General features: G+C 67.4%; 79 protein-coding genes, 3 pseudogenes and 1 riboswitch. Of the genes and pseudogenes, 44 read left to right on the top strand and 38 right to left on the bottom strand.

Annotated features, from left to right (window positions below):
- Positions 1-21 precede the first annotated feature (21 nt).
- A pseudogene (locus A5758_RS00405) lies at positions 22-525 on the top strand (patatin-like phospholipase family protein); the annotation flags it as partial.
- A gap of 38 nt (positions 526-563) precedes the next feature.
- Here A5758_RS00405 and A5758_RS00400 read toward each other — a convergent pair.
- Positions 564-1,643, bottom strand: a complete 1,080-nt coding sequence (locus tag A5758_RS00400) for a patatin-like phospholipase family protein (RefSeq protein ID WP_067209418.1) — start codon at positions 1,641-1,643, stop codon at positions 564-566.
- A 90-nt stretch (positions 1,644-1,733) separates the two neighbouring features.
- Positions 1,734-2,177, bottom strand: coding sequence for a lipoprotein LpqV (locus tag A5758_RS00395; RefSeq protein ID WP_067735042.1), 444 nt, complete (start codon positions 2,175-2,177; stop codon positions 1,734-1,736).
- A gap of 110 nt (positions 2,178-2,287) precedes the next feature.
- Between A5758_RS00395 and A5758_RS00390 the strand changes: the two genes are divergently transcribed.
- On the top strand, positions 2,288-2,884 hold the full coding sequence (locus A5758_RS00390) for a cysteine dioxygenase (RefSeq protein WP_067735040.1): 597 nt from the start codon (positions 2,288-2,290) through the stop codon (positions 2,882-2,884).
- The gene (locus tag A5758_RS00385; RefSeq protein ID WP_067735037.1) at positions 2,884-3,333 is read left to right on the top strand and encodes a rhodanese-like domain-containing protein; all 450 of its coding nucleotides are present in this window, start codon (positions 2,884-2,886) and stop codon (positions 3,331-3,333) included. The genes A5758_RS00390 and A5758_RS00385 overlap by 1 nt, the downstream gene beginning before the upstream one ends.
- Here A5758_RS00385 and A5758_RS00380 read toward each other — a convergent pair whose 3' ends face one another.
- From A5758_RS00380 to A5758_RS00370, 3 genes are read right to left on the bottom strand one after another with little or no spacing between them, the layout of a single operon-like run.
- Entirely contained in the window at positions 3,334-5,094 is a 1,761-nt protein-coding gene (locus A5758_RS00380) for an alpha/beta-hydrolase family protein (RefSeq protein WP_067735034.1), read from the bottom strand. It abuts the gene before it with no gap.
- A gap of 7 nt (positions 5,095-5,101) precedes the next feature.
- Entirely contained in the window at positions 5,102-5,884 is a 783-nt protein-coding gene (locus A5758_RS00375; protein WP_067735031.1) for an enoyl-CoA hydratase, read from the bottom strand.
- Between the two features lie 14 nt (positions 5,885-5,898).
- The gene (locus A5758_RS00370) at positions 5,899-6,936 is read right to left on the bottom strand and encodes an enoyl-CoA hydratase/isomerase family protein (protein WP_067735066.1); all 1,038 of its coding nucleotides are present in this window, start codon (positions 6,934-6,936) and stop codon (positions 5,899-5,901) included.
- 224 nt (positions 6,937-7,160) lie between these two features.
- On the opposite strand from A5758_RS00370, the gene A5758_RS00365 reads away from it, so the two are divergent.
- Positions 7,161-8,012: a Bax inhibitor-1/YccA family protein gene (locus A5758_RS00365; protein WP_067735063.1), complete on the top strand. Its 852-nt coding sequence runs from the start codon at positions 7,161-7,163 to the stop codon at positions 8,010-8,012.
- 141 nt (positions 8,013-8,153) lie between these two features.
- Here A5758_RS00365 and A5758_RS00360 read toward each other — a convergent pair whose 3' ends face one another.
- Entirely contained in the window at positions 8,154-9,371 is a 1,218-nt protein-coding gene (locus A5758_RS00360) for an acetyl-CoA C-acetyltransferase (protein ID WP_067209442.1), read from the bottom strand.
- An 87-nt stretch (positions 9,372-9,458) separates the two neighbouring features.
- Positions 9,459-10,433 carry an SGNH/GDSL hydrolase family protein gene (locus A5758_RS00355; RefSeq protein ID WP_067735029.1) on the bottom strand — a complete coding sequence of 325 codons (975 nt, stop codon included), beginning with the start codon at positions 10,431-10,433 and terminating at the stop codon, positions 9,459-9,461.
- 230 nt (positions 10,434-10,663) lie between these two features.
- Here A5758_RS00355 and A5758_RS00350 point away from each other — a divergent pair, with 230 nt between their 5' ends.
- The 4 genes from A5758_RS00350 (at position 10,664) to A5758_RS00335 (ending at position 15,245) form a co-directional block, all read left to right on the top strand.
- Complete coding sequence (locus A5758_RS00350; protein ID WP_067735026.1) at positions 10,664-11,734, top strand: alpha/beta hydrolase; 1,071 nt, start codon at positions 10,664-10,666, stop codon at positions 11,732-11,734.
- Between the two features lie 70 nt (positions 11,735-11,804).
- The gene (locus A5758_RS00345) at positions 11,805-13,211 is read left to right on the top strand and encodes a cystathionine beta-synthase (RefSeq protein ID WP_067735024.1); all 1,407 of its coding nucleotides are present in this window, start codon (positions 11,805-11,807) and stop codon (positions 13,209-13,211) included.
- A 102-nt stretch (positions 13,212-13,313) separates the two neighbouring features.
- The gene (locus tag A5758_RS00340; RefSeq protein ID WP_067735022.1) at positions 13,314-14,021 is read left to right on the top strand and encodes an RDD family protein; all 708 of its coding nucleotides are present in this window, start codon (positions 13,314-13,316) and stop codon (positions 14,019-14,021) included.
- Positions 14,022-14,069: 48 nt separating this feature from the next.
- Positions 14,070-15,245, top strand: a complete 1,176-nt coding sequence (locus tag A5758_RS00335; protein WP_067735019.1) for a cystathionine gamma-synthase — start codon at positions 14,070-14,072, stop codon at positions 15,243-15,245.
- On the opposite strand, the gene greA is transcribed toward A5758_RS00335, so the two are convergent.
- Positions 15,242-15,736: a transcription elongation factor GreA gene (greA, locus tag A5758_RS00330; protein ID WP_067210607.1), complete on the bottom strand. Its 495-nt coding sequence runs from the start codon at positions 15,734-15,736 to the stop codon at positions 15,242-15,244. The genes A5758_RS00335 and greA overlap by 4 nt on opposite strands.
- 221 nt (positions 15,737-15,957) lie before the next feature.
- Positions 15,958-16,392 carry a DUF4307 domain-containing protein gene (locus A5758_RS00325; RefSeq protein WP_067210623.1) on the bottom strand — a complete coding sequence of 145 codons (435 nt, stop codon included), beginning with the start codon at positions 16,390-16,392 and terminating at the stop codon, positions 15,958-15,960.
- Positions 16,393-16,507: 115 nt separating this feature from the next.
- Here A5758_RS00325 and mca point away from each other — a divergent pair, with 115 nt between their 5' ends.
- From mca to A5758_RS00305, 4 genes are read left to right on the top strand one after another with little or no spacing between them, the layout of a single operon-like run.
- Positions 16,508-17,380 (top strand): mycothiol conjugate amidase Mca, encoded by an 873-nt coding sequence (mca, locus tag A5758_RS00320; protein WP_067210604.1) that lies wholly within the window; start codon positions 16,508-16,510, stop codon positions 17,378-17,380.
- Positions 17,377-17,685, top strand: a complete 309-nt coding sequence (locus A5758_RS00315; RefSeq protein ID WP_067735016.1) for a hypothetical protein — start codon at positions 17,377-17,379, stop codon at positions 17,683-17,685. The genes mca and A5758_RS00315 overlap by 4 nt, the downstream gene beginning before the upstream one ends.
- Positions 17,672-19,684 carry a thioredoxin domain-containing protein gene (locus A5758_RS00310; protein ID WP_067735013.1) on the top strand — a complete coding sequence of 671 codons (2,013 nt, stop codon included), beginning with the start codon at positions 17,672-17,674 and terminating at the stop codon, positions 19,682-19,684. Before A5758_RS00315 ends, A5758_RS00310 begins: the two co-directional genes overlap by 14 nt.
- Before the next feature lie 11 nt (positions 19,685-19,695).
- Positions 19,696-20,067 carry a nuclear transport factor 2 family protein gene (locus tag A5758_RS00305; protein WP_067210594.1) on the top strand — a complete coding sequence of 124 codons (372 nt, stop codon included), beginning with the start codon at positions 19,696-19,698 and terminating at the stop codon, positions 20,065-20,067.
- 4 nt (positions 20,068-20,071) lie between these two features.
- Here the strand turns inward: A5758_RS00305 and A5758_RS00300 are convergent, their stop codons facing one another.
- Positions 20,072-20,851 carry a hemolysin III family protein gene (locus A5758_RS00300; RefSeq protein ID WP_067210591.1) on the bottom strand — a complete coding sequence of 260 codons (780 nt, stop codon included), beginning with the start codon at positions 20,849-20,851 and terminating at the stop codon, positions 20,072-20,074.
- A 151-nt stretch (positions 20,852-21,002) separates the two neighbouring features.
- Here A5758_RS00300 and A5758_RS00295 point away from each other — a divergent pair, with 151 nt between their 5' ends.
- The 3 genes from A5758_RS00295 to A5758_RS00285 all read left to right on the top strand — a co-directional run bounded on the left by A5758_RS00295 (position 21,003) and on the right by A5758_RS00285 (position 23,857).
- The gene (locus A5758_RS00295; RefSeq protein ID WP_067210588.1) at positions 21,003-21,791 is read left to right on the top strand and encodes a (2Z,6E)-farnesyl diphosphate synthase; all 789 of its coding nucleotides are present in this window, start codon (positions 21,003-21,005) and stop codon (positions 21,789-21,791) included.
- A 38-nt stretch (positions 21,792-21,829) separates the two neighbouring features.
- On the top strand, positions 21,830-23,200 hold the full coding sequence (locus tag A5758_RS00290; protein ID WP_067735010.1) for a hypothetical protein: 1,371 nt from the start codon (positions 21,830-21,832) through the stop codon (positions 23,198-23,200).
- A 231-nt stretch (positions 23,201-23,431) separates the two neighbouring features.
- The gene (locus A5758_RS00285; protein ID WP_067210580.1) at positions 23,432-23,857 is read left to right on the top strand and encodes a hypothetical protein; all 426 of its coding nucleotides are present in this window, start codon (positions 23,432-23,434) and stop codon (positions 23,855-23,857) included.
- A 27-nt stretch (positions 23,858-23,884) separates the two neighbouring features.
- On the opposite strand, the gene coaA is transcribed toward A5758_RS00285, so the two are convergent.
- Complete coding sequence (coaA, locus tag A5758_RS00280; protein WP_067210576.1) at positions 23,885-24,823, bottom strand: type I pantothenate kinase; 939 nt, start codon at positions 24,821-24,823, stop codon at positions 23,885-23,887.
- A gap of 113 nt (positions 24,824-24,936) precedes the next feature.
- Here coaA and glyA point away from each other — a divergent pair, with 113 nt between their 5' ends.
- The 5 genes from glyA to A5758_RS00255 all read left to right on the top strand — a co-directional run bounded on the left by glyA (position 24,937) and on the right by A5758_RS00255 (position 31,107).
- Positions 24,937-26,217, top strand: coding sequence for a serine hydroxymethyltransferase (glyA, locus tag A5758_RS00275; RefSeq protein ID WP_067210572.1), 1,281 nt, complete (start codon positions 24,937-24,939; stop codon positions 26,215-26,217).
- A gap of 86 nt (positions 26,218-26,303) precedes the next feature.
- Complete coding sequence (locus A5758_RS00270) at positions 26,304-27,131, top strand: acyl-ACP desaturase (protein ID WP_067210619.1); 828 nt, start codon at positions 26,304-26,306, stop codon at positions 27,129-27,131.
- Between the two features lie 217 nt (positions 27,132-27,348).
- Positions 27,349-28,650: a PhoH family protein gene (locus tag A5758_RS00265; RefSeq protein ID WP_067210569.1), complete on the top strand. Its 1,302-nt coding sequence runs from the start codon at positions 27,349-27,351 to the stop codon at positions 28,648-28,650.
- Positions 28,651-28,691: 41 nt separating this feature from the next.
- Complete coding sequence (locus A5758_RS00260) at positions 28,692-29,567, top strand: polysaccharide deacetylase family protein (RefSeq protein WP_067210566.1); 876 nt, start codon at positions 28,692-28,694, stop codon at positions 29,565-29,567.
- Between the two features lie 85 nt (positions 29,568-29,652).
- Positions 29,653-31,107 (top strand): adenylate/guanylate cyclase domain-containing protein, encoded by a 1,455-nt coding sequence (locus tag A5758_RS00255; protein ID WP_197503662.1) that lies wholly within the window; start codon positions 29,653-29,655, stop codon positions 31,105-31,107.
- Positions 31,108-31,117: 10 nt separating this feature from the next.
- On the opposite strand, the gene A5758_RS00250 is transcribed toward A5758_RS00255, so the two are convergent.
- The 3 genes from A5758_RS00250 to glpX are packed head-to-tail and all read right to left on the bottom strand — an operon-like array spanning position 31,118 to position 34,535.
- Positions 31,118-32,029: a hypothetical protein gene (locus A5758_RS00250; protein WP_067735008.1), complete on the bottom strand. Its 912-nt coding sequence runs from the start codon at positions 32,027-32,029 to the stop codon at positions 31,118-31,120.
- A gap of 15 nt (positions 32,030-32,044) precedes the next feature.
- Positions 32,045-33,457, bottom strand: a complete 1,413-nt coding sequence (locus A5758_RS00245) for a class II fumarate hydratase (RefSeq protein ID WP_066948133.1) — start codon at positions 33,455-33,457, stop codon at positions 32,045-32,047.
- Positions 33,458-33,482: 25 nt separating this feature from the next.
- On the bottom strand, positions 33,483-34,535 hold the full coding sequence (gene glpX, locus A5758_RS00240; protein WP_156622448.1) for a class II fructose-bisphosphatase: 1,053 nt from the start codon (positions 34,533-34,535) through the stop codon (positions 33,483-33,485).
- Positions 34,536-34,590: 55 nt separating this feature from the next.
- Here glpX and A5758_RS00235 point away from each other — a divergent pair, with 55 nt between their 5' ends.
- The 3 genes from A5758_RS00235 to A5758_RS00225 are packed head-to-tail and all read left to right on the top strand — an operon-like array spanning position 34,591 to position 37,657.
- Positions 34,591-35,289 (top strand): DUF4245 domain-containing protein, encoded by a 699-nt coding sequence (locus A5758_RS00235; RefSeq protein ID WP_067735005.1) that lies wholly within the window; start codon positions 34,591-34,593, stop codon positions 35,287-35,289.
- Positions 35,290-35,302: 13 nt separating this feature from the next.
- The gene (locus A5758_RS00230; protein WP_067210552.1) at positions 35,303-36,100 is read left to right on the top strand and encodes a dienelactone hydrolase family protein; all 798 of its coding nucleotides are present in this window, start codon (positions 35,303-35,305) and stop codon (positions 36,098-36,100) included.
- 15 nt (positions 36,101-36,115) lie between these two features.
- Positions 36,116-37,657 (top strand): carboxylesterase/lipase family protein, encoded by a 1,542-nt coding sequence (locus A5758_RS00225; protein ID WP_067735002.1) that lies wholly within the window; start codon positions 36,116-36,118, stop codon positions 37,655-37,657.
- Positions 37,658-37,674: 17 nt separating this feature from the next.
- On the opposite strand, the gene A5758_RS00220 is transcribed toward A5758_RS00225, so the two are convergent.
- The 5 genes from A5758_RS00220 to A5758_RS00200 all read right to left on the bottom strand — a co-directional run bounded on the left by A5758_RS00220 (position 37,675) and on the right by A5758_RS00200 (position 41,316).
- Positions 37,675-38,037 carry a VOC family protein gene (locus tag A5758_RS00220; protein ID WP_067734999.1) on the bottom strand — a complete coding sequence of 121 codons (363 nt, stop codon included), beginning with the start codon at positions 38,035-38,037 and terminating at the stop codon, positions 37,675-37,677.
- Positions 38,038-38,093: 56 nt separating this feature from the next.
- Positions 38,094-39,194, bottom strand: a complete 1,101-nt coding sequence (locus A5758_RS00215; protein ID WP_067734996.1) for an NAD-dependent epimerase/dehydratase family protein — start codon at positions 39,192-39,194, stop codon at positions 38,094-38,096.
- Between the two features lie 61 nt (positions 39,195-39,255).
- Positions 39,256-39,492, bottom strand: a complete 237-nt coding sequence (locus tag A5758_RS00210) for an exodeoxyribonuclease VII small subunit (RefSeq protein WP_067210539.1) — start codon at positions 39,490-39,492, stop codon at positions 39,256-39,258.
- Positions 39,482-40,732: an exodeoxyribonuclease VII large subunit gene (xseA, locus tag A5758_RS00205; protein ID WP_067734993.1), complete on the bottom strand. Its 1,251-nt coding sequence runs from the start codon at positions 40,730-40,732 to the stop codon at positions 39,482-39,484. The genes A5758_RS00210 and xseA overlap by 11 nt, the downstream gene beginning before the upstream one ends.
- Positions 40,729-41,316: a lipid droplet-associated protein gene (locus A5758_RS00200; protein WP_067734989.1), complete on the bottom strand. Its 588-nt coding sequence runs from the start codon at positions 41,314-41,316 to the stop codon at positions 40,729-40,731. The genes xseA and A5758_RS00200 overlap by 4 nt, the downstream gene beginning before the upstream one ends.
- 89 nt (positions 41,317-41,405) lie before the next feature.
- On the opposite strand from A5758_RS00200, the gene A5758_RS00195 reads away from it, so the two are divergent.
- A complete protein-coding gene (locus A5758_RS00195) occupies positions 41,406-42,404 on the top strand; it encodes a 4-hydroxy-3-methylbut-2-enyl diphosphate reductase (protein WP_067210529.1) in 999 nt (332 codons plus the stop codon).
- 22 nt (positions 42,405-42,426) lie between these two features.
- On the opposite strand, the gene A5758_RS00190 is transcribed toward A5758_RS00195, so the two are convergent.
- Positions 42,427-43,593 (bottom strand): DUF6542 domain-containing protein, encoded by a 1,167-nt coding sequence (locus tag A5758_RS00190; protein WP_197503660.1) that lies wholly within the window; start codon positions 43,591-43,593, stop codon positions 42,427-42,429.
- A gap of 131 nt (positions 43,594-43,724) precedes the next feature.
- Here A5758_RS00190 and ychF point away from each other — a divergent pair, with 131 nt between their 5' ends.
- The 8 genes from ychF to A5758_RS00155 all read left to right on the top strand — a co-directional run bounded on the left by ychF (position 43,725) and on the right by A5758_RS00155 (position 49,521).
- On the top strand, positions 43,725-44,798 hold the full coding sequence (gene ychF, locus A5758_RS00185) for a redox-regulated ATPase YchF (RefSeq protein WP_067734983.1): 1,074 nt from the start codon (positions 43,725-43,727) through the stop codon (positions 44,796-44,798).
- A gap of 145 nt (positions 44,799-44,943) precedes the next feature.
- The gene (locus A5758_RS00180) at positions 44,944-45,798 is read left to right on the top strand and encodes an FkbM family methyltransferase (protein WP_067734980.1); all 855 of its coding nucleotides are present in this window, start codon (positions 44,944-44,946) and stop codon (positions 45,796-45,798) included.
- A 217-nt stretch (positions 45,799-46,015) separates the two neighbouring features.
- Positions 46,016-46,393 carry a hypothetical protein gene (locus A5758_RS24885; protein ID WP_197503658.1) on the top strand — a complete coding sequence of 126 codons (378 nt, stop codon included), beginning with the start codon at positions 46,016-46,018 and terminating at the stop codon, positions 46,391-46,393.
- 106 nt (positions 46,394-46,499) lie between these two features.
- Positions 46,500-46,898 carry a VOC family protein gene (locus tag A5758_RS00175; protein WP_067734977.1) on the top strand — a complete coding sequence of 133 codons (399 nt, stop codon included), beginning with the start codon at positions 46,500-46,502 and terminating at the stop codon, positions 46,896-46,898.
- A 104-nt stretch (positions 46,899-47,002) separates the two neighbouring features.
- On the top strand, positions 47,003-47,674 hold the full coding sequence (locus tag A5758_RS24880) for a DUF998 domain-containing protein (RefSeq protein WP_082939517.1): 672 nt from the start codon (positions 47,003-47,005) through the stop codon (positions 47,672-47,674).
- Between the two features lie 172 nt (positions 47,675-47,846).
- Entirely contained in the window at positions 47,847-48,209 is a 363-nt protein-coding gene (locus A5758_RS00165) for a hypothetical protein (RefSeq protein WP_067734973.1), read from the top strand.
- 141 nt (positions 48,210-48,350) lie between these two features.
- A complete protein-coding gene (locus A5758_RS00160) occupies positions 48,351-48,884 on the top strand; it encodes a glycoside hydrolase (RefSeq protein ID WP_082939516.1) in 534 nt (177 codons plus the stop codon).
- A 313-nt stretch (positions 48,885-49,197) separates the two neighbouring features.
- Complete coding sequence (locus A5758_RS00155; RefSeq protein ID WP_067734968.1) at positions 49,198-49,521, top strand: putative quinol monooxygenase; 324 nt, start codon at positions 49,198-49,200, stop codon at positions 49,519-49,521.
- Here the strand turns inward: A5758_RS00155 and A5758_RS00150 are convergent.
- Entirely contained in the window at positions 49,518-50,207 is a 690-nt protein-coding gene (locus A5758_RS00150) for a guanylate cyclase (RefSeq protein ID WP_067734967.1), read from the bottom strand. The two genes, A5758_RS00155 and A5758_RS00150, sit on opposite strands and share 4 nt — an antisense overlap.
- Positions 50,208-50,308: 101 nt before the next feature.
- On the opposite strand from A5758_RS00150, the gene A5758_RS00145 reads away from it, so the two are divergent.
- Positions 50,309-50,518 carry a hypothetical protein gene (locus tag A5758_RS00145; RefSeq protein WP_067202745.1) on the top strand — a complete coding sequence of 70 codons (210 nt, stop codon included), beginning with the start codon at positions 50,309-50,311 and terminating at the stop codon, positions 50,516-50,518.
- On the opposite strand, the gene A5758_RS00140 is transcribed toward A5758_RS00145, so the two are convergent.
- Entirely contained in the window at positions 50,470-51,294 is an 825-nt protein-coding gene (locus A5758_RS00140) for an adenylate/guanylate cyclase domain-containing protein (protein WP_067734966.1), read from the bottom strand. The genes A5758_RS00145 and A5758_RS00140 overlap by 49 nt on opposite strands.
- A gap of 124 nt (positions 51,295-51,418) precedes the next feature.
- Here A5758_RS00140 and A5758_RS00135 point away from each other — a divergent pair, with 124 nt between their 5' ends.
- Complete coding sequence (locus A5758_RS00135; RefSeq protein ID WP_067735055.1) at positions 51,419-52,822, top strand: glucose-6-phosphate dehydrogenase; 1,404 nt, start codon at positions 51,419-51,421, stop codon at positions 52,820-52,822.
- 15 nt (positions 52,823-52,837) lie between these two features.
- Positions 52,838-53,860, top strand: coding sequence for a phosphogluconate dehydrogenase (NAD(+)-dependent, decarboxylating) (gene gnd, locus A5758_RS00130; RefSeq protein ID WP_067734965.1), 1,023 nt, complete (start codon positions 52,838-52,840; stop codon positions 53,858-53,860).
- Between the two features lie 68 nt (positions 53,861-53,928).
- Here gnd and A5758_RS00125 read toward each other — a convergent pair whose 3' ends face one another.
- Positions 53,929-54,795 (bottom strand): alpha/beta fold hydrolase, encoded by an 867-nt coding sequence (locus A5758_RS00125; RefSeq protein WP_067202754.1) that lies wholly within the window; start codon positions 54,793-54,795, stop codon positions 53,929-53,931.
- A gap of 123 nt (positions 54,796-54,918) precedes the next feature.
- Between A5758_RS00125 and A5758_RS00120 the strand changes: the two genes are divergently transcribed.
- The 3 genes from A5758_RS00120 to A5758_RS00110 all read left to right on the top strand — a co-directional run bounded on the left by A5758_RS00120 (position 54,919) and on the right by A5758_RS00110 (position 57,651).
- Positions 54,919-55,392, top strand: coding sequence for a VOC family protein (locus A5758_RS00120; protein WP_067734964.1), 474 nt, complete (start codon positions 54,919-54,921; stop codon positions 55,390-55,392).
- A gap of 111 nt (positions 55,393-55,503) precedes the next feature.
- Entirely contained in the window at positions 55,504-56,409 is a 906-nt protein-coding gene (locus tag A5758_RS00115) for an alpha/beta fold hydrolase (protein WP_067734962.1), read from the top strand.
- On the top strand, positions 56,410-57,651 hold the full coding sequence (locus A5758_RS00110) for a WS/DGAT domain-containing protein (protein WP_067734960.1): 1,242 nt from the start codon (positions 56,410-56,412) through the stop codon (positions 57,649-57,651).
- Here A5758_RS00110 and A5758_RS00105 read toward each other — a convergent pair whose 3' ends face one another.
- Together A5758_RS00105 and A5758_RS00100 are read right to left on the bottom strand one after the other, a co-directional pair.
- Positions 57,652-58,266 (bottom strand): hypothetical protein, encoded by a 615-nt coding sequence (locus A5758_RS00105; protein ID WP_067734959.1) that lies wholly within the window; start codon positions 58,264-58,266, stop codon positions 57,652-57,654.
- A complete protein-coding gene (locus tag A5758_RS00100; protein WP_231987191.1) occupies positions 58,263-59,903 on the bottom strand; it encodes a pyruvate, phosphate dikinase in 1,641 nt (546 codons plus the stop codon). Before A5758_RS00100 ends, A5758_RS00105 begins: the two co-directional genes overlap by 4 nt.
- A gap of 140 nt (positions 59,904-60,043) precedes the next feature.
- Here A5758_RS00100 and A5758_RS00095 point away from each other — a divergent pair, with 140 nt between their 5' ends.
- On the top strand, positions 60,044-60,553 hold the full coding sequence (locus A5758_RS00095) for a DoxX family protein (RefSeq protein ID WP_067202775.1): 510 nt from the start codon (positions 60,044-60,046) through the stop codon (positions 60,551-60,553).
- On the opposite strand, the gene A5758_RS00090 is transcribed toward A5758_RS00095, so the two are convergent.
- Complete coding sequence (locus A5758_RS00090) at positions 60,537-61,022, bottom strand: hypothetical protein (protein WP_231987190.1); 486 nt, start codon at positions 61,020-61,022, stop codon at positions 60,537-60,539. The genes A5758_RS00095 and A5758_RS00090 overlap by 17 nt on opposite strands.
- Positions 61,023-61,399: 377 nt before the next feature.
- On the bottom strand, positions 61,400-62,764 hold the full coding sequence (locus A5758_RS00085; RefSeq protein WP_067734955.1) for a flavin monoamine oxidase family protein: 1,365 nt from the start codon (positions 62,762-62,764) through the stop codon (positions 61,400-61,402).
- 117 nt (positions 62,765-62,881) lie between these two features.
- Between A5758_RS00085 and prpD the strand changes: the two genes are divergently transcribed.
- On the top strand, positions 62,882-64,399 hold the full coding sequence (gene prpD, locus A5758_RS00080) for a 2-methylcitrate dehydratase PrpD (RefSeq protein ID WP_082939520.1): 1,518 nt from the start codon (positions 62,882-62,884) through the stop codon (positions 64,397-64,399).
- A gap of 3 nt (positions 64,400-64,402) precedes the next feature.
- Here prpD and A5758_RS00075 read toward each other — a convergent pair whose 3' ends face one another.
- Positions 64,403-64,621 (bottom strand): hypothetical protein, encoded by a 219-nt coding sequence (locus A5758_RS00075; RefSeq protein ID WP_067734951.1) that lies wholly within the window; start codon positions 64,619-64,621, stop codon positions 64,403-64,405.
- A 123-nt stretch (positions 64,622-64,744) separates the two neighbouring features.
- Between A5758_RS00075 and A5758_RS00070 the strand changes: the two genes are divergently transcribed.
- The gene (locus A5758_RS00070) at positions 64,745-66,493 is read left to right on the top strand and encodes a DUF3556 domain-containing protein (RefSeq protein WP_067202787.1); all 1,749 of its coding nucleotides are present in this window, start codon (positions 64,745-64,747) and stop codon (positions 66,491-66,493) included.
- A 16-nt stretch (positions 66,494-66,509) separates the two neighbouring features.
- Here the strand turns inward: A5758_RS00070 and metE are convergent, their stop codons facing one another.
- The 7 genes from metE to A5758_RS00035 all read right to left on the bottom strand — a co-directional run bounded on the left by metE (position 66,510) and on the right by A5758_RS00035 (position 75,578).
- Complete coding sequence (gene metE, locus A5758_RS00065; RefSeq protein ID WP_067734949.1) at positions 66,510-68,780, bottom strand: 5-methyltetrahydropteroyltriglutamate--homocysteine S-methyltransferase; 2,271 nt, start codon at positions 68,778-68,780, stop codon at positions 66,510-66,512.
- A gap of 135 nt (positions 68,781-68,915) precedes the next feature.
- Positions 68,916-69,112: riboswitch (cobalamin riboswitch) on the bottom strand.
- Between the two features lie 43 nt (positions 69,113-69,155).
- The gene (locus A5758_RS00060; RefSeq protein WP_067734948.1) at positions 69,156-69,803 is read right to left on the bottom strand and encodes an SDR family oxidoreductase; all 648 of its coding nucleotides are present in this window, start codon (positions 69,801-69,803) and stop codon (positions 69,156-69,158) included.
- Positions 69,804-69,890: 87 nt separating this feature from the next.
- The gene (locus tag A5758_RS00055; RefSeq protein ID WP_067202796.1) at positions 69,891-70,733 is read right to left on the bottom strand and encodes an SDR family oxidoreductase; all 843 of its coding nucleotides are present in this window, start codon (positions 70,731-70,733) and stop codon (positions 69,891-69,893) included.
- A 77-nt stretch (positions 70,734-70,810) separates the two neighbouring features.
- Positions 70,811-72,091 (bottom strand): TetR/AcrR family transcriptional regulator, encoded by a 1,281-nt coding sequence (locus A5758_RS00050; protein WP_067735052.1) that lies wholly within the window; start codon positions 72,089-72,091, stop codon positions 70,811-70,813.
- A gap of 220 nt (positions 72,092-72,311) precedes the next feature.
- Positions 72,312-73,397, bottom strand: a complete 1,086-nt coding sequence (locus tag A5758_RS00045) for an acyl-CoA dehydrogenase family protein (protein WP_067734946.1) — start codon at positions 73,395-73,397, stop codon at positions 72,312-72,314.
- The gene (locus A5758_RS00040) at positions 73,394-74,548 is read right to left on the bottom strand and encodes an acyl-CoA dehydrogenase family protein (protein WP_067734943.1); all 1,155 of its coding nucleotides are present in this window, start codon (positions 74,546-74,548) and stop codon (positions 73,394-73,396) included. The genes A5758_RS00045 and A5758_RS00040 overlap by 4 nt, the downstream gene beginning before the upstream one ends.
- 64 nt (positions 74,549-74,612) lie before the next feature.
- Positions 74,613-75,578 carry an SDR family NAD(P)-dependent oxidoreductase gene (locus A5758_RS00035; protein WP_067735049.1) on the bottom strand — a complete coding sequence of 322 codons (966 nt, stop codon included), beginning with the start codon at positions 75,576-75,578 and terminating at the stop codon, positions 74,613-74,615.
- 102 nt (positions 75,579-75,680) lie between these two features.
- Here A5758_RS00035 and A5758_RS00030 point away from each other — a divergent pair.
- The 3 genes and pseudogenes from A5758_RS00030 to A5758_RS00020 all read left to right on the top strand — a co-directional run.
- A pseudogene (locus A5758_RS00030) lies at positions 75,681-76,463 on the top strand (nitric oxide reductase activation protein); the annotation flags it as partial.
- A 9-nt stretch (positions 76,464-76,472) separates the two neighbouring features.
- Positions 76,473-77,276: pseudogene (locus A5758_RS00025) on the top strand (cytochrome P450); the annotation flags it as partial.
- A gap of 90 nt (positions 77,277-77,366) precedes the next feature.
- Complete coding sequence (locus A5758_RS00020) at positions 77,367-78,851, top strand: aldehyde dehydrogenase family protein (protein ID WP_067202805.1); 1,485 nt, start codon at positions 77,367-77,369, stop codon at positions 78,849-78,851.
- A gap of 344 nt (positions 78,852-79,195) precedes the next feature.
- Here A5758_RS00020 and A5758_RS00015 read toward each other — a convergent pair whose 3' ends face one another.
- From A5758_RS00015 to A5758_RS00005, 3 genes are read right to left on the bottom strand one after another with little or no spacing between them, the layout of a single operon-like run.
- On the bottom strand, positions 79,196-80,749 hold the full coding sequence (locus tag A5758_RS00015; RefSeq protein WP_067734941.1) for an MCE family protein: 1,554 nt from the start codon (positions 80,747-80,749) through the stop codon (positions 79,196-79,198).
- The gene (locus A5758_RS00010; RefSeq protein WP_156622449.1) at positions 80,743-81,909 is read right to left on the bottom strand and encodes a virulence factor Mce family protein; all 1,167 of its coding nucleotides are present in this window, start codon (positions 81,907-81,909) and stop codon (positions 80,743-80,745) included. Before A5758_RS00010 ends, A5758_RS00015 begins: the two co-directional genes overlap by 7 nt.
- A 35-nt stretch (positions 81,910-81,944) precedes the next feature.
- Complete coding sequence (locus tag A5758_RS00005; RefSeq protein ID WP_082939519.1) at positions 81,945-83,483, bottom strand: virulence factor Mce family protein; 1,539 nt, start codon at positions 83,481-83,483, stop codon at positions 81,945-81,947.
- Positions 83,484-83,493: the final 10 nt, after the last annotated feature.

Genomic DNA, 83,493 nt, shown 5'->3' with positions numbered 1-83,493 from the left:
AGATGTGTATAAGAGACAGCCGTTCCGCCGCCGGTGCGCCGCCAGGTGATCGCCCAACGCCTGCCGTCGCACCACTGGCCCGATCGGGCGCTGCGGATCACCGCGATCGACGTGGACACCGGCGAATTGGTGGTTTTCGATCGCGAATCCGGCGTCGACCTCGTCGACGCGGTAGCGGCCAGCTGCGCGGTACCCGGGGCGTGGCCCCCCGTGGCGATCGCGGGCCGGCGCTACATGGACGGCGGGGTCGCCAGCTCGGTGCACCTCGGCGCGGCCGGCGACTGCGACACGGCGGTGGTGCTGGTGCCCTCGGGCGTGGACGCGCCCTCGGCGTTTGGCGACGGGCCGGCCGCGGAGATCTCCGCCTTCGCGGGCGCGACGTTCGCGGTGTTCGCCGATGCCGACTCGCTGGCGGCCTTCGGGCCCAACCCGTTGGACCCCGCCTGTCGCGTCGCGTCGGCACTGGCCGGACGCGAGCAGGGCCGCCGCGAAGCCCGAGGCGTCGCGCGTTTCCTGGGCGTCTGACCGGGCCGCGACGCTAACGCGCTGCGGCAGCACGGGTTTCAGGCTTCGGTCGCGGGCGGCGTGGTTCGTTTGTTCTCGAAAGCGTCCAGGGCCTCGTCCGCCAGCGCACGGCCGACGGCGATCACCTCCGCCGCCCGGTGAAACTCCAGGCCCCGGCAGGTCGAGCGCGGGATCTCGATCAACAGGTCGGGCGGGTAGACCGCCAGCGTGTGGCGCGCCAGGGCGGCCTGGGCGATGTCGATCGTCCGGTTCATCACCTCGAAGCTGCCCAGCTTCGGCACTTCGGGTGCGGCATCGGGCAGTACGCCGGCCGCATCATCCCCGTCCGCGGGCTCCTCGACGTCCAGATCCTCCGACCAGCTGTCCGCTTCGGCGGTGGACCCGCCGAATCGGCCCAGGACGGCGCGCGCGGTGGGCCGATCGAGCAGCGACCGGGCCGCGGAGGTGTCGAGCAGCGCGGAGGTGCTGCGCACCATGCGGTTCAGCCACTCGGCGGTCACGCCGGATTCCGCGTCCCGGGTGGCGATCGACTCGCTGCCGCTGAGGCTCACCGCGATGGTCACGTCGGCATTGACCGCCGACAGGGGGGCCATCGGCAGCGGATCCAGGATGCCGCCGTCGGCGAGCAGCCGCCCGTCGACTTCGTGTGGGGCGATCACGCCCGGTATGGCGATGGAGGCGCGGATCGCCGTGTCGACCGGGCCGCGCTGGAACCACACCGTTTTACCGGCCAACAGGTCGGTCGCGACCGCGGTGAAGGGGATGGGCAGCTGCTCGATGTCGACGGGGCCGAGGATGTCGCGCACCGCGTCCAGGATCTTCTCGGCCCGCATCACCCCGGCCGCGCTGATCGAGAAGTCCAGCAGCCGCAGGATGGTGCGCTGCGTCAGGGACTTCGCCCAGTCGGCGAACTCGTCGCGACGCCCGGCCGCCTCCAAACCGCCGACCAGCGCGCCCATCGACGACCCCGCGATTCCCACGATCTCGTAGTCACGTGCGCGCAGCGCGTCGATCACCCCGATGTGGGCGTAGCCGCGGGCCCCGCCGCTACCCAGCGCCAACGCGACGCGCGTCGGTGACGATCGGCGCGCGACGACGCCGCCAGGTCCGTCCGGCATCTCTTCATTTTGCGCGGCTAAGCGGGGTGGCAGCGGCCGGGTTGGCACTTTCTCTACCCGTGAATTCAATCGCGCACGAGTTCGAAAGCGTCAGCCGCATTCGTCGCCGGCGGCGGCGCGCGCGGCGGTGATCACGGCTGCCTGCCGGGCCGGTGTCAGATCCGCCCAGCGGGCATTCCAGCTGCCCGCGGTGCCCGACGGCGCGGCCTGGACCATTGCCAGATAGGGCTCGAACAGCGACTGACCGGTCTTGGGCTGGGCATCCATCCACAGTTTTGCGGCGTGACAGGCCTGGTAATACTCTTCCTCGGTCGAATTCGCGGGCACGTCGACCCTGGTCGTCACGCCCGCCGGCGACAGACCGACGGCGCCCGGTGGCGCCGCACCGGGGCGGCCCGGTAGGTCCGCCGGCCGCGGCGATGAGGACGCGGGCTTACCGCTCGGGGCTTCAGGTGAGCATCCCGTAGCCGCCAATAATCCGGCCGCCACGAGGAGCGTGCCCCACAGCCGGGGCCGTTGACCGCACCAGCGCATCCTCTCAATCTATGCAACACTGGCGGCCGTGATGGAGCGCTTCGGATTTTGCGAGTGTTGTCGGCCGTAACACGCCGCCGCCTGTCCGATCCTTTTTGTGGAGCTCCCCAATGTCTGTACCCCTCGCCGCTCCGGCTGCGTTGCGCCCGCGCACCATTTCGTCCCCATCGTCGGGACCGACCCGCCTGCGGGTTCCCGACCTCCTGCACGCCACCGACCAGGCCGCCGACGACGTGCTGAGCGGACGTTGCGACCACCTGCTGCCGCCGGGCGGAATACCCGAGTCGCGCCGTTGGTTCACCCGCATCCACGGTGACGAGGAGCTGGACGTCTGGCTGATCAGCTGGGTTCCCGGTCATCACACCGAACTGCACGACCACGGTGGGTCCCTTGGCGCGCTGACGGTCCTGTCCGGGTCGCTCAACGAATTCCGTTGGGACGGCCGGGCCCTGCGGCGTCGCCGGCTCGACGCGGGCGATCAGGCCGGGTTTCCGCTGGGCTGGGTGCATGACGTGGTGTGGGCGCCGCGGCCCGTGACCGTGCCGCTCTCGGGCCTGTCGGGCACCGTCCGAGAGCCGGTGACGCCTTCGCTCAGCGTGCACGCTTACTCGCCGCCGCTGACCGCGATGTCCTACTACGAGGTCACCGGCCGAAATCGGTTGCGCCGCCAGCGCACCGAACTGACCGACCAACCGGAAGGACCGTGATGAGCCGCATCGATGTTGTGTTGAGATCCGCCCGGCGCCGCTACCGTCGGCTTCCCGCCGCCGAGGTGCCCGATGCGCTGCGGCGGGGGGCGGTGCTCGTCGACATCCGGCCGCAGGCGCAGCGCTTCCGCGAGGGTGAGATCCCCGGCGCGCTGGTGATCGAACGCAACGTGTTGGAGTGGCGCTGCGATCCGACCAGCGAGGCCAAGCTGCCCGAGGCCGTCGGTGACGACGTCGAATGGGTGATCGTGTGCTCGGAGGGTTACACGTCCAGCCTCGCGGCGGCCGCGCTGCTGGACATCGGCCTGCACCGTGCGACCGACGTCATCGGCGGCTATCACGCGCTCGCGGGTGCCGGTGTGCTGGAACAACTTTCCGGCACGGGCTCGCTCGACGCCTGCCCGGGAGTGCTCGCCAGCTCCGGCAACCCCGGTCGCCGCTGGCTCTAGCTACCCGGTGGAGGTGGCATCCGAATGAAGCAGTGGCCGTAGCTTGTTGGTCTTTTCCGGCGTCCAACCCGGCGGTGACAGCACGGCGGCCCAGCCGTCGGCCGCGTCGGCGACGTAGTGGTGGCCATGGCCCTCGGGGACGTCTACCGCGACGGCCATGTCCGCGGTGACCTGCAGGAACGTCACCACCGGGATCCAGCGCGTCTCGGGCAGCACGTCGTAGCCCCGCCGCTCCCGCAGCCAATCCGGTTTGCTGAACAGCAGGTCGGGGGACCACCAGGCGATCGGATCCGAGGCGTGTTGCAGATAGACGACCCGCGGGTGATCCCACGCGGAGTTCGGGCGCCCCAAATTGCTTGGGCGAGCGACAAACCGGACGTTCTTGCCGTCGTTGTAGATGGGCAACCACTCCGGGGAACCGGCGTCGCGCGTCGACGTCAGGTCGGTCCAGATGGTGTTTTGGAATGTCGGCCCGCTGAACAAGGCGCCGTCGGTTCGGGCGAGGACGTTGTTCAGGCTCATGAACGGCGCCTCGCCGCCGAACGATCCCAGACTCTCGCCGAACACTACGAGCTTGGGGCGTTGCGCTTCGGGCATCTGGCGGATCAACCGGTCGACGGCCTCGAACAGCGCCTGCCCGGCGTGGCGGGCGTTCTCCTTGTCCACCAGGAAGGACAGCCAGCTCGGTAGGAACGAGTACTGCATGCTGACGATCGCGGTGTTGCCGTTGTACATGTACTCGAGCGCGTCGGCTTCCGCCTCGTTGATCCAGCCGGTGCCGGTGGTGGTTGCGACGGCGACGACGGCGCGTTGCAGCCCCCCGGTGCGCTGCAGCTCGCGCGCCGCCAGCTCGGCGGTCGCCGTGATGCCGTCCGCGGAGTTCAGCCCGGCGTAGGCGCGGATCGGTTCGGTTGCCGGAGCGCCGTTGAAGGCGGCCAGCTGGCCAACTCTCGGGCCGGCTTCCACGAAGATGCGACCTTGGTGCCCAAGGGATTCCCACGACACCAGTGACTCGGGACCGCCGGACCGCAGCGGGGTCTTCGGTGGCGCGGTGTCGGGATTCATCTCGTTGTTCGCCGAGGCGAAGGTGTTGTTCATGGTCCGCATGGCGGACTTGAGCACGACACCGTTGAGCAAGGTGATGGTGAGCACCAACAGCAGCGCCACCACGATGGTCGCCGACAACCGAAACGGCGCGATGCGGTCGACCTGGCAGACCAGGAACCTGACCAACCACCGGATGAACTGGCCGATTTCGACAAGCGTGAACAGCACCACCAGCGAAAGGCCCGCGGCCACCGGGTAGTCGTACCACTTCAGGTGCTGTACGCCCATGAGGTCGCGCACGTTGTCCTGCCACACGTGGAACCAGATGGCCATCAGCACCATGCCGAGCGCACCGATCGGGATCAGCACCTTCCACGCCCAGCGCGGCGGCGGGGGACTGTGATCCTTGGCGCGCATGTAGCGGACCAGCCACACGGCGAAGACGCCCAGCCCGTAGCCGATGGCGCCGGAGATGCCGCTGACCAGCCCCTGGAACAACGCACCGCGCGGCAGCAGGGACGGCGTCATGGAGAACCAGATGAAGATGAGGCCCACCGTGGTGCCGGTGAAGGTGTAATGCCGCACCCACCAGGGCTTTTCGGGTGACCGCGGCTCGCGAGTCTGCGGGCGGGTATCCGGGAGCGCAGCTTCTTCGGTGACGACCGTCGGGTTGCCGCCGGCTTCGGTGTTCGTCGCTGTACCCGGCTCGCTCATCGCATGCCTACCGGTGGGTGAAGTTGGGAGCGCGCTTCTCGATGAACGCCGTCATGCCCTCGGACTGGTCCTCCGTCGCGAAGGTCGAGTGGAAGAGGCGACGTTCGTAGAGCAGCCCTTCGGACAGCGTGGATTCGAACGCCCGGTTGACGGCCTCCTTGGCCATCCGGGCCGATGAGCGTGACATTTGGGAGATGGTCGTGGCGACGGCCTTGGCCTCGGCCAGCAGATCATCGGTGGGCACCACTCGCGAAACCAGGCCGCTGCGTTCGGCTTCGGCGGCGTCGATGGTGCGCCCGGTCAGGATGAGGTCCATGGCCTTGGCCTTGCCGATGGCGCGGGTGAGGCGCTGGGAGCCGCCCATGCCGGGCAGCACACCGAGTTTGATCTCGGGCTGGCCGAACTTCGCTGTGTCGGCGGCGATCAGCACATCGCACATCATGGCCAGCTCGCAGCCACCGCCGAGCGCGTGCCCGGCCACCGCGGCGATGGTCGGGGTGCGCACGGCCGCCAGTTTGGCCCAGGGGGCGAAGAAGTCGGCGTCAAACGCCTCGGCGTACGTCAGGCCGGCCATCTCTTTGATGTCGGCACCGGCCGCGAACGCCTTGGCCGAACCCGTGATGATGATCGCCCCGATGCCAGGATCGTTGTCGAACTCCGTTGCCGCCCTGGTCACTTCGTTCATCACCTGGGTGTTGAGTGCGTTGAGCGCTTTCGGCCGGTTCAGGGTGATGGTGCCGACGCGCTCGTCGCGCTCGACCAGGATGGTTTCGTAATCAGCGTCTGTCATCGTCAATCGCCTTCCTAGAAACTCAAGTCGTCGTCGACCGGGGTGAAATACGCCTCGACGTCGGCCGCGGTCACCGCGGCCAGCGTCGCCGGCGACCACTTCGGGTTGCGGTCTTTGTCGATCAGCTGGGCTCGGATGCCCTCGACCAGGTCGTGCGAGCGCAGCGATGCCGACGACACCCGATAATCCTGAATGAGAACGTCTTTCACCGTCTCGAGTTTGGCGGCGCGTCGGACGGCTTCCAGGGTTACCGACAACGAGATCGGCGAGCGGGTGCCGATCAGGTCGGCGGCGTGGTTGGCGGGGCCGGTGTCATGCCCGCGAAGCGCGGCAACGATGTCTTCGACCGTGTCGCCGGCGTAGCACTCGTCGATCCAACCGTGTTGTGCGGCAAGCTCGCTCGGCGGGGGCTCAATGGCGTGCGCGGCAAGCGCGCTCTGGACGCCGCCAGCCACGATCGCCCGGGTGAACGCCTCGAGATCGTCGTGCGGCACGTAGTGGTCGGCGAATCCCATTGCGATGGCGTCGGCTCCGGAAAACGGAGCTCCGGTCAGGGCGGCGTGCAGACCCAACCCACCGGGCGCTCGGGACAGCAGGAACATCCCGCCAACATCGGGAACGAAGCCGATGCCCACCTCGGGCATCGCGATCTTGGAGGTGTCGGTCACCACGCGGATGTTCGCGTGCGCGCTGACGCCGACGCCGCCACCCATCACGATGCCGTCCATCAGCGCCATGTAAGGCTTGGAGAAATCTGCGATCTGGGCATTGAGCAGATACTCGTCGCGCCAGAACCGCCGCGCCTCAACCCCGTCCTTACGCGCACTGTGATAGATGGAGACCACGTCGCCACCGGCGCACAAGCCGCGCTCGCCGGCGCCGGAGAGCACCACCGTGGATACCGCGTCGTCGTCTGCCCAGCGGGTGAGTATGGCGCTCAGCGCGTCCACCATCTGCTGATTGAGTGAGTTGATCGCCTTGGGGCGGTTGAGCGTGATCAGACCGACGTTGCCGTCGACGCGGGTTAGAACCTCATCGGACTCCTCGGTCACGCCCTGGCCTCCCATCGCCGGTCCACCCTCGAACGAAAAATCTAGATCGTGACGACCGACGCGATACCCCCGGGTAAGGGTTATCTTTAACGCGACGACAGCAGCTGTGTTATTTCGCAGGCTCCAGGCACCGGAAAATGCCCAGGTCGGCCGGGAACCCGGACGGGACGCTGATCGTTGAGATTGTGTTCGCACAGCTCGAAGCCAATAGAGAGGATCCGACGGTGCGGGAGACAAGCAACCCGGTATTTCGTTCGCTGCCCAAGCAGCGGGGCGGATACGCGCAATTCGGCACAGGCGCGGCCCCAATGCAGGGCTATGGAGCCGACCCCTACGCGGCCCCCTACCAAGCTCCCTACCAGGAGACCAGGGCTTCGCGCCCGCTGACCATCGACGACGTCGTTACCAAGACCGGCATCACGCTGGCCGTGTTGGCGGTGTCCGCCGTGGTGTCCTACTTCCTGGTGGCGTCCAACCTCGCGCTGGCGATGCCGCTGACCCTGGTCGGCGCGCTCGGCGGGCTGGGACTGGTGCTGGTCGCGACCTTCGGCCGCAAGCAGGACAGCCCGGCCATCGTGCTGAGCTACGCCGTCCTCGAGGGGCTCTTCCTGGGCGCCATCTCGTTCGTCTTCGCCAATTTCGCGGTCTCGCACGCCAACGCCGGCGTGCTGATCGGGGAGGCCGTCATGGGCACCTTCGGTGTCTTCTTCGGCATGCTGGTGGTGTACAAGACCGGCGCAATCCGGGTCACCCCCAAGTTCACCCGGATGCTCGTCGCCGCGATGTTCGGCGTGCTGGCCCTGATGCTCGGCAACTTCGTGCTCGCGATGTTCCACGTCGGCGGCGGTACCGGGCTGGGCCTGCGCAGCGGCGGTCCGCTGGCGATCATCTTCTCGCTGGTCTGCATCGGCATCGCGGCGTTCAGCTTCTTGATCGACTTCGACGCGGCCGACCAGATGGTGCGAGCCGGGGCGCCGGAGAAGGCGGCCTGGGGTATCGCGCTCGGCCTGACCGTGACCCTGGTCTGGCTCTACATCGAGATCCTGCGTCTGCTCAGTTACCTGCAGAACGACTAGTTCTCTTCAACGAAAAGACCGGCACGCCGATTGGCGTGCCGGTCTTTTCGTTTGTGCGGGCGTCGAGTGTGCGCTGGGGGCGGGCCTGCCCGGCATGTCGCGACCACGGCCGCACACTCGACGGCGAGCTCCGGCGACCGGTCAGCTCAGCCGCTCGATGATCATCGCCATGCCCTGCCCGCCGCCGACACACATGGTCTCCAGCCCGAACGTCTTGTCGTGCGTCTGCAGGTTGTTGATCAACGTGGTCGCGATGCGCGCGCCGGTCATGCCGAACGGGTGGCCCAGCGCGATCGCCCCGCCGGAGACGTTGAGCTTGTCTTCGTCCATGCCCAGCTCGCGCGCCGAACCCAGCACCTGGACCGCGAAGGCCTCGTTGATCTCGTAGAGGTCGATGTCGTTGATCGACATTCCCGCTCGCGCCAGCGCCTTCTTGCACGCCTCGATCGGGCCCAGACCCATGATCTCCGGCGAGAGGCCGCTGACGCCGGTGGACACGATGCGGGCCAGCGGCGTCAGGCCGAGTTCCTTGGCCTTGGTGTCGCTGGTGATCACCAGCGCGGCGGCGCCGTCGTTGAGCGGACAGGCGTTGCCCGCGGTGATCGTGCCATTGGGCCGGAACACCGGCTTGAGCTCGGAGACCTTCTCGTAGGTGGTGCCGGGACGAGGGCCGTCATCGGTGCTCACGGTGGTGCCGTCCGGCAGGGTCACCGGGGAGATCTCGCGCTCGAAGAACCCGCTCTTGATCGCCTCCTCGGCCCGGTTCTGGCTGCGCACCCCCCAGCGGTCCTGGTCTTCGCGGCTGACGCCGGTCAGGATGGCCACGTTCTCGGCGGTCTGACCCATCGCGATGTAGACGTCGGGCAGGCTCCCGTCGGCGCGGGGGTCGTGCCACTCGTCGGCGCCGGCGGCCGCGGCCTGCGTACGCTCCTGAGCCTCGTCGAACAGCGGGTTCTTGGTGTCGGGCCAGGAGTCGGAGTTGCCCTTGCCGAACCGGGACACGGTCTCGACACCCGCGGAGATGAACGCGTCGCCCTCGCCCGCCTTGATGGCGTGAAACGCCATCCGGGTGGTCTGCAGCGAGGACGAGCAGTACCGGTTCACGGTGGTGCCCGGCAGGAAGTCGTAACCGAGCTCAACAGCGACCACGCGCGCCATGTTGAAGCCGGACTCACCGCCCGGCAGGCCGCAGCCCAGGATGAGGTCGTCAATCTGGTGCGGGTTGAGCGCGGGCACCTTGTCCAGCGCGGCGCGCACCATCTGGGTGGCCAGGTCGTCGGGCCGCATGGAGACCAGCGACCCCTTCATCGCGCGGCCGATCGGCGAGCGAGCAGTTGAGACAATGACAGCTTCAGGCATGACGGTTCCCTTCAAATCCCTTTCGGATTCCGACGAGCTCGCTACATAACCGGGGTGGTGACTCCACACCGACGGGCTGGCACAAATCTAGTCGCTGGCAACCGGCGGGCACGAAGACGGGGCGGGTCCCGGCACCGGGCGCCGCCACAGCCGCGACATCACGCTGGTGCGGGTGTGGCGCTGACCGAGCACCGGCTCCGTCGTCGATGCCGCCAACTCCAGCGGCGGGAGATCGACCTCCTCGCCCAGCGCTTCGCCCAGCGCACGCAGCAGCGCGTCGGCCGCGATCGCGTAGGCGGGGGCGGACGGATGGAAGCCGTCCGGGGAGAACATCACGTGAGGCGTCGACCGGAGTTGCGGTGTCAGCAGCTGCGCCAGGGGTACCGGCATACCGCCGGCGGCCCGGACCGACGCGGCCTGGGCGCGCGCCAGTTGCAGACAACGCTCGTGTGCGATCGAGCGAAGGGGTTGGGGGATCGCGGTGATGACACCCAGGTCCGGGCAGGTGCCGGCGATCACCACCGCACCGCGGGCGCGCAACTTGCGCACGCTCAGCCCGAGCCGCTGCGCCGACTGGCTGACGCCGTTGAGGGCCGTCACGTCGTTGGCGCCGACCATGATCACCGCCGCATCCGGCGGCTTCCCGGCCACGAACATCGCATCGACCTGGCCGCACACGCCTTTCGACGTGGCGCCGACGATTGCCTTGGTGCTCAACCGGATTCGCTTGCCCGTCTGTTCGGCGAGGCCGCGCGCGATCCGCACTCCCGGCACTTCCTCGGCGCTGGTGCACCCGTAGCCGGCGGCCGTCGAGTCGCCGAAGATCATCAGGCTCAGATCGAACGGCACGCCGCGGTACCACCGCTCCACCGGGCCGCCGCCGCGGGTGTACACGCCGTCGGCGCGCGGCGGGATGTCCCACGCCTTGGGGATGACGGTGCGCGCGCGCGTCGCCTGGCCGGCCAGCAGGTTGCGCGCGCCCAGATAGGCAGTTCCTGTCGAGGCGAGTGCGCCCGCCGTGGCCAGGGCGATTGCCGAACGACGGGGCACCCGCATGGTCACGCGACCAGTTTAGTTCGGCTTGCATATTTGCGGGGTCGGCTGACAAACAATGTGATCACGGTGCGAATCAAATGAGGTAACAAATCGGACTCTTTAAATGTTGTCTTAAGAAGTGGCTGTCAAGCTAAGTTCGCGGGGTCGGCTGAGTGCCTCGAGCAACGGCTGAACCAGACGCTTAGCTGCCCCGTCACATGCTGTATCGCACTACAAAGGCGTAGGAAGTGTTGAGCATGAGCGCACCCGGCAAGGTATCCGGCTCGCCCCGGAACGCCCTTCGTCCACACGACGTCCTCGCGGCTCGCAGGGCCAGCAGGCCCCGCAGGTTCGCGATGAGCGATGGCACCCCGGTCGAGGTCCTCGAATCGGGACCCAGCGTTGCTGCGCGGGTGGCCAACCTGACGTCGCGAGTGACGGTTCGGCCGGTTCTCTCCGTCGGCAGCCATATTCCCAACTTCCCCTGGCCCTGGGGCTTCATCGACCTGGCGGCCCGGGTGGTGCTCCCGGTGTCGGCCACCGTCCGCGAGACGGTGAACTTGCCCAACGCGTCGGCGCAGTTGGTGCGTGCCCCGGGCGTGCTGCCCGCGGACGGCACCCGTCGGGTGGTCGTCTACTTCCACGGCGGTGCGTTCTTGACGTGTGGGGCGAACTCGCACGGCCGGCTGGTCGAAGCGCTGTCGCGGTTTGCTGACGCGCCGATCTTGGTGGTCAATTACCGGCTGCTGCCCAAGCATTCGATCGGGATGGCTCTCGATGACTGCCACGACGGCTACCAATGGCTGCGGCTGCGCGGATACGAGCCGGATCAGATCGTGCTGGCCGGTGACTCCGCGGGCGGCTACCTCGCACTCGCGCTGGCGCAACGCCTCCAGGAGGAGGGCGAGGAGCCGGCCGCGCTGGTGATGATCTCGCCGCTGCTGCAGTTGGCAAAGGAATACAAGCAGGCCCATCCCAACATCAACACCGACGCGATGTTCTCCGCCCGGGCGTTCGACGCGCTGGCCGAGCTGGTTGCCAGCGCGGCCGAAAAGCACAAAGTCGGGGGGCGGCCCGAGGAGATCTACGAGCCGTTGGAGCACATCAAGCCGGGCCTGCCGCGGACGCTGATCCATGTGTCGGGATCCGAGGTGTTGCTGCACGACGCCCGGCTGGCGGCGAGCCGGCTGGCCGCCGTCGGTGTGCCGGCCGAGGTGCGGGTGTGGCCCGGCCAGATTCACGACTTCCAGCTGGCCGCTCCGATGGTCCCGGAGGCGGTTCGCTCGCTGCACCAGATCGGCGACTATATCCGCGAGGCCACCGGCTAGCGCAACCCCCGCCGGGCGCCAACTCCGAAGCCGTCGTGCACCCCCGGAACCTGCCTGAGACGATGAACGCATGCGGATCGCCCAGCACATCAGCGAGCTCATCGGCGGCACGCCGCTAGTTCGCCTGAATTCCGTGGTTCCCGACGGCGCCGGCACTGTGGCGGCCAAGGTCGAGTACCTCAACCCCGGGGGTAGCTCGAAGGACCGGATCGCGGTGCGGATGATCGACGCCGCCGAAGCGAGCGGCCTACTGAAGCCCGGGGGCACCATCGTCGAACCCACCTCGGGCAACACCGGCGTCGGCCTGGCGCTGGTGGCACAGCAGCGCGGGTACAAGTGCGTGTTCGTCTGCCCCGACAAGGTCGGCGAAGACAAGCGCAACGTGCTGCTCGCCTACGGCGCGGAGGTGGTCGTCTGCCCGACGGCCGTGCCGCCCGACCACCCGGACAGCTACTACAGCGTCTCCGATCGGCTGACCAGGGAGATCGAGGGCGCCTGGAAGCCCGACCAGTACGCGAACCCGGAAGGCCCGGCCAGCCACTACGCCACCACCGGCCCGGAGATCTGGGCCGACACCGACGGCAAGGTCACCCACTTCGTCGCCGGCATCGGCACCGGCGGCACGATCACCGGTGCGGGCCGCTACCTCAAAGAGGTGTCGGGCGGGAAGGTGCGCATCATCGGCGCCGACCCCGAGGGTTCGGTGTACTCGGGCGGCAGCGGCCGGCCCTACCTGGTCGAGGGCGTCGGCGAGGACTTTTGGCCGGACGCGTACGACCGCACGGTCCCCGACCAGATCATCGCGGTGTCCGACTCCGACTCGTTCAACATGACCAGGCGGCTGGCCCGAGAGGAGGCGATGCTGGTCGGGGGGTCGTGCGGGATGGCGGTGGTGGCCGCGCTGAAGGTCGCCGAGGAGGCCGGACCCGGCGCGCTCGTCGTGGTGTTGCTGCCCGACGGCGGGCGCGGTTACATGGCGAAGATCTTCAACGACGCCTGGATGTCGTCGTACGGGTTCCTGCGCAGCCGCCTCGACGGTTCCACCGAGGAGGCCACGGTGGGTGATGTGCTGCGCGGCAAATCCGGCGCCCTGCCCGACTTGGTGCACACGCATCCTTCCGAGACCGTGCGCGACGCCATCGGCATCCTGCGCGAGTATGAGGTGTCCCAGATGCCCGTGGTCGGCGCCGAGCCGCCGGTGATGGCGGGCGAGGTGGCCGGGAGCGTTTCCGAGCGCGAACTGCTCTCGGCCGTCTTCGAGGGCCGGGCCAAATTGGCCGACGCCGTCTCGCTGCACATGAGCCCGCCGCTGCCGATGATCGGCGCGGGGGAGTTGGTCAGCGCGGCCGGTAAGGCGCTGCGTGACTGGGATGCGTTGATGGTGGTCGAGGAGGGCAAACCGGTCGGTGTGATCACCCGCTATGACCTGCTCGGTTTCCTCTCGGACGGGCCTCGTGGACTGGCAGGCCGGCGCTAGCGGGGCCCCCTTTCGGCCGCGACGCGTGTCTCGCCCGGCCGCTGCGCGCTCAGGTACTGTAATGCGGCCTGGTTCAGCTGGTCCGCAGTGGAAGGGGTGCCCATGACCGATCAACCGCCGCCTGGCGACGCTTATCCGCCACCTCCGCCGCCCGGGTCGTCCGGTGGTCAGGCGGTTCCGCCCCCTCCATCGACTCCCGCGGGCGGCTCCTATCCGCCGCCTCCGCCGCCGCCCGGCGGCTCCTATCCGCCGCCCCCGCCGTCCGCCGGTGGGTACGCGCCACCGCCTCCCGGACCTGCGATCCGCACGTTGCCGACGGAGTCCTACACGCCGTGGCTGACCCGGCTCGTGGCGTTCATCATCGACATCCTCCCGTACGCCGTCGTGCACGGTATCGGGACCGGGATCCTGGTCGCCACCCAGCAGACGTCGTGCATCACCGATGTCACGCAGTACGCCGTCAACCAGTACTGCGCGACGCAGAACTCGAGCATCGGCCTTGCGGCGCAGTGGTTGGCGTCGCTGGTGGGGCTGATCTATCTGATTTGGAACTACGGCTACCGCCAAGGCACCACCGGGTCGAGCGTCGGCAAATCGGTGATGAAGTTCAAGGTGGTCAGCGAGGTCACCGGCCAGCCCCTCGGTTTCGGGATGTCCATCGTGCGTTCCCTCGCGCACTTCGTCGACGCCATCATCTGCTTCATCGGTTTCCTTTTCCCGCTGTGGGATTCGAAGCGGCAAACGCTGGCGGACAAGATCATGACGACGGTCTGCCTGCCACTCGACGGGACCGAGCAACAGCTGAGCTAGCCGTGCGGGCGCGGTAGCCGACTCGGTCGTCACCTAGGCTGGTCGTCGATGAGCGACGACCACACCGGACATTTCACCGGACTCGCCACCAAGGCGATTCACGCCGGCTACCGGCCGGACCCGGCGACGGGGGCGGTCAACGCCCCGATCTATGCCAGCAGCACGTTCGCCCAAGACGGCGTCGGCGTGCTGCGTGGCGGGTTCGAATACGCGCGCACCGGCAACCCGACGCGCGCCGCGCTGGAGGCCTCGCTTGCCGCGGTCGAAGAGGGCAGCTACGGGCGGGCGTTCGGTTCCGGCATGGCCGCCGCCGACTGCGCGCTGCGGGCGGTGCTGCGGCCCGGCGATCACGTGATCATCCCCAACGATGCCTACGGTGGCACCTTCCGGCTGATCGACAAGGTGTTCACGCAGTGGAACGTCAGCTATAAGCCGGTGGCGCTGTCCGACCTGGACGCCGTCCGCGCCGCGGTCACACCGCAGACCCGCCTGATCTGGGTGGAGACACCGACCAACCCGCTGCTGTCCATCGCCGACATCGCGGCCCTCGCCGAACTGGGCAAACAGTTCTCGCTAAAAGTCTTGGTGGACAACACGTTTGCCTCACCCGCGCTGCAGCAGCCGTTGAAGCTGGGCGCCGACGTGGTGCTGCATTCGACCACCAAGTACATCGGTGGCCACTCCGACGTGGTGGGCGGGGCGTTGATCACCGATGACGCGGAGCTGGACGCGGCTTTCGCCTTCCTGCAGAACGGCGCGGGCGCGGTGCCCGGCCCGTTCGACGCCTACCTGGCCATGCGCGGGCTGAAGACCCTGGTGCTGCGGATGCAGCGACACAGCGAAAACGCTTCGGCCGTCGCGGATTTCCTCTCCGGGCATCCGGCGGTGAGCGCCGTGCTGTACCCCGGTCTGCCCGGCCACCCCGGGCACGACATCGCCGCTCGGCAGATGCGCGGCTTCGGTGGCATGGTGTCGGTGCGCATGCGGGGTGGCCGGCAAGCCGCACGGGATCTGTGCGCCCGCACCGAAGTCTTCATCCTGGCCGAGTCGCTCGGCGGCGTTGAGTCGCTGATCGAGTACCCGAGCGCCATGACGCACGCATCGACGGCCGGTTCCCAACTCGAAGTGCCCGACGACCTGGTGCGGTTGTCGGTCGGCATCGAAGACATCGCCGACCTGCTGGCCGACCTCGACCAGGCGCTGGGTGGCGTGGTGGCGGGCTAGGAGTGGTAGGGCTCCGCGCTGACCAGCGTGACCTCGACGGTGTTGCCGTTGGGCACCACGTAGCTGCGGGTCTCGCCGACCTTGGCGTCGATGAGGGCGCCGCCCAGCGGTGAGTTGGGCGAATACACCTCGAGCTTGCCGTCGTTGACGCCCTCCTGGCGGGTGGCGATCAGGAACGTCTCGGTGTCCGACTTGTCGCCGTTGTAGTAGACCTTCACCACCGAACCGGGCAGTGCGACGCCGGACTGCTTGGGCGCTTCGCCGACCTTGGCGTTGTTGAGCAGGTCCTGCAGCTGACGGATGCGGGCCTCTTGCTGGCCCTGCTCTTCGCGGGCGGCGTGGTATCCGCCGTTCTCGCGCAGGTCCCCTTCCTCGCGGCGGTCGTTGATTTCCGCGGCGATCACCGGACGATGGGCGATCAACTGATCGAGCTCCGCCTTCAGCCGGTCATGTGACTCCTGGGTCAGCCAGGTCACCGAAGTGTCCGTCATCTCGTCGTGCTCCTCATGTTGTCGTTCCGCGTACCCGCGTAAGCCTGTTTAACCCCGCCGCCGGGAGTATCCGGGTCTGCTCCCCGTGTGCTGCCGATCCGTTCTGCTCACGGCCATAATGCAGCAATACACGGTCCCATCAGGAACCGTGCATTCACCCATGTTACCACCGCGCAAACAATTGGTGACCCGAAATTCGCAGTTCGGCTGTTGTTACGGGGTCACGCCGGCCGCAGATAAGCCGGCACGTCGGTGCCGCAGCCGTAGATGTCGGCCATCACCGGCGGTTTGCTGGACTTCACCGTGGTGGTCAGCTGCACGGTGGCCGCCTCGGACGGGGGGACCAGCACTTCCCGCCTGCCCGTCTCGCTGCCGTCCTTGGCCCTGACCCGCACGATGCAGTCCACCGGCCGCGACGGATCGGATCGCGTCACGCTGATCGTTACCGATGCCGTCTCGTCGTCGATCACCCGATAGCTGCCCAGCGTGCCCGTCACGGGACTGGTGCCCAGCCGGTGGTAGCCGACGACGGCGATCACCAGCCCGGCGGCGACCACCAGCACGCCCAGCGCGATGACCAGCCAACGCCGGGGCACGCGCGGGCGCCCGGCGCGCCCGTAGCGGGCCTCCGGGAGCGAAGGCGAAGTTTCGGTCATGCCTGGGTATGCCTGGGTGGTCGGCTGCCGGACACCGGCCGGCAGCATGCAACGATCTGAAGAACTGGAATTATAGGTTTCGCAACCCACGACCAGCGGACCGACAAGGGGGCACGTGAGCGAACTGCGGTTGATGGCGGTGCACGCCCACCCCGACGACGAGTCCAGCAAGGGCGCGGCCACCCTCGCCCGCTACGCCGACAAGGGCCACCGGGTGCTGGTGGTGACGCTGACCGGCGGTGAGCGCGGCGACATCCTCAATCCGGCGATGGACCTGCCCGAGGTGCACGGCCACATCGCCGAGATCCGACGCGACGAGATGGCGAAGGCCGCCGAGATCCTCGGTGTCGAACACACCTGGCTGGGCTTCGTCGACTCCGGCTTGCCCAAAGGCGAGCCGCCGCCCCCGCTGCCCGAAGGATGCTTCGCGCTGGTGCCGCTGGAGGAGTCGGTCGAGTCGCTGGTTCGCGTGGTCCGCGAGTTCCGGCCGCATGTGATCACCACCTACGACGAGAACGGCGGCTACCCGCATCCGGATCACATTCGCTGCCACCAGGTTTCGGTCGGCGCCTTCGAGGCGGCCGGAGACTACCGGCGGTTTCCGGACGCGGGCGAGCCGTGGGTCGTATCGAAGCTCTACTACATCCACGGGTTCCTGCGGGCCCGGATGCAGCTGTTGCACGACGAGGCCATCAAACACGGGCACGAACCCCCGTTCGCGAAGTGGCTCGAGCACTGGGACGCCGCGCACGACCCGTTCGAGTCCCGGGTCACAACGCGCGTCGAGTGCTCGGCGTATTTCAGCCAACGCGACGACGCGCTGCGGGCGCACACCACCCAAATCGACCCGGACCACGACTTCTTCGCAGCGCCCATCGAATGGCAGCAGCGGCTCTGGCCGACGGAGGAGTTCGAGCTCGCGCGCTCGCGGGTCCCCGTCCGACTGCCCGAGGACGACCTGTTCGCCGGAATCGAGAGTGACGAGTGAACCACCTCTTTGTGGCGGCGAGTGCGTTGGCCGACGGCGCGCCGCAGCACACCGGGCCGGACTTCGGTAAGGCCAGCCCGATCGGGTTGCTGATCGTCGTGGTGTTGCTGATCGCCACGCTGTTCCTGCTGCGCTCGATGAACAAGCAACTCAAGAAGGTGCCCGACTCGTTCGACCCCAAGCACCCCGAGCCCGACCAGGCCGCCGACGAAGGCACCGACGCGGTCGACCAGGCAGACAACCGCCCCCCGGGCCAGGCGAACGGATCGGAGCGGGCACCGGGACCCGGCGATGAGCCCGGCTGACGCTGCCGCGACGAACACCCTCGGGCTGGCCACCAGTCCGTATCTGCGCCAGCACGCCGACAACCCGGTGCACTGGCAACAGTGGACCCCGCAGGCGCTCGCGGCCGCGGCCGAGCGCGACGTGCCCATCCTGCTCTCCATCGGCTATGCCGCCTGCCACTGGTGTCACGTGATGGCCCACGAATCGTTCGAGGACGACGAGGTGGCCGCCGCGATGAACTCCGGATTCGTCTGCATCAAGGTCGACCGGGAGGAACGACCGGACCTCGACGCCGTCTATATGAACGCCACCGTGGCGCTGACCGGACACGGCGGCTGGCCCATGACGTGTTTCCTGACGCCCGACGGCCGGCCCTTCTTCTGCGGCACCTACTATCCGAAAGACGGCTTCCTGCAACTGCTTTCGGCGGTGTCCGCCACCTGGGACCAGCGCCGCGGCGAGGTGGAGGAGGCGTCCGAGGCCATCGCGGGCGAATTGCGTGCGATGGCTTCCGGGCTGCCCTCCGGCGGCCCGGACGTCGCGCCGGCGCTGTGTGACCACGCGGTCGCCGTGGTGCTCGGCGACCGGGACGCGGTGCATGGCGGCTTCGGCGGCGCGCCCAAATTTCCGCCGTCGGCGATTCTCGAGGCATTGCTGCGCAACCACGAACGCACCGGCTCGACGGCGGCGCTGGAGGCCGTCGCGCACACCGGCAACGCGATGGCCCGCGGCGGCATCTACGACCAGATCGCCGGCGGGTTCGCCCGTTATAGCGTCGACAACGCTTGGGTGGTACCGCATTTCGAGAAGATGCTGTACGACAACGCGTTGCTGCTGCGCGCCTACGCGCACTGGGCCCGCCGGACCGGGGATCCGCTGGCGCGCCGGGTCGCGGCCCAGACCGCGCGCTTCCTGCTCGACGACCTGGCCGACGGCGCCGTGTTCACGTCGTCGCTGGACGCCGACGCCGACGGCCGCGAGGGCTGGACCTATGTCTGGACGCCCGGGCAGCTCACCGAGGTGCTCGGCCCCGACGACGGCCCCTGGGCCGCAACCGCTTTCGCGGTCACCGCGTCCGGCACCTTCGAACACGGCACCTCGGTGCTGCAATTGCCCGCCGATCCCGACGACCCGCAACGGCTCGAACGAGTCCGGGCCGCGCTGCTGGCCGCCCGGCTCGCCCGCGCCCAGCCCGGCCGCGACGACAAAGTCGTGACTTCCTGGAACGGTCTGGCGATCACCGCGCTGGCCGAGGCCAGCGTGGCCCTGGACGCGCCCGAATTGGCCGGGGCCGCACGCGATTGCGCACGCGCACTGCTGGGCTCGCACCTGGTCGACGGGCGGCTTCGGCGCGCCAGCCTGGGCGGGGTGGTCGGCGACAGCGCCGCCATCCTCGAGGACCACGCGATGCTGGCCACCGGCCTGCTCGCCCTCTACCAGCTGGACGCCGACCTCGGCTGGCTGACGCGGGCAACGGATCTGCTCGACACCGCGTTGCGGCACTTCGCCGACCCGCAGCGGCCCGGCCGCTGGTTCGACACCGCCGACGACGCCGAGCGGTTGATGCTGCGGCCCGCCGACCCGCTGGACGGGGCGACTCCGTCGGGCGCGTCGTCGATCACCGAGGCGCTGCTCACCGCGGCGCACCTGGTCGACGGCGACCGCGCGGAGCGGTATCTGCGGGCGGCGGCCGACGGGCTCAACACGCATTCGGTGCTGCTGGAGCGCGCGCCACGCTCCGCGGGCCACTGGCTGGCCGTGGCGGAGGCCGCGGTGCGCGGACCGCTGCAGATCGCGGTCGCCTGCGAACCGTCGCGGTCGGCGCTGCTGGCCGATGCGCGGCGGCTGGCACCGGGCGGGGCGATCGTCGTGGGCGGCGAAAAGGACTCGTCGGCGCTGCTGACCGGCCGCGACCGGGTGGCCGGCGCCGACGCCGCCTACGTGTGCCGCGGCCGGGTGTGCGACTTGCCGGTCACCACGTCCGAAGACCTCGCGAGGGCGCTCGACGCGCCACGGTAGCGTGACGTTTCATGCCGAGCGCCCAACACATCACCGACACGGTCAACCGCTACATCGAACTGGTCGCCAAGGGCGGCGCGGACGAGTTGGTCGAGCTGTACGCCGATGACGCCACCGTCGAGGATCCCGTCGGCGGCGAGGTGCACATCGGCCGCCAGGCGATCCACGGCTTCTATTCGGCGGTCGACAATGTGCAGCGCGAATGCGAGCTGGTGACGCTGCGGGTCGCCGGCAACGAGGCCGCCTTCCATTTCCGGCTCACGATCACCGCCGGGGAGCACCGGATGGTGATCGAGCCGATCGACGTGATGGCGTTCGACGAGGACGGCAAGGTCGCTCACATGAAGGCGTACTGGTCGCCCGCCGACGTCACGCAGCTGTAGACGCTCAGCGCACCAGCCACGCGTGGTCGCCGACGTAGAACACCGCGAACCACATGGCGATGTAGTGCAGGATGGCCGCGATCGCGGTGAAGGCGTGGAAGAACTCGTGATACCCGAACGTCCTGGGCCACGGGTCGGGCCACCGTAGCCCGTAGAAGATGCCACCGACGCTGTAGAACACCCCGCCGACGGCCAGCAGCACCATCGCCGCCACGCCCGCCTTGTGCAGAATCGTCGGGCAGTACCACACGGCCACCCAGCCCAGCATCAGGTACAGCGGCACACCCAGCCACCGCGGCGCCGTCGGCCAGCACACCTTCAGCAGGATGCCCGCCACCGCGCCGCCCCACACGATCCACAGCACCTCCACGCCGGTCTGCTGCGGCATGGCCAGGCGCGCGAATGGCGTGTAGCTCCCGGCGATGAACACGAAGATCATCGAATGGTCCAGCCGCTTCATGAGGTTCCGGGCCGCATCGGACGTCCACTGCACCCGGTGATAGGTGGCGCTGACGGCGAACATCGCCACCGTCGCCGCCGCGTAGATCAGCGTCGAATGACCGGCGCGCGGCGAGGAGGCGGCCCACGACACCGACACCAGCGTGGCGCCGGTGATGAACGCCAGCCACGCGGAGAAGAAGTGGATCCAGCCGCGCATGCGGGGCTTGCTCAGCGCCTGGGCCGCACCCTCGACAAGCTGTTCGACGGTGTTGCCTGGGGTGACGGCCTCGGATTTGCGATCCGAGCGCTCCGAATTGGCAGACGTGCTCGTCTGGCTGCTCATGTCTCCTGTGCCCTCGTCTTACAGATCGGGGATTGCCAGTGGCTGTCATCACCAACATAGTCGGCGTCGGTAACGGCATGGTCTCTCCGCGCGGTGACATCGCCGAATAGCAGGGGGAGATTTGGCGCAGCTCACAGTAGGCTGAATCTCCGTGGAAATTATCCCGCCGCGCCTCAAAGACCCGCTGTATCGCGTCTACGAGTTGCGGCTGCGGCAGGGTCTGGCCTCCTCCAAATCACACCTGCCCCGTCACATCGCGGTCCTGTGCGACGGCAACCGGCGATGGGCCCGCGACGCCGGCTATACCGACGTCAGCTACGGCTACCGCATGGGTGCGGCGAAGATCGCCGAGATGCTGCGCTGGTGCCAGGAAGCCGGCATCGAGATGACCACGGTCTACCTGCTGTCCACGGAAAACCTCCAACGCGACCCCGACGAGCTGGCGGGGCTCATCGAAATCATCACCGACGTCGTCGAGGAGATCTGCGCACCGGCCAATCGTTGGAGCGTGCGCACGGTCGGCGATCTGGAGTTGCTCGGCGAGGAACCGGCCCGGCGGGTGCGCGACGCGGTGGAATCCACACCCGTCGCGGCGACGTTCCACGTCAACGTCGCGGTCGGTTACGGCGGCCGGCGCGAGATCGTCGACGCGGTGCGGGCATTGCTGAGCAAGGAACTCGCCAACGGTGCGTCCGCCGAGGAGCTCATCGACGCGGTCAGCGTCGACGGCATTTCCGAAAACCTCTACACCTCCGGGCAACCCGATCCCGACCTGGTGATCCGCACGTCGGGGGAGCAACGCCTGTCCGGGTTCCTGCTGTGGCAGAGCGCGTATTCGGAGATGTGGTTCACGGAGGCGCACTGGCCCGCGTTCCGCCGGGTCGATTTCCTGCGTGCGCTGCGTGACTACAGTCAGCGGCACCGCAGGTACGGCAAGTAGCGGGTCGGCACGCATCAGGCCCGTGCCAAACTGGGTGCATGGCTGCGCTGTCGGCGGTGGTTTTCACGCTGAGCGGGTGGCTCGGGCTGTACCTGCTCGCTCGCGATCCGCGGAAGCCGGTGCTCGTGTTGGCGGCGATCGGCTTGTGCGGTTTCGCGCTGGTGGTCGCGCTGGACGCGGTGCGCACCGCCAGCCCCGGGTACGCGCACGTGCTCAGCCGCGTTGAGATCTACCTGGTGACCATCCCCGGCGTGGCGTGGTTCGCGGTGCTCGTCGAGCTGGCCCGGCCCAGCGACGGCTCGAGACCGCGCACGCGCGAGTTGTTGCTGGTGGCCGGGGTCGCCGCGCTGACCCTGTTCGGGGCGATGCTGGCCGGCAGTGTCGAGGGACCACTCCGGACGGGCCACTGGGTGATGTTCGCGGTGATCTCGGTATCCACCTTCGCCGCGATGGCAGTCGCGTTGCGGCAGGCGCGTCGGCCGCGGTCGGCAGTCGGGCTCGCCGTCGTCGCGACGCTGTTCTTCGCGCTCGGCAACGCCATCCTGATCATTCCGCTCGGCCTGGTGCCAAGCTGGGTGGCGCTGGCGTCGACGAGTCTCGACGTCCTCTCGCTCGGGCTCGCCGTCGCGCTGTGGGACGCATTCGACGAGGGCCAGGCGTTGCGCGCCGACATGCTCCGCTCGTTTGCCGGCTCGGTGGCGGTGGCGGTGTTGTTCGGCGGCCAGGCGCTGATCGGCCTGGCGCTGATCCGCCACGACCGCGCCGCGCAGACCGCGCTCACTGTGCTGCTGTTCACCAGCCTGGCGGTCGCGATCGCCGTGCAGGTGCTGGCAGATCCGTTGGCCGGGGTTCTCGATCGGCTGGCATTCTCGAAATCGCCCGCGCTGCGGGAGGATCGGGCGGCGCTGCGGAATACCGGCGCGGCGCTGCCGTTGCGGTCGGTGGATCCGCTCCGCCACGTCGACGACGTCACGTTCGCCAGGCTCACGCGTCGTGCCCTGGGCCATTACGGCGACCTGAGCAAGCTGGTCGCCAGCCCGTTGACCGCACTGCCCGTCATCGATGAGCGGCTCGCCGCCCGGGGCGCGCCCGACCATCCGCTGGAGCGGGCCAACGAACTCAAGGCGGTTCTCGCGGACGCGATCGGGCGGCTCAAGCCGCGTGACGCCGGCGATTTCGGGACCACCGAGCAGTGGCGCCACTACAACTCGCTGTATTTCCCCTACGTCGTCGGCGTGCGTGCGTACGCGCAGAACGCCACCGCCGCGGGACTGGATCCCACCGCTCGTCAGGCCTGGCAGTGGTTGGTCACCGAGGTTCCGCAGCGCTCGCTGCACAACTGGCAGAACGCCGCCGCCCGGCTGATCGCCGCCGACCTGCGCGGGCGGGTGCCAGTGGCTAGCGACTGATCCGGGAACGACGGTTGTGCCCCATGACTGCTGTGACTGCTGGGGCTGTTGAACGCCAGACTGGCGGTTGTCGAATAACGATTTCGATTCTTGCGCGCAAATGGGAATAGCCCGCCGAACCCACTCGTCTTTTTATCCGTGGCAGTAGTTGGCAGTGCCACGAGTCGATATGGCAGTGCGCCGGCGGCACGCTGAAGTTCGACCCAATCCGCCATCGCGAGGAGTAATCACATGATGTATGCATCTGGCGCGCCAGGTCTGGCAACCCGCCCCCTCTACGACTCGACCGACTCACTGCTGCGTTTCGCCATGCGCGCCGACGCCACGCTGACGGGCCTGTGCGGTTTGGCGATCGCTTTTCTCGCCGACCCGCTTTCGTCGCTGACGGGCCTGACGTCGCTGCAGGAGTACAGCCTCGGCGCCTTCTTCGTGCTCGGCGGCTTGGTTGTCTTCAGCCTCGCGGCGGCGTCGAACCTGCGCCGCGTCGGAATCGGCGTCGTCGTGGCCAACGTCGTGTTCACCCTGGGCGCGATCGTGGCCGCCGAAGCGCTGCCGTTGCCCGCGACGGGCATCGCCGCCACCCTGGCGGGTGGCGTGTACACCGCGGCGTTCGCCGGACTGCAGTACTGGGGCGTGCGCCGTCTCGAGACGGCGTAACCGTCACACCGGCTGCCTGGACGCCGTTTAAAGCTTGCGCAACCGGAGCCGGTTGATCGAGTGGTCGGCGTCCTTGCGCAGCACCAGGGTGGCCCGGGGCCGGGTCGGCAGGATGTTCTCGACCAGATTGGGCCGGTTGATGGACCGCCAGATCTCGCGCGCCGCGGCGACGGCCTTGGTGTCGTTGAGGGCCGAGTAGTGGTGGAAGTGTGACTCCGGGTCGGCGAAGGCGGTGCCGCGCAGCGACAGGAACCGCGACACGTACCACTGCTCAATGTCTTCGATGCGGGCGTCCACATACAGCGAGAAGTCGAACAGGTCCGACACCATCAGGGTCGGACCGGTCTGCAGGACGTTGAGACCCTCGAGGATCAAGATGTCGGGATGGCGCACGACGTGCTTGGCGCCGGGGATGATGTCGTATTTCAGGTGCGAATAGACCGGCGCGCACGCGTAGTCGCTGCCGGATTTGACCGACGTCACGAACCGCATCAGCGCCCGGCGGTTGTAGCTCTCTGGAAAACCCTTGCGGTGCATCAGGTTTCGCCGATCGAGTTCGGCGTTCGGGTAGAGGAAGCCGTCGGTGGTCACCAGGTCCACCCTGGGGTGGTGGTCCCAGCGGGCCAGCAGGGCCTGCAGCACGCGGGCCGTGGTCGATTTGCCGACCGCGACGCTGCCGGCCACGCCGATCACGAACGGCACCGGCCGGTCGGGGTTCTGTTGCGGCTCGCCGAGGAACTCGGCCGTGGCGGCAAACAACCGCTGGCGCGCGGCGACCTGAAGGTGGATCAGCCGGGCCAGCGGCAGGTAAACCTCCTCCACTTCGAGTAGGTCGAGCTGCTCACCAAGACCGCGCAGGCCAACCAATTCCTCTTCGGTGAGGGCCAGCGGCGTCGACATGCGAAGCGCGCGCCATTGCTTTCGGTCGAACTCCACATAGGGGCTCGGCTCGCTAAGCCGCGGCATAGTGCAAGTGTTGCAGGGGCGGACGCGCCCCCGACGGCTGGGCTGGCTAAACCGTCGCTGGATAGACTGGCGCCGTGACCGCTGCACCCGACGCCCGCCCCTCCACGTCCGTCATGTCCGCCGCACTCGCCGAGGTCGACCCCGACATCGCCGAGCTGCTCGGCAAAGAGCTGGGCCGTCAGCGCGACACCCTGGAGATGATCGCCTCGGAGAACTTCGTGCCGCGCGCGGTGCTGCAGGCCCAGGGCAGCGTCCTGACGAACAAGTACGCCGAGGGTCTGCCCGGCCGGCGCTACTACGGCGGCTGCGAGTACGTCGACGTCGTGGAGAACATCGCCCGCGACCGGGCGAAGGCGCTCTTCGGCGCAGACTTCGCCAATGTGCAGCCGCATTCGGGTGCGCAGGCCAACGCCGCCGTGCTGCAGGCGCTGATGACGCCGGGGGAGCGGCTGCTGGGCCTCGACCTCGCCAACGGCGGGCACCTGACGCACGGGATGAAGCTCAACTTCTCCGGCAAGCTCTACGAAACCGGCTTCTACGGTGTGGATCCCACGACGCACCTGGTGGACATGGATGCGGTGCGGGCCAAGGCCCTCGAGTTCCGCCCCAAGGTCATCATTGCCGGCTGGTCGGCCTACCCGCGGATTCTGGACTTCGCGGCGTTCCGCTCGATCGCCGACGAGGTCGACGCCAAGCTGTGGGTGGACATGGCGCACTTCGCGGGCCTGGTCGCCGTGGGATTGCACCCGTCGCCGGTGCCGCACGCGGACGTGGTGTCCACGACCGTGCACAAGACGCTCGGCGGCCCGCGTTCCGGCCTGATCCTGGGCAAGCAGGAGTACGCCAAGTCCGTCAACTCCGCGGTGTTCCCCGGCCAGCAGGGCGGACCCCTGATGCACGTCATCGCCGGCAAGGCCGTCGCGCTCAAGATCGCCGGCACCCCCGAGTTCGCCGACCGGCAGCAGCGCACCCTGTCCGGTGCCCGCATCATCGCCGACCGGTTGACGGCCCCCGACGTCACCAAAGCGGGTGTGTCGGTGGTCAGCGGCGGCACCGACGTCCACCTGGTGCTGGTGGACCTGCGCAATTCACCGCTGGACGGCCAGGCCGCCGAGGACCTGCTCCACGAGATCGGAATCACGGTCAACCGCAACGCGGTCCCCAACGACCCGCGCCCGCCGATGGTGACATCCGGCCTGCGGGTGGGCACGCCCGCGCTGGCGACCCGCGGCTTCGGGGACGCGGAGTTCACCGAGGTTGCCGACGTCATCGCCACCGCGCTGGCGGCGGGCAGCGGGGCGGACCTGTCCGCGCTGCGGCAGCGGGTAACACGCCTGGCCAGGGATTTCCCGCTGTACGAGGGTCTCGAGGAGTGGACGCTGGTCGACCGCTAGGCCCGGCGAAAGGACCAAAGTCACCAGTTGCCGCGACACGGGCCGGGTGATTTCACGAACCTGTGTACGCGAGTTACAGTAACCGCATGGCACAGAAACCTGTCGCTAACGCGCTGACCCTGGAACTCGAGCCGGTGTGCGAAGCCAACATGGATCGGCACCTGAACACCGAGGAAATCTGGTTCGCTCACGACTACGTGCCGTTCGACCGGGGCGAGAACTTCGCGTTCCTCGGCGGACGTGACTGGGACCCGTCCCAGGCGACGCTGCCCCGGGAGTTCACGGACGCCTGCGAGATCCTGCTGCTGCTCAAGGACAACCTGGCCGGCCACCACCGCGAGCTGGTCGAGCACTTCATCCTCGAAGACTGGTGGGGCCGCTGGCTGGGCCGGTGGACCGCGGAGGAGCACCTGCACGCCATCGCGCTGCGCGAGTACCTGGTGGTCACCCGCGAGGTCGACCCGACCGCCAACGAGGAGGCGCGGGTCCAGTACGTCATGAAGGGCTACCGCGCCGACACCTACTCGCAGGTGGAGACCCTGGCATACATGGCGCTCACCGAGCGCACCCACGCCGTCTTCTGCGAGAACCTCGCGGCCAAGCTCGAGGAGCCCATCCTGGCCGGGCTCGTCGACCGGATCGCGCGCGACGAGCGCCGGCACGAACTCTTCTTCTCCAACCTGGTCGAGCACTGCCTCGAGTACACCCGCGACGAGACGATCGCGGCCATCGCGGCCCGAGCGGCTGATCTGCAGGTGCCCGGCGCCGACATCGACTCCTATCGGGACAAGCTGCGCAACGTCGCAGACGCGGGCATCTTCGACCAACAGCAGCTGCGGCAGGCGATCTCGGATCGCATCACCGCATGGGGCGTGGCCGACGAGCCCGCCCTCAAGCAGTTCGTCATCGCCTAGCCGATCTTCGCGCGCGGCGCCCGTCGTCGGCGCGCCTGCGCTGCTGCAAAGCGGCGACGAGAGTAGCGTCGATCTCGATGGTCAGCGTCATGCTCAGCTGCCAGGGCGGCACCTCCCGTCACCACAACGGAAGGACCGGCCCCGGTCCTGGTGTCGCAGTTCCCGCCGACATGCCTGTGCGGGTCCGCGCGGGCTCATCCCGCTCGAGGAGCGCTACGTGACCGAAATCCGGACCTACGTGATCGACACCTCCGTGCTGCTGTCCGACCCCTGGGCGTGCAGCCGGTTCGCCGAGCACGAGGTGGTGGTTCCGCTGGTGGTGATCAGCGAACTGGAGGCCAAACGGCATCACCACGAGTTGGGGTGGTTCGCCCGTCAGGCGTTGCGCCTGTTCGACGATCTCCGGCTCCTGCACGGCCGGCTCGATCAGCCCATTCCCGTTGGGGCACAAGGCGGTACGCTTCACGTCGAGCTCAACCACACCGACCCCGCGGTGCTGCCCGCCGGTTTCCGCAGCGACAACAACGACTGCCGTATTTTGAGCTGCGCCGCCAACCTCGCCGCCGAAGGCAAGCGAGTGACGTTGGTCAGCAAGGACATTCCGCTTCGCGTCAAGGCCGCCGCGGTCGGGCTGGCCGCCGACGAGTATCACGCGCAAGACGTGGTGGCCTCCGGATGGTCGGGGATGCGTGAGATCGAGACCGCCACCGAGGACATCGACGCGTTGTTCGCCGAAGGTGAGATCGACCTGACCGAAGCGCGAGACCTGCCCTGCCACACCGGCATTCGGCTGCTCGGCGGCAGCTCGCACGCGCTGGGCCGGGTCAATGCGGACAAACGCGTGCAGCTGGTTCGCGGCGACCGCGAGGCATTCGGCCTGCGCGGCCGGTCCGCCGAACAGCGGGTGGCGCTCGACCTGCTGCTCGACGAGTCGGTGGGCATCGTGTCGCTGGGCGGCAAGGCCGGCACCGGCAAGTCGGCGCTGGCGTTGTGCGCGGGCCTGGAGGCCGTGCTGGAACGGCGGACCCAGCGCAAGGTGGTGGTCTTCCGGCCGCTGTACGCCGTGGGCGGCCAGGAGCTGGGCTACCTGCCCGGCAGCGAGAGCGAGAAGATGGGCCCCTGGGCGCAGGCGGTCTTCGACACGCTCGAGGGACTGGCCAGCCCGGCCGTGCTCGAAGAGGTGCTCTCCCGGGGCATGCTCGAGGTGCTGCCGCTGACCCACATCCGTGGCCGGTCGCTGCACGACTCGTTCGTGATCGTCGACGAGGCCCAGTCGCTGGAACGCAACGTCTTGCTGACGGTGCTGTCCAGGCTGGGAGCCGGGTCGCGGGTGGTGCTGACGCACGACATCGCACAGCGTGACAACCTGCGGGTCGGCCGGCACGACGGGGTCGCCGCGGTGATCGAGAAGCTCAAAGGCCACCCGCTGTTCGCCCACATCACGCTGTTGCGCAGCGAGCGGTCGCCGATTGCCGCGCTGGTCACCGAGATGCTCGAGGAGATCGCCGGACCGCAGTGACGGCGGATTTCGCCTGGCCACGCGTTCGATAAACTTCGACGGTGCCGAAAAGACCCGACAGCCAAGCCTGGCGCTACTGGCGCACCGTTGTCGGTGTCGTCGCGGCGGTTGCGGTGCTGGTGATCGGGGGTCTCACCGGTCACGTGACGCGCGCCGACAACCTCAGTTGCTCGGTGGTCAAGTGTGTCGCGCTGACGTTCGACGACGGACCCAGCCCATTCGACGGCCGGCTGCTGCAGATCCTGAAGGACAACGACGCGAAGGCCACGTTCTTCGAGATCGGCAACAAGGTGGCCGCGAACCCCGCGGGGGCCAAGCAGGTCGCCGACGCCGGGATGGAGATCGGCAACCACACCTGGGAACACCCCAACATGGTGACGATCCCTCCCGAAGACATCGCCTCCCAGTTTTCCAAGGCCAACGACGCGATCGCCGCCGCCACGGGCCGGACCCCCAACCTGTATCGCCCCGCCGGCGGGCTGTCCAACGATGCCGTGCGCCAGACGGCGGGCCGGTTCGGGCTCGCCGAAATCCTCTGGGATGTCATTCCTTTCGACTGGGCGAACGACTCGAACACGGCGGCGACGCGGTACATGCTGATGACGTACATCAAGCCCGGTTCGGTGGTGTTGTTCCATGACACCTACTCGAGCACCGCCGACCTGGTCTACCAGTTCATCCCGGTGCTCAAGGCCAACGGCTACCGGATGGTGACGGTCAGCGAACTGCTGGGCCCGCGGGCGCCGGGGAGCAGCTATGGCAGCCGCGAGAACGGGCCGCCGGTGAACGAACTCCACGACATCCCGCCCGGTGACATCCCGCCGCTGCCGAGCACGTCCTCGCCCAAGCCGATGCCCAACTTCCCGATCACCGACATCCCGGGCCAGAACTCGGGCGGTCCGAACAACGGTGCTTAGCACGAGCTTGTGGGCCCGCGCGACCGCCCGGCTTCGGAATCGCCGGCCGCGAGCGTCTGCGGGTCAACGAAAGTCGGCCCGGCGGTTGGCGATTCAATACGGGGGCGACCTCGCCCTGTCCTACTTTCTGGCCGTCATCGAAGCGGCCGCCATCTTGGTTCCACTGCGCGGCCACACGTCGGTCGGGGCTAATGCCGACTTCGCGCAGGCCAACACCACGGCGGTGGTCGTGCTCGTTCTGTTGGGCATCGTCGGCGTCGCGGCGGCCGCGATCGTGAGCGCGGCCCCGACGCTGCGCTGGTACGCGGCCGGGGCCGAACCCAACCAGGAGCAGCGCGAGGCCGCGATGAAGCTGCCCGGCCGCCAGTCGGTGATCCTGTTCGGGGCCTGGGGTGTCAGCGGCGGAATCTTCATGTTGCTGAACCTGGGCGGCGGGGCGCAGCTGCTGCTGCCCATAGCGCTCGGTGTGCTGCTCGGCGGACCCGCCGCCGCCGGTACGGCGATGCTGCTGGCGCAGCGCGTCCTGCGCCCCATCATGCGCGCCGCCACGCTGGGCTGCGAGCCGCGGCTGGCAGTGCCCGGCGTGTACGCGCGACTGGTCCTGCTGTGGTTTTTGTGCAGCGCCTTCCCCATCGGGGTGATCGCAACCCTGGTCGTCCTTCGCTCGTACGGGTGGCTGATCGAGAAGTCGGCGTCGCTGGATGTTCCGATCCTCGTGGTGTCCCTGGCGGCACTAGTGCTCGGGCTGCCGACCATGATCTTGACGTCACGGTCCATTTCCGATCCGCTCGGCGAGGTGGTCGATGCCATGGCGGAGGTCGAACACGGCCGCATCGGGACCTACGTCGGAGCCTATGAGCGCTCGCAAATCGGACGTCTGCAAACGGGTTTCAATCGCATGGTGGCCGGGCTGGCCGAGCGCGACCGGTTGCGCGACCTATTCGGGCGCCACGTCGGGGCGGACGTCGCCCAGCGCGCCATCGACGAGGGCGCATCGCTGTCGGGGGACGTGGTCGAGGCGGCGGTCCTCTACATCGACCTGGTGGGCTCGACGCAGCTGGCGGAAAGCCGCCCCCCGCAAGAGGTTGCCGAAATCCTCAACGATTTCTTCCGCATCGTCGTCAATGCCGTCGACGAACACCACGGGCTGATCAACAAATTCGCCGGGGATGCCGCGCTTGCCGTCTTCGGGGCGCCGTTGCCGACCAGCGAGCCGGCGTCGGCCGCGCTTGCGACCGCCCGCGCCCTGGGCACCCAGCTGCGGCGGCTACCGGTCGATTTCGGCATCGGCGTCTCGGCGGGCCGTGTCTTCGCCGGCAACATCGGCGCCGAAAACCGTTACGAGTACACGGTGATCGGCGACGCGGTCAACGAGGCCGCGCGGCTGGCGGACCTCGCCAAGACCGCCGACCGGCGGATCCTGTGCGCGGCGGCGGCCATCGAGCGGGCGGACGAAATCGAGGCAACGCATTGGGCCGAGTGCTATTCCACCGTTCTGCGGGGGCGATCCGAAGCCACCCACGTCTCGGCGCCGGCCTAGTCGGGCCGCGTCAGGACTTCGCGACCTTCAGCGCGGCGATCATCCGCCCGATGATGTCCGCGGAAGCGCTGTCACCGATGGGTGTGCTGCCGACGAACACGGTGACCGGCTTGGTGTCGACGGCGATGACGGTGACGGAGTCGCCCTTCACGTTGCGGGTGCGGTCGGCGATCGTGACGTCGGCGTCGGCGCGGGCAGCCTTGGTCCCGTCGACGGTGATCGACGACGTCTTCGTCGGTCCCAGCGTGGGCGACGCGTTCGCGTATCCGGGCCCGTTGGCGATGCACTGCACCAACTTCGACGCCTGGGCGGTGACGTCCATGCTGGAGACGAAGTTGCTGACGCCGACCTCTGCCGTCATCATCCACTGACTCGCCCCGGGCACTTCCTGGGCGACGCCCACGGCGCCGATCAGGTTCGGGTTCTGATCGTCGGAGAACACCGTCCAGTTGGGCGGCACCGAGCTGGCCGGGAACGAGAGCTTGCCTGCGGCGATCGAGTCGGTCCTCGGTATCTCACCGCCGGACACGTTCGGGGTGCAGTCGGTGGCGGTCTGCTGGCCCTTCGGTTGGCTGGTGGTGCTGCTGGTCGACGACGGCCCGGCGGCCGGCGACCTGCCGTGGCTGCCGCCGCGCATCACGACCAGGGTGGCCACCAGCGCGATGACGGCCAGGATGACGAGGCCACCGACGATCAGCCAGGGCAGCTTCGAGCCGGGGCCGCCGGGCGGTGGTCCGGGCGGGTACGGCCCCGGCGGGAACTGTTGTCCCGCTTGCGGATACGCCTGGGGCGGATACTGGTAGGGGCCGGTCGGCGGGTACGGTTGCGGGCCACCCTGGGGCTGGCCGCCCCAATAGGGTTGCTGTCCATACGGATTTCCGTAAGGCCCCTGGCCGTAGGGGCCGCCGGGAGGAGCCGTCATCGCTGCACCTCCCGCCTACTTCGCCGGCTTGACCTTGGCCATCGCCAAGACATCCAGGCGGCGGTCAAGTTCTTCTTCCGAGAGCTTCTCGCCGATCAAACCGCGGTCGATCACGGTCTGGCGAATCGTCTTGCGCTCCTTGAGGGCCTGCTTGGCCACCGCGGCGGCCTCCTCGTAGCCGATCGCCGAGTTCAACGGCGTCACGATCGACGGCGACGATTCGGCCAGCTCCCGAAGGTGATCGACGTTGGCGACCAGGCCGGTGATGCATCGGTCCGCGAACAGCCTCGACACGTTGGTCAGCAGCTTGAACGACTCGAGGATGTTGCGGGCCATCATCGGGATGTAGACGTTGAGCTCGAACGCGCCGGACAAGCCGCCGACGGCCACCGCGGCGTCATTGCCGATCACCTGGGCGGCCACCTGCGTAACCGCTTCCGGCAGAACGGGATTCACTTTGCCCGGCATGATCGAGCTGCCCGGCTGAAGGTCCGGCAGCTGGATCTCCGCCAGGCCGGTCAGTGGGCCCGATCCCATCCAGCGGATGTCGTTGGCGATCTTGGTCAGCGACACCGCGATGGTGCGCAGCGCGCCGGAGGCCTCGACCAGGCCGTCGCGCGCGGCCTGAGCTTCGAAAGAGTTGGCGGCCGTGCGCAGTTCGTTCAGGCCGGTGGAGGCGATCAACGTCTCGACCACCCGGGCGCCGAAGCCGTCGGGGGCGTTGAGGCCGGTGCCGACCGCGGTCCCGCCGATCGCCAGCTCGCCCAGCCGTGGCAGCGTGGCGCGCACCCGCTCGATTCCCGCCTCGATCTGGCGGGCGTAGCCGCTGAATTCCTGGCCGAGGGTCACCGGAACCGCATCCATCAGGTGGGTGCGGCCCGACTTGACCACCGTGTGCCACTCGCGGGCCTTGCTCTCCAGCGCTTCGTGCAACACCTCGAGTGCCGGGATCAGGTGACGCACCGCGGCCTCGGTCGCCGCGATGTGGGTGGCGGTCGGGAAGGTGTCGTTGGACGACTGCGACATGTTCACGTCGTCGTTGGGGTGCACCGTGACACCGTTGGCCGCGGCGATGCTCGCGATCACCTCGTTGGTGTTCATGTTGGAGCTGGTGCCCGAGCCGGTCTGGAAGACGTCGATGGGGAACTGGTCGTCGTGTTGGCCGTCGGCGATTTCGGCGGCCGCGGCGATGATGGCGTCCGCCTTCTCCGGTGCCAGCAATCCGAGGTCCTTGTTGACCTGCGCGCAGGCGCCCTTCAGCAGGCCCAGCGCGCGGATCTGGGTACGCTCCAGGCCCCGGCCCGAGATGGGAAAGTTCTCCACGGCGCGCTGGGTTTGCGCGCGCCACAACGCCTTTGCGGGTACCCGGACCTCGCCCATGGTGTCGTGTTCGATGCGGTATTCGGTATCGGTGGCGCTATCGGCCATAGGTAGCAGTCCTCGCTGGTTTCGGTCAGGGCAGGGGATACGCGGCAGTGCTGTCGCCGGTGAAGTCGATGGCGGAGTACTCGTTGAGCTTCGAGAGCCGGTGATAGGCCTCGATCATGCGGACAGTTCCCGACTTCGACCGCATCACGATCGACTGCGTGGTGCAGCCGCCGGGGTAGTACTGCACGCCGCTGAGCAGGTCGCCGTTGGTGACCCCGGTGGCGCAGAAGAAGACGTTCTCACCGGACACCAGGTCCTCGGTGGTCAGCACCCGATCGACGTCGTGGCCGGCGTCGATAGCCTTCTGGCGTTCCTCGTCGTCCTTGGGCGCCAGCTGCGCCTGGATGGCGCCACCCATGCAGCGGATCGCGGCGGCGGCGATGATGCCCTCGGGGGTGCCGCCGATCCCGGCCAGCATGTCGGTGCCCGACTGCGGCCGGCAGGCCGAGATGGCGCCGGCGACGTCGCCGTCGGTGATCAGCCGGATGCGGGCGCCGGTCAGCCGGACGTCCTCGATCAGCTGGGCGTGCCGGGGCCGGTCCAGGATGCACACGGTCATGTCGCGGACCGACAGCGCTTTCACCTTTGCGACGGCCTTGATGTTCTCGGCGATCGGGGCGGTGATGTCGAGCACGTTGGCGGCCTCGGGTCCTACGGCGATCTTGTTCATGTAGAACACCGCCGACGGGTCGAACATCGCGCCGCGGTCGGCGACCGCCAGGACCGAGATGGCGTTGGGCATGCCCTTGCTCATCAGCGTCGTGCCGTCGATCGGGTCCACCGCGAAGTCGCAGTCGGGGCCGTCGCCGTTGCCGACCTCCTCGCCGTTGTAGAGCATCGGCGCGTGGTCCTTCTCGCCTTCGCCGATGACCACCACGCCGCGCATCGACACCGTGTTGACCAGTTCGCGCATGGCGTCGACGGCCGCGCCGTCGCCGCCCTCTTTGTCGCCGCGGCCCACCCAGCGGCCGGCGGCCATGGCGCCGGCCTCGGTCACCCGGACCAGTTCCAGGGCCAGGTTGCGGTCCGGGGCTTCACCACGTGGCCGTCCAGATGGGCGGTTGCCCTCAACTGTCATGGTTGGAGATTGTCCCAGAAGCTGATCGGTCTGCTGGAACTGGGATACTCGGGGGATGACCGAAGAGCCGCCGCTGAATGCCAGCTCGGAGGCCCAGGTGGCCGGCGAGCCGGCCCCGGTGGCCGGACCGGCTGCCAGGCCGGCCAAACCGCGCTTGCTGCAGGACGGCCGCGACATGTTCTGGTCACTGATGCCGCTGGTCATCGGGTGCATCTTGCTGGCCGGCCTGGTGGGCATGTGCTCGTTCCAGCCCGGCAGCCACCAGGGCGCGGTCCCGTCCTACGACGCGCCGTCGGCGCTGCGGGCCGATGCCACGACGCTCGGCTTCCCCATTCGGCTGCCCAAGCTGCCCGCCGGCTGGCAGGCCAACTCCGGCAGCCGCGGCGGCATCCAGGGCGGCCGCACCGATCCTTCGACCGGTCAGCGGCTGAACGCGGCCACCTCGGTCGTGGGTTACATCAGCCCGACCGGGATGTATCTGAGCCTCACCCAGAGCAACGCCGACGAGGACAAGCTGGTGGGCTCGATCCATTCGTCGGCGTATCCGGCCGGAACGGTCGACGTCGCCGGGACCAACTGGGTGGTCTACAACGGCGCCGGCCAGAGCGGGGCGGACGCCGAGCCGGTGTGGACGACCCGGCTCACCGGCCCGACCGGGGCCACCCAAATCGCGATAACCGGTGCCGGCAACACCGATCAGTTCCGTACGCTGGCCTCGGCGACGCAATCGCAGCCGCCGTTACCCGCGCGCTGAAGGAAGGCCGAGCGTGACTGCACCCCAAGCGGATCTGTCCGGATGGTCGGTGGCGCCGTTCAGCGGAGGCGGCTACACCCATGACGTCTACCGCAAGGGCAGCGGCCCGGGGGTGGTGCTGATTCCCGAGATACCCGGGATCCATCCAGGTGTGCTGGCCTTGGGCAATCACCTGGTGGACAACGGCTTCACCGTCGCCATGCCGTCGCTGTTCGGTGAGCCGGGCAAACCCAAGACGGTCGGCTACATCGCCTCCTCGATCAGCCGGGCGTGTGTGGCAAAGGAATTCGCGGCCTTCGCGACGAACAAGCAGCGGCCGGTGTCGATGTTCCTGCGCGCGCTGGCCCGTGACCTCAACGCGTCGACGCCGGGCAAGGGTGTCGGCGTGATCGGCCAATGCTTCACCGGCGGCTTCGCGCTGGCCGTCGCGGTCGACGACGCCGTGCTGGCCCCGGTGCTTTCGCAGCCGTCGGTGCCGCTGCCGCTGGGGCGGGCGCGGCGCCGCGATCCCGGCCTGAGCGAATCCGAACTGGCCACCGTGGCCGATCGCTGCGCCAACGACGGCCTGTGCGCGATGGGTCTGCGGTTCAGCGAGGACAGCGCCGTGCCGCGCGAACGGTTCGCGGTGCTCAAGGAGCGGCTCGGTGACGCGTTCGAGGTCATCGAGATCGACTCAGGGCCGGGCAATGTGGGCGGTTTCGGCAAGCTGGCGCACTCCGTGTTGACCGACGAGGTCCGCGAAGTCGACGGCCAGCCGGCGTACGAGGCCCGCAAGCGGGTAGTCGAGTTCCTCACCCAGCGCCTTTGTTAGGAAAGCTCCATACGCATGACGACTACGACCAGTGACCGGGTGGTCGAAACCACCTTCGGCCCCGTCCGCGGCGCCGACGACGGCCGCGTCAGCTCGTGGAAGGGCGTCCGGTATGCCGCCCCGCCCGTCGGCGCGCTGCGCTTCCGGGCGCCGCAGCCTCCCGAGCGGTGGACCGAGGTCGCCGACGCCACCCGCTACGGGCCGGCCTGCCCGCAGCCGGTCTTCCCCAACATGCCGCTCGATCTGGGCGCGCCGCAGGGCGAAGACTGCCTGCGGCTGAACGTCTGGGCGTCGTCAGCCACGCAGCCGGGTGACGGTAAGCCCGTGATGGTGTGGCTTCACGGGGGCGCGTACGTCCTGGGATCGGGCAGCCAGGCGCTGTACGACGGGCGCCGGCTGGCCGGCGAGGGCGACGTCATCGTGGTCACCGTCAACTACCGGGTGGGAGCGCTCGGTTTCATGGACCTGTCGTCGTTTTCCACGGCGCGGCGGCGGTTCGACTCCAACGTCGGGCTGCGCGACGTGCTGGCGGCACTGAGCTGGGTGCGTGACAACATCGCCGCGTTCGGCGGCGATCCCCGCAACGTCACGCTGTTCGGCGAATCCGCCGGCGCGGGGATCGTGACGACCCTGCTCGCCAGCCCGTCGGCCGAGGGGCTGTTCGCCCGTGCGATCGCCCAGAGTTCACCGGCCACATCGGTATACGACCGGCGCAGGGCCGAGCGCGTCGCCGAGACCGTCCTCGACAGGCTTGACGTCGACGCGGACCGGTTGCCCGACGTGCCCACCGCGGTGCTGCTTGCCGCGTCCCAAGAGGTCTTCGACGAAGTGCCCGTGCGTAATCCCGGCCTCCTGGCGTTCGTCCCGATCATCGACGGCGAGTTGCTGGACGACTACCCGGTCAAGCGCGTGCAGGAGGGCCGCTCGCTTCCCGTCCCCTTGATCATCGGGACAAACAAGCACGAGGCGGCGCTCTTCCGGTTGATGCGGTCGCGGCTGATGCCGATCACGCCTCGCGCGATCACGTCGATGTTCGACCAGATCGCCGCCGAACAGCCCGACCTGCAATTGCCGACCGACGAGCAGATCGGATCGACGTATTCGCGGTTGCGGCGCAGGGCAAGGAGTTTGAGCATCGCAACGGACGTCGGGTTCCGGATGCCCTCGGTCTGGCTGGCCGAGGGGCACAGCAGGGTGGCACCGGTGTACCTGTACCGGTTCGATTATGCGACCCCACTACTGAAGCTGCTGTTGGTCAATGCCGCCCACGCCACCGAATTGCCTTACGTCTGGGGCAATCTCGGGGCGCCGAAGGATCCCACGCTGAAACTGGGCGGCAGCAAAACCGCCAAGGCGGTCTCCAAGAGAATGCGCACCCGGTGGATCAACTTCGCTGCGCAGTCGAAGCCGACGGGCCCGGCCGGCGAGCCGGACTGGAGGCCCTACCGGGAGGTCGATCGCGCCTGCCTGATCATCGACAAGCGCGATACCGCAGCGCACGATGTCGATGCGAGCATCCGCGCGGCCTGGGGCAGCGAGATGGTGGGTTTCCGGTAGCCTTATCCAGGCCGCTGCTACAGCGGCTCCGAGAGCATGAACCGGTGTCCGTCGGGCGATCGCAGACCCATCTCGCGCCGGCCCCAGGGTTCGATCGTCGGGGGCTTGAGGATGTCGGTTCCTTCAGCGAGAGCGCGCCTGTAGTACTCGTCGATGCCGGCTACGGTCAAATACGCGATGTAGCTGTGGTCCCCGAGGTCCGACGCCGGCAACGACTCCGGACAACGGCCGAGCCTGAACGTCACCGACCCGGCCGAGCAGAATGCCCAATTGCCCGGGTCGGGCTCCGTTACCGTGCAATTCAGTACCCGAGTGAACCACTCCGCCGCACGGTCAAGGTCATGCACCGCTAGGACGGGATCGGCGCCGAGGAGCGTCATGTGTCCAGTCTGTCGCATTGGTATGGCCGGTGATACCGCAATGGGGAATCGCGCTGCTATACCGCCGACTTAGCCTGCTGTGCTTCGCATTTCATCCGATGGAACATGTCGACGTAATAGGACAGGCATTCCGCCATCGCCTGCTCGGTGGTGAATGGGGGCTCATAGCCGAGGTCGCGGCGCGCCTTGGCGATCGAGAAGTAGTTGTCCAGATAGAGGCGCTCGACGGCCAGCGGCTCGAGCAGCGGCGCCGGTATGCCGAAGCGGAAATGCAGCCGCTGCCAACCGGTCATCGCCGCGCGGACGATGGGGCCGTTGACCCGTATCCGGGGCCAGTTCACGCCGCAGGCCTCGACCACCGGTCGCGCGAACTCGAACATGTTGATCGGTTCGTCGTCGTTGATGAAGTACGCCTGACCCGGTGCGGTGCCCCCTGGAACCAGGTGCTGGGCGGCCAGGATGAAACCGTGAATCAGGTTGTGCACGTAAGAGTTATCCAGTCGGGCCGACTTGCGGCCGATCAGCACCTTGACGTGTCCGGCGATCACGCTTTCGAACAGCTTGCGGAACATCGTCTGATCGCCGCGGCCCCAGATCCCGCTGGGCCGAATCGCGCAGGTCAGCATGTCGCCAATGCCGTTCTGCGACAGCACGAACCGCTCGGCGACGACCTTCGTCTCGGTGTATAGGTCGTTGAACCGATTGGTGTAGGGGAGCGTCTCGTCGCCGCCAGGGATGTTCTGGCCGCCCATCACGACGCTGTTGGACGAGGTGTAGACGAATCGCTTCACCCCCGCCGCCTGCCCGGCGTGCACCAGGTTCTCGGTACCGCCGACATTGACCCCGAAGCTGCGCTGCCGGTATGCGTCGGTCACCGACGCGCCACCCATCAAATCGATGATCGCCGCGGTGTGGATGATGGTGTCGATCCCGTCCACCGCATGGGCGCAGATCGCTGTGTCGGTGATGTCGCCCTCGAGCACCTCCAGTTGCGGGTGCTGCGCAAGCGGCGACGGCGCGCGGTCGAACGAGCGCACGTGGTGGCCGCGGTCCAGCAGGGTGGTGACCAGGTTGGCGCCGACGAATCCGGAGCCGCCGGTGACGAGGACGCGGCCGAGTTCGGTGGTCAGTGATGCATCAGCCATGGGCCGCAGCATAACTGAAACGTGTTCCAATTTCGAAAATGATCATGGTTTGTGTTTCGCAAAATGGCCGAGATCAGGCGTCGTCCGCCTGGCCGGCCGCAAGCGCATCCTCGATCCGCTTACGGGCGCCAGCTAAGTGCTCCTCGCACCGTTTTGCGAGTTCCTCACCCCTTTCCCACAGTTTCAGCGACGCGTCGAGGTCCAGGCCTCCCTGCTCCAGCAGGCGGACAACTTCGATCAGTTCATCCCGGCACGCTTCATAGCCGAGCTTACTAATAGGCGTAATTGACTGCTCGTCTTCACCGGCCATCGGTCCGCCCTTCGCTCACCGCGGCGATCGCGCCGTCGGCCACCCGCACCCGTAACCGGTTGCCGGCGGGCGCGTCGGCAACCGACCGCAGCACCACCGGGGGCCCGGAGTCCGGCACGGCCTGTACCACGGCATAGCCGCGGGCCAGCGTGGCCGCCGGGCCCAGCGTCGCCAGTCGCGCGCTCAGATGGCCGATGCGCTCCGTCTCCGCGGCGGCCAGACGGGTGACGTCGCGGCGAATCGCCGCCCGGGCGCGATGAATCTCGTCGGCGCGCGCCGTCAGGGCCGTCAGCGGTTCGGCGAGCACCGGCCGGCTGCGGACCTGGGCCAGCGCGCGTTGTTCGCGAGCGACCCAGTTGCGCAGCGCCTGCGCGCTTCGCCGGCGCAGATCATCGATCAGGCGCTGCTCGGCAGCGGTGTCGGGCACGACCTTCTTGGCCGCGTCGGTGGGGGTGGCGGCGCGCAGGTCGGCAACCAGGTCGCACAGCGGATTGTCGGGTTCGTGACCGACCGCGCTGATGACCGGGGTTCGGCACGCGGCGATGGCGCGGCACAGCGTCTCGTCGGAGAACGGCAACAGGTCCTCGACGCTACCGCCGCCGCGGGCCACCACGATGACGTCGACCTCGACGTGGCGGTCGAGTTCGTATAGTGCCTCGACGATCTGCGCCACCGCGTTGGGTCCCTGGACCGCGGTGTTGCGTACGGCGAAACGCGCCCCGGGCCAGCGGCCGGTGGCCACCGTCGTCACGTCGCGTTCGGCTGCGCTGGCCCGGCCGGTGATCAGGCCGATCATGTTGGGCAGAAAGGGGATTGGCCGCTTGAGCCGGGGGTCGAATAGCCCTTCGGCGTCCAGCAGCCGGCGCAGCCGATCGATCCGTGCCAGCAGCTCGCCCACGCCGACGGCGCGAATCTCGCTGAGCCGCAACGAGAAAGTGCCCCGACCGGTGTAGAACGACGGCTTGCCGCAAACCACCACCTGCGTGCCCTCGGTCAGTTTCACCGGCGCGTTGGCCACCAGGTCGCGTGAACAGGTCACTGTCAGCGACATGTCGGCGGCCGGGTCGCGCAACACCATGAACACCGTCTTGGAGTCGGCCCGCGCGCTGATCTGGGCCAGCTGGCCCTCAACCCACACCGTGCCGAGCTTGTCGATCCAGCCGGCGACCCGAATTGCCACCGCGCGCACCGGAAATGGGTTCTCGGCGGAGTTCGGTTCGGATTGTGCGGCCGGGGTCACTTCGCGTTCGCGCGGGTGATCCTGTTGGCGAGCAGCGTCTCAAAAGGCGCGCGGGCCTTGGTGGCCTGCTCGTATGTCAGCAGGGCTTCGAGTTCGCCGACGCTCAGCGATTGCAGACGGGCGCGCAGCTGCGCCAGCGTCAGCGCCGCGTAGTCCAGCTCGGTCACCACCGACGGTTGCGGAACCGCCGGCGCGTCCGGGGATTTCCTGCCCTGCTTCAAGGGGGCGGCATCGGACGCGGCGTCGGCGAGCGAGTACAGGGCGAACCGGCCCTCGGTTCGGCGATCGCCCTCGCCGACACCGTCCTCGGCCGGGCCGGGCGCTTCGACCTCTTCGGGCAGGTCCTCGTCGAAGGTTGCCCATTCCGGCTGCTCATCCTTTGGCGGAAAGATGTTCTCCAGGGTGCTGTCACCCTTGATCGCCAGTTCGGCGAGGTTCTGCTGAAATCGCATTACAAGGTGCGCCGCCTGACTGGCTAATGTCATGGGGTACATCAGGATGGTTTTCGGCAGCTTCATGGTCTCCTCGACGGCGACTGTCGCCGCGCCGACCAGTAGCCGAACTCCATACGGTGCAGTAGCCATGGGTCCAAGATTGCCTTAAGCGACGGCTAAGTCCAAGCCGGCCGGCGCGAGCTGGCAAGCCCGTGTCCGCAGAACGTACCCTGGGTGTCATGCCGCCGACTGTCGACATGGGAATTCCCGGCGCGTCCAGCTCGGTAGCCAGCGATCCAGCCCGCAAGCGAGTGCTTCTGGCCGAGCCGCGTGGTTACTGCGCGGGCGTGGATAGAGCCGTCGAGACGGTCGAACGCGCGCTGGAAAAGCACGGCGCGCCGGTGTACGTGCGTCACGAGATCGTGCACAACCGGCACGTGGTCACCACCCTGGAAAAGGCCGGTGCGGTGTTCGTCGAGGAGACCGACGAGGTCCCCGAGGGTTCCATCGTCGTGTTCTCCGCGCACGGGGTCGCGCCCACCGTGCACGCCGCGGCAGCCGCACGCAACTTGCACACAATCGACGCCACCTGCCCGCTGGTGACCAAGGTGCACAACGAGGCCAGGCGCTTCGCCCGCAACGACTACGACATCCTGCTCATCGGCCACGAGGGCCACGAGGAGGTCATCGGGACCGCCGGCGAGGCGCCCGACCACGTGCAGCTGGTCGACGGGGTCGCCGCCGTGGACAACGTGACGGTCCGGGACGAGAACAAGCTGGTCTGGCTGTCGCAGACCACGCTGTCGGTCGACGAGACCATGGAGATCGTCGACCGGCTGCGCCAGCGCTTCCCGAAGCTGCAGGATCCGCCCAGCGACGACATCTGTTACGCGACGCAGAACCGGCAGGTCGCCGTCAAGGCGATGGCTCCCGAGTGCCAGCTGGTGATCGTCGTCGGTTCGCGGAACTCCTCGAACTCGGTGCGGCTGGTCGAGGTGGCGCTGGGCGGCGGGGCCGCGGCCGCCCACCTGGTCGACTGGGCCGATGATATCCAGCCGGCATGGCTGGAAGGGGTGACCACCGTGGGCGTGACCTCCGGCGCGTCCGTCCCCGAGGTATTGGTGCGCGGCGTGTTGGAGCGGCTCGCCGATTACGGCTACGACGTGGTGCAACCGGTCACCACGGCACAAGAAACCCTGGTGTTTGCGCTGCCGCGCGAGATCCGGTCACTGCTCTGACCCGTCGGGCGCCGGGCGGCGCTCAGCCGTCGTATTCCCAGGATTCCGTGGGCGGTCGCCGCGGCCGGCCATAGGTCCGTGAACGGTTCCGCCGCTCGGCCGCGGGCTGGTCGGGTGCGCCGCCCCCTCGATAGCGGACCTGCGAGATGGGGTGATGCGTCCCGTTGTTGCCGTTCGGGGCGGGGCGGCGGCGCCTCGGCTCGGAGGCGGCGCCATAGCGGTCGTAAGTGTCGTAGCCGCCGAACAGCTCCGGGGCCCCGGGTGGGTCGTACTGGTCGTACCCGTCGAAACGGCTGCTCCGCGGCTCGGGTCGCTCGTAGGGGCTGCGGCGGCTGCGCGGCTCCCGACGGCCTTCCCGGGGCGACTGGGCGCGCGCGTCCGGATCGGCATCTGGCCTCGGGCGGCGCCGTGACCGGCGGGGCGGTTCCGCGGCGTCGTAGTCCCGGGCCGTCGTCGAGCCTCTCCGGGACGAGCGCCGCTCGCCCGGCTCGCCCGCGTCGTCCAGCGCTTCCCGGGTACGGCGGGAACCGGTACGGGCGGAGCGGGTGGCGGTTCGATCGCTGCGCGCCGTCCGGCGGGCCCGCGACGCGGAACTGGCCCCGCGGGTGCGCCGCGCCTTGGCCGGAGTTGCCTCGTCGGCAGCGTCCCCGTCGGATTCCGGGCGCACGATCGCGCGCAGTTTGGCGACAATGCCGCCGACGACGGACTTGCCATCGGCGGACTCCGCGTCGTCGGAGCTCTTCGGCGTCGCGGTCATCCCATGCGACATCCCGAAGTACCACCTGGCGAACCCGATCAGCAGCACCACGCCGGCGGTTCCCAGCATCAGCGGGAATCGCTCGATGAGTGGATAGCCGCAGTTGATCAACAAGTCTTTGAGGTGGCCAACCTTGGCGTCGTGGAACAACCAGTAGGCGCCGGGTACCGCGAAGAAAAGTATCAGCGGAGGCTGGATCATCGCGGTGAACAGTCCGTCCTGGCGCACTGCCAGCACCGCCGCCACGCAGCCGGCTATATAGAAGCCGGCGAAGACATGGGTCAGCTCCTTCTGGCCGGCGTCAATTCCGTAACCGATGGCGGTAGCGGTGACGGCGAGAAGCAGGGCGGCGTACCACGGCACACCTGGGATATCTGGGTGGATCGAGCGGTGGGAGGCCTCCACCGTCGATTTTGCCCGCTGTCCTGACACATGTAGACCGTACCGGGAAAGGGGCGAAAGCCCCGTAAATACCTCGTAGGGATCCCGGGCGTGCCATGCCGATCGCGCACGAATGGTCCACAGCAGCCGGCGCCGCCGGCGACCCCTAGACTTGGGTCCCTGTGAGCCTGAGCCTGGGAATCGTGGGTCTGCCCAACGTCGGTAAGTCGACTCTGTTCAACGCGCTGACCCGCAACGACGTACTGGCGGCCAACTATCCGTTCGCGACGATCGAACCGAACGAGGGTGTCGTTCCGCTGCCCGATCCGCGCCTGGACAAGCTCGCCGAGTTGTTCGCATCCCAGCGCATCGTGCCGGCGCCGGTGACCTTCGTCGACATCGCCGGCCTGGTGAAGGGCGCGTCCGAGGGGGCGGGGCTCGGCAACAAGTTCCTGGCCCACATCCGCGAATGCGACGCCATCTGCCAGGTGGTCCGGGTGTTCTCCGATGACGATGTGACCCATGTGGCCGGTGAGGTGGATCCCCGATCGGACATCGAGGTGGTCGAGACGGAGTTGATCCTGGCCGACCTGCAGACCCTGGAGCGCGCTCTGCCGCGGCTGGAGAAGGAAGCCCGCACCAACAAGGACCGCAGGCCGGTATACGACGTCGCGGCCGCGGCCCAGGAGACGCTCAACGGCGGGAAGACGCTGTTCGGCGCCGGGGTGGATGCGTCCTTGCTGCGGGAGCTGAACCTGTTGACCACCAAGCCGTTTCTCTACGTCTTCAACGCCGATGAGGCCGTTCTGACCGACGCGGCGCGGATCGCCGAGCTGCGTCAGCTGGTCGCCCCCGCCGACGCGGTGTTCCTGGACGCGGCCATCGAAGCGGAGCTGAACGAACTCGACGACGAGTCGGCCGCCGAACTGCTGGAGTCGATCGGGCAAAGCGAACGCGGACTCGACGCGCTGGCCCGCGCGGGTTTCCACACCCTCAAGCTGCAGACATTTCTGACGGCCGGCCCAAAAGAGGCGCGCGCGTGGGTGATTCACCAAGGCGACACCGCGCCGAAGGCCGCCGGGGTGATCCACACCGATTTCGAGAAGGGCTTCATCAAGGCCGAGGTCGTGTCCTATGACGACCTGATCGCCGCCGGTTCAATGGCCGCGGCCAAGGCGGCCGGCAAGGTCAGGATGGAAGGCAAGGACTACGTGATGGCCGACGGCGACGTGGTGGAGTTCCGCTTCAACGTCTAACTCGAAGCACTGACGACGGGGTGGCACTACGCCTTCACCGCGAGCGAGGAACCGCGGAATTCATTGCGACGCGGGGAGACAGCTTGATCGCCGTACTCTCTTCAGGAGCGGCCCGATTACGTGAGCTAGGTATGAAGATAAGAATATGAACGCGTCGTTGCAGTCTTTGTTGGCTCCTGAGCGCCTCACCGAAGTAGTCGATGTGGGAGCGAACATGATTGATGGTGAGCCGCCCTACATGCCACTGCTTGCTGCGGGGCTATGCCGTGTCACGGGCTTTGAGCCTCAGGAAGACGCGCTCCACAAGCTGGTGGCGAGGAACAGCCCCACTGAGCGTTACCTGCCGTACGCGGTGGGTGATGGCGAGGCGCGGACACTCAAGATTTGTCGGGGCAAGGGATTGACGAGTCTGCTTGAGCCGGATCCATCGAGATTGAGTCTTTTCGGGGTTCTCGAGCCGCTCGGACAAGTGCTCGAACGCGTTCCCGTTCAAACCTGCAGGCTCGACGACGTTTTCGAGATACAACACCTCGACTTCCTGAAGATCGATATTCAAGGCGGTGAGCTGGCAGCTTTCCGAGGGGGCAGGGTGAAGCTGGCTGAGGCTGTGGTGATCCAGACCGAGATCTCGTTCGTCACGTTGTATGAGGACCAGCCAGGGCTGGGAGATATTGACTTGGAGCTTCGCGGGCAAGGGTTCATTCCGCACGGCTTCGTCGATATGAAACCCTGGCGAATCTCGTCTGCCTTGGCCAATGAGATCCCTTGGGAAGGATCAAACCAATTGTTGGAGGCCGACATTGTCTACGTGCGCGACTTTGCCAGCGCGGAATCGATGACCGACGAGCAGCTCAAGCACCTGGCGCTGATATCGCATTACTGCTATGGATCAGTCGACCTGACGTTGCGCTGTGTGATGCTCTTGGAGCAGCGGCAGGCGCTCGCGCCGGAGGCCCAGCAACATTACCTGCGACTCTTGAACGAGGCCCGTTCCCCATGACTCACTGCATCTCGCGAACAGCTGTCGCCACGACCGACGCGCAATACGAACTTACATTTGCGCTGTTATATCCATGCCAACCTATGGGGGCTTAGGGTTCCGGCTAGTGGGCCGCACACGAATAAGCCGTCACCACGTGTGGAGTAGGCCGACGGCAAGTGGTGGAGTTCCGCTTCAACGTCTAGCGGTCGAGTCGGCGCTCGACCATGCTTGATCGATGGCGACTGTCAAACAAGCGGGGCCGTGGGGCCGGTGGTGGACGGGTGTGCTGGTGGGTGGTGGATTGGCGTTGTCCGCGTTAGGGCTGGCGGGCGGCCTCGCTCAGGCCGCGCCGACCTCGCATTGGTGCCCGGGCAATCCGTGGGACCCGAGCTGGGGCAAGGTCTACAACTGGGACTGGAATCACTGCCACGACTGGCAAGGTCCGGCGGGACAGAGTTACCCGGCGGGTGCCGGACCCTGGGGGCCGCCGCCCGCGTGGGCGCCTCCGCCGCCACCCCAGCCGGCATGGGCGCCGGGGGCTCAGCTGATGTGGAATCCAACGGGCGCGGGCAATTGGGGGTTCTGGAACAACGGAATCTGGACCCCGGCCTGAGGGAACGCGCTGTAGTTCGCCTTTGAGGCGGCCATCTTGTCGGCGGGGTTCCTTAATATGCCCTCGTCGCACCAGCTTGCACTGCCACGGCTGCCAGGAGGGCTCCATGAAGTTCGTTTCCACCCGCATCATCACCGCCGACGTTAAGCGGCTTGTCGATTTCTACGAGACGGTCACCGAGGCCCCCGCGGTATGGGGCAACGAGCTTTTCGCCGAAATTCCGACGCCGGTTGGCACGCTGGCCATCGGCAGCGACAAGACCGTGCCGCTGTTTGCGGCCGGATCGGCCGAGCCGGCCGCCAACCGCAGTGCGATCGTGGAGTTCATGGTCGACGACGTCGACGCGGAATATGAGCGGCTGCATGAGCGCGTCGGGGAGGTCGTGACAACGCCGACCACGATGCCGTGGGGTAATCGCGCGTTGCTGCTGCGGGATCCCGATGGGAATCTGGTCAACCTGTTCACTCCGGTGACGGACGAGGCCCGCGCCAAGTTCGGAATGTAACTGTCGCACAAGGGGTTTGGCGGGACACGTACCGAGAGAGCTGCAAGGGGCACGGCGTAGCCGCCGGTGGCAATGAAGACTGAACGTTTGAGTAGCCTAGGCAGGTGTCAGCCGGCTTACCACGCGCGCATTCTGCTCAGCTCCTCTGCGGCGTCCTGGCCGGGCCGCTCTTCGTCACTGCTTTCACCGTGATTGGAGCCGCGCGTCGCGGCTACGATTGGCGGCGCTACCCGGTCAGTTCGCTTGCGGTCGGTCGTCAAGGTTGGTACCAGCGCATCAATTTCATCCTTGCTGGAGTTCTATATTCATGTGCGGCTGCGGGTCTCGCACACTGCGATCGGCGGCGCATCGGACCCCGTCCCGTTCCGGCGCTCGTCGCAGGAGCGGGCATTGGGCTGATTGGGTCGGGCGTCTTCGTCACCGATTACGTTGGTGACCTTCTCGGCGAGCGTCCCGACGTGAAGAACCGGGGTGCCGCTCCGGCCCGGCCCACTCGTGCGGGGCAAATCCACGACCTCTGCGGGATCCCGGTCTTTGCGGGCATACCCGTCGCTGGCCTGGCCAGCGCGGCTACCGCGGTGCGCAGCGGCGATTACCGGTGGGCGTGCTACTCGGCAGGATCGAGCACGGTGATGGCGGGCAGCCTGCTGCTCTTGGGCGCCGCGATCAGGGGCCGATCCCGCCTCGACGGCAAAAGCGGGCTGTTCCAGCGCATCTCGATCGCAACCGGGCTCGGATGGCTGAGCTCCTTATCGCTTCGCGGCCTCTGTCAATGACGAACCCTCGCCGGACGCCACCCGATACGGCGGCGGGCCACTGGACTGGCACGCTGCTGTCTGTGAAATCGCGGGTTACCCAGTACGAATTGGTTGATGACCCGCGCGGACGCGTCGGCGCCTCAGGGCGCGCGGGCACTTGTACTCGGCCGTCGCGGCGTAAACTCTCGTCGTGGTCGCTGAGGACTGCCCTGACACGCCTGAGGAGCCCGAACGCCCGGCCGAGACGCTCGACGAGCGCGAGAAGGGGATCGTGGATCGCGAGGCCGAAGTCGGGAGGCGCGAGTGGATGGCCGGCAGACGAGATCGTCTTGCCGACCAGCGGGATCAAATCGCCGACGAGCGCGAGCGAGTAGCGGACGAACGGGAGCGCCGCGCGGACGAACGCGAGGGCACGTCCGAACAGCGTGAGCGCGACCGGCTCCGGCGCGTGGACGAACAAACGAGGCGCAGGAATGACACGGCCCGGCGAGAGCAGGCCGACATCGACCGTGAAATTGCGGACACCAAACGCGGGCCCGACTACCCCGACTGACCTGCCGCACCGTTTGCTGACAGCGGTATCTACAGCGGGGCCGGGTTTGCTGAAATGCGGCGAAGGCCATTGTGCGGTTTGCGAATGACGTGCGCCACAAATTTTGGCGATTAATAACCGCTATTGCTAGCGTCCCCGGCCATGGTAGTACTTGCAACATTGATGTCATTGATCAATCAGGTATCCGGAACGCCCTATATTGCGGGTGGGGATTCTCCCTCCGGGACGGATTGCTCAGGACTCGTTTCCTGGGTTGCCAACGCGGCATCCGACAGGCCCGTCTTCGGAAACCGGTTCAACACCGGGAACGAAGAAGCGGCTTTGTTGGCGCGCGGCTTTCAATACGGAACCGCCCCCAACGCCCTCGTGATCGGGTGGAACGGCGGCCACACAGCCGCGACCCTGCCGGACGGGACCCCGGTGTCCAGCGGTGAGCACGGCGGAGTGCACATCGGTGGCGCTGGCGCCTACCAGGCCGGGTTCACGCACCACATGTTCCTGCCCGTGCCGCCGGAGGGCGAAGGTGCCCTTCCCCCGCCGCCCGACGCGCCGCCGCCACCGCCGGAGGCTTCGCCCGTCCTGGTCGACGCTACGGCTCCCGCGCCGCCCGCGCCCCCGGCCCCGCCGGCGCCCGAAATGCCGCCGGCCGGCGACCCGGGAATTGCGAATCCTTAACGAAATCAATTCGCGAAAGTCTCGATCTTTCGCGGCACTATTTGACGCATATAGGACACGCGAGCAGAACAGGAGCTAGTGCGAAGTGAAATAGCTCGGTCTGCGCTCGGTTTGTGAGGCAGGCCACTTGCGCGGAGAGTAAGCGGTCCGTGATTCGCACAGAATCAATGCGAGAGTGCGCCCCGGGTGTTTAATCGAAACGCCCGGGGCGCACTTTGCTGGAGGCTGGCCCGCCTGCGGGCGGATATGCTGGCGCTGCTCGCCGCGGTCGGGCGAGGCGCAGTATCCAGGAGCGAGCAAGGCGGGGACCGCAATGATCTTCATCGTCGTGAAGTTCGAGACGAAGCCCGAATGGACGGATCGCTGGCCAGAACTCGTCGCATCCTTCACGGCCGCCACTCGTGCCGAGGAAGGCAACCTTTGGTTCGAGTGGTCGCGCAGCCTGGACAACCCGGCGGAGTACGTCTTGGTGGAGGCCTTCCGTGACGGTGAGGCGGGCGGTGTCCACGTCAACAGCGACCACTTCCAGCGGGCGATGCAAGAACTCCCGCAGGCACTGACGTCCACCCCGAAAATCATCAACCAGACCATCGAGGCGATGGGATGGTCCGAACTGGGTGAGATGTCGGTCGACTAGCCGGCTCCGCTTACCGCGACGGCGATTTCGTCGCCCAGCTGATAGCCCGGCGCCAGCGGAAGCGTGTCGCCGCTCCAGAACTTGCCCGGGTCAAACCAATTGGTGTCCTTGTCCGTGTTCAGCAATCCCATTTCCTCGTAGGTGATCGCCACGGTCTCCGCGCAATAGGCCGTGGCGAGGCTCATCTTGCGCTCTTCCCGACGGCGCCGGGTCTGCTCGCGAACTTTGGTGTCCACCACGGGGATTCCACGCACCCAGTCATTGATGGTCGGGAGCCGGCCGCGGAACCAGCGACCGGTCAGCCGCGCGGTGGTGGGAAACGCGGTGCCGTCCATCCGGGCGATCACCCGCAGGAGCTTGTTCTCCTGCTCGCGGGTGGGGTGGGGTGTCAGCTGACGTAGCCAACACCGCTGGTCGTAACGCTGCGTCCACTGCAAGACCGCCTGGTGCAGGTCATTGAGCTGCACGCCGCGGTGGTTGGTTCCGGTCCACAAGTCTTCGAGCTTGTCGCCCAGTTCGGCATGCCAGATCAATGGCGGCAGGTCGTCGATGGCCACCGTCATGCCGACGTGATTCACCGGCGCGTTCGTCAACGTCTGAATCGCGCGGTCGGGCCGGGAACGGCCGCGAAACAGCCAGAGATCGCCCGTGCGAGTTTCGTTCAGCGCTTGATCGAGGGTGAGCATTATGAGGAGAGTACTTCGCGTCTGTCGTGTACCCGTCCAGCCCTTGGGCTTCGGAGCTGCAAGAGCACACAAGTTAATCGCAGCGCGAATACCCTGGGGTCATGCGCAATGTGTGGAAATGGCTTGGGCTGGCCGGCGTCGCCGGTGTCGTCGCTGGAGGCGCGCTGGTGGTTCGCGACCAACGCAAACGACGCGCCTACACGGCCGACGAGGTCCGGTCCCGCCTGCACCAGCGGCTGGCCGAATACGACGGCGAGGGCTTTCAGTCCGAATCGGGATCGGCCGGGGCCTCGACGGCGAACAAGCGATAGTCGCCCGAAAATCCCTTCAGCTCGACGTCACGGCCCTCGTCGAAGCGGATGTCGTCACAGTCGGAAAGGGCATCTCGCACCGGCTGACTCACCAAGATCTGGCCACCGACGGCCTGCGCTGCCACCCGTGCCGCCATCGCCACGTTGCGGCCGAACAGATCTTCGCCGCGCCGCACCGAGCGGCCCATGTGGATGCCGATCCGAACGCGAATTTCCTCGTGCCGCTTGCGCTTTGCGTCCCTGCGTAGCGCGCGCTGCAGGTCGATGCCGCACCGCACCGCTTGGTCGGCGCGGGCGAAGGCGACCATGAAACCATCGCCCTGGCTCTTCACCACGTGACCGGACCGCCGCTGCACGAGGTCGGACACCAGCTTGTCGTGTGCTGCAATGAGCTTCACGAAGGCCCGGTCACCGATGCGCTCGTTGAGCGCGGTGGATTCCTCGATGTCGGAGAACAGGATGACCACCCGGCCGTCCGGCGTGACGCGCGCCAGGTCGGGACGCTCCACCTCCGCCCAGTCGGCAAGGTCTTCGATGGAACTGCGTATGGCGCCACCGAAACCTTCTTTGCGCACCAGGTTTGCGGTTTGCCACACGGTCTTGACGGCCTCGCGCCCGCCCGACAGCAACCAATTGCGGGTGTCGGCGCGGTGCCGCAACTCGTCGATTTCCTGACGGCTGCGGACCAGTAGCCGCGCCAGCACGGCGAGCGCGATGGCCTCGATCGCGGCTACGCCGGCCAGGACGTAGACCGTGATATGCAGCGCGTCACCCACGCAAGCATCCTGCCAAAGGTCGCCATGGCTTGAGGTTGTCGGGTCTGTGTGCGGTGTCTAGTGTTAGGTCCGACCGCCGCGGGTAGTGAGTCTGGAAGAGCCGATGACTTTCGGAGGTGCGGGCTTGGCTGACGGCGGGGACAACTCTTCGAACAAGCTGGTGATTTTCGGCATCACCGGGGACCTGGCGCGCAAGATGACGTACCGGGCCTTGTACCGGCTCGAGGCGCGCGGCATGTTGGACATCCCGATCGTCGGCGTGGCCAGCGACGACATCCCCCTCGAGAAGCTGGTCGAGCGCGCCCGCGACGCCATCAAGGCGTCGGGTGAGAAGTTCGACGACGCGGTGTTCGACCGGCTCGCGGGCCGGCTGTCCTATCTGCACGGCGACGTCACCGACGACAAGCTCTACGGCCAGCTCGCCGAGAAGATCGGCAAGGACTGCCGGCCCCTGTACTACCTGGAAATGCCGCCGTCCCTGTTCGCGCCGATCGTGGAGAACCTCGCCAAGGCCGACCTGTTGGAGTGCGCACGCGTCGCGGTGGAGAAGCCGTTCGGCCACGACCTGGCCTCCGCGCGCGACCTGAACGCCCGGTTGCGTGCGGTGCTCGACGAGGACCAGATCCTGCGGGTGGATCACTTCCTGGGCAAGCAACCCGTCGAAGAGCTGCAATACCTGCGCTTCGCCAACAACGGCCTGGCCAAGCTCTGGGACCGGGACAGCATTTCCGAAATTCACATCACCATGGCCGAGGATTTCGGCATCGAGGACCGCGGCAAGTTCTACGACGCGGTCGGCGCCCTGCGCGACGTCGTGCAGAATCATCTGCTCCAAGTGCTCGCGCTGGTCGCGATGGAGCCCCCGGTCGGTCCCAGCGCCGACGACCTGAACGACAAGAAGGCCGAGGTGTTCCGCGCGATGCCGGCGCTGGATCCCGAGCGTTGCGTCCGTGGCCAGTACCGCGGCTACACCGACGTGGACGGGGTGGCCAAGGATTCCCAAACCGAGACCTATATCGCGCTGCGGACCGAGGTCGACAACTGGCGCTGGGCGGGCGTGCCGATCTTCTTGCGCGCAGGAAAAGCGTTGCCGGAGAAGGTCACCGAGGTGCGGATGTTCCTCCACCACGTTCCCGGATTTTCGTTCCTGCCCAACCGTCGGCCGCCCGCGCCCAACCAGATCGTGCTGCGCATCGATCCCGATCCGGGGATGCGGCTGCAGTTGTCCGCCCAAGTCGGCGACGAATGGCACGACGTACACATGGACTCGTCGTTCGCCGAGGATCTCGGGGAAGCCGTGCGTCCCTACGAACGGCTCCTTTACGCCGCGCTCACCGGGGACCGCCAGTTGTTCGCCCGGGAAGACGCGATCGAGGAGACATGGCGGATCGTGCAGCCCGTGCTGGACAAGCCGGGCCGGATCCATCACTACGACCAGGGCTCCTGGGGACCCGAGGCCGCGCAGTCGCTGCTGCACGGTCACCGCAGCTGGCACGAGCCGTGGCTGCCAAAGCAGACGTCACAGTAAGGAGAACAGGAAGAGATGCAGCTCGGGATGATCGGCCTCGGCCGGATGGGCGCGAACATCGTCCGCCGCGTCGCCAAGGACGGACACGAATGCGTGGTCTACGACCACAACCCCGACGCGGTCAAGGCGATGGCGGGGGAGGAGCGGACCACCGGGACGTCGTCCCTGCAGGAGCTCGCAGAAAAGCTAAACGCTCCGCGGGTCGTCTGGGTGATGGTGCCGGCTGGAACCATCACGACGGGCGTCATCGAGGAGCTTGCCGAGACACTGGACTCCGGCGACATCGTCATCGACGGCGGCAACTCGTACTACCGCGACGACATCAGACACGCAAAGACGCTGTCGGAGAAGGGCATTCACCTACTCGACTGCGGCACCAGCGGCGGCGTGTGGGGCCGGGAACGCGGCTACTGCCTGATGATCGGCGGCGACGACGAAGCTTTCCTGCACGCCGAACCGATCTTCGCCAGCGTCGCGCCCGGCGTCGACGCGGCGCCGCGCACTCCCGGCCGCGACGGCGAGGTCGCGCGGTCGGAAAAGGGTTACCTGCACTGCGGGCCGTCCGGCGCCGGGCACTTCGTCAAGATGGTGCACAACGGCATCGAGTACGGGATGATGGCCTCGCTCGCCGAGGGGCTGAACATCCTGCGCGGTGCCGACATCGGCAAGCAGGTGCAAGAGGGCGACGCCGAAACGGCGCCGCTGTCGAATCCGGAGTTCTACCAATACGACTTCGACATCCCCGAGGTCGCCGAGGTTTGGCGCCGCGGCAGCGTCATCGGCTCCTGGCTGTTGGACCTGACCGCGATCGCGCTGCACGATTCGCCCGATCTGACGGAGTTCTCCGGGCGGGTCTCCGACTCCGGGGAGGGCCGGTGGACCGCGATCGCGGCGATCGACGAGGGCGTCCCTTCGCCGGTGCTGACGACCGCGCTGCAGTCCCGCTTCGCCTCGCGCTCACTCGATGACTTCGCCAACAAGGCGCTGTCGGCGATGCGCAAGCAGTTCGGCGGGCACGCCGAGAAGCCGGCTAACTAGCGGCGATCGCAAGCGCGGCGTAGCCGGGGGACGGGTCGCCGCCATCGGGACGAGCGGGTCGCCGCCAATCAGTGCCGCTTGACGAACTTCACCACGGCGTCGCTGAACGCGTCGTTGTCGTCGCCGGCCGCGGTGTGCCCGGCGTTGGACAGCTCGACGAACTCCGCGCGGGGCACGCTGGCCAGGAAATGCCGGACGCCTTCGGGGCTTACCACGTCGGACAGCTTTCCGCGGATCAGCAGGACAGGAATCGAGAGGCTCTTCGCGGCCTGCTCGAACTTCTCGGTGCGCAACTCGGGATCGTCGCCGGGCTTGGTCATGAACGCCGGGTCCCAGTGCCAGTACCAGCGGCCGTTGTCACGCAGGCGCAGGTTCTTCTTCAGGCCCTCGGGGCTGCGCGGCTTGTCCCGGTACGGGAGATAGTCGGCAACGGCGTCGGCGGCCTCCTCCAGCGAGTCGAAACCGTCGAGGCCGCTGATCATGAAATCGCGAATACGGGCGCTGCCGCCCTTCTCGAATCGGGGCACCACGTCGACGAGGACCAGCCGGGTCACCACCGCGGGCCCCGCCCGGTGGGCGGCGAGGATGCCGGTCAGCCCGCCCATGCTCGCACCGATGATCATCACCGGCCGGCCGATCGCCTCGATCACCTTCAAGACATCGGCGGTCAGGGTCTCGACGTCGTAGTCGGCATTGGGTGCGCGATCGCTGTCACCGTGTCCGCGGCTGTCGAGCGCGACGACGTGCAAGCCCTGGTCGGCAAGCGTTTGGCCGGTGTTTTTCCAGGAATGCCGGTTTTGGCCGCCACCGTGCAGCATGAGGACGCTCGGCCGTCCCGCGCCGTCGGTCCCGCCATTCCATTCGTCAGCGACCAGGGTGATGCCGCCGACGCCGGAAAACTCGACCGTCTGGGGGATGCTGCTGACGGTGCTCATGCGACCTGACGTTACATAGGGGGCTTAAGCACCGTCTCGCGGGTCGACGACGCGATGAGTTTTCACCCTGGCCGCGGTCTATCCAGTGACAACACCAACCAGCCCATGAGGAGGCCGCGGCCAATGCCATCGATCACCCCGTCGCTGTGGTTCGACCACGATCTGGAGGAGGCGGCCAGGTTCTACACCTCGATTTTCCCGAACTCGCACATCGAGGGCCTCAACCGAACCACGGAGGCCGGGCCGGGCGAGCCGGGTACCGTCCTGTCCGGCAGCTTCGTGCTGGACGGCACCCGGTTCATCGGCATCAACGGTGGCCCGCACTTCCACTTCACCGAAGCGGTGTCCTTCACCATCCACTGCAAGGACCAGGACGAGGTCGACTACTACTGGGAGCGGTTGACCGACGGCGGCGAGGAATCGCAGTGCGGTTGGTGTAAGGACCGCTTCGGCCTGAGCTGGCAGATCGTCCCGGACCGGCTCTACGAGCTGATCAGCGACCCCGACCGGGTACGCGCGGCGGCAGCCACCCAAGCGCTGTATGGCATGCGAAAGATCATCATCGCCGACCTGGATCGGGCCGCCGCGCGGGTGTAACGAAACTCCCTGTCGCAGCACCGCTTTGGCCGCTTAGGGCATGTGGTCGGTGCGTCTTCGGCCCGCACGCGTTAGGTTGGTCCGTGCGGACGCGCCGAGCAGGGAGTCGATATGGGTGAACCAGGCTGGATCGACGTGCCCAGCCCTGCGGGGGACCTGAAGGCACTCACCTGGGGACCACGCGGTGGCCCCATCGCCTTGTGCCTGCACGGCTTCCCCGACACCCCCTACGGGTTTCGCAAGATCGCTCCGCGGCTCGTCGAGTCCGGCTGGCGGGTGGTGGCGCCCTTCATGCGCGGATACGCGCCGTCGTCGATCCCGGCCGACGGCAGCTATCACGTCGGCGCGATGATGGACGATGCCTTGCGGGTGCGCTCGGCAGCGGGCGGCACCGACGGTGACGTGGTGATCGGCCACGACTGGGGTGCGATCGCCACCACCGGTCTGGCCGCCATGCCCGACAGCCCATTCACCAAGGCCGTGATCATGTCCGTGCCGCCGTCGTCGGCCTTCCGTCGCAAGGCTGGCGCGGCGGAGCGAGGGCGGCTGGCCGGCCATCTGGCGCGCCAACTGCTGCGCAGCTGGTACATCATGTATTTCCAATTGCCCTTGCTGCCAGAACATTCCGCGTCCTGGGTGCTGCCGCTGCTGTGGCGGCGGTGGTCACCGGGCTATCGCGCCGACGAGGATCTACGCCACGTCGACGCGGCGATCGGGACGCCGGAGAGCTGGCGTGCGGCACTGGGACCGTACCGCGCCACGATCCGCAACACGCGGCCGCCGGCGCAGTATGCCGAACTGAACGAGCTGTGGACCGAAGAGCCGGTGTGGCCGTGCCTGTACCTGCATGGCCGCGACGACGGCTGCATGACACCGGCTTTCGCCCGCTGGGCGGAGAAGGTGTTGCCGCCGGGCAGCGAGATGGCCATCGTGGATCACGCGGGGCACTTCCTGCAGCTCGAGCAGGCCGACAAGGTCGCCGACCTGATCCTCGGGTTCATCGGCTCGCCCGGCTGAATGGCCCCGCAGCGGTTGGCCGCTGTCGATGCGCAGTTCTACTGGATGTCGGCCAAGATTCCCAACGACGAGTTCTTGCTCTACGCGTTCGACGGCGAGCCCGCCGATTACGCCCATGTCATCGAGCAACTCCGCCGGCGGGCCAACCAGGACCCGGAGCTTGCGCTGCGAGTGCGGGATCGCGGACCGCTGGTCTACCCGCAGTGGGTTCCGGCGGCCGTCACGGCCGACCAGGTCGTCCGCCACGACCTCGATGACCACAGCTGGGCCGGCTGCCTGGCCGCCGTCGTCGCCCTTGCCGGTGACCAGCTGGACGTGTGCCGGATGCCCTGGCGGCTGCACGTCTTCAGCGCGGTGCTGGGCATCCCGGGCGTGACCGGGCCGGGGAGCGTGGCGGTGATGCAGGTCGCGCACGCGTTGGCCGACGGGGCCCGTGCATCCGCGATGGCGGGTTGGCTGTTCGGCCGGCCGGATCCCGTGCCCGGGGTGCGACGGCTACGGGCCGGGTTCTTGCCGTGGCGAGCCGCGCAGGCGGCTCGTGCCCATCGCCAGCTGGAGCGCGACACCCGCGCGGGGCTGCTGGCCCCTAGGGCCGGTCCCCGGCCCCTACTGCCGACGAATGCGCGCCCCGGCGCGTCCTGCTCGGTGCGCACGCTGGTGCGACACCGCTCGCAGCTGCGCGGCCCTACCGTCACAGTGGGAGCGCTGACCGCGATCTCCGCGGCGCTCTCCGAGTTGCTGGGCGGCGCCGCCGATACGCTGGGCGCCGAGGTTCCGATGGCTAAACCCGGTGTCGCGCATGCCTATAACCACTTCGGCAACGTCACCGTGGGTCTGTATCCAAAGCTGGGGTGGGACGCCCGCGCCGAACGGATCGCGGCGGAGCTGGCCGGCGGCCGGCGCCGCTTCGCGCATCCGGCTACGCGCTACGCCGACCGAGCTTTTGCGGCGGTGCCCGCAGTCCTATTGCGTTGGGGAGTAGCCCAATTCGATTTCGATGTTCGCCCCGAGCAGGTGTCCGGCAACACCGTGGTGTCCAGCGTTTACCGCGGGCCGGCCGACCTCAGCTTCGGCGGGGCCCGGGTGGTCCTGACAGCCGGCTACCCGGGGCTGTCGCCGGTGATGGGGCTGACGCACGGCGTGCACGGCATCGGGGACACCATCGCGGTCAGCGTGCACGCGGCCGAGTCGGCCGTTCCTGACATCGACGCTTATGTGCGGCTCCTCGACGCGGTGTTGTAGCTACTGCGCATCGCCGGATCGGGCCGCTTCCTCCCGCGTGAGACCGACGGCCAAGATCAGCTCCTCGTGCAGCTCGAACCACACCGTATGGTAGGAGTCGATGAGCGGCCTGGTCAGCCACGCGGTCTCGCCTGCCCGCACTTTGCCCAGGGCCGCAACCAATTTCGCCGGGTACGCGTTCAGCCTCGGCAGCTGCGCCGCGACCGACTCGATGATCGGCAGCACCCGCGCATGCACATTTTCGAGGCGGGCCAGCACCGCGGCGTCGTATTCCGCGTCATCGTGCGCGTTCGGGGTGCCGCCGGGGCCGCCCTTCAGCTGCCAATCCGTGACCAGGGATTTGAATTCGGTGTTGACGGGCCGAAAGTCGTCGTAGGCGGCGGCCAGCGCCGCCCGGTCCGCGCCGCTACGCTCCTCGTCGAGCAGCGCCGCGAGCCGCTCGCGCCCGGCGGGGGTGATCCGCACTGTCGCACCGTCGACCAGTAGGCCTGCCGTGGTCAGCCGTCCGACGATGGTCGTCACGTCGGCAATGTCCTCGTTCAGTGTCCCGGCAAGCTCGGCGGGACGCAGCCGGCCCTTCAGCCGAACCGCCTGCAACACTGCCAATTCGGTCATGACGTGGTCTCACCCGCGAGCCGCAGTGCGGTCAGCATGACGATAAGAGGGGTGGCCGAGACGACGTCGGTGTGTCCGCGTTTCATCGCCTCCGCCACCGCGTCCTCCGTGGTGTCGTCCAGCCGCAGGTGGCCGCCGGAGGTGTGGGCACGCAGCGGGCTGAGCCTTCGCGCGATGTCGGCCAGCTCCCGCAGTTCGGGTGTATCGCTCTCCGACCATGCGGACAGGCTCAGGTTGCCCTCGCGCACTTCGCCTTCGGCGCCGTCGACGGTGATCAGCTTGCCGGCCAGGGATGCGGCGACTCCGTGTCCGCACCCCACTACGGCCACGCGGCCGAGTTCGCGGCTGACCACTGCCGCGTGGCTGGCCGCCCCTCCGACCTCGGTGACGATGCCTTGCGCGGCAAGCATGCCGGAGACGTCTTCCGGCCGGGTGTGATCGCGCACCAGGATCACCGACTCGCCTCGCTCCGCGGCATCGAGCGCCTCGTCGACGTCGGTGTATGCCCTACCCGACGCGACGCCCGGGCATGCCGGCAATCCCTTGGCCAGAAGATTTGCCGCCAAACGTATTTCGGGCTGCAACGCCGGTAACAGTAGGGTCTGTACGTGTGCCGGGGTCACCCGTCGCAGCGTCTCGGCGTCGTCGATGAGCCCCTCGTGCCGCAGCTGTAACGCGAGGCGCACCGCTGCCTGCGCCGACCGCTCCGCGCCCCGCGTCTGCAGCAGCCAGAGTTTGCCGTGTTCGACGGTGAACTCGATCTCTTGAACGTCGGACCCGAGGCGCTCCAATTTGTGGGCGGTTTCCATCAACTCTTCGTAGACGGCCGGTTGCTCGTCGCGCAGGGCGGTGACCGGCTCGACGTCGACCGATCCGGATACCACGTCGTCCCCCTGTCCTCCGGGCAGCCATTCGCCGAACGGTGCGCGGTCGCCGGTGACGGGATTGCGCGAAACGAGAACGCCCGCACCCGAATCGGGGCCGTGGTTGCCGAACACCATCGCCTGCACGACGACCGCCGTGCCGCTCTGATCGTCGGCGCCGCCGGAATGGGCGCGGTAGGCGACCGCGCGGGGTGAGTTCCACGAGGCGAACACCGCCTCGATGCCGGCGCGTAGCTGCGCATAGGGGTCGGCGGGCGGCGATTCGTGGTCGTCCAACCCAACGATGCGCCGGTACATGCGGTCGAACCGCTGGCGCGTGTCGCGGGCGAACGCCGTGTCGGCCGCGGCCAGCGCTTGCTCGACATCATCGTTCATGCCGAGGTCCAAGATCGTGTCCATCATCCCCGGCATCGACTGGGTGGCCCCCGAGCGCACGCTGACCAGCAGGGGACGCGGACCCCGACCGAACGTGCGCGAAGTCTGCGCCTCCAGCCAGCTCACCCGTTCCAGCACGTCGTCCCAGATCGCGTCGATCGTTGCCCCGGGGTCGGCGAGGAAACGCAGCCCCACCTCGGTGGTGATGCAGAAGGCGGGCGGCACCGGCAGGCCGTGGCGGCGCATCATCTCGATGCCGTGGCCCTTGTTGCCCAGCAGCGCCCGCGGATGACTCGCTGTGCCGTCGAGTAACACCACGCAATGCCCGTCAGGCGAGGCCCTGGACGCGCTACAGGGAGCGCCGCTGCCTCGTGCGATACGAGCCGTGGTGCACCCCCTTCTGGTCAGCGGCTGATTGGCCAACGTCGGAACGTCCGCAATGTTCCCACACGCGCCACGGGAGTTAGCTGCTCGGCGGTCCTGTTATCCGGTCCGCCCGATGATCTAGGTTTGCAGGTATGACTCCCTACGACGTCGGGTTACTGATCTTGCGGCTGGTGTTGGGCGTGACGTTGGCTGCGCATGGCTATAACAAGTTCTTCGGCGGCGGCCGCATCCCGGGCACCGCGCGGTGGTTCGAAAGCATCGGCATGAAGCCGGGCAAGTTCCACGCCACCGTGGCCGCGACGACTGAGATGGCCGCCGGGCTCGGCTTGGCCGCCGGTCTGCTGACCCCAATCCCCGCCGCCGGCTTCGTGTCGTTGATGCTGGTCGCGGCCTGGACCGTGCATCGCGCCAACGGCTTCTTCATCGTCAAGGAGGGCTGGGAGTACAACCTGGTCCTGGCGGTCAGCGCCATCGCCGTGGCCACCCTGGGCGCCGGGAAGCTGAGCCTGGACTACGTGGTGTTCGGGCACAACTGGATGGACGGCTGGCGCGGCTTGTTGATCTCGGTGGTGCTCGGGATCGCCGGCGCGATCGGTCAGCTGGTGATCTTCTACCGGCCTCCCGTTAAGCAGACTGGTTAGCTGGGGTCGTCGTCCTACTCCGCCGTCTCTTCGCTCTGGCGACGGTAAGCGCGGCGCACACCACCAGCACGCCAGTGGACACGGCTTCGGCGATCAACACACGGGAGTTCAGCACTTCCCGGTCCGATACCAGAGATATGCCCAACTCGTGCTTGGCATCGCCGGCCAGTACCGCCGGATACACCAAACACAAGACAGCGCTGACGAATGCGACGACAGCGAATCCGCACGCGACGAGTCCGAGCACCCGCACTCGGCTCGCGCCAAGCAGCGCGCCGCCGGCGGCAATCGAGGCAATCAGCACGACCCAGCCCGGCGTGCTGTTGACCAGTCCGGTGAACAGACCACCATAGTGTTCGCCGTGCTCGCCGATGTAGATGCCCAGACCGTTCCAGCGAATGGGCAAGCCCAACGGGCTCAGATCGATCCACGGTAGAAGAGTCAATGCGGCTGACGCGATGGTCGCCACGACGGTCACTACTCCGATTGCCCTGGCGCGCACCCGGTTTCCTCTCGATCCGTTCGTCAGCCAAGGAGCTCGGCTAACGCAACACACATGTACCTGCCTGCCGGGTTTATGACGATTCCGCCGTGCCCCTGTTCGCGTGCCATGTCCACCACCCGCTCGATCGTTAGCGACAACGCCGCATCGGCGGGGCTAGAGGCCAAGACCTCTGGCGCGCGGCGGTGTGCTGGTCTGCCGGCCAGCACGACGTTACATCCAAACTCATGGTCTGCGGCTATCCGGCTTAAGCCGCTAAAGGCCGGTAGGAGTTTTGTGCCGGATTCGCTAACGCTGCAGGGCGGGCTCGCGGCCGACACCAAAGCCGCGCACAAGGGATTTGATCAGGCGACCGCGGCGGTCTCGGCCTCCCGCACTTCGGTCGCCGCGCGCTCACCGGAGCGGATCGCTCCGTCGATCCACCCGCACATCTCGGCCGAGCTTTCCGTCCCCGCCCAGTGGATGCGACCGCAGGGCTCGCGCAGGGTGTAACCGAACTCGGTCAGCACGCCGGTCGGGGCGTGGCTGATCATCCCGCCGCCGGAGTAGCGCTCGATGGTCCAGTTCTGCTCGTGGTATTCCTGCGGCGTTCTGGCCTTCTCGCCAAACCGGTCGACCAGCTCGCCGACGAGCGCCGCCCTGCGTTCGGCCTCGTTGAGCCTCGTCAGCCGACGCGCCGCGGGTCCTTCGGTGATGACGCACATGACGCCGGGGTCGCCGGTGTCCGTGCAGGCGTCGATCGTCAGGGTGGCCGGGGTTCCCGGTGCGGCCGATTGGCCGGACAGCCCGTCGGCGCGCCAGAACGGCTCGTCGTAGATGATCGACGTCTTGATGGCCGCGCCGCTCGGCATGCGCTGGTGCAGCATCGCCCGATCCACCGGCAGCAATGGCTCGTAGACGATCGACGCGGCGATCGCCAGCGGGATCGCCACGATGACCCGCCGGGCGCGCACCGTCAGGTCGGCGGCGCTCACCGTCACACCGTCGGCGTCCTGGGCGATTTGCCTGACTGGTTGCGAAAGGTGCACGGAATCAGCCAGTTCGGCCGTGATGGGACCGTAAATGGCGCCCATCCCCCCGACCGGCCGGGCATCCTGCGAGCCGCCCTGGCCCGAAATCGCGAACGTCAGTCCGCCTGCCGACGCCGTCTGCAACAACCCCCACAGCAACGACGTCTCTGACGCCGCCGAGGTGTAGAGGCCGGCAAAGGCCATGTCCAGCATTTCGCGGGCCTGCTTGGACATGGTGTTCTGCTCGATCCATTCGCCCACGCTGATGCGGTCCCATTCGTCGGCGTGTTTGGCGTCCCACGGCGCTTCGCGCGGAAGCGATTTCGCCATTTTCTCGATCGACAGCAAACCGACGCCGAGGTTGGCGACCGCCCATGGGCTCATCGTCCAGGGGATGGTGCCGCCATAGCGGTGCTTCCTGCCGTCGACGATCATCATGGCGTCGCCGTCGTTGTGCTGCTTGTACTCGGGGACACCGAACTCGTCCATCATCGCGTAGATCCGGTCCTGGCCCGGTCCGATCCACGCACCGCCGCGATCGATCCATGTCCCGTCGGGTCGGTACTCGGTGAAGGTCCGGCCGCCGACCCTGTCACGCGCCTCCAGCAAGGCCACCGAATGACCCGCCTGTTTCAACCGCAAGGCGGCCGTCAAACCCGCGAATCCTGCTCCGACCACGCAACAGTCGACCTCTGACATGGCTGGCTCCTCAACCTAGGCACCGCCCCAGCAGCAAACTACACCTCGGCCGGTACCGGTGGCGGTGGGTTAACGGACATTTCTGCACGCGTTGGTCATAGGGTGCGGATTGTGTTGATGCATACGGTTCGGGCGCGGCGCAGCTCCGACGACTTTCCCCGTCGCGAACACCTGGCCGCCAAGGTCGCCGAAGTCGCCGCCGACCCGGTTGCCGTCGAAGCGGAAACCGCGGAGATGGTGGCGAACCGGATCATCGACAACGCGGCGGTAAGTGCCGCCGCCGTGCTGCGTCGGCCGGTCACGGTGGCGCGGCAACAGGCGCTGGCCCATCCCGCGCGGCGCGGGGCCAGGGTTTTCGGCGTCGACGGGACCTATTCGGCTGAGTGGGTGGCCTGGGCGAACTGCGTCGCGGTGCGCGAACTCGACTTCCACGACACATATTTGGCCGCCGAGTACTCCCACCCGGGTGACAACATCCCCCCGCTGGTCGCGGTCGCCCAGCAGCTGGGCCTGCCGGGGTCCGACCTGATCCGCGGCCTGGCCACCGCCTACGAGATCCAAATCGATCTGGCCCGCGGAATCTGCCTGCACGAGTATAAGATTGACCATGTCGCGCATCTGGGGCCGTCCGTGGCGGCCGGCATCGGGACCATGCTGAGGTTGGACACCGAGACGATCTACCAGGCGGTCGGGCAGGCGCTGCACCTGACCACCAGCACCCGCCAATCCCGCAAGGGGCTGATCTCCAGTTGGAAGGCCTTCGCCCCGGCGCACGCTGGCAAGGTCGCCGTCGAGGCGGTCGATCGGGCGATGCGCGGCGAAAGATCTCCGGCGCCCATCTGGGAGGGCGAGGACGGGGTGATCGCCTGGCTGCTGGGCGGGCCCGAGCGCGAATACCGCGTGCCGCTGCCCGCTCCCGGCGAGCCGAAGCGCGCGATTCTGGACAGCTACACCAAGGAGCACTCGGCCGAATACCAGAGCCAGGCGCCGATCGACCTGGCCCGGCGGCTACGCGAGCGCATCGGCGACCTCGGTGAGATCGCGACCGTCGTGCTGCACACCAGCCACCACACCCACGTCGTCATCGGAACGGGCTCCGGGGATCCGCAGAAGTTCGACCCCGACGCGTCGCGGGAAACGCTCGACCACTCGCTGCCCTACATTTTCGCCGTTGCGCTGCAGGACGGCAGCTGGCACCACGAACGCTCCTACGCTCCCGAGCGGGCCCACCGGCCCGACACCGTCGAACTGTGGCACAAGATCTCGACGGTGGAGGATCCGGAGTGGACCCGCCGCTACCACTCGACGGATCCGGCCGAGAAGGCGTTTGGGGCGCGCGCCGAGGTCACGCTGAAGAGCGGGGAACTGATCGTCGACGAGCTGGCCGTCGCGGACGCGCATCCCTTGGGCGCCCGGCCCTTCCGGCGTCCACAGTACGTGCAGAAGTTCACCGAGCTCGCCGGCGACGTCGTGGAACCGGCTGAGCGGGAACGGTTTCTCTCCGCCGTGGATGCGCTCGCCGATCTGCGGGCGGGCCGCCTCGACGCACTCAACGTGATGGTTGACCCGCGGGCACTTGAGCGGGCGCCGGTGATTCCGCGGGGAATCTGGGGGCCCGACAACGACTCTGGCTAGGGGCTAGGGGCTAGGGGCTGGCCCGCCGTATTGCCACACCAGGTCGTGGGTGCCCGTCATCGTGGGGTTGCACCACATCGTCCTGTTGTTGGCATCCTGGGTGGTCGCATGCAAGACCTTGCAGGCATCGCCCGGCGCGGGCGCGTCGGCCCTGGCGACGGGCGAGGCAGTGGCGAACGCCGCCAGCGCCGCGGCCGATATGAGAATTTGAAACCTGTTCATGGTGGACGCCTCCTAGGGACCGCGCCGATCCGGTTTCACGCTATCCGGCGGCGTGGTCGCAGGCAAAGCTTTCTTGCCGGGCTTAAGCCCCGTGCGCCTAGAACACGTTCTAATCTGACCACCATGGGATTTCTCAAGCCCGAGCTGCCGCAGCTCGACATGGCCGAGTGGAACAAGGGCACCCGTAGCGAAAAGATCCGTCCGATGGCCAAGCACTGGGCCGAGGTGGGCTTCGGCACGCCGGTCGTGCTGCACCTGTTCTATGTCGTCAAAATCCTGCTCTACATCCTGGGCGCGTGGCTGTTCGCCTCGGCCACCAGTGGCCTCGGTGGGTTCACCCACGTCGCGTCGTGGTGGTCGGAGCCGATCGTGTTCGAGAAGGTCGTGCTCTACACGATGCTGTTCGAGGTGATCGGGCTGGGTTGCGGCTTCGGGCCGCTGAACAACCGGTTCTTCCCGCCGATGGGTTCGATCCTGTACTGGATGCGGTTCGGCACGATCCGGCTGCCACCCTGGCCGGACCGGGTCCCGCTCGCCCGGGGCACCAAGCGCAAGCCGGTCGACGTCGCGCTGTACGCGCTGTTCCTGCTGGTGACGTTCGCGGCGCTGTTCGCCGACGGCACCGGACCGATGCCCGACTTGGGCACCAGGATCGGGCTGCTGCCCGAGTGGAAGATCGTGTTCATCTTGCTGTTGCTCGGCGTGCTCGGGCTGCGCGACAAGGTGATCTTCCTGGCCGCCCGCGGCGAGGTGTACGCGACCATGGCGGTCACGTTCCTCTTCGGTGCGCCAGACATGATCGTCGGGTCCAAGGTGGTGTTCCTGGTCATCTGGATGGGCGCCGCCACGTCGAAGCTCAACAAGCATTTCCCGTTCGTGATCTCGACGATGATGTCCAACAACCCGCTGGTGCGGCCGCGGTGGCTGAAGCGGCAGTTCTTCGAGAAGTTCCCGGAGGACCTGCGGCCCGGCCGGCTGTCGCGGTGGCTGGCGCATATCAGTACCGCCATCGAGATGCTGGTGCCGCTGCCGCTGTTCTTCTGCCACAGCGGCTGGCCCATCACGGTTGCCGCCATCGTCATGGTCTGCTTCCACCTGGGCATCCTCGTGTCGATCCCCATGGGCGTGCCGCTGGAGTGGAACGTCTTCATGATATTCGGGGTGCTGTCCTTGTTCGTCGCGCACGCCCGCATCGGTCTCCGTGACCTGAGGCATCCGGTGGTGGTGGCGATCTTGTTCGTCGTCATCGCGGGAATCGTCTTGCTGGGCAACATGTTTCCGCGCAAGATTTCCTTCCTGCCGGGGATGCGGTATTACGCCGGCAACTGGGACACCACGCTGTGGTGCATCAAGCCCTCGGCCACCGACAAGATCACCCGGGGCATCGTGGCGATCGCGAGCATGCCGCAGGCCCAGTTGGAGCGGTTCTACGGCAGCCCGGAGGCCGCGCAGATCCCGCTCTACATGGGATATGCGTTCCGCGGGTTCAACACTCACGGCCGGGCGTTGTTCACGCTCGCGCACCGCGCGATGGCGGGCCAGAACGAGGATGACTATGTCCTCACCGACGGCGAGCGCATCTGCAGCACCGCCATCGGCTGGAATTTCGGCGACGGCCACATGCACAACGAGCAGTTGATCGCCGCCCTGCAGGAGCGCTGCCACTTCGAGCCGGGGGAGGTGCGGGTGGTGCTGCTCGACGCGCAGCCCATCCACAAGCAGACCCAGGCCTATCGGCTGGTGGACGCGGCGACGGGCGAGTTCGAGCGCGGCATCGTCCGGGTCGCCGACATGGTGACCCGGCAGCCGTGGGCCGACGACGTCCCCGTCGAGGTGCTGTCCGAGAACGCGCCGAATGTGACGCCAGAGTGACGGCCAGCCGCGACGCCTAGGCGCTCGCCCGCACCTCCTGCGCCGCGGCGACCATGTTCTTCAGCGACGCGGTGACCTCGTCGGAGTTGCGAGTCTTCAGCCCACAGTCGGGGTTGACCCAAAGCCGTTCCGCCGGGACGGCTCTCAGCGCCGCGCGCAAGGACTCCGCCATCTCGGTCGTGCTCGGCACCCGCGGCGAGTGGATGTCGTAGACGCCGGGGCCGACACTGTTGGAAAAGCCGATCGAGTTGAGGTCGTCCAGCACCTCCATGTGTGAACGTGCTGCCTCGATGGACGTCACGTCCGCGTCCAGGTCGGCGATCGCCCCGATCACCTCACCGAACTCCGAATAGCACAGGTGGGTGTGGATTTGCGTGGAGTCGGCCACGCCGGAGGTAGCCAACCGGAAAGACCCTACGGCCCAACGCAAGTAGTCCTCCTGATCGGCGCGGCGCAGCGGCAGCAGCTCGCGCAGCGCCGGCTCGTCGACCTGGATGACCGCGATGCCGGCGGACTCCAGGTCCACGGTCTCGTCCCGGATGGCGAGCGCAACCTGGTTGGCGGTGTCGGCCAGCGGCTGATCGTCGCGGACGAACGACCAAGCGAGGATGGTGACCGGGCCGGTCAGCATGCCCTTTACCGGCTTGTCGGTCAACGACTGCGCGTACTTGATCCACTCGACGGTCATCGGGTGGGTGCGAATCACGTCGCCGTACAGGATCGGTGGGCGCACGCAGCGGCTGCCGTACGACTGCACCCATCCGTTCTGTGTGGCGAAGAAGCCCTCGAGTTGCTCGGCGAAGTACTGCACCATGTCGTTGCGCTCGGGCTCGCCGTGCACCAGCACGTCGAGCCCGAGCTCCTCCTGCAGCTTGATGACGTCGGCGATTTCCTTCTTCATCCGGTTCTCGTATTCCGCCCGGTCGATCTCGCCGGCCCGGAGTGCGGCGCGCGCCTTGCGGATCGCGGAGGTCTGCGGGTAGGAGCCGATGGTCGTGGTGGGCAGCGGCGGCAGGTGCAGTCGCTCCTCCTGGCTGGCGCGGCGCCCCGCGGCGTCACCACGATGGGTGCCCGACGCGACGATCGAGGCGATGCGGTCGCGTAGCCGGTCGTTGTGCAGCCGCGGATCGCTCTTGCGGGAGGCCACCGCGGCATTGGACGCCGCGATCGCGTCGGCGACGGCATCGCGTCCGTCGCGCAGCGCGCGCGCGAGCGTCACCACCTCGGCGACCTTCTCCTGGCCGAACGCCAGCCAGCTGCGCAGCGCGTCGTCCAGATCGGTTTCCGGTTCCAGGGAGTACGGCACGTGCATCGTGGAGCAGGAGGTCGAGACCGCTACTGTCGCAGCGGAATTCCGAAGCGTGGCCAACTTGCCGAGCGTCGACTCCAGATCGGTGCGCCAGATGTTGCGCCCGTCGACGACGCCGGCCACCAGGGTCTTGTCGGCCAACTCCGGAATGCCCGCCAGCGCGGTGTCGGCGCCGTACACCAGGTCGACTCCGATCGCCTCGACCGGCGTGCGGGCCAGCCCGGCCAGGGAGGCGCCGGGGTCACCGAAATAGGTGGCGACGTAGATGGCCGGCCGATTGCTGACCTTGCCCAGCGCGTTGTAGACGGCCTCGGCCAGCGCCGGGGCGTCGGGGGAGATGTCGGTCACCAGCGCCGGCTCGTCGAACTGCACCCACTGCGCGCCGTTATCGGCGAGCTGGGACAACAACTCCGAGTAGATTCCCACCAGCTCCTGGAGCCGCTCGATCGGCGCACCACCGCCGTTCACCGCCTTGCTCAACAGCAGGAAGGTGATCGGTCCGATCACGACCGGACGGGCGGGAATCCCTTGCGCGAGAGCCTCTTTGAGTTCGGAGAGCACCTTGTCGGGGTTGAGCGAGAACGTGGTCGCGGGCTCGATCTCGGGAACCAGGTAGTGGTAGTTGGTGTCGAACCACTTGGTCATCTCCAGCGGCGCGACGTCGGAGTTACCCCGCGCGGCGGCGAAGTAGCGATCCAGGTCGTCGGGGACCTGCGCGGCGCGCGCGGGCAGGGCGCCCAGCAGCACCGCGGTGTCCAGCATCTGGTCGTAATAGGAGAACGTGTTCACGGGTACCGAGTCCAGACCTGCGGCGGAGAGGCCCGCCCACATGTCTCGGCGCAGCGTGGCGGCAACGGATTCCAGCTCCGATCGGCTGGTGCGCCCGGCCCAGTAGCCCTCGGTGGCGCGCTTGAGTTCGCGTTTTGGCCCGATACGGGGAGAGCCGGTGACGGTGGCGGTGAATGGTTGAGCGGTCACGGTCTGGTCCTATCAATCAGCGGGGTGGTCACCGCCGGAGGACGTTTAGCCGATCCGCCGCGGCATGCACCTTGCGCATAACCGCAACGCGTTCAGCCAAACGCCCATTCCACGAGGCGATGAGCCGCCGGACGCGGCGCGCCCGGCACAGCTGGCAGGTCTTCGGACTCGCAGGCACGCACCGGTGGTGCTCCTAATGGCCGTCGCTTCCCAGTCTTGCGACCAGTGCTTGTGTGACGGCGGTCGTTCCTGCATACCGCTGCGGGACAGTCCCGGGCTCTCACCGGGTTCCCTCTCGCGAAGCGTTACTAACCCGCCTCGCTCGATGCCGAAGTCGCGTGGTGCGGCGACGGCAGACCAGCTGCGTAGCGGAGCTTACCCTCGGCCGGCCAGGGCGTCGGCGATGGGGACATCGCCGTTGTTGAAGTCGATGGTTTGGCGGATCGTGGCATCTTCCGCTAGTGCGGCGGCTATGACGAGTGCGACGTCCGCACGCGAGACTTCCCCTTTGCCCTGCCCGAGCGTGATGTGGCCGGTGGCCGGATCGAGGGTGAGCCGGCCCGGTCCCAGCACGGTCCAGTCCAGATCGCTGGCGCGCAGGTGGGCGTCCGCCGCTGCCTTGGACTCCGCGTAGGGGAAGAACGGATCGTCTGGCGGTACACCATGATTCGGGCCAGCGCCGAAGTACGACACCATCACGAACCGCTTGACACCCGCCCGCGCGGCGGCATCGATCACGCGGATGGCGGCGTCGCGGTCGACGGCGTAGGTGCGCGCGGGGTTGCCGCCGCCGGCTCCCGCCGAGAAGACGACCGCGTCGTGCCCGGCCACCAACCCGGCCAGCGCATCGATGTCGAGCTGTTCGATATCGGCCACCACCGGCTTGGCCCCGGTGGCCGCGACGTCGTCGGAGTGGTCGGGGTTGCGGAACACCGAACTCACCTCGTCGCCGCGTTCGGTCAGGATGCGGGCCAGTTGCAGCGCGACCTTGCCGTGGCCGCCGATGACGATGATCCGTGCCATGCCCCCCGACGTTAGCTTCCGAGCCGAGCGCCCGGCTGGCCGGGCGCTCGCGGCTCGGCGCCCGGCCAGCCGGGCGGTGGCGACCCGCTAGAGCTTTACCCGCCCCATGATGATGTCGATGATCGGCTTGCCGGGCGGATAGGCGTTGGTGAGCGAGGCCATCGTGTGTCCGTAGTCCACCAGCAGCGTGATCCCGCTGATGCCGAAGGCGGCGGCGCTGTTCAGGAACGCCATCACGTCGCCCATCTGCTCCGGGGTGTGCACCTTCGAACCGGTCTCTTCGCGATAGTCCTGCGCGAAGGTGAGCCAGAGGTCGGCGTTGGCCTGCGCCAGCGGGGTGTCGGTGGGACCGGGGCAGATCGCGTTGATCCGAATGCCCTTCTTCAGCAGCGGATAGCCCTGGGTCGCGACGTAGGCGTTGACGACCTTCTTGGAAAAGCCGTAGTGGATGATGCCTTCCGACTCGTGGGCCTTGACCCACTCTTGCGCCGAGGCGAAGTCCGGCGTGGCGAGGAACTCCGTCAGCAGCTCCAGGTCGTTTTCCCAGCCCATGCCGGCGACCGAGGAGATGAAGCAGATCGCCGAGCCCGACGGAAGCTGATTCTTCTCGAGCAGCCGGTCGATGAGATGGCGGTGGCCGATGAAGTTGATCGCCATCAGGTCGGTTGTGCCGTCGGCGATGCCGGCTGCCGAGAACAGGGCGTGGACCGGACCGTCCAACTGCTCGAGCGCGGCGTCGATCGACTCGGGATCGCGCAGGTCCACCTGGATGGACTTGGCGACGTCGTAGTTGACCGGCGCGTAATCCATCACGATCACTTCGGCGCCCAGCTCGGCGGCCGACTTGGCCGCCGCCGCACCCATGCCGGTGGCGCCGCCAACGACGAGAGCCCGCTTGCCGTCGTAACGCAACCGATCGACAACAGTCATGGAAATCCCCTTCTCATTCACCGCCAACGCGATTCTAATCGCCCAACTGTATGGGTAACAGTTTTTTGGTTCAACACCTACCCGGCGCGGACCGCGACACCACGCAAAACCGTGTCCCGCACGTGCACCAACGCGGCGCGCTTGCCGACCTCGGCAAGGATGTTCTCCGGTATCCACTGCAAGCCGATGACGCAGCGCGCAAGCATCGCGGTGGACGCGCCGTCCACACTGATCTCGCCCGATCGGATGCCCTCGGAAAGGAGCGTTTTCATCTGCCGGAGTCGGGTCGCGTACAACCACCCCGGGTTGGGGGTGTCCGGCGGCGATTGACGCAGCCAGGCGAGCTGAATCCGGAACTCGTCGGAAAACCGATCGAGCGCATTGACGTTGACCCAGCTCAGTGCGTCCAGCTTCTCGACGGGCGTGGCATCCGAGCGCAGGACGTTGACCCAGCCCGCCTCGACCTTCCGGCCGAACGATTCCATGATCGATGCGAGTAGCTCGTCCTTCGACCCGATCACCCGGTAGACGGTCCCGGTGCCAAGACCGGCAGCGGACGCGATGTCCCTGATGGTGGTGGCCTCGTAGCCTTTTCGGCCGAATTCGGTTCGCGCCACCGCACGAACGTGCGCCGCTTTGTCGCTGGGATCGGCGTCGCTGTCGTCCGACCAGGTCTCGATGACGTCCCTGGCGGCCGCGAAGGCGTTGGACCCGTCGAGCTCTGAGTCGGTAGGCGGCCGGGTTGCCAATCCCTCCAACATGATTCGGCATAGCAGCGCGGCCACCTGGTCGGCGGGCGACTTATGGCGCATGACGTCGAGGCCAACCTGCAGCATGGTCTGGCAAATCCGGTCGGCCAACGTGGGCAGATCGATATCGGGTTTGATGTAGCCGCTCCACCTGCCCGCGCGCAGGGTTTGCAGCATCGCCTCCTGAATCGCCACGGGCCGCTGCTGCGTCAGCTTCATCAGCTCCGGATCCGTGCTCGGCCCCTCGTAGAACGACATCTGCAGCGCCGCCCGATGCCGCACGGCGCAGTCCGCGATCGCCGAGCCCAGTTCGACGACCTGCTCGGGAACCGGTCGGGGGTCGGGCTTGTCCAACTTCGCTTGCGCGGCTTGCCCGATCCGATCCAGATCGTCCTGATAGCGGCGGATCAACTCGATGAGGATCGCCTCTTTGGACTCGAAATGGTGGTAGAGGCTGCCGGGAAGGATCCCCGCCGCGTCGGCGATCTCCTGCAACGAGGTCCGCAATCCCGACTGTGCGATCAACGAGGCGGCGGTGGTGAGGATCTCGATTCGCCGGGTACCCAATTCAACTGGGGCGCTGGCTCGCAATGGCTCCGCTCTCGGCATGATCAGCGGTGCGCACATCCGGACGACTGCGGACCGGCAAACATACGCATTCGTCCCTCTCGCGAACCAAATCTTTGTTAGAGGCTATCAGACCCGAGCCCGCGAATGCGCTGCATAACAGGGGTGACGGGACCCATTCTAGGCGTCTGGACACCGATGCGCAGGCACTCCCGAGCGTCTTGCGCACCGATCGGATCGCGGCGGCGGGTCGTCGGTACCATCATCTCTTCGCAAGGCGCGCACCGAGTTCGGTGAGGTAGTGGTCGGGACCACCGAGGAACGCGCTCCAGCTCAGCAGCCGCTTGAGGTACAGGTGCGCGTCGTGCTCCCAGGTGTAACCGATCCCGCCGAACACCTGGATGGCCGTATCACCCACGGTGGCCAGCCGCCCAGCGAACGCTTTTGCGCGCAGCGCGGCAAGATGCCGCTCGTCGGGGTCGGCGTTGTCGGCGGCCCACAGGGCGTGGATCACCCCGCCCCGGGCCAACTCGACGGTCTCGAACATGTCGACGCACAGATGCTGGACCGCCTGGAACGAGCCGATCGGCTGACCGAATTGCGTTCGGGTTTTGGCATATTCGACGGCGATATGCATGACCGCGCGCGCGGCGCCGAGAGCGTCCGCGGCAGTAGCGATCAGCACGTCGTCGAACACCGCCGCCACGTCTTCGGGAGACGCCGCGGCCAGTCGCTGCGCGGGTGCCGCCTCGAAAGAGACACGGAACTGCTTGCGGGTCTGGTCGATACCGCGCTCGGGCGTGACCGAAACGCCCGGCGCGTCGGTCCGCACCGCGAAAAGCCCTGGGCCGCGGTCATCCTCGGCGAATGCCAACAACACGTCCGCCGCGGCGGCGTCGGGCACCGCACCGATCTCGCCCCGCAGCTCGACGTCGGGGCCCCGTGGGCTCGCGGCAACCTCGGCATCCGGGAAGCAGACCGTGGCGACCGTGGTGCCATCGGCGATTCCGCTCAACAGCCCGGCCGCGGTGTCGGTGGCGCCGAGCCGCGTCAGCGCTCGCGCGGCGGCGACCGCGGTCGACAACCACGGCCCCGGATGCAGGGCGGCGCCCAGCTCTTCGGCCACGATGCCGGCCTCGACCATGGTCATGCCGGCGCCGCCGTAGCCCTCCGGTACCAGCAGACCGGTCGTTCCCAGATCGGCAAGGCCAAGCCACACCGGTTCATTGGTGCCAATCGGATCGTCGAGCAGCGGCCGAACGTGACCCGAGATCGGGGCCTTCTCGGCCAGAAAGCGCCGGGTGGTGTCGCGCAGGGCGACCTGCTCGTCGGTGAACTCGAGATTCATTTGCGCGGCAACCCGAGTACCCGTTGGGCGGTGATGTTCTTGTTGATCTGCGTCGTCCCTCCCGCAATGGTGAGCGAGCGCGACGTCAGCCGGTAGTTCGCCCATTGCGCACCGGCGCCGCGGGTGCCCAGCACGTCGAACGCCAGGGCGGCCATATCCTGCCCGAGCTCGCCCCACACGGTCTTGGCGAGGCTTGCCGAGGCGAACGCTGTAGTTTCGGAGCCGCCGTGCAGCGTCGCCGAGATCGACCGCCGGCACAGGACTTCGAGATACTTGATGCGGAGCGCGATTTCGCCGAGGCGCCGCAGCGTGACCGGGTCCTCGAGCGCGTCGGTGTGCGCGGCGATGTCGTCGACCAGTTCTTCGAGCCGTATCTGCATTTCGGCGTATAGCCGGGCGGCGCCGGCGCGCTCGTGGCTGAGTGTCGTGGTGGCCACCTGCCAGCCCGCATTCAACGGTCCGAGCAACGCGTCCGCCGGGACCCGCACGTCGTGGAAGAACACCTCGGCGAAATCGGCGTCGCCGTTGAGCGTCACCAGCGGGCGGACGTCGATGCCCGGCAGCGTCATGTCGACAATCAGGCAGGAGATGCCCTTGTGCTTGGGCGCGTCCGGATCGGTGCGCACGTACAGCTGGCACCAGTCCGCCCGATGTCCCAGCGAGGTCCAGATCTTTTGGCCGTTGACGACGAAGTCGTCACCGTCACGCACCGCGCGGGTTCGCAGTGCCGCGAGATCGGACCCCGCTTCGGGTTCCGACATCCCTTGGCACCAGATGTCGTCGGCCCGCATCATGCGGGGGAGCAGCGTGAGCTTCTGCTCTTCGGTGCCATACTGCATGATGGCGGGGGCGATGTTGTTGAGCCCAATAACGTTGAGCGGCATCGGGGCTCGAGCGCGCGTGGTTTCCTCGGTGTAGACCAGCTGCTCGAGAACCGTCGCGCCGCGGCCGCCGTACTCACGAGGCCAGGAGACCGCGGCCCAACCCGCGTCGGCCATCGTCGCGCTCCACGCGCGCAGCATCTCGATGGCGGCGTCGTCGCGTCCGGCGGGTCGACGGGCGGCCACCAACTCGTCGGTCAGGTTCTGCGACAGCCAGTCGCGCAGCTCGATGCGGAACTGTTCCACTTCCGCCGGGTATGAGAAGTCCACGTTTGCTTGTCTTAAACCCTTCAACTGCGACCAAGCCGGACTTTACGGTTGGGCAGATCTTTGGTCAATGTTCAGGGAAGGCGACCTCGGCGTTGCCCGGCATCGCGCTGACGCCGAGTCGCTCACACACTTCCAGCACCTCGTCCACGATCGAGGTGGGCACGATGAACTTCTCCGTCGACGAGATCTCGTCGAGATGTGCCGCGATGTCCTCGGCCGTCGGTTGGCTGTCGGCGTCCGCGAGCCACCCTTCGCTGAGGCCGACGAACACCCGGGCGTAGCGGCCGGCGGCGGCCGAATAGTTGCGGTGGGTGAACGTGCACGCGCTGCTGGCGAGGAACGTCACCAGCGGCACGACGAGCTCGGGCCGGATGGCCCGCATGAAGCCGGATTCGGCGAGGAACTTCTCATCGCCGACGGTCTCGATGACCATTCGCGAGAATCCCGTCGGCAGGACGGAATTGGCGAGAATTCCGTGTGTCTCGCCCTCGATCGCGATCACGTTGGTCAACCCCACCAGGCCGGCCTTCGCCGCGGCGTAGTGGGCCTCCATCGGTTGACCGAAGATTCCTGCGGACGACGAGATGAACACGAACCGCCCGCCCCCGTTGTTCTTCATCACGCGGTACGCGGGCTGCGACAGGTGAAAGCCGCCGTCGAGATGCACGCGCAGCATTCGAGTCCAGTCGTCGAGCGAGAGGTCCTCGAACGACACACTGCCGAAGATGCCGGCGTTGCTGATCACCGCGTCCAGCCGCCCGAACGCATCGATCGCCGCGTCGACGATCGCCTGGCCGCCCGCGGGGCTGTCGACCGAATCGTAGGAGGCGATGGCGGTGCCGCCGCCCTTCCGGATCTCGTCGACCACGTCGTCGGCCACGTCGGAGTCCGCGCCCTCACCGTGCATCGAGCCGCCGACGTCGTTGACCACCACCGCGGCACCTCGGTGCGCCAGGTCCAGCGCGTACAGCCGACCGAGCCCGCGCCCGGCGCCGGTGACCACTGCGACCTGGCCGGTGAAGTCAATCACCATGTGCTCCTTGCCAACGTGCATCGTGTCGATTGACTGGGGTGGCACCGGACTTTACAGCGGAACAGATATTTGGTCAACGAAGTCCAAACGGTTCGGAGAATGAGCGTGTCCACCGACGTTCGCGGTGACCGGCTGCCGGGCCTCGGCATGCTTGCGTCCGCGCTTGCGGGCCGCGCCGTGGCGGTGGTCGAGCTGCCACCGGGTGAACGTTCCTGGACCGACGGCCAGACCATCCACGTCGATGCCGGCGCGAGCGCCCGCGGGCGGCTCGAAGCCGTTGCCGTGCAGGCCTCCATGATCGCGGCCGGCAGCCTGGACCCGGAGCTGATGCGTCGCCTGCTTCGCCACCCTCGGCTGGCCAAGCGTTACCTCGCGGTGGAGGGGCACCGCGCACTCATCGCGAACAGCCACCTGATGCCAGGCGTTCTCGCGTCGCTGGGGGACCGCGACATCGCGATTCGCAGCGATTCGCCCGACGCTTCGCTGCGGATCGCCGACGGACGGGCTGTGATCGACGATCCCAAGGGAATTCGGCGCCATCCGGGCGGCGAAGGCGTTGGCGGCGTCCGACCGGGCGGCCGAACAACGAGAAGGCGAAGAAGCCGGGCATGTGCCCAGGAGCCGCGGTTCGACGCCATTGGAAGAACTCGACGACGGCGAGACCGACGATTCGGACGATCCCGACATGTTCACCAGCCCGGTGGGCGGTGGCGGTTTCATCGGCAAGTGGCTGAAGAAGATGCTGTCGTCGGCGCGCAAGACCGGTAGCGGCGGCGGACCGCCCGGTGCGGACACCCCGACGCATCGGACCGACTCCGCCAGGCGCGGGTGCATGCTGTGACGTCGCTGGCCGCCACGTCGAGCGAGCGCGGCGAAGACCAGGTGAAGCCAGGCAAGGCCGATCTGGTCAAGGAATTCACCTTCGACTATCCGAGTCAGATCATCGCGGGCCTGCTGGGCCTTCCGGAGGAGGACTATCCCCAGTTCCAGCGGTGGTCCATCTCGTTGCTGAGCTGGATCCTGAATCCCGAACGCGGGCTTGCCGCATCGGCCGCGCTGTGCGACTACTTCGCGCGATCCTCGCATCCCGCCGCGCCGAACCCAAGGACGATCTGATCAGCGCGCTGGCCGAGGCGGAGATCGACGGGGAGAAGCTCGCAGACGAGGAGATCTACTCGTTCCTCCGCCTGCTGCTCCCGGCCGGGGTGGCAACGACGTACCGGTCCCTCGGCAGCCTGCTGCTCGCGCTGCTGTCCGATCCCGCGCAGTTGGATGCCATCCGCGCGGACCGGTCGTTGCTGCCGCAAGCCATCGAGGAGGGCGTGCGGTGGGAACCGCCCCTGCTGACCATCACCCGGGTGGCCACCCGGGACACCGAACTCGGCGGGGTGCCGATACCCGCAGGCTCGACGGTGATGCCGATGCTGGGATCCGCCAACCGGCAGGAAGACCGCTACCCCGATCCGGACACGTTCGACATCTTCCGGCAAGCCAGGGCACACCTGGGCTGGGGGCACGGCGTGCACGTCTGCCTCGGCATGCACCTGGCCCGCCTGGAAATGCGGACCGCCATCAACCTTTTGCTCGACCGGCTACCGAACCTGCGGCTGGACCCCGACGCGGACGACCCGCATATCCGCCGGGCAGATTTTCCGCTCACCGACGTCGGTACCGGTGCTGTTCGACCCCCAATAACCAGCCCCGAAAAGGTTGCGCCTTGCCAATCGGCTAGTTTCCGGTAAGGCTCTCCATAGCCCCTCCGCGATTCAAAAGAGAGTGACAGATATGACTGAGGCTGTAAAGGTTCGTTTTGAGCCGAAGATGATGATCGACGGCAAGCTCGTCGACGGGCAAGCCGGCACCTTCACGAACATCAACCCGGCGACCGAGGAGCCGCTCGGGGAGGTCGCCGACGCATCCAAGGAGGACATGCACCGGGCCATCGACGCCGCCCGGCGCGCCTTCGACGAGAGCGACTGGTCGACCAACCGGGAGCTGCGGAAGCGCTGCCTATTGCAGCTGCACGAGGCGATCGAATCGGAAAAGGAAGAGCTGCGCGAGGAGCTCATCCTGGAGGTGGGCTCGCCCCGGGCGATCACGTTCGGCCCGCAGCTGGACGCCCCACTGGAAGACGGCTTGAAGTACCCCGCCAGGCTGATAGACGAGTACGCCTGGGAAACCGACCTGGGTGACAAGGTGATCAGCCTGACCGGCACGCTGACCACCCGCAAGGTCTGGCGCGAACCGGTGGGCGTGGTCGGCGCCATCGTGCCGTGGAACTTCCCCTTCGAGGTCACCCTCAACAAGCTCGGCCAGGCGCTTGGCACCGGCAACACCGTTGTGCTCAAGCCCGCGCCGAACACCCCGTTCAACGCCACCCGGCTGGGACGGCTGATCGCCGAGAAAACCGACATCCCCGCTGGCGTCGTGAACGTCGTCACCGCGTCGGATCACTTTGTGGGCGAGGAGCTCACGCTGTCGCCGAAGGTGGACCTGATCTCGTTCACCGGGTCGACCGTGGTCGGGCAGCGGATCATGGAAAAGGGCGCGGCCACCATGAAGCGGCTTTTCCTGGAGCTCGGCGGTAAGTCGGCCACCATCGTCTTGGAGGACGCCGATTTCGGGATGGCGTGCGCAATCGGCATCGCGCCGTGCATGCACGCGGGGCAGGGCTGCGCGAATCCCACCCGGATGCTGTTGCCGCGCTCGCGCTACGACGAGGGTGTGGAGATCCTGAAGAGCATCTACGAGAACGTCACGTGTGGCGACCCGCAGGACCCCGGAACGCTGTGCGGGCCGGTGATTTCGGAGGTGCAGCGCAACCGCGTGATGGGCTACATCCGGAAGGGCGTCGAGGAGGGCGCCACCGCGCTGGTCGGCGGGCCCGACGCGCCCACCGGGTTCGACAAGGGATTCTTCGTTCGGCCAACGCTTTTCACCGACGTCGACAACTCGATGACCATCGCCCAGGAGGAAATCTTCGGTCCGGTGCTGGCGGTCATTCCGTTCGACGACGAGGAGGACGCGATCCGGATCGCCAACGACAGCAAGTACGGGCTGGCGGGCAACGTGATGTCGGGCTCGCTGGAACATTCGCTGGCGGTAGCCCGCCGGATTCGGGCCGGCTTCATGGGCGTCAACGGCGGCGCGCCCTATGGTGCCGACACCCCGTTCGGCGGCTACAAGTACAGCGGAGTGGGACGCCAGAACGGCGTCGCCGGGTTCGACCAGTACACCGAGATCAAATCGGTCGGCTATCCCGCCGGCTGAGAGGGCCCATTGCGAGAGGGGCGCAATTGCAGCTGGTTGATGATCGCAGAACTTCGGGTAGCCGCCGGGTTCTTCGTACGATCCGCGTGATTACGCAAGCCGACTTTCATGGCGCCGGGTAGTCAAAGCATTTTGGCCCTCCCGCCGATCATTTATGACTGTCCGTGTCAGTGGCAACGCTTCGGTTCGACCCTGACGGTCAGTCGAAAGTCGCAGGCGAGCGTCGGGCTTATGAACGGCATAGGCGGGACCGGCCGAGGTCACCGTCGTCTAGGTTCAGTTAAAAGTGCTGTAAACAAGCAAGATTGAATGTCTCATGGACGGGACGCTAGAGTCGGCGGGCTTCAACCCGGTGGCGCCAGCATGTCCTTCCAGCCGTCGTCTCCTGTTCCGCTCGAATTTTTGACCGTGTACTCGACACCATCGGGCCCTATCAGTTCGCCGCTCTGGGGGAGGTAAACGGCCGGGGGAGGACCGCTGGGGGTGTAGACGCAGGGGTTGGGCTGCTGCCCGTTGCATTCGACGGTGCCCGACCCCGGGCGTTGCAGTAGATCGCTGATCGGTGGTGGCGTCCCTGCCACCCTGTCGGAGGGCGCCGGGTTGAGGCCGTTGTTGACCGACGGCGCGGGTATCACCAGCCCCGGTTTCACCGGCTGGTCGCAGCGCGCCGCGGGCGCGGGGCAGGTGATGAGCTGGTTGGGGTCGCCGTACCACGGGTTGGTTCCCAACGGAACATAGGGTTTGGGGTCGCGGCACTCACGCGGCGTCGCAGCTCGTTTACCGGGAACGTCGACACACGGAAGGTTGCGTGCCCCGCGCACCGCGTTGGCAGGGGTGTCCTGCGGGATCTTGCAATAAAATGTTCCGGATGGCAGCGGGGCCGGGCTGGTATCCGCCGGAGATCGCCACTGGGATGCCGGGAGAAACCCGGTCAGGCACGGCGGGGGCTGGTTCATCGTCATCGCGGTGTCGAGCGCAGCGTAGCCCGGGAACGGCGTCGTGATCGTCTGACTTTCCGCGGCGCCCTGCGGATAGGCCACCAGTAGTTGCTCGACGCCCTTGTGGTAGCGCTTGAGCATGTCCAGCGTGATTTCGAGGTTTGCCAGTGTCTGCGGCAGTGTCTCGCGGACATCGCTGAACACCGAGTTGACCTGATCAAGGGTCGGTGCCGCACCGGTGAGGATGCGTTGCACGTGCTGGTCATTTTGCCCGCCCTGCGTGGCCAAGCTGTTCAGGTTGCGCGCGTAGCGCTCGATCGAGTCACCGGAGTTGACCTGACTGTCGATGATCGGCCCGGAGTTTTGGATGGTGTCGTTGATGTCGGAGAGGTTGGTCTTGAAGTCACCGGCGATCGACTGGCTCGCGTCGACCAGTCGTTGCAACGCGGGACCCAATCCGCCTACCGCCTGGACTGTTTCGTCGAGCAGCGCGGCCATCTTCTCCTTGGGCAGTACAGCCAGCTCGCGGTTGGCGGCGTCCAGCGCCGGCCCGATCGCTGTGGGCACGGTGCCCTTGGTGATGGTCTGTCCCGTCGAGAAGAATTTGCCCGGGTTTCCTACCGATACCAGGTCAAGATATTGTTCGCCGACCGCCGACACCGAATGCACATTCGCCGACGCGTCGACGGGAATCTTGTAGCGGTTGGCGATACTCATGGTCACCCGCGCGCCGGTCTTGGTTGGCTCGACGGCGGTGACCTTGCCGATGGTTTCACCGCGGTAAGTCACGTTGGACGTCTTGTACAGACCGCCGGACGCGGGTAGGTCGGCCTTCAGCGTGTACTGGCCGATCCCCACCGCAGTGGGAATCTGCAGGTAGTACCAGCCCAGGGCAATCGCGATGATCGCGGTCAGGATGCTCAACGTGACCAGCTGGCGCTTGATGAAGCGGGTCAGCATTGCCTGTCCGCCCTTTCGACCAGAGGGCCGCCGGGGGCGTCGTTCGGATTCGACGTGTAGCGGACGTCCGGGATCATCGTTTCGGGGTCGCGGCCCCACGACTGCTCGAGCGCGCGCAGCGCTCCGGAGAATCCGGTCCCGGTGAGTACCGCGTTGTCGACCGCGCTCATCGTCAGGTCGAGCGTCACCGACAGGTTGTAGTAGTCGCCGCGGATCGCCTTCTGCACGGCGTCGAGGTCGAACGGCCGGGCGACGAGCAGCTTGATGGCACGGATTAAATACGGTGAGGCACGGCCGAGTTCCCGCAACGGGCACTGCAGCGACAACAGATCCTGGTGGAGGTTGCTGACCGAGGCGGACAAGTACTGGTCGGATACCTGGCTGAGCGCGCCGGTCGCTTCAACCGAGTTGATCAACAGGTTCTGTTTGTCCGCGAAATATTTGATCACTGGCGGGAATTCGGTCAGGGCCCGATCCAGGACGTCCGAGCGGGGACCCACATACGCCAGCAACCGGTTGGTGGAATCGATGGCTCGGGTGATGTCATCACGCTGCTCATTGAGGCGGGCGGTGAAGGTGTCCAGCTTGCCGAGGAAGGCACGGATCTGCTCGGCCCGGCCGTTCACGACGTTGTAGACCTCGTTTGCCAGCACTTCCAAGTTCGGGATGCCGCCGCCGCGCACGACGAGGGCGAGGCTGGCCAGCGTCTGCTCGATCGTGGGGTAGTCGGACGAATTTTTCAGCGGGATGGTGTCGCCGTCCTTCAGCAGCTCGGGGGACGGATTGGGTGGCGCGGCCAATTCCAGATGCTGAGAACCCAGGAGGGTTGTCTGCCCGATCTTGGCCGTCGCGTTCCTGGGTAACTTGATGTTCTTGTCCATACGTAGCGTCAGCGTGGCGACCCAGTTCTTCAGTTCGATCGCGCGCACCGTGCCGACAAATACGTCGGCCACTTGCACCCGGCTGTTGTTGTTCATCGCCAGCGCGTCGGGAATTTGCACGTAGACGGTGTAGGAGCCGGGCCCGGTGCCGGGACCGCCGGGCATCGGTAAATTCGCGATTCCGCGCCAGTTCGCGCACGACGTCAGCGCGACGGCAGCCACCAGTAGCGCCAGCCGGTGAAAGGTCCGGCATCGGACCCGAGCGCCCGACGCACGCACCGCGCCCGATGCGTGCACCGCGCTCGACGCGCGCCTCACGAGCCCGGCCCTGTCGAAGCGGCCGACTCGCCGGCTGGCGGTGGTCCAGGCGCGGGCGTCGGCGCGACCGGTCCCGGGACCACGCCGGGTGCCGGCGGCGGCGGTGGGATCGGCACCTGCGGCGCCTGCAAGCCGATCGGTGGCAACACCGGGTACTCGTCGTAGGCGTTCGGCGGCCCGGGCGGGGTCTGCAGCCCCGGGGGCGGGGGTCCGGCGTCGGGGCCGCCCATCAATTCGGCCAGGGATTCGGGGGTCAAGAGGCCGCCCGTGATCGGGCCCACCTGCGTGCCCTGCATGCCCGGCGCGACCACCCAGCCGGGCTGGGTGTTGCGATGCGATAGGGGGGTGTCGGGCACCCAGATCCCGGGCACCGTGGTGTCTTTGTATCCGTTCGGCGGCTGCAGTCGCGGCTCGGAGTAGGTGACTTCTTTAGGGAGCGTCTCGGCGGTGCTGAACAGGTTCGTCCCGAACGGCAGGTAGTTGAACTTGATCGCATCGAGGATCGGCGCCAGGTATTGCGCACACAGTTCGGCGGACTCTTGATAGCCCAGCCGGCTACCCGCCTGAATCATGCTGCAGAAGAACTGCATTGGGTTGGCGAAGTTGGGGATCGCCGGAATGGACATTAGTGCGCCGTGCGCCGGGTGGTAGATCTGGCTGAGGTTCGTTTCCAGCGTCGGCAGGACGTGCAGGGCGGTCTCCGAACCGTTCAGTGGGTCGGGTTGGACGAGGGCAGTGGTCAGGTTGGCGAGGTTGTCGACGTCGTGCGCGAGCACCTCGCGGTTCTTGGTCAAGAACGGGCGCACTGTGGAGAGCAGGCCGTCGAGCTGCTGGATCGCATTGGCGAGGTTCCGATCAGGCCCGGTGAACCTTTCGCTGAATTGCGCCAGGTTGTTGTTCAGCGCGACGAATCGCTGGTCGTCTTTGTGCAGGGCGTTGGCGAACAGCGCCAGGCTGTGAATCACCGCGAAGAAGTCGCCACGGCCCTCGTTCAGCGCGGTCAACGCCCGCGACAAGCTGTCCAGCGTGGTGTTGATCTGCTTGCCCTTGCCGGCCAGCCCGTCTGCGAACGACTCGATGGCCTCACCGAGGGGACCTTTGGGTTGCTCGGGTGTCGGCCCGAGTTTGGAGACGACTTTGGCGATGCTTTCGCGTGTTTCGTCCCACTCCGTGGGGACCTGCGTGCGCTCGATGGGGATCACGGCGTTATCGCCCATGACCGGACCACCTTTGTAGGGTGGCTCCAGTTGAATGCTGCGCGTCGCCACCAGGGTAGGGGTCACGATCACGGCGAACGCGTTGGCGGGCACCTTGTATTTGTTGTCGTAGTGAAACGTCACCTTCATCTTGTCGCCGGCCAGCTCGATGGTGTCGATCGATCCCACGCGAATGCCCATGATTTGGACTTCGTCGCCGGCATAGAGTGCGTTGGCTTCCGGCAGGTAAGCGACCACGGTGTTGGTGGCCACCTTCTGGTAGAGCCGCCAGCCGAGGGACCCGGCGACCAGGACCAGCAGTACCACCAGCACGCCGATGACCGTCCGG

The sequence above is a fragment of the Mycobacterium sp. 852014-50255_SCH5639931 genome, from assembly GCF_001665605.1.
Taxonomy (GTDB): domain Bacteria; phylum Actinomycetota; class Actinomycetes; order Mycobacteriales; family Mycobacteriaceae; genus Mycobacterium; species Mycobacterium paraffinicum.
This window is presented reverse-complemented; position numbering and strand designations above follow the sequence as displayed.

Coding starts and splice junctions, on each gene's coding strand:
- A5758_RS00400 (WP_067209418.1), bottom strand. CDS start 1,643: ATGCCGGACGGACCTGGCGGCGTCGTCGCGCGCCGATCGTCACCGACG.
- A5758_RS00395 (WP_067735042.1), bottom strand. CDS start 2,177: ATGCGCTGGTGCGGTCAACGGCCCCGGCTGTGGGGCACGCTCCTCGTG.
- A5758_RS00390 (WP_067735040.1), top strand. CDS start 2,288: ATGTCTGTACCCCTCGCCGCTCCGGCTGCGTTGCGCCCGCGCACCATT.
- A5758_RS00385 (WP_067735037.1), top strand. CDS start 2,884: ATGAGCCGCATCGATGTTGTGTTGAGATCCGCCCGGCGCCGCTACCGT.
- A5758_RS00380 (WP_067735034.1), bottom strand. CDS start 5,094: ATGAGCGAGCCGGGTACAGCGACGAACACCGAAGCCGGCGGCAACCCG.
- A5758_RS00375 (WP_067735031.1), bottom strand. CDS start 5,884: ATGACAGACGCTGATTACGAAACCATCCTGGTCGAGCGCGACGAGCGC.
- A5758_RS00360 (WP_067209442.1), bottom strand. CDS start 9,371: ATGCCTGAAGCTGTCATTGTCTCAACTGCTCGCTCGCCGATCGGCCGC.
- A5758_RS00350 (WP_067735026.1), top strand. CDS start 10,664: ATGAGCGCACCCGGCAAGGTATCCGGCTCGCCCCGGAACGCCCTTCGT.
- A5758_RS00345 (WP_067735024.1), top strand. CDS start 11,805: ATGCGGATCGCCCAGCACATCAGCGAGCTCATCGGCGGCACGCCGCTA.
- A5758_RS00340 (WP_067735022.1), top strand. CDS start 13,314: ATGACCGATCAACCGCCGCCTGGCGACGCTTATCCGCCACCTCCGCCG.
- A5758_RS00335 (WP_067735019.1), top strand. CDS start 14,070: ATGAGCGACGACCACACCGGACATTTCACCGGACTCGCCACCAAGGCG.
- greA (WP_067210607.1), bottom strand. CDS start 15,736: ATGACGGACACTTCGGTGACCTGGCTGACCCAGGAGTCACATGACCGG.
- A5758_RS00325 (WP_067210623.1), bottom strand. CDS start 16,392: ATGACCGAAACTTCGCCTTCGCTCCCGGAGGCCCGCTACGGGCGCGCC.
- A5758_RS00310 (WP_067735013.1), top strand. CDS start 17,672: ATGAGCCCGGCTGACGCTGCCGCGACGAACACCCTCGGGCTGGCCACC.
- A5758_RS00305 (WP_067210594.1), top strand. CDS start 19,696: ATGCCGAGCGCCCAACACATCACCGACACGGTCAACCGCTACATCGAA.
- A5758_RS00300 (WP_067210591.1), bottom strand. CDS start 20,851: ATGAGCAGCCAGACGAGCACGTCTGCCAATTCGGAGCGCTCGGATCGC.
- A5758_RS00290 (WP_067735010.1), top strand. CDS start 21,830: ATGGCTGCGCTGTCGGCGGTGGTTTTCACGCTGAGCGGGTGGCTCGGG.
- A5758_RS00285 (WP_067210580.1), top strand. CDS start 23,432: ATGATGTATGCATCTGGCGCGCCAGGTCTGGCAACCCGCCCCCTCTAC.
- coaA (WP_067210576.1), bottom strand. CDS start 24,823: ATGCCGCGGCTTAGCGAGCCGAGCCCCTATGTGGAGTTCGACCGAAAG.
- glyA (WP_067210572.1), top strand. CDS start 24,937: ATGTCCGCCGCACTCGCCGAGGTCGACCCCGACATCGCCGAGCTGCTC.
- A5758_RS00270 (WP_067210619.1), top strand. CDS start 26,304: ATGGCACAGAAACCTGTCGCTAACGCGCTGACCCTGGAACTCGAGCCG.
- A5758_RS00250 (WP_067735008.1), bottom strand. CDS start 32,029: ATGACGGCTCCTCCCGGCGGCCCCTACGGCCAGGGGCCTTACGGAAAT.
- A5758_RS00245 (WP_066948133.1), bottom strand. CDS start 33,457: ATGGCCGATAGCGCCACCGATACCGAATACCGCATCGAACACGACACC.
- glpX (WP_156622448.1), bottom strand. CDS start 34,535: ATGACAGTTGAGGGCAACCGCCCATCTGGACGGCCACGTGGTGAAGCC.
- A5758_RS00235 (WP_067735005.1), top strand. CDS start 34,591: ATGACCGAAGAGCCGCCGCTGAATGCCAGCTCGGAGGCCCAGGTGGCC.
- A5758_RS00225 (WP_067735002.1), top strand. CDS start 36,116: ATGACGACTACGACCAGTGACCGGGTGGTCGAAACCACCTTCGGCCCC.
- A5758_RS00220 (WP_067734999.1), bottom strand. CDS start 38,037: ATGACGCTCCTCGGCGCCGATCCCGTCCTAGCGGTGCATGACCTTGAC.
- A5758_RS00215 (WP_067734996.1), bottom strand. CDS start 39,194: ATGCTGCGGCCCATGGCTGATGCATCACTGACCACCGAACTCGGCCGC.
- A5758_RS00210 (WP_067210539.1), bottom strand. CDS start 39,492: ATGGCCGGTGAAGACGAGCAGTCAATTACGCCTATTAGTAAGCTCGGC.
- A5758_RS00200 (WP_067734989.1), bottom strand. CDS start 41,316: ATGGCTACTGCACCGTATGGAGTTCGGCTACTGGTCGGCGCGGCGACA.
- A5758_RS00195 (WP_067210529.1), top strand. CDS start 41,406: ATGCCGCCGACTGTCGACATGGGAATTCCCGGCGCGTCCAGCTCGGTA.
- A5758_RS00180 (WP_067734980.1), top strand. CDS start 44,944: ATGAACGCGTCGTTGCAGTCTTTGTTGGCTCCTGAGCGCCTCACCGAA.
- A5758_RS24885 (WP_197503658.1), top strand. CDS start 46,016: ATGGCGACTGTCAAACAAGCGGGGCCGTGGGGCCGGTGGTGGACGGGT.
- A5758_RS00175 (WP_067734977.1), top strand. CDS start 46,500: ATGAAGTTCGTTTCCACCCGCATCATCACCGCCGACGTTAAGCGGCTT.
- A5758_RS00160 (WP_082939516.1), top strand. CDS start 48,351: ATGGTAGTACTTGCAACATTGATGTCATTGATCAATCAGGTATCCGGA.
- A5758_RS00155 (WP_067734968.1), top strand. CDS start 49,198: ATGATCTTCATCGTCGTGAAGTTCGAGACGAAGCCCGAATGGACGGAT.
- A5758_RS00150 (WP_067734967.1), bottom strand. CDS start 50,207: ATGCTCACCCTCGATCAAGCGCTGAACGAAACTCGCACGGGCGATCTC.
- A5758_RS00145 (WP_067202745.1), top strand. CDS start 50,309: ATGCGCAATGTGTGGAAATGGCTTGGGCTGGCCGGCGTCGCCGGTGTC.
- gnd (WP_067734965.1), top strand. CDS start 52,838: ATGCAGCTCGGGATGATCGGCCTCGGCCGGATGGGCGCGAACATCGTC.
- A5758_RS00125 (WP_067202754.1), bottom strand. CDS start 54,795: ATGAGCACCGTCAGCAGCATCCCCCAGACGGTCGAGTTTTCCGGCGTC.
- A5758_RS00120 (WP_067734964.1), top strand. CDS start 54,919: ATGCCATCGATCACCCCGTCGCTGTGGTTCGACCACGATCTGGAGGAG.
- A5758_RS00115 (WP_067734962.1), top strand. CDS start 55,504: ATGGGTGAACCAGGCTGGATCGACGTGCCCAGCCCTGCGGGGGACCTG.
- A5758_RS00110 (WP_067734960.1), top strand. CDS start 56,410: ATGGCCCCGCAGCGGTTGGCCGCTGTCGATGCGCAGTTCTACTGGATG.
- A5758_RS00105 (WP_067734959.1), bottom strand. CDS start 58,266: ATGACCGAATTGGCAGTGTTGCAGGCGGTTCGGCTGAAGGGCCGGCTG.
- A5758_RS00095 (WP_067202775.1), top strand. CDS start 60,044: ATGACTCCCTACGACGTCGGGTTACTGATCTTGCGGCTGGTGTTGGGC.
- A5758_RS00085 (WP_067734955.1), bottom strand. CDS start 62,764: ATGTCAGAGGTCGACTGTTGCGTGGTCGGAGCAGGATTCGCGGGTTTG.
- prpD (WP_082939520.1), top strand. CDS start 62,882: ATGCATACGGTTCGGGCGCGGCGCAGCTCCGACGACTTTCCCCGTCGC.
- A5758_RS00075 (WP_067734951.1), bottom strand. CDS start 64,621: ATGAACAGGTTTCAAATTCTCATATCGGCCGCGGCGCTGGCGGCGTTC.
- A5758_RS00070 (WP_067202787.1), top strand. CDS start 64,745: ATGGGATTTCTCAAGCCCGAGCTGCCGCAGCTCGACATGGCCGAGTGG.
- A5758_RS00060 (WP_067734948.1), bottom strand. CDS start 69,803: ATGGCACGGATCATCGTCATCGGCGGCCACGGCAAGGTCGCGCTGCAA.
- A5758_RS00055 (WP_067202796.1), bottom strand. CDS start 70,733: ATGACTGTTGTCGATCGGTTGCGTTACGACGGCAAGCGGGCTCTCGTC.
- A5758_RS00050 (WP_067735052.1), bottom strand. CDS start 72,091: ATGCCGAGAGCGGAGCCATTGCGAGCCAGCGCCCCAGTTGAATTGGGT.
- A5758_RS00045 (WP_067734946.1), bottom strand. CDS start 73,397: ATGAATCTCGAGTTCACCGACGAGCAGGTCGCCCTGCGCGACACCACC.
- A5758_RS00020 (WP_067202805.1), top strand. CDS start 77,367: ATGACTGAGGCTGTAAAGGTTCGTTTTGAGCCGAAGATGATGATCGAC.
- A5758_RS00015 (WP_067734941.1), bottom strand. CDS start 80,749: ATGCTGACCCGCTTCATCAAGCGCCAGCTGGTCACGTTGAGCATCCTG.